The sequence below is a fragment of the Bacillus sp. UNC438CL73TsuS30 genome, from assembly GCF_000482325.1.
Classification (GTDB): domain Bacteria; phylum Bacillota; class Bacilli; order Bacillales; family Cytobacillaceae; genus Neobacillus.
This window is the reverse complement of sequence record NZ_KI535295.1, coordinates 1,100,131-1,215,473: the sequence shown is the minus strand read 5'-3', so window position 1 is coordinate 1,215,473 and position 115,343 is coordinate 1,100,131. Positions and strand designations below refer to the sequence as shown.

At 40.1% G+C, this 115,343-nt stretch carries 108 protein-coding genes, 1 pseudogene and 2 riboswitches (1 of these 111 running past the window's edge); of the genes and pseudogenes, 29 read left to right on the top strand and 80 right to left on the bottom strand.

Annotated features, from left to right (window positions below):
- Window positions 1-28, top strand: partial view of a thiazole biosynthesis adenylyltransferase ThiF gene (locus M028_RS0119795; protein ID WP_026575424.1) — the 3' portion only. Its footprint begins 992 nt before the window's first position; 28 of the gene's 1,020 nt are visible here — the last part of the coding sequence; its start codon lies beyond the left edge, outside the window; its stop codon occupies window positions 26-28.
- 106 nt (window positions 29-134) lie between these two features.
- Here the strand turns inward: M028_RS0119795 and bioB are convergent, their stop codons facing one another.
- Together bioB and M028_RS0119785 are read right to left on the bottom strand one after the other, a co-directional pair.
- Complete coding sequence (gene bioB, locus M028_RS0119790) at window positions 135-1,115, bottom strand: biotin synthase BioB (protein ID WP_026575423.1); 981 nt, start codon at window positions 1,113-1,115, stop codon at window positions 135-137.
- Window positions 1,116-1,369: 254 nt separating this feature from the next.
- Entirely contained in the window at window positions 1,370-2,605 is a 1,236-nt protein-coding gene (locus M028_RS0119785; protein WP_026575422.1) for a multidrug effflux MFS transporter, read from the bottom strand.
- Window positions 2,606-2,876: 271 nt separating this feature from the next.
- On the opposite strand from M028_RS0119785, the gene M028_RS0119780 reads away from it, so the two are divergent.
- Window positions 2,877-4,316 (top strand): FAD-binding oxidoreductase, encoded by a 1,440-nt coding sequence (locus M028_RS0119780; RefSeq protein WP_026575421.1) that lies wholly within the window; start codon window positions 2,877-2,879, stop codon window positions 4,314-4,316.
- Window positions 4,313-4,888, top strand: a complete 576-nt coding sequence (locus M028_RS0119775) for an MFS transporter (protein ID WP_026575420.1) — start codon at window positions 4,313-4,315, stop codon at window positions 4,886-4,888. Before M028_RS0119780 ends, M028_RS0119775 begins: the two co-directional genes overlap by 4 nt.
- Window positions 4,889-4,978: 90 nt before the next feature.
- Here the strand turns inward: M028_RS0119775 and M028_RS30480 are convergent, their stop codons facing one another.
- The 10 genes from M028_RS30480 to nirB (M028_RS0119725) form a co-directional block, all read right to left on the bottom strand.
- Complete coding sequence (locus M028_RS30480; RefSeq protein ID WP_051591110.1) at window positions 4,979-5,935, bottom strand: sugar ABC transporter substrate-binding protein; 957 nt, start codon at window positions 5,933-5,935, stop codon at window positions 4,979-4,981.
- 41 nt (window positions 5,936-5,976) lie between these two features.
- On the bottom strand, window positions 5,977-8,022 hold the full coding sequence (locus M028_RS0119765; protein ID WP_051591109.1) for a PAS domain S-box protein: 2,046 nt from the start codon (window positions 8,020-8,022) through the stop codon (window positions 5,977-5,979).
- A complete protein-coding gene (locus M028_RS0119760; RefSeq protein WP_026575418.1) occupies window positions 7,964-8,806 on the bottom strand; it encodes a CheR family methyltransferase in 843 nt (280 codons plus the stop codon). The genes M028_RS0119765 and M028_RS0119760 overlap by 59 nt, the downstream gene beginning before the upstream one ends.
- A gap of 19 nt (window positions 8,807-8,825) precedes the next feature.
- Window positions 8,826-11,549, bottom strand: coding sequence for a response regulator (locus tag M028_RS0119755; RefSeq protein WP_026575417.1), 2,724 nt, complete (start codon window positions 11,547-11,549; stop codon window positions 8,826-8,828).
- A gap of 229 nt (window positions 11,550-11,778) precedes the next feature.
- Window positions 11,779-12,678, bottom strand: coding sequence for a formyltetrahydrofolate deformylase (purU, locus tag M028_RS0119750; RefSeq protein ID WP_026575416.1), 900 nt, complete (start codon window positions 12,676-12,678; stop codon window positions 11,779-11,781).
- A gap of 137 nt (window positions 12,679-12,815) precedes the next feature.
- The gene (gene cobA / locus M028_RS0119745) at window positions 12,816-13,589 is read right to left on the bottom strand and encodes a uroporphyrinogen-III C-methyltransferase (RefSeq protein ID WP_026575415.1); all 774 of its coding nucleotides are present in this window, start codon (window positions 13,587-13,589) and stop codon (window positions 12,816-12,818) included.
- 112 nt (window positions 13,590-13,701) lie between these two features.
- Window positions 13,702-14,028 (bottom strand): nitrite reductase small subunit NirD, encoded by a 327-nt coding sequence (gene nirD / locus M028_RS0119740; RefSeq protein ID WP_026575414.1) that lies wholly within the window; start codon window positions 14,026-14,028, stop codon window positions 13,702-13,704.
- Between the two features lie 29 nt (window positions 14,029-14,057).
- On the bottom strand, window positions 14,058-16,472 hold the full coding sequence (nirB, locus tag M028_RS0119735) for a nitrite reductase large subunit NirB (protein ID WP_026575413.1): 2,415 nt from the start codon (window positions 16,470-16,472) through the stop codon (window positions 14,058-14,060).
- A 165-nt stretch (window positions 16,473-16,637) separates the two neighbouring features.
- The gene (gene nasC / locus M028_RS0119730; RefSeq protein ID WP_026575412.1) at window positions 16,638-18,785 is read right to left on the bottom strand and encodes an assimilatory nitrate reductase catalytic subunit NasC; all 2,148 of its coding nucleotides are present in this window, start codon (window positions 18,783-18,785) and stop codon (window positions 16,638-16,640) included.
- Window positions 18,786-18,808: 23 nt separating this feature from the next.
- The gene (gene nirB / locus M028_RS0119725) at window positions 18,809-20,926 is read right to left on the bottom strand and encodes a nitrite reductase large subunit NirB (RefSeq protein WP_026575411.1); all 2,118 of its coding nucleotides are present in this window, start codon (window positions 20,924-20,926) and stop codon (window positions 18,809-18,811) included.
- Between the two features lie 336 nt (window positions 20,927-21,262).
- Here nirB (M028_RS0119725) and M028_RS0119715 point away from each other — a divergent pair, with 336 nt between their 5' ends.
- Window positions 21,263-22,468, top strand: a complete 1,206-nt coding sequence (locus M028_RS0119715; RefSeq protein WP_026575410.1) for a nitrate/nitrite transporter — start codon at window positions 21,263-21,265, stop codon at window positions 22,466-22,468.
- A gap of 57 nt (window positions 22,469-22,525) precedes the next feature.
- On the opposite strand, the gene M028_RS0119710 is transcribed toward M028_RS0119715, so the two are convergent.
- Window positions 22,526-23,962, bottom strand: coding sequence for a DHA2 family efflux MFS transporter permease subunit (locus M028_RS0119710; protein WP_026575409.1), 1,437 nt, complete (start codon window positions 23,960-23,962; stop codon window positions 22,526-22,528).
- Window positions 23,963-24,325: 363 nt separating this feature from the next.
- Between M028_RS0119710 and M028_RS0119700 the strand changes: the two genes are divergently transcribed.
- Window positions 24,326-25,105, top strand: coding sequence for a Cof-type HAD-IIB family hydrolase (locus tag M028_RS0119700; protein WP_026575408.1), 780 nt, complete (start codon window positions 24,326-24,328; stop codon window positions 25,103-25,105).
- 141 nt (window positions 25,106-25,246) lie between these two features.
- Here M028_RS0119700 and M028_RS30475 read toward each other — a convergent pair whose 3' ends face one another.
- Together M028_RS30475 and M028_RS0119690 are read right to left on the bottom strand one after the other, a co-directional pair.
- Window positions 25,247-26,707 carry an amino acid permease gene (locus M028_RS30475; protein ID WP_081810791.1) on the bottom strand — a complete coding sequence of 487 codons (1,461 nt, stop codon included), beginning with the start codon at window positions 26,705-26,707 and terminating at the stop codon, window positions 25,247-25,249.
- A 145-nt stretch (window positions 26,708-26,852) separates the two neighbouring features.
- The gene (locus M028_RS0119690) at window positions 26,853-27,890 is read right to left on the bottom strand and encodes a threonine aldolase family protein (RefSeq protein ID WP_026575407.1); all 1,038 of its coding nucleotides are present in this window, start codon (window positions 27,888-27,890) and stop codon (window positions 26,853-26,855) included.
- 191 nt (window positions 27,891-28,081) lie between these two features.
- Between M028_RS0119690 and M028_RS0119685 the strand changes: the two genes are divergently transcribed.
- Window positions 28,082-28,918 (top strand): RMD1 family protein, encoded by an 837-nt coding sequence (locus tag M028_RS0119685; RefSeq protein ID WP_026575406.1) that lies wholly within the window; start codon window positions 28,082-28,084, stop codon window positions 28,916-28,918.
- 115 nt (window positions 28,919-29,033) lie between these two features.
- Window positions 29,034-29,738, top strand: coding sequence for a YjjG family noncanonical pyrimidine nucleotidase (locus tag M028_RS0119680; protein WP_026575405.1), 705 nt, complete (start codon window positions 29,034-29,036; stop codon window positions 29,736-29,738).
- 60 nt (window positions 29,739-29,798) lie between these two features.
- Here the strand turns inward: M028_RS0119680 and M028_RS0119675 are convergent, their stop codons facing one another.
- Window positions 29,799-30,026, bottom strand: a complete 228-nt coding sequence (locus M028_RS0119675; protein ID WP_026575404.1) for a hypothetical protein — start codon at window positions 30,024-30,026, stop codon at window positions 29,799-29,801.
- Between the two features lie 84 nt (window positions 30,027-30,110).
- The gene (locus M028_RS0119670) at window positions 30,111-30,386 is read right to left on the bottom strand and encodes a hypothetical protein (protein ID WP_026575403.1); all 276 of its coding nucleotides are present in this window, start codon (window positions 30,384-30,386) and stop codon (window positions 30,111-30,113) included.
- Window positions 30,387-30,508: 122 nt separating this feature from the next.
- On the opposite strand from M028_RS0119670, the gene M028_RS0119665 reads away from it, so the two are divergent.
- Window positions 30,509-31,252 (top strand): YoaK family protein, encoded by a 744-nt coding sequence (locus M028_RS0119665; RefSeq protein ID WP_051591108.1) that lies wholly within the window; start codon window positions 30,509-30,511, stop codon window positions 31,250-31,252.
- 44 nt (window positions 31,253-31,296) lie between these two features.
- On the opposite strand, the gene M028_RS0119660 is transcribed toward M028_RS0119665, so the two are convergent.
- Window positions 31,297-32,298, bottom strand: a complete 1,002-nt coding sequence (locus M028_RS0119660) for an LLM class flavin-dependent oxidoreductase (RefSeq protein WP_026575401.1) — start codon at window positions 32,296-32,298, stop codon at window positions 31,297-31,299.
- A gap of 135 nt (window positions 32,299-32,433) precedes the next feature.
- Entirely contained in the window at window positions 32,434-33,552 is a 1,119-nt protein-coding gene (locus M028_RS0119655; RefSeq protein WP_026575400.1) for a lipase/acyltransferase domain-containing protein, read from the bottom strand.
- A 223-nt stretch (window positions 33,553-33,775) separates the two neighbouring features.
- Between M028_RS0119655 and M028_RS0119650 the strand changes: the two genes are divergently transcribed.
- Entirely contained in the window at window positions 33,776-34,291 is a 516-nt protein-coding gene (locus M028_RS0119650; RefSeq protein WP_035424209.1) for a hypothetical protein, read from the top strand.
- A 618-nt stretch (window positions 34,292-34,909) separates the two neighbouring features.
- Here the strand turns inward: M028_RS0119650 and M028_RS30470 are convergent.
- The 4 genes from M028_RS30470 to M028_RS0119620 all read right to left on the bottom strand — a co-directional run bounded on the left by M028_RS30470 (window position 34,910) and on the right by M028_RS0119620 (window position 38,725).
- Window positions 34,910-35,830 carry a thermonuclease family protein gene (locus tag M028_RS30470; protein ID WP_035424208.1) on the bottom strand — a complete coding sequence of 307 codons (921 nt, stop codon included), beginning with the start codon at window positions 35,828-35,830 and terminating at the stop codon, window positions 34,910-34,912.
- A 288-nt stretch (window positions 35,831-36,118) separates the two neighbouring features.
- A complete protein-coding gene (locus tag M028_RS30465) occupies window positions 36,119-37,768 on the bottom strand; it encodes an AAA family ATPase (protein ID WP_081810790.1) in 1,650 nt (549 codons plus the stop codon).
- Window positions 37,769-37,899: 131 nt separating this feature from the next.
- Window positions 37,900-38,193 (bottom strand): hypothetical protein, encoded by a 294-nt coding sequence (locus M028_RS0119625; protein WP_026575397.1) that lies wholly within the window; start codon window positions 38,191-38,193, stop codon window positions 37,900-37,902.
- Window positions 38,194-38,530: 337 nt separating this feature from the next.
- Complete coding sequence (locus M028_RS0119620; RefSeq protein WP_026575396.1) at window positions 38,531-38,725, bottom strand: Fur-regulated basic protein FbpA; 195 nt, start codon at window positions 38,723-38,725, stop codon at window positions 38,531-38,533.
- 480 nt (window positions 38,726-39,205) lie between these two features.
- Between M028_RS0119620 and M028_RS0119615 the strand changes: the two genes are divergently transcribed.
- Window positions 39,206-39,907, top strand: a complete 702-nt coding sequence (locus M028_RS0119615; RefSeq protein ID WP_026575395.1) for a polysaccharide deacetylase family protein — start codon at window positions 39,206-39,208, stop codon at window positions 39,905-39,907.
- A gap of 70 nt (window positions 39,908-39,977) precedes the next feature.
- On the opposite strand, the gene queE is transcribed toward M028_RS0119615, so the two are convergent.
- From queE to M028_RS0119595, 4 genes are all read right to left on the bottom strand, one after another.
- Window positions 39,978-40,730: a 7-carboxy-7-deazaguanine synthase QueE gene (queE, locus tag M028_RS0119610; RefSeq protein WP_442852792.1), complete on the bottom strand. Its 753-nt coding sequence runs from the start codon at window positions 40,728-40,730 to the stop codon at window positions 39,978-39,980.
- Window positions 40,693-41,175, bottom strand: coding sequence for a 6-carboxytetrahydropterin synthase QueD (queD, locus tag M028_RS0119605; protein ID WP_026575393.1), 483 nt, complete (start codon window positions 41,173-41,175; stop codon window positions 40,693-40,695). Before queD ends, queE begins: the two co-directional genes overlap by 38 nt.
- A gap of 4 nt (window positions 41,176-41,179) precedes the next feature.
- Window positions 41,180-41,839, bottom strand: coding sequence for a 7-cyano-7-deazaguanine synthase QueC (gene queC / locus M028_RS0119600; RefSeq protein WP_026575392.1), 660 nt, complete (start codon window positions 41,837-41,839; stop codon window positions 41,180-41,182).
- A 54-nt stretch (window positions 41,840-41,893) separates the two neighbouring features.
- Window positions 41,894-41,937: riboswitch (PreQ1 riboswitch) on the bottom strand.
- 153 nt (window positions 41,938-42,090) lie between these two features.
- Window positions 42,091-43,305 (bottom strand): sensor histidine kinase, encoded by a 1,215-nt coding sequence (locus M028_RS0119595; RefSeq protein ID WP_026575391.1) that lies wholly within the window; start codon window positions 43,303-43,305, stop codon window positions 42,091-42,093.
- Between the two features lie 219 nt (window positions 43,306-43,524).
- On the opposite strand from M028_RS0119595, the gene M028_RS0119590 reads away from it, so the two are divergent.
- Together M028_RS0119590 and M028_RS0119585 are read left to right on the top strand one after the other, a co-directional pair.
- A complete protein-coding gene (locus M028_RS0119590; protein WP_026575390.1) occupies window positions 43,525-44,604 on the top strand; it encodes an AbrB family transcriptional regulator in 1,080 nt (359 codons plus the stop codon).
- A gap of 150 nt (window positions 44,605-44,754) precedes the next feature.
- Complete coding sequence (locus M028_RS0119585; protein ID WP_026575389.1) at window positions 44,755-45,672, top strand: MBL fold metallo-hydrolase; 918 nt, start codon at window positions 44,755-44,757, stop codon at window positions 45,670-45,672.
- A gap of 104 nt (window positions 45,673-45,776) precedes the next feature.
- Here M028_RS0119585 and chrA read toward each other — a convergent pair whose 3' ends face one another.
- Window positions 45,777-46,970, bottom strand: a complete 1,194-nt coding sequence (gene chrA / locus M028_RS0119580) for a chromate efflux transporter (RefSeq protein WP_035424207.1) — start codon at window positions 46,968-46,970, stop codon at window positions 45,777-45,779.
- Between the two features lie 243 nt (window positions 46,971-47,213).
- Between chrA and M028_RS0119575 the strand changes: the two genes are divergently transcribed.
- The 3 genes from M028_RS0119575 to M028_RS0119565 all read left to right on the top strand — a co-directional run bounded on the left by M028_RS0119575 (window position 47,214) and on the right by M028_RS0119565 (window position 49,578).
- Window positions 47,214-47,501 carry a hypothetical protein gene (locus M028_RS0119575; RefSeq protein WP_026575387.1) on the top strand — a complete coding sequence of 96 codons (288 nt, stop codon included), beginning with the start codon at window positions 47,214-47,216 and terminating at the stop codon, window positions 47,499-47,501.
- A gap of 321 nt (window positions 47,502-47,822) precedes the next feature.
- Window positions 47,823-48,560 carry a metallophosphoesterase family protein gene (locus M028_RS0119570; RefSeq protein ID WP_026575386.1) on the top strand — a complete coding sequence of 246 codons (738 nt, stop codon included), beginning with the start codon at window positions 47,823-47,825 and terminating at the stop codon, window positions 48,558-48,560.
- A 118-nt stretch (window positions 48,561-48,678) separates the two neighbouring features.
- Window positions 48,679-49,578, top strand: a complete 900-nt coding sequence (locus tag M028_RS0119565) for a DMT family transporter (RefSeq protein ID WP_442852791.1) — start codon at window positions 48,679-48,681, stop codon at window positions 49,576-49,578.
- Window positions 49,579-49,614: 36 nt separating this feature from the next.
- Here the strand turns inward: M028_RS0119565 and M028_RS0119560 are convergent, their stop codons facing one another.
- The 3 genes from M028_RS0119560 to M028_RS0119545 all read right to left on the bottom strand — a co-directional run bounded on the left by M028_RS0119560 (window position 49,615) and on the right by M028_RS0119545 (window position 52,547).
- The gene (locus M028_RS0119560) at window positions 49,615-50,988 is read right to left on the bottom strand and encodes an MATE family efflux transporter (protein WP_026575384.1); all 1,374 of its coding nucleotides are present in this window, start codon (window positions 50,986-50,988) and stop codon (window positions 49,615-49,617) included.
- A gap of 122 nt (window positions 50,989-51,110) precedes the next feature.
- The gene (locus tag M028_RS0119555; protein ID WP_026575383.1) at window positions 51,111-52,037 is read right to left on the bottom strand and encodes an alpha/beta hydrolase; all 927 of its coding nucleotides are present in this window, start codon (window positions 52,035-52,037) and stop codon (window positions 51,111-51,113) included.
- 267 nt (window positions 52,038-52,304) lie between these two features.
- A complete protein-coding gene (locus tag M028_RS0119545) occupies window positions 52,305-52,547 on the bottom strand; it encodes a glutaredoxin family protein (protein WP_026575382.1) in 243 nt (80 codons plus the stop codon).
- 334 nt (window positions 52,548-52,881) lie between these two features.
- Here M028_RS0119545 and M028_RS31560 point away from each other — a divergent pair, with 334 nt between their 5' ends.
- The 3 genes from M028_RS31560 to M028_RS0119530 all read left to right on the top strand — a co-directional run bounded on the left by M028_RS31560 (window position 52,882) and on the right by M028_RS0119530 (window position 54,810).
- Entirely contained in the window at window positions 52,882-53,289 is a 408-nt protein-coding gene (locus tag M028_RS31560) for a hypothetical protein (RefSeq protein WP_051591107.1), read from the top strand.
- A 58-nt stretch (window positions 53,290-53,347) separates the two neighbouring features.
- A complete protein-coding gene (locus M028_RS0119535) occupies window positions 53,348-54,418 on the top strand; it encodes a glycosyltransferase (protein ID WP_026575381.1) in 1,071 nt (356 codons plus the stop codon).
- 173 nt (window positions 54,419-54,591) lie between these two features.
- Complete coding sequence (locus tag M028_RS0119530) at window positions 54,592-54,810, top strand: hypothetical protein (RefSeq protein ID WP_026575380.1); 219 nt, start codon at window positions 54,592-54,594, stop codon at window positions 54,808-54,810.
- Window positions 54,811-54,861: 51 nt separating this feature from the next.
- Here M028_RS0119530 and M028_RS0119525 read toward each other — a convergent pair whose 3' ends face one another.
- On the bottom strand, window positions 54,862-55,488 hold the full coding sequence (locus tag M028_RS0119525) for a polysaccharide deacetylase family protein (RefSeq protein WP_026575379.1): 627 nt from the start codon (window positions 55,486-55,488) through the stop codon (window positions 54,862-54,864).
- Window positions 55,489-55,688: 200 nt separating this feature from the next.
- Between M028_RS0119525 and M028_RS30455 the strand changes: the two genes are divergently transcribed.
- The 4 genes from M028_RS30455 (at window position 55,689) to M028_RS0119505 (ending at window position 58,651) form a co-directional block, all read left to right on the top strand.
- Window positions 55,689-56,669, top strand: a complete 981-nt coding sequence (locus M028_RS30455; RefSeq protein ID WP_035424388.1) for a CgeB family protein — start codon at window positions 55,689-55,691, stop codon at window positions 56,667-56,669.
- A gap of 265 nt (window positions 56,670-56,934) precedes the next feature.
- Window positions 56,935-57,681 carry a protein-glutamine gamma-glutamyltransferase gene (locus M028_RS0119515; RefSeq protein ID WP_026575378.1) on the top strand — a complete coding sequence of 249 codons (747 nt, stop codon included), beginning with the start codon at window positions 56,935-56,937 and terminating at the stop codon, window positions 57,679-57,681.
- 208 nt (window positions 57,682-57,889) lie between these two features.
- On the top strand, window positions 57,890-58,039 hold the full coding sequence (locus M028_RS32910; RefSeq protein ID WP_155925660.1) for a hypothetical protein: 150 nt from the start codon (window positions 57,890-57,892) through the stop codon (window positions 58,037-58,039).
- A 204-nt stretch (window positions 58,040-58,243) separates the two neighbouring features.
- Window positions 58,244-58,651, top strand: coding sequence for a hypothetical protein (locus M028_RS0119505; RefSeq protein ID WP_026575377.1), 408 nt, complete (start codon window positions 58,244-58,246; stop codon window positions 58,649-58,651).
- Window positions 58,652-58,798: 147 nt separating this feature from the next.
- On the opposite strand, the gene argH is transcribed toward M028_RS0119505, so the two are convergent.
- Window positions 58,799-60,289 carry an argininosuccinate lyase gene (gene argH / locus M028_RS0119500; RefSeq protein WP_026575376.1) on the bottom strand — a complete coding sequence of 497 codons (1,491 nt, stop codon included), beginning with the start codon at window positions 60,287-60,289 and terminating at the stop codon, window positions 58,799-58,801.
- 194 nt (window positions 60,290-60,483) lie between these two features.
- On the opposite strand from argH, the gene M028_RS0119495 reads away from it, so the two are divergent.
- Window positions 60,484-61,404 carry a DMT family transporter gene (locus M028_RS0119495; RefSeq protein ID WP_051591105.1) on the top strand — a complete coding sequence of 307 codons (921 nt, stop codon included), beginning with the start codon at window positions 60,484-60,486 and terminating at the stop codon, window positions 61,402-61,404.
- A 72-nt stretch (window positions 61,405-61,476) separates the two neighbouring features.
- Here M028_RS0119495 and M028_RS0119490 read toward each other — a convergent pair whose 3' ends face one another.
- From M028_RS0119490 to M028_RS0119465, 6 genes are all read right to left on the bottom strand, one after another.
- Window positions 61,477-62,469 carry an agmatinase family protein gene (locus M028_RS0119490; RefSeq protein WP_026575374.1) on the bottom strand — a complete coding sequence of 331 codons (993 nt, stop codon included), beginning with the start codon at window positions 62,467-62,469 and terminating at the stop codon, window positions 61,477-61,479.
- Window positions 62,441-63,739, bottom strand: coding sequence for an imidazolonepropionase (gene hutI, locus M028_RS0119485; RefSeq protein ID WP_026575373.1), 1,299 nt, complete (start codon window positions 63,737-63,739; stop codon window positions 62,441-62,443). The genes M028_RS0119490 and hutI overlap by 29 nt, the downstream gene beginning before the upstream one ends.
- 158 nt (window positions 63,740-63,897) lie before the next feature.
- Window positions 63,898-65,562 (bottom strand): urocanate hydratase, encoded by a 1,665-nt coding sequence (gene hutU, locus M028_RS0119480; protein WP_026575372.1) that lies wholly within the window; start codon window positions 65,560-65,562, stop codon window positions 63,898-63,900.
- Between the two features lie 239 nt (window positions 65,563-65,801).
- On the bottom strand, window positions 65,802-67,319 hold the full coding sequence (locus tag M028_RS0119475) for a helix-turn-helix domain-containing protein (RefSeq protein WP_026575371.1): 1,518 nt from the start codon (window positions 67,317-67,319) through the stop codon (window positions 65,802-65,804).
- A 102-nt stretch (window positions 67,320-67,421) separates the two neighbouring features.
- Window positions 67,422-69,038 (bottom strand): DcuS/MalK family sensor histidine kinase, encoded by a 1,617-nt coding sequence (gene dcuS / locus M028_RS0119470; protein WP_269320947.1) that lies wholly within the window; start codon window positions 69,036-69,038, stop codon window positions 67,422-67,424.
- A gap of 31 nt (window positions 69,039-69,069) precedes the next feature.
- Window positions 69,070-69,747 (bottom strand): response regulator, encoded by a 678-nt coding sequence (locus M028_RS0119465; RefSeq protein ID WP_269320946.1) that lies wholly within the window; start codon window positions 69,745-69,747, stop codon window positions 69,070-69,072.
- A 215-nt stretch (window positions 69,748-69,962) separates the two neighbouring features.
- Between M028_RS0119465 and M028_RS0119460 the strand changes: the two genes are divergently transcribed.
- Complete coding sequence (locus M028_RS0119460) at window positions 69,963-71,222, top strand: dicarboxylate/amino acid:cation symporter (RefSeq protein ID WP_026575368.1); 1,260 nt, start codon at window positions 69,963-69,965, stop codon at window positions 71,220-71,222.
- 517 nt (window positions 71,223-71,739) lie between these two features.
- On the opposite strand, the gene gucD is transcribed toward M028_RS0119460, so the two are convergent.
- The 20 genes from gucD to M028_RS0119360 form a co-directional block, all read right to left on the bottom strand.
- Window positions 71,740-73,206 carry an alpha-ketoglutaric semialdehyde dehydrogenase GucD gene (gene gucD / locus M028_RS0119455; RefSeq protein WP_026575367.1) on the bottom strand — a complete coding sequence of 489 codons (1,467 nt, stop codon included), beginning with the start codon at window positions 73,204-73,206 and terminating at the stop codon, window positions 71,740-71,742.
- 26 nt (window positions 73,207-73,232) lie between these two features.
- The gene (locus M028_RS0119450) at window positions 73,233-74,216 is read right to left on the bottom strand and encodes an NAD(P)-binding domain-containing protein (protein ID WP_026575366.1); all 984 of its coding nucleotides are present in this window, start codon (window positions 74,214-74,216) and stop codon (window positions 73,233-73,235) included.
- Window positions 74,217-74,250: 34 nt separating this feature from the next.
- Entirely contained in the window at window positions 74,251-75,255 is a 1,005-nt protein-coding gene (locus M028_RS0119445; RefSeq protein WP_026575365.1) for a proline racemase family protein, read from the bottom strand.
- 13 nt (window positions 75,256-75,268) lie between these two features.
- Entirely contained in the window at window positions 75,269-76,291 is a 1,023-nt protein-coding gene (locus tag M028_RS0119440; RefSeq protein ID WP_026575364.1) for a proline racemase family protein, read from the bottom strand.
- A gap of 19 nt (window positions 76,292-76,310) precedes the next feature.
- A complete protein-coding gene (locus tag M028_RS0119435; protein WP_026575363.1) occupies window positions 76,311-77,498 on the bottom strand; it encodes an NAD(P)/FAD-dependent oxidoreductase in 1,188 nt (395 codons plus the stop codon).
- A 145-nt stretch (window positions 77,499-77,643) separates the two neighbouring features.
- Window positions 77,644-78,882 carry an NAD(P)/FAD-dependent oxidoreductase gene (locus M028_RS0119430; protein ID WP_026575362.1) on the bottom strand — a complete coding sequence of 413 codons (1,239 nt, stop codon included), beginning with the start codon at window positions 78,880-78,882 and terminating at the stop codon, window positions 77,644-77,646.
- The gene (locus M028_RS0119425; protein ID WP_026575361.1) at window positions 78,879-79,220 is read right to left on the bottom strand and encodes a (2Fe-2S)-binding protein; all 342 of its coding nucleotides are present in this window, start codon (window positions 79,218-79,220) and stop codon (window positions 78,879-78,881) included. The genes M028_RS0119430 and M028_RS0119425 overlap by 4 nt, the downstream gene beginning before the upstream one ends.
- On the bottom strand, window positions 79,207-79,488 hold the full coding sequence (locus M028_RS0119420; protein WP_026575360.1) for a (2Fe-2S)-binding protein: 282 nt from the start codon (window positions 79,486-79,488) through the stop codon (window positions 79,207-79,209). The genes M028_RS0119425 and M028_RS0119420 overlap by 14 nt, the downstream gene beginning before the upstream one ends.
- Window positions 79,489-79,550: 62 nt before the next feature.
- Complete coding sequence (locus M028_RS0119415) at window positions 79,551-80,432, bottom strand: dihydrodipicolinate synthase family protein (protein ID WP_026575359.1); 882 nt, start codon at window positions 80,430-80,432, stop codon at window positions 79,551-79,553.
- Between the two features lie 39 nt (window positions 80,433-80,471).
- Entirely contained in the window at window positions 80,472-81,188 is a 717-nt protein-coding gene (locus tag M028_RS0119410) for an ABC transporter ATP-binding protein (protein WP_026575358.1), read from the bottom strand.
- A complete protein-coding gene (locus M028_RS0119405; RefSeq protein WP_026575357.1) occupies window positions 81,185-81,955 on the bottom strand; it encodes an ABC transporter ATP-binding protein in 771 nt (256 codons plus the stop codon). Before M028_RS0119405 ends, M028_RS0119410 begins: the two co-directional genes overlap by 4 nt.
- Window positions 81,942-82,925, bottom strand: coding sequence for a branched-chain amino acid ABC transporter permease (locus M028_RS30450; RefSeq protein WP_051591104.1), 984 nt, complete (start codon window positions 82,923-82,925; stop codon window positions 81,942-81,944). Before M028_RS30450 ends, M028_RS0119405 begins: the two co-directional genes overlap by 14 nt.
- 3 nt (window positions 82,926-82,928) lie before the next feature.
- Window positions 82,929-83,825 (bottom strand): branched-chain amino acid ABC transporter permease, encoded by an 897-nt coding sequence (locus tag M028_RS0119395; RefSeq protein ID WP_026575356.1) that lies wholly within the window; start codon window positions 83,823-83,825, stop codon window positions 82,929-82,931.
- 119 nt (window positions 83,826-83,944) lie between these two features.
- On the bottom strand, window positions 83,945-85,099 hold the full coding sequence (locus M028_RS0119390) for a branched-chain amino acid ABC transporter substrate-binding protein (RefSeq protein ID WP_026575355.1): 1,155 nt from the start codon (window positions 85,097-85,099) through the stop codon (window positions 83,945-83,947).
- 52 nt (window positions 85,100-85,151) lie between these two features.
- The gene (locus M028_RS30445) at window positions 85,152-86,450 is read right to left on the bottom strand and encodes an aconitase X (protein WP_051591103.1); all 1,299 of its coding nucleotides are present in this window, start codon (window positions 86,448-86,450) and stop codon (window positions 85,152-85,154) included.
- A gap of 136 nt (window positions 86,451-86,586) precedes the next feature.
- Complete coding sequence (locus tag M028_RS30440) at window positions 86,587-87,018, bottom strand: aconitase X swivel domain-containing protein (RefSeq protein ID WP_035424206.1); 432 nt, start codon at window positions 87,016-87,018, stop codon at window positions 86,587-86,589.
- A gap of 83 nt (window positions 87,019-87,101) precedes the next feature.
- Window positions 87,102-87,863: a FadR/GntR family transcriptional regulator gene (locus M028_RS31555; RefSeq protein WP_051591102.1), complete on the bottom strand. Its 762-nt coding sequence runs from the start codon at window positions 87,861-87,863 to the stop codon at window positions 87,102-87,104.
- Window positions 87,864-88,191: 328 nt separating this feature from the next.
- A complete protein-coding gene (locus tag M028_RS0119375; protein WP_026575354.1) occupies window positions 88,192-89,217 on the bottom strand; it encodes an ATP-grasp domain-containing protein in 1,026 nt (341 codons plus the stop codon).
- Between the two features lie 274 nt (window positions 89,218-89,491).
- Window positions 89,492-89,935, bottom strand: coding sequence for an OsmC family protein (locus M028_RS30430; protein ID WP_051591100.1), 444 nt, complete (start codon window positions 89,933-89,935; stop codon window positions 89,492-89,494).
- A 97-nt stretch (window positions 89,936-90,032) separates the two neighbouring features.
- Window positions 90,033-90,971: a carbohydrate kinase family protein gene (locus tag M028_RS0119360; protein ID WP_051591099.1), complete on the bottom strand. Its 939-nt coding sequence runs from the start codon at window positions 90,969-90,971 to the stop codon at window positions 90,033-90,035.
- A gap of 198 nt (window positions 90,972-91,169) precedes the next feature.
- On the opposite strand from M028_RS0119360, the gene M028_RS0119355 reads away from it, so the two are divergent.
- Entirely contained in the window at window positions 91,170-92,444 is a 1,275-nt protein-coding gene (locus M028_RS0119355) for an MFS transporter (RefSeq protein ID WP_026575352.1), read from the top strand.
- Window positions 92,445-92,527: 83 nt separating this feature from the next.
- On the opposite strand, the gene M028_RS0119350 is transcribed toward M028_RS0119355, so the two are convergent.
- The 5 genes from M028_RS0119350 to M028_RS0119330 all read right to left on the bottom strand — a co-directional run bounded on the left by M028_RS0119350 (window position 92,528) and on the right by M028_RS0119330 (window position 98,012).
- The gene (locus tag M028_RS0119350; protein ID WP_026575351.1) at window positions 92,528-93,244 is read right to left on the bottom strand and encodes a response regulator; all 717 of its coding nucleotides are present in this window, start codon (window positions 93,242-93,244) and stop codon (window positions 92,528-92,530) included.
- Complete coding sequence (locus M028_RS0119345) at window positions 93,207-94,832, bottom strand: ATP-binding protein (RefSeq protein ID WP_026575350.1); 1,626 nt, start codon at window positions 94,830-94,832, stop codon at window positions 93,207-93,209. Before M028_RS0119345 ends, M028_RS0119350 begins: the two co-directional genes overlap by 38 nt.
- Before the next feature lie 83 nt (window positions 94,833-94,915).
- A complete protein-coding gene (locus tag M028_RS0119340) occupies window positions 94,916-96,442 on the bottom strand; it encodes a tripartite tricarboxylate transporter permease (protein ID WP_026575349.1) in 1,527 nt (508 codons plus the stop codon).
- Window positions 96,443-96,464: 22 nt separating this feature from the next.
- Window positions 96,465-96,920 carry a tripartite tricarboxylate transporter TctB family protein gene (locus M028_RS0119335; protein WP_026575348.1) on the bottom strand — a complete coding sequence of 152 codons (456 nt, stop codon included), beginning with the start codon at window positions 96,918-96,920 and terminating at the stop codon, window positions 96,465-96,467.
- A 63-nt stretch (window positions 96,921-96,983) separates the two neighbouring features.
- A complete protein-coding gene (locus M028_RS0119330) occupies window positions 96,984-98,012 on the bottom strand; it encodes a Bug family tripartite tricarboxylate transporter substrate binding protein (protein WP_026575347.1) in 1,029 nt (342 codons plus the stop codon).
- Window positions 98,013-98,277: 265 nt separating this feature from the next.
- Here M028_RS0119330 and M028_RS30425 point away from each other — a divergent pair, with 265 nt between their 5' ends.
- A complete protein-coding gene (locus tag M028_RS30425; RefSeq protein ID WP_081810787.1) occupies window positions 98,278-100,362 on the top strand; it encodes a hypothetical protein in 2,085 nt (694 codons plus the stop codon).
- 51 nt (window positions 100,363-100,413) lie between these two features.
- Here the strand turns inward: M028_RS30425 and M028_RS0119320 are convergent, their stop codons facing one another.
- The 4 genes from M028_RS0119320 to M028_RS0119305 form a co-directional block, all read right to left on the bottom strand.
- Window positions 100,414-101,253, bottom strand: coding sequence for a hypothetical protein (locus tag M028_RS0119320; RefSeq protein WP_026575346.1), 840 nt, complete (start codon window positions 101,251-101,253; stop codon window positions 100,414-100,416).
- A 105-nt stretch (window positions 101,254-101,358) separates the two neighbouring features.
- Window positions 101,359-101,769 (bottom strand): hypothetical protein, encoded by a 411-nt coding sequence (locus M028_RS0119315; RefSeq protein WP_197031434.1) that lies wholly within the window; start codon window positions 101,767-101,769, stop codon window positions 101,359-101,361.
- 124 nt (window positions 101,770-101,893) lie between these two features.
- The gene (locus M028_RS0119310; protein WP_026575344.1) at window positions 101,894-102,784 is read right to left on the bottom strand and encodes an alpha/beta hydrolase; all 891 of its coding nucleotides are present in this window, start codon (window positions 102,782-102,784) and stop codon (window positions 101,894-101,896) included.
- A 122-nt stretch (window positions 102,785-102,906) separates the two neighbouring features.
- Complete coding sequence (locus M028_RS0119305) at window positions 102,907-103,572, bottom strand: YfjL-like protein (RefSeq protein ID WP_026575343.1); 666 nt, start codon at window positions 103,570-103,572, stop codon at window positions 102,907-102,909.
- Window positions 103,573-103,717: 145 nt separating this feature from the next.
- Between M028_RS0119305 and M028_RS31550 the strand changes: the two genes are divergently transcribed.
- A complete protein-coding gene (locus M028_RS31550; protein ID WP_051591098.1) occupies window positions 103,718-105,010 on the top strand; it encodes a DUF4309 domain-containing protein in 1,293 nt (430 codons plus the stop codon).
- Between the two features lie 33 nt (window positions 105,011-105,043).
- On the opposite strand, the gene M028_RS0119295 is transcribed toward M028_RS31550, so the two are convergent.
- From M028_RS0119295 to M028_RS0119250, 10 genes and pseudogenes are all read right to left on the bottom strand, one after another.
- Complete coding sequence (locus tag M028_RS0119295) at window positions 105,044-105,814, bottom strand: TatD family hydrolase (protein ID WP_026575342.1); 771 nt, start codon at window positions 105,812-105,814, stop codon at window positions 105,044-105,046.
- Complete coding sequence (locus M028_RS0119290) at window positions 105,811-106,557, bottom strand: ABC transporter ATP-binding protein (protein WP_026575341.1); 747 nt, start codon at window positions 106,555-106,557, stop codon at window positions 105,811-105,813. The genes M028_RS0119295 and M028_RS0119290 overlap by 4 nt, the downstream gene beginning before the upstream one ends.
- Complete coding sequence (locus tag M028_RS0119285) at window positions 106,554-107,321, bottom strand: ABC transporter permease (protein ID WP_026575340.1); 768 nt, start codon at window positions 107,319-107,321, stop codon at window positions 106,554-106,556. Before M028_RS0119285 ends, M028_RS0119290 begins: the two co-directional genes overlap by 4 nt.
- A 1-nt stretch (window position 107,322) precedes the next feature.
- Window positions 107,323-107,613 (bottom strand): thiamine-binding protein, encoded by a 291-nt coding sequence (locus M028_RS0119280; RefSeq protein ID WP_026575339.1) that lies wholly within the window; start codon window positions 107,611-107,613, stop codon window positions 107,323-107,325.
- Between the two features lie 14 nt (window positions 107,614-107,627).
- Window positions 107,628-108,620, bottom strand: coding sequence for an ABC transporter substrate-binding protein (locus M028_RS0119275; protein WP_026575338.1), 993 nt, complete (start codon window positions 108,618-108,620; stop codon window positions 107,628-107,630).
- A 178-nt stretch (window positions 108,621-108,798) separates the two neighbouring features.
- Window positions 108,799-108,908, bottom strand: a riboswitch (TPP riboswitch).
- Between the two features lie 71 nt (window positions 108,909-108,979).
- Entirely contained in the window at window positions 108,980-109,186 is a 207-nt protein-coding gene (gene copZ, locus M028_RS0119270) for a copper chaperone CopZ (RefSeq protein WP_026575337.1), read from the bottom strand.
- A 14-nt stretch (window positions 109,187-109,200) separates the two neighbouring features.
- Window positions 109,201-109,548: a metal-sensitive transcriptional regulator gene (locus M028_RS0119265; protein WP_026575336.1), complete on the bottom strand. Its 348-nt coding sequence runs from the start codon at window positions 109,546-109,548 to the stop codon at window positions 109,201-109,203.
- Between the two features lie 91 nt (window positions 109,549-109,639).
- Window positions 109,640-110,473 carry a hypothetical protein gene (locus tag M028_RS0119260; RefSeq protein ID WP_026575335.1) on the bottom strand — a complete coding sequence of 278 codons (834 nt, stop codon included), beginning with the start codon at window positions 110,471-110,473 and terminating at the stop codon, window positions 109,640-109,642.
- Between the two features lie 201 nt (window positions 110,474-110,674).
- Window positions 110,675-111,424 (bottom strand): annotated as a pseudogene (locus M028_RS30415) (GTP pyrophosphokinase).
- 18 nt (window positions 111,425-111,442) lie between these two features.
- Window positions 111,443-112,108, bottom strand: a complete 666-nt coding sequence (locus tag M028_RS0119250) for a TetR/AcrR family transcriptional regulator (RefSeq protein ID WP_026575334.1) — start codon at window positions 112,106-112,108, stop codon at window positions 111,443-111,445.
- 380 nt (window positions 112,109-112,488) lie between these two features.
- On the opposite strand from M028_RS0119250, the gene M028_RS33405 reads away from it, so the two are divergent.
- The gene (locus M028_RS33405; RefSeq protein WP_165976193.1) at window positions 112,489-112,650 is read left to right on the top strand and encodes a hypothetical protein; all 162 of its coding nucleotides are present in this window, start codon (window positions 112,489-112,491) and stop codon (window positions 112,648-112,650) included.
- A gap of 55 nt (window positions 112,651-112,705) precedes the next feature.
- Here M028_RS33405 and M028_RS0119240 read toward each other — a convergent pair whose 3' ends face one another.
- Together M028_RS0119240 and M028_RS0119235 are read right to left on the bottom strand one after the other, a co-directional pair.
- Window positions 112,706-113,173, bottom strand: coding sequence for a CBS domain-containing protein (locus M028_RS0119240; RefSeq protein ID WP_026575333.1), 468 nt, complete (start codon window positions 113,171-113,173; stop codon window positions 112,706-112,708).
- A 482-nt stretch (window positions 113,174-113,655) separates the two neighbouring features.
- Window positions 113,656-114,246, bottom strand: coding sequence for a DNA-3-methyladenine glycosylase I (locus M028_RS0119235; RefSeq protein WP_026575332.1), 591 nt, complete (start codon window positions 114,244-114,246; stop codon window positions 113,656-113,658).
- A 215-nt stretch (window positions 114,247-114,461) separates the two neighbouring features.
- On the opposite strand from M028_RS0119235, the gene M028_RS0119230 reads away from it, so the two are divergent.
- Complete coding sequence (locus tag M028_RS0119230; protein ID WP_026575331.1) at window positions 114,462-115,307, top strand: MurR/RpiR family transcriptional regulator; 846 nt, start codon at window positions 114,462-114,464, stop codon at window positions 115,305-115,307.
- The last annotated feature ends 36 nt before the right edge of the window (window positions 115,308-115,343 follow it).

The window sequence follows — 115,343 nt, the reverse complement described above, 5'->3', positions numbered from 1 at the left end:
GGTTTTTTATCATAGATATTTAGGTTAATTTAACCGCTGAAGGACAGTTATTTGTTAATCTAGTAGATTCTGTCCTTTAGCAGTTTTTTTTAAAGTCTCGTTCCCGTACAGCGAACAATCCCTTTATTCTATCTTTACTTTTCCACCGTCTCAATCTCAAATCCTAAATCCTGTAACATTTTATAATCCTCATTCTCTTCTTGCCCGGCTGTCGTTAAATAATCACCAACAAAGATCGAGTTCGCCGCATATAGCCCTAACGGCTGCAAAGACCTTAGATTGACCTCTCGTCCCCCCGAGATTCGAATCTCTTTCGTTGGATTAATAAAACGAAATAACGCCAGTACTTTTAAACAATAAAGCGGTGTTAACTCATTTACTCCTTGTAGAGGTGTACCATCAATCGCATGTAAAAAATTAACAGGAACAGAATCCGCATCAAGTGCCTTCAGGCTATTCGCCATATCAACAACGTCCTGCTTCGTTTCTTTCATCCCGACAATGACACCCGAGCATGGTGACATCCCCGATTCTTTTACCAGCTCCACTGTATTAACTCGATCATCATATGTATGTGAAGTCGTTATGTTTGTATGATTCCTAGCAGATGTATTGATATTATGATTATAACGGTCAACCCCAGCTTCCTTTAGACGCTGTGCTTGATTCGGTTTCAAAAGCCCCAGGCAGGCACAAACTTTTAACCCGTATGTATCTTTAATTTCCTTAACGGCTTCTACCACATGATCTAGATCCTTATTGGACGGTCCCCGGCCGCTTGCCACAATACAGTATGTTCCTACGTTTAAATCATAGGCACGCTTTGCTCCCTCAAGAATCGTATCTTTATCTACCATTCTATAAGAATTGATCGGTGCCGTGGATATAGAAGATTGCGAGCAGTACCCACAGTTTTCCGGGCATAATCCTGATTTCGTATTGATAATCATATTTAGTTTTACCTTTTTCCCAAAGTACCGCTTTCTAATTTGAAATGCCGCGTGCATCAGCAATAAAACATCATCATCAGAACATTCCAAGATTGATAGAGCCTCCTCATTCGTGACCGCCCTACCCCCTATTACCCCATTTGCAAGCTCCAACCATTTACTCATTTTCTTTCCTCCTCCGCTTATATATGTTAACTTAATTTAATAATAGGTTAACATATATAATGTTAAAATTCTCCATCTATTTTGTCAATAGGCACTCAACACCATTTAAGAGGTTTAATTAAGGAAGTTTTTATCTCAGAATGGTTGGTACACAATCTTTGAACACACAAAAAACCCTGACCAACTCAGTCAGGGGGTTGAAATTGGTGACAGGCACCACCCGAATTTCCTTGTTTCACAAAGTGTTCCACGCATTACATGGACAGGTGATTGGTTTTTTCCTGGTTTCTTTTTACGAGTAAAAAATAAACGAGCACTGCCCCACAACCGGCACAGACGATGACGATGCCCATTGGAATGGCTGTATGTCCTCCTCCAATTCCAACTAAGGGGGCAACGATTCCACCGAAGGCTAATGAAATGACCCCAAGCAACGCAGATGCACTTCCTGCATTGTTTCCCTGCGATTGCATTGCAAGTGAAAATCCTGCTGTACTTACCATCCCCACACTCGACACAACAAAAAATAAAGGAATCAAAATGAATATTAATTTTGCGTGTGCCAGTAATAGAAGAAGGAGAACAATCCCCCCTATTGAAGATGTACACAGACCAAATGCAAGCAGTTTTGATTCATGAATTCTTCCTGCCAATCTCCCCGCCGTCTGACTATTAATCATGATTCCCACCGCATTAATGGCGAAAATAAGACTGAACATTTGCGGTGAAGCGCCATAAATATTTTGTACCACAAACGGAGACCCCGAAATATAGGCAAACATAGCAGCAAAAACCAATCCCTGTGCTAATGCATAACCCATAAAGCGCCGATCTAAAATAAGTTTAACAAAGGTGTGATACGTGTTTTTCACACCACCGGAGGAGCGCTTTTCCTCCTGAAGAGTTTCCGGCAATCCAAAAAGAACAACAAAAAACATCACAATACCAATTCCACTTAAAACAATAAATACTCCCTGCCATGGAACGAATTTTAGAAATTGCGCCCCCACCACTGGAGCAAGAATCGGAGCGAGGCCGTTTACCAACGCAAGGAGCGCAAAAAACTTTGTTAATTCGCTGCCAGTGTATAAATCACGGACAATCGCCCTTGAAATCACAATTCCTGCAGAACCCGCCAAGCCTTGTATAAGCCGTAAGATAATTAATCCCCAAATAGATGGGCTAAATACACATAGTAGAGACGCGATAAAATACATGATTAATCCAAATAAAAGAGGTTTTCGCCGTCCAGTTATGTCACTTATTGGTCCTGCGAGCAGCTGACCGGCTGCTAGACCAATCACAAAAAAGCTTAAGCTAAGCTGAACTAGCGATGCATTTGATTGAAAATCCTTTGCGATGTCCGGTAGGGCAGGTAAATACATATCAATCGATAATGGGCCAAATGCGGCGAGCGAACCGAGCACAATCGCCATCCATACCCTTTTAGACCGTGAAATCCCCTCCTGTTTATTCAATGAATCATCCATATTTTAGATCATCCTTCCGCATTTTCAGTTATATAAGGTTTTCCTACCTATTATTACGCCTTCCTAAACAAAAAGTCTTTTTAATATTAGCAGTTTTTTTAGAATATTGATAATAAAAAATCCGACTTTAATGGCTGAAAGTTTTCTTTTAAACCTCTATATCCCCTACGAAAATATTTTCCATTAGTTATATCTCCTCTACTACTAAATATTTATTTAATCATGTAATATCTAAAATTAAGAAGACAATTTTTAAAGAAAGGAGATGCCAATGAAAAAGCCTATACTCCTCTTTTTCCTACTAATCTATGGCATTACCTGGTATGTTTCATTCCATCGATATCAATTTCAACTCGCACACCCAGTTGTTCTAGATGTTGCAGGTTTATTGCCTACAAAGGTGAAAGAAATCAAACATGGTGAAACAAAGGAGCAATTGCAACAGTGGGTAAAACAAGCCCACAAACACGGAGAAAAAATATCGATTGCCGGTATGCAGCATAGCCAAGGCGGTCAAACGTATTATCCTGGAGCCATCATGATCGATATGAAACAATATAATAAAATCTTGCAATATGATCCAAAAGCGAAACGAATCACAGTTCAAAGCGGGGCGACTTGGGCGGATATCCAAAAGAAAATTAATCCTGATGGGCTAGCCCTTGAAGTAACTCAATCTCAAAACATTTTCACGATTGGAGGTTCGATGAGTGTTAATGTCCACGGCCGGGATATTCGTTACGGATCCTTAATCGATACGATTGAGTCATTTCGCCTTTTGCAGGCTGATGGTTCAATTATTCAAGTAAGTCGAACAGAGCATCCGAAGCTATTTTCTCTCGTGATTGGCGGATATGGTTTGTTCGGTATCATTTTAGATGTAACGCTCCAGTTAACAGAAAATGAATTATATCAAAATGAAACGGTTCAAATGAATTACCGGGAATATTCAAATTACTTCCGGCAGCATGTTCAAAGCAATCCAAATGTACGGATGCACATCGCTAGAATCTCGGTTGCACCGAATCATTTTTTTACAGAAATGTACGCTACCAATTACCATTTAGCATCCAATCAAAATCAAATAGGTGAATTTCAAAAATTAAAAAATCGTGATCAAATTGTCGCACTGCCAAAGTTTTTCCTTGATTTAGCTCGTTACAGTGATGGGGGGAAAAATATTTTTTGGACAGTTCAGAAAAACCTTTTATTAAAACAATCCGGTAGTTATGAAACAAGAAATAATGTGATGCGAGCCGCAACTGATTTTATGGAGTATGAGAATCCGAGCCGAACGGAAATTTTACAAGAATATTTTGTTCCCGTTGATGAATTTGCCCCTTATATCGATGACATCCGCAAAGTGTTGACGAAAGAGGAACTCAATGTAATTAATATTACGGTTCGCTATGTAGGAAAGGATCAACAATCCGTTATGTCCTATGCAAAGGAAGATATGTTTGCACTAGTATGGCTCATTAATCAAAAAAAGAGTGCTGACGGGATGGCACAAACGGAAAAGGTTTTGCGCAAACTGATTAAGGTGACATTAAAGCATCGAGGAAGCTATTACTTGCCTTACTATTCCTATCCGAGTCAACAAGAGTTGGAGAATGCTTATCCGCGTAGTAAGGAATTTTTTCAAAAGAAACGACTTTATGATCCGGATGACGTCTTTATGAATTTCTTTTATAAGGAGTATGGACAATGACCTATCAACAACTGATTCGAGCACAAAGCATTATGCTTACAGCAAGTAGTATTGCCTTTCCATTTTATTTATTGCTGTTGCGCAACCTTGGCGATAGCTATTCTCAATTCGGTTGGGCATACGGATTATTTGCCCTTACCTCTGCACTCTTTCATCCATTGATCGGACATTTAACGGATCGATGGGGGGATAAAAATCTATTAATCTTGTATGCATGGGGAATGGCATTGGCGATGCTGCTTGTCCCCATTCTTTCAGAAATCTGGCAGGTTTATACCATTCAAGTTGTTATGGGGGTATTGGGTGCCATTCAAAAAACAACCGAAAAAACTGCCATTTCACGACAAGTTACTTCAGAACAGGTTGGCAAGAAAATCGGTCATTACCATTTATGGACATCAATCTGGGCAGCCGCAGGGATCATTATTACAGGTTATCTGATTGATTTTTTAACCATTGGCAGCTTATTCTATATGACTTCGATTCTTTATATGATTGCCGGAATCATCGTTTGGAAAAGACCAACGATCCCCTTGCAGGATCATGTGGAGAAATCATTCCCTCAAGTATAAATCTGGAGCTTCCTTAAAACCAGACCTATATAAAAAATCCCCTAACCATTGAAATGGCTGGGGGATTTATTCCGTAAAAGCTTCTGTGAATTAATTGATACCAAATCGAACCATTTTTTTATAGAAGTCTAGTCTTTCCTGCGCATTTTCTTGAATGATGATATCGACACCCGTGTCAACGATGTTCTTGACATGTTCCCCTTTTATGACTTTTAGGGCTGTTTCAACCCCTAAATGTCCCATATCAAAGGGGTTTTGAGCAACTGTTGCCGATATGGTTCCATCCTCAACATATTTCACCATATTAGGAATTCCATCTGCTCCAATAACCGGCACTACCCGGTCCTCTTCCTTAAGTACCTTTATAATCCGATAAGCAAGATTATCATGTGTAGCAATGAATCCTTGAAGATTAGGATTTTCTATCAAAATCTGATTCACTTCTTTTCTAACCATCTTTAAATCATCTGGAACGCCCGCTTTTTCCGCTGCCACAATCATCCCTGAATTTTTCAAGGCAATTTTAGCCCCCGTTATCCTATCTTTAAAAACTGGGACTGATAGATTTCCAGCTATAATCGCTACTTTATTGCCGGGATGCAGCTCAGAGCTCAATAATGAGCCTGCCTTCTTGCCTAAATCTACGTTATCAGAACCAACATACGCCGTTTTATTCGGCCATGGATTATTTTGATCCATCAAAAGAACAGGAATATGCCTTTTTTTCGTAAACCTATCCAATATCGGAATAACAGCAGAACTAATTGGAGAGACAATTAAAACATCAGGTTTTTCTTGATAAACTTTCTTTAATATCCGGGCCTGTTCTTCAACTGATTCCTTATCCGGTCCGACTACTTCCCCATTAATTCCAAAGTCTTTAAATCCTTGTTCGACACCTGATTTCACAATTTCAAAATATTGTGTGTCTAAACTTTTTAACACTACAACCACTTTCGGTTTATTATATGATTTATAGAATAGTCCAATTAGGATAACCGAAATTATAACGATAATCAGAATAACTACTTTTCCTTTTTTAAACACAAAATCCTTCCCTCTTTTCTGTTTTAAAAACTATGGGTAGTTTAAAAGGAATTTAATTGAAAACGAATCGAGAACGTAGTTCCTTGATTCCCGGTTTTAATATCAATTTCAGCATGGTGGCGTTTGGCCACACTATAACAGATGGCTAAACCCAGGCCAGTTCCCTTTTCCTTTGTAGTAAAGAAAGGTGTACCTAATTTTTGCAAAACTTCCGGGTTGATTCCATGACCTTGATCCTTTATTTCCAAAAAAACGGCCTGTTGATCGGTATAGGTTTTTATTGTTAGCTGCCCATTTGACGACATCGCATCAAATCCATTTAATGAAATATTTAAGATCAGCTGGCGAATTTCTTTCTGATCAAGGAATATATCTGGACAATCATGTAAATCCAGTTTTACCTGTTTACTAGAACGCATTGCTTCCGCTTGAATTAGTGGAAAAATAGCTTTTAAAATCGCATTCAAACTTTGTTTTTTCTTTACACTCACCTTATTTTTCGCTAGGTTAAGAAATTCCGTGATGATGGAATTGGCCCTCGTTAATTCTTCTAACATGATATCGATAATATCCGGTGCTAAGGGGTCTTTGTTATTTCTTGATATTTGTAAAAATCCTTGGACCGTCGTCATCGGATTCCGAATTTCATGGGCAATCCCGGCAGCCATCTCCCCAATTAAATTTAACCGATCTAATCGGGACATCTCTTTTTCGAGTAGTACCCTCTCAGAAATATCGTTCAATACAATTAAAATACATGGCTCAGGGTACACATCTATCATTTCAGTTGATAATAATCCATCGCGTAGATCGCCGGTTTTCGTCCGATAATTTATTTTCTTATTGCGAATCTTATAATCAATCTGAATGGGGTTCCCCGTTGCTTCCTCAATAAAATTGTTCAAATTTATTTTTTGTTGTTTAAGCTCTTCAAGGGAATAACCTGTATAACTTAACCAACTGGTATTTACCTCAATAATCGTTAAATCTCTTTTGGAGAAAATCGCCATTAAACATGGACTAGCAGCAAAGATTTTTCGAAATCTTTCTTGTGAATGGAATAAATGGTCAGCAATTTTTTTCCGTTCCTCAATTTCGGATTGAAGCTTTTCGTTTGCCTTGATTAGTTCCTCTGTTCGTTTTTCGACAATATATTCGAGATTATTGAACTTCAATCTTTTAACTTCCTCAATCTGCTTTCTTTCTGTTACATCACGGACCGTACATACAAAAATCTGGTGATTTTCAACGGATGTTTCACCAATGAGAATATCCGCATGAAAGTGGCGCCGGTCTTTCTTAATGCCTACCGATTCGATTACTCTTCCAACTGATTGTTTTATAGTGGTTAAAAAAGATAACCGGACATTATCGTCATCAGATTTATGAAATAGGACAGCAACGTTTTTCCCTATGATATCTTCAGCTGTATAACCAAACATTTTTTTTATAGCAGGATTCACGGATAAAACAGAACCTTGTTCATCAAAGGTAACAATCGTATCGATTATGGTTTCTCCAATTACTTTCGACAGTGCCTCAGTTCGGCGTAGATTTAACGTGGTTCGATCCAATTTTCGATTGATTTCTTTCAGCTCATTTGTCCGCTCGCGATTCGTTTGAAGAATATTTTCTTCATGTTTTTGATGAATTTTTACAAATTGTTCGATTTTCCGTTTTAATGTATCAGGATGAAATGGTTTAAAAACATAATCAATTGCCCCTGCGGCATAACCTTGATGAACATGTTCCTTTTCTTGACTAATGGCCGTTATAAATATAATGGGAATATGTCTCGTTTTTTCTCTTGCTTTAATCAGCTTAGCCGTTTCAAAACCGTTTAGTCCTGGCATTTGTACGTCTAATAATATAACCGCGAAATCCTGCTTTAGCATACAAATTAACGCTTCTTTTCCCGAGTTAGCACTTACCAAATTATAATTGGGAGAATTCAGTACAGCTTCCAACGCTAAAAGATTTTCCGGATGATCGTCTACCATTAAAATGTTCACTTTATTTGTTGGGAAACTACTTATTTTTTCGGAATAGTCTTTCTGATCCGTCGAATTCTTCGTAACAGTTTTCATAACTCGTAAACTTTATCCCCTCTCTTTTTCCCAGCCCGAGAAAGCCTGAATGGCTTAGGCTGTTATATATTAATTTATGAACCTCATTTTGTAGCGTTTTATTAAAATAGATGAGTACATTCCGGCAAATAATAATATCAAACTCATTAAAGGATTGATCGGTTACCAGATTATGCTGGGCAAAAAATACATTTTTTCTAAGAAAGGCATGAAAAAAAACCTTATCGCCCGTGGCCTTATAATATTCCGAAAATGCCCTCTTTCCACCCGCTTCCAAATAGTTTTTCGTATATAGTTTCATTACATCTAATGGAAAAGTTCCCTGTTTTGCTTTTTCGAGAATCAGATGGTTTAAATCCGTCGCGTAAATTTTCGATTTTTCATAAATGCCTTCTTCATGCAAGAGAATCGCCATCGAATAAACTTCTTCTCCGGAAGAGCAGCCAACATGCCAAATTCGTATTTCCGGATAATCCTTTATCATCGGGATAATGTTTGTTCGAAAAGACTTAAAAAATGTGGGATCGCGAAACATCTCCGTTACATTAATGGAAAAGTCCAAAAACAAGCTCAACATCATCTCTGAGTCACGAAGGACTTTTTCCTGAAGAGCCGAAACACTTGATAGGTTCTCCTTTTTTACACGTTGGCTAATTCTCCTTTGGACAAAAGGTGAAGCATAGTTTCTAAAATCGTACCCATAATAGCGATAAACAGCCTCAAGGAGTAATTCAATTTCAATCTTTTCAATCTCTTCTGATTGCAGAATTGGAGGATTTTTCATTGTATTATTTCAATCCCTTCTATTGATACAGCCAAACCTGCATTAACGAGAAAAGTTGGTCTAAGTTAATAGGCTTACTAATATAATCCGTAGCTCCCGCCTCTAAACATTCCTCTCTGCTCCGCTTCATCGCTTTTGCTGTAAGGGCAATGATTGGTAAGGTTTTAAATTCTGAGGTTTGCCGAATTCTCCGCATTGCCTCAAACCCGTCCATCTCCGGCATCATAATGTCCATTAAAATCAGATCAGTATCCGGGATATTCTTGAGTACCTCAATTCCTTCCCGACCGTTTTCTGCTACAATTACTTCCATCCCATTCTCCTCAAGGGCAATGGTAAGGGCATAAACATTGCGTATATCATCATCCACTATAAGAATTTTCTTATTATTCAAGATTGAATTCTCACACCATTTTGGTTGAATCTCTGCAGTTTCAAATGTTTCATTCTCATAAAGCGTTACGGCTGCTTCATCCATGGCCGTATGTTCAACCACTGGTTTTTGGCTGTATGGTAAAAATAACGTAAAAGTGCTCCCTTTTCCTTTTTTACTTGATACCTCAATAAATCCGCCTAATAAATGAGCCATCTCTCGGCTAATCGATAGTCCTAAGCCGGTACCACCATATTGACGACTTGTTGTTCCGTCTTCTTGAATAAAGGCATCAAATATCGAGACTTGTTTGTCTTCCTCAATGCCGATTCCCGTATCGATGACAGAGAAAGCGAGCATCGCTTTCCTGTTTGTTTTTCCATTGGTTAGCGGACCACTGACATTTTTTATTACCTTCTGTACTCGTAAGGTTACACTGCCAATCTCTGTGAATTTAAAGGCATTAGAAAGTAAATTCTTCAAGATTTGCTGCAAACGCTGCTCATCTGTCAAAAACGTCTCCGATAACCCTTCTTCAACTTCTGTTGTGAAGGCAACATTTGTTTGAATCGCGACTGGAGAAAATTGGCGATGAATAAATTTCTCTAATTCCTGCAATTCAATCTCTTTTAGATTAATATCTAATTTACCTGACTCTACCTTTGCTAAATCCAAAATATCATTAATTAAATGAAGTAAATCGTTTCCAGACGAGTAGATGGTCCGAATATACTCTTGTTGTTTAGCAGTAAGATTTCCCTGCCCATTTTCAGAGAGGATTTGCGCTAAAATGAGCAAACTATTCAATGGTGTTCTTAACTCATGTGACATATTTGCTAGAAACTCAGATTTATATTGAGAGCTAAGCTCTAGTTGCTGCGCTTTCTCTTCAAGCTCCTCCCGAACCTTTTCGATTTCAACATTTTTTTGTTCAGATGCTTCATATTGCTCTTCGAGTTTTTCATTTGTTGTCCGTAACTCTTCTTGCTGTAACTGCAGTTCCTCTGATTGGGCTTGAAGTTCCTCGGTAAGTGCCTGCGATTCCTGCAAAAGTTTTTCAACCTTCATATGGTTCACAATACTATTAATCTTGATGCCAATATTATTATTGACTGCTTCGAGCAGTTTTACCTGCAACGGACTAAAGGAAGTGAAGGAAGCAATTTCAATAACTGCTAGTACATGATTTTCAAACTGGACCGGCAATATAATAATATTTTTCGGTGCAGCCTCTCCTGTTCCAGAACCCACTCTTATATAATTGTCCGGGACATGACTTAACAGAATCGGGCGCTTTTCAAGTGCACATTGTCCGACCAGCCCTTCTCCAAAACGAAAACGCATATAATCTTTATTCTTATCTAAGGAGGCATAACTTGAAATCTTTTTTAAATAATATTGATCTTCTTCCACTTCTTTTATATAAAAAACCCCAAAACTCGCCTCGACCATTGGAACAAGCTTCGTTATTAAAAGCTCTGCTAACATCGCCACATTTTCAATTTCGGGGTAAATCGTCGCGATTTCGGCAATTTTTGTATTTAACCAACTTTGCTCTTCTGCTTCTAGTAAAAATTGTTTCTCAAGCTTACTATGCTTTTCCAGTTCATTTGCCATTTTATTAAAAGCAACGGCAATTTCCCCTAACTCACCCTTAGCAGAAAGATCAATTCGTGGTAAAGAGTCAAAGCTGCTTGTAGTTGCCCTTTTCATGACATCGGTGATTTTGTTCAAGTTTTTAGTAATGCTTCTAATAATCCAAAACGTAAAACCAATACCAATCACCAAGGCAATAGCAAGGTAGCTGTAAATCACGGTGACGGCCCAATTATATGTATCTTTAGACCCGATCAGTTCATCCTTCAACTTTTGTGATTGCAAACGGTAAAGAAGATCGGCAATTTGCATCATTCTTTGCCGAAGCAGTTCTGAATCCTTCCAAAAAGAATCTGGAATTTCAATATCTTTATTTAATTTTTTTTCAATCAATGCTTGCTGCCCCATATTATTGTAGGTATCATGCAATGTTTTTAACTTTTCCATCAGCTCTTGCGCTTTCTGTTCGGTGTCCCTTTTTTTAAGTGCATCCAGCGCTGTGGTTAAAGTGGTTTGTGAATCTTCCCAATCATTCTTTGCGGCTGTATTCATTTCCTGATGATGATCGGTTAATGCAGAACTAAGCTCTAAACCAATCCTAGTTGTTTCAAATTTAATATCGGAAGCCATTTCGATTCTTTCATTTAAATCATTCACTACAAGGTTTAAATTCACGGTTGTTTGTTCGAGCATGTTCATTAAAACCAACGCAATGATAAAAAATAACAGCAGTAAAGACCCAGTGCCCGTATAAAGCTTTGTTTTAAATTTCATAATATCCCAGATTCCTTTTTTGAATTTTAAAGTTTCTAAAAAAACTGAATATTAGCAGTAAAAAAAAATCATTGCCTTTAACTTTATCTATCATACTGCATTATTATCGTGGATAAAATATTTTTTTTGAAAAAAAGCGAGAATCGGAAGAGGACAGACCTTTCAATACCAAATTTCCCCACAATGAAAAAACAACTCCCCAAACCGAATGGTCTGGGGAGTTGATGTTTTAGAAAACAATTGTTTTATTTTGATGTACAATAATTCGGTCTTCCAGATGCCATTTTACAGCGCGTGCTAATACACTTCGTTCAATTGTGCGACCGATTTTCTTTAGGGATTCAACATTGTCACGGTGATCGACTCTTGCTATGTCTTGTTCGATAATAGGACCTTCGTCCAAATCATTCGTTACATAGTGTGAAGTAGCCCCAATCAATTTAACACCGCGGTCATATGCCCGTTCATACGGTCTTGCCCCAATAAAGGCAGGTAAGAATGAATGATGGATGTTAATAATTTTATGCGGGTTTGCAGCTACAAAATTCGGTGTCAAAATTTGCATGTAACGCGCAAGAACAATGAGATCCACATCATGTTCTTTAAGAAGCTGCAACTGCTCTTTTTCTACTTGTTCACGTATATCTTTATTAGCTGGAATATAATAGAATGGGATATTAAGCCCTTCAACGACATCCCTTGCTGCTTCATGGTTACTGATGACGAGAGCAATATCGGCCATCAAATCGCCGCTTTGCCACTCCCATAACAGTTCCAAAAGACAATGCAATTCTTTTGAGACAAAAATAGCTGCTTTTTTCACCTTAAATACTGGTGTTAACGTCCATTCCATTGAAAACTTATCAGCAATTTCTGTGAACTGTTCTTTCATTTCGTTTGCTTTTTCTTTTAAAAAGGGACACTCGAACTCAATTCGGATGAAAAAAACTCCACCCTCAGGATTGGTTGAGTACTGACTGGACTCAAGGATATTGGCATTATGGGAAAATAAAAATTGAGAAATCGCTGAAACAATCCCCGGCTGGTCGGGACAGCTAACAAGTAAACGCCCGCGGTTTTGATTTCGCAGTTTAAATTGTTCAATTTGTTCTTTGAAATTAGAGTTCATGATGTTTTAAAACCTTCCTATTAAGTAATGAAAATTATTATACCTTAGTCCGCGTTTAATGTTAAGAATTTTCATACTTACTTTCTTATAAGGACGGTTTTTGGGAATAGTTTCATGTTTTTTGGAGAAAAATTTGTTCAATCGGTTGGAATGCGAATTCTTTCAGGAAACCACGATAATTTTTCCGACAAGTTTACCACCTCTCCAATAATTATCATGGCAGGATTGGTCATGCGATTCTCTTCTACTATATTTACAATTGTTTCAAGTGTTCCAAGCACCGTTCGTTGTTCACTAGTTGTTCCTTTTTGGATGACGGCTACAGGAGTGTTCGGATCCTTGCCGCATATTTCTAATTGTCTGCATATATATGGAAGATTCTTGATTCCCATATAGACTGCCAGGGTATCGACACCGTGGGATAAATAGTCCCAGCGAATTTTTTTCGGCTTCCCGTTTACACAGTGTCCTGTAACCACGGCAAACGATTGGCTTATATCTCGATATGTAACTGGTATACCGGCATAAGCAGGAGTAGCTATTCCAGACGTAATACCGGGAACTACTTCAAACTCAATTCCATATTCGGCAAGTATCATTGCCTCTTCACCGCCGCGACCAAAAATAAACGGGTCACCACCTTTTAACCGAACAACGGTTTTCCCTTCCATCGCTTGTTCCACCAATAAATCATGTATAGCGTCCTGAGAGACACAATGGTTTCCCGGCTCTTTTCCGCAAAAAATCAATTCTGCTTCGTGTCTTCCATAATCAAGAAGTACCGGATTCACCAATCTGTCGTATAAAATAACATCTGCCTGTTGAAGGCATTTTGTCGCTTTTACAGTAATTAAATCTGGGTCGCCAGGACCTGAACCGACTAGATACACTTTCCCCTTTTTTTGTTTCATTTTTCCACACCCCTTCTAACCAGCCGTAACTATTGCAAACTTGCATTAAATGATCGGTAATATTTTTAGGAAAACTGCCTTTCAACCACTGGTCAAAAGACAGTTTCTTCTATTACTCTTCAAATAATAGATAAACCTGATCACCCTCAATCAATGTTTGATAGGTTGTCACACAGCCTCTATCCGGCTTTTGAACCTTCCCGTCATCCAAACAGATTTTCCAATCATGCATCGGACAAAAAACAAATTCTCCGCTCACCATGCCCTCACTTAAGACTCCGCCTTTATGGGGACAGCTGTTCTCTACTGCCCGAACCGTTCCACTGGATAATTTAAATACAGCCACTTCTTTTTTCCCAATACATACCGTTTTTCCAATCCGCTCTTTCAGCTCATGGATGGAACCAATTGATATTTTTGTCACACTTTTGCTAGCCATCAGCTATTTCCTCCTATATCATGTAATTTTTAAGACTTCACTAGTGTCTCAAACAATTGCTTCTTCACCTTTTCATCCTCAGCTATTTCCTTCCACGGATCACGCAGGACGGACAATGCTTCCTCCATCCGTAAATTCAGCTCCCTCCGTTTCTGCAAATCGTCAAGGACCGAACGGATTTGTGTTAGACCAACACGTTCAATCCAAGCAGATGTACGTTCCAAGTAGTTTGCTGTTTCACGGTAATATTGCAAGTAAGCTCCCGTAATCTTGACAACCTCTTCGTCGGTTTTGACTTTATATAATAAATCCCCTCCGCGGACATGGGTTCCACCGTTTCCGCCAACAAAAATTTCCCAGCCGCCGTCGATTCCAATAAATCCTATATCCTTGAAACCTGACTCTGCGCAGCTTCTTGGACAGGCAGAAACAGCCATTTTTACTTTATGAGGCGTTTGCAGACCTTCGAATTTCTTTTCCAAGACAATACCAAGTCCCATCGAATCCTGGGTTCCAAATCGGCAAAATTGTTCTCCGACACAAGTCTTAACTGTTCGTAGTGATTTTCCATAGGCGAATCCAGATGGCATGTCGAGATCCTCCCAAACCTTTGGTAAGACCTCTTTTTTAATGCCCAATAAATCGATTCGTTGGCCGCCGGTTAATTTTACGAGCGGTATTTCATATTTATCAACAACATCAGCAATTCGGCGTAAATCGCTTGAATTGGTGACACCGCCATACATACGCGGTACAACAGAGTAGGTCCCGTCTTTTTGAATATTGGCATGCATCCGCTCATTCACAAATCGCGATTCTCTTTCGTCCCTATGTTCAATTGGATGAACCATTCCTAAATAGTAGTTTAATGCGGGGCGGCATTTGGAACAGCCTTCCTCCGAACTCCAACCAAGGACATACATGACTTCCTTAATCGTTGACAGCCCCTTAGCCCTTATTTCTTCCACCACTTCATCCCTTGATAAAGTGGTACAACCGCAGATGGCTTCTTTTTGAGCTGTTTCCATAAAAGCGGAACCGAGCGTGTGCTGCAAGAGATCAGCTACAAGCGGTTTACAGCCCCCGCAGGATCTAGAAGCACTCGTACACGCTTTGATTGCATCCACTGATGTGCAGCCTTGCTGCTGTATCGCTTGAACAATCGTTCCTTTTGTTACCCCGTTACAACCGCAGATCATTTCATCATCGTTCATAACAGCGACTAGACTGCTACCTGCTTCCTCATGCAACGGTTGTAAAATCGATACCTTTTCCGTATCTGAAATATCTGCTTTCTTTTGAATCATGGAAAACAACCGATTCCCCTCGCTGCTATCACCAAACAACACAGCGCCAACGATTTGATTTCCACGTAATACGATTTTCTTGTAAATATTATCCTGGTCATCGAATACCTTGATTGCTTTTTTACCTTCTCCCTCGATGAAGTCCCCTGCAGAAAATACTTCTACACCTGAAACCTTCAGTTGAGTGGATAATATGGAGCCTTTATATGGATTGGTTTCAATGCCACAGACGGTTTTCGCTAATATTTTTCCTTGTTCATACAAAGGGGATACCAGACCATAAACCATTCCATTATGCTCAGCACATTCGCCCACTGCATAAACATGAGGGGTATTGGTTTGCAGATAGTCATTCACCACAATCCCGCGATTGACAAGAATTCCACTTTCCTTTGCCCATTCACTTTTTGGCTTAATCCCAACAGCCATTACGACTAAGTCCACTTCAATTTCTGTTCCATCACTAAACCTTAATCCTTCCACCCTTTCATTCCCATAAATCTCTTGGGTTTGTTTCTCAAGTAAAAACTTCATCCCTTGTTTTTCTAACTCTGTTTGTAATAGTTTGCCGGCTGTATGATCGAGTTGCCGTTCCATTAAGTAGGGTGCAAGATGGATGACAGAAACCTCCATCCCTAAGTTTAATAGCCCCCTTGCCGCCTCAAGTCCTAATAACCCTCCGCCAATTACAGCCGCTTTTTTATATTTTTTTGAAGCTTCGAGCATTACTTCGGTATCTTTTATATCCCGAAAAGCCGTAACTCCGTCTTTCTCCACCCCCGGTATTGGAAGGATGAAGGGCATTGATCCAGTTGCTAAAATCAACTCATCATAAGGTTCCACTCGGCCTAAATCTGTTACCACCACTTTTTTCGTTGAATCAATTTGGATTACGGTCTCTCCAGTAAATAGTTGAATATTGTTTTCTCGATACCAGTCCCAGTCATTTAATGTAATATCCTTAACTTCCGTGTCCCCTTGCAATACCTTTGAAAGGAGTATTCGATTATAGTTTGGATGGTGCTCACTACCGAAAATTGTAATCTCAAAATCTACTTTTGAATGTTTCAAGATTTCTTCAATGGTTCTGACTCCTGCCATACCATTCCCGACGAGAATCAACTTTTTCTTTTCCACTGGATATTCCTCCCTTTGAAAGTTCTTTCACAAACTATAACACGGTAAAAAATAAAAATTACAAAACATGTAAGGTTATCTAACATATATTTTTAATAATTTTTCTAAAAGAGTATTTTTAAGCCATACAAAAGCCTGGGTCTATCACCCCAGGCATCATTGATTTTATTTATGGAAATTCATTACCGGACTCACTCGGACGGCACTCACCTTGAACCCAGGCATCCGGCAATCTGGGTCGAGTTCATTAGAAACAAGGAGATTGACATTTTGCGAGTCTGCCCAATGGAACGGAACGAAAACCGTATCCTGACGAATGGTTTCAGACCATTTACTTCGAACGACAATACTTCCCCGTCTCGATTCTATTTTTACTAACGATTGGTCCGAAATATGGTATCTTCTTGCAGTGGTTGGATGAATCTCCATAAATGTCTCCACATTTCTAGCAGCCAATGCTGAACTTTTTCTTGTTTGCACACCAGTTAGATAATGGGACATGACTCGGCCGGTTGTTAAATACAGCGGGAACTCATCATTTACCTGATCCTTTTGAATAACTGGTTCGTTTTGCACGACCACCATTGCTGCCTTTCCGTCTTCATGGGCAAAGGAAGTTTCAAACAGCCGTTTTGTCCCTTTATGGTCAGAGTCTGGACATGGCCATAGGATGCCTCCTTCTTTTCTAATCCGTTCATATGTGATCCCGTAATAATCAGCGATTCCACCTCGGCTAGCCAATCTTAATTCATTAAAAATTTCTTCTGCGGACGAAAATGAAAAATACTCGCCCTTCCCCAGCACTTTGGCAATTTCGCATAGTATTTGCCAGTCGTGCTTTACTTCACCCGGACATGGATAGCTTGCTTCCCTTAAGGTCACCCTCCCCTCTACATTCGTCATGGTTCCTTCATCCTCTAAATACGAAGAAGTTGGTAAAATTAAATCTGCTAATCTCGCAGTTTCCGAAACAAACAAATCCACAGCTACAAAGAATTTTAGTTTTTTAAGAGCTTTTTGGACAAATTCAGCGTTTGGATTGGAGACAATCGGATTCGAGCACATTAAAAATAACCCAGTGATTTCCCCTTCATCGATTTTTTCCATCATTTCATAGGCAGAAACTCCTTTGCCTGGTAATTCATCCTTATTAATTCCCCAGACACGGGCAATATAGGAACGATGATCTTCATTTTCAATGGAGCGATAACCGGGGAGCTGGTCTGCTTTTTGACCGTGTTCCCTTGCTCCTTGGCCATTTCCCTGTCCGGTAATCGCAGCATAACCGGAATGGGGCTTTCCAATTTTCCCTGTCGAAACAAGAATATTCAGGTAATTACGGACAGCCATTACCCCATCAGTTTGCTGTTCTACTCCTCTAGCGGTAAAAATCATTCCCGATTCTTCTCTGCCAAACATTATTGCTGCTTTCCGAATTTGTTTACTTGGAACCCCTGTAATTTCTGCAATATCATCTAAATTCAGAGACATGACATGGTATTTTACTTTTTCATACCCTGTGGCACGTTCTTTGATAAATTCTTTATCCATATAGTTTTCTTCAAAGATTACTTTTAATAATCCGTTTGCTAAGGCGGCATCTGTTCCCGGTTTCAGTTTTAGATGAAGGTCTGCCATTTTGGTTGTCGCTGTTTCGCGAGGATCAATTGCAATGATGTAGGCACCATTCTCTTTCGCCTTTTCAAAATAGGACATCATCGTAGGCTGGCATTCGGCGATGTTGGTACCCGCTAGAATAATGCAGCGGGTAAATGGAATTTCCGACAAGCTGTTGGTAAACCCTCTGTCCATCCCAAATGTTTGATTTGCCGCGGTAGCAGATGCCGACATACATAGCCTGCCATTATAATCAATGTATTTCGTTTTTAAGGCAACCCGCGCAAATTTCCCTAGTAAATACGCCTCTTCATTCGTAATCGACGCACTTCCATAAACTGCTAATGCATTCTGTCCGTCTTCTTCTTGAACTCGTGTAAAGTTTTCTTTAAATTGTTGTAACGCTTCCTCCCAGGAGATTCGGACAAATTCTCCATTCACCTTTAACATCGGATACTTTAACCGCTCCTTGTTAACGGTATGTTGGTGGGCATTCATGCCTTTTATGCATAAACGTCCTTCGGAAGTTGGATTTTCTTTTCCAAGGGTCAGATATTTTTTCCTCGAAACAATCGATTGTTCTATAAATGTCATCTTGCATTGCATACTACAGAAGGGACATTGGGTATCAAATAATTTTTCCGATTCAACTTTTTGCTGCTTCGTTCGAAAATATTTTAATAAAAGTTCCGTCAAGAATTTTCACCTCTTCTCTTTTTTTAATAACTTTTTTCTAAAAGCTTCTTCCTGATTAAAACTTCTTCGTCCAAACGCTCTAATAACTGCTGGCGAAGTTCGTCATCATAGATAACTTCTCTTACATGGATAAGACCAACCTGTTCCAACCATTTCCCAATCTGCTCCATGAAATTTGCGCTTTCCCGATAGTACTGGATAAACACGGATATCATTTCGATTGCTATTTGATTTGTTTCGGCAATACAGAGCAGCCCGCCGGAACTTTGTTCATACAAGTCACTGACATAGATTTCCCAGCCTCTTTCCATCTGGATTACAACTAGATCATTTTTGATTGTATCGGGTCCGTTATGAATGCAGGCGGAAATAGTGATTTTCACCTTAGAAGGTGTCAGGAGGAATTCAAATCTCTTTTCCAAATCACCTGCCAAATCAAGTGATGATTGTTTTTCACAGTTGCATGTGAAGTTATTCACTTGAAGAATCATATGCATTCCTAGGGGATCAAACAGATCTTTATGTTTGTACACATATTCAGGATTTATCATGGTTAAATAATAATGAATGGCAGGTCGGCAGGTTGTGCAGCCTTGCTTGTTCTTCCATTTCAGTTCATCCATCACGCCTTGTAAGGAGGAAAGATCTTGAACTTGCATTTCACGAACAACCTCCTCTTCAGCCAACAAAGTACAGTCACACATTGAGCTCTCTCTTTCCTCCGGTTCATCAAATGCATCACTTTGAATATAGGAAAGGAGATCGGCCACTAGTGGTTTACAGCCGCCACAGGAGCCAGAGGCCTTGGTGTATTTTTTTATTTGGTTTACGTCCGTTAATCCGTTTTTTTGAACTGTATTTATGATTTCCCTTTTTGTGACCCCGTTACAGTTGCAAATAATTTGATTACATGGCATTGAAACGATTGGATTTTCCTTTTCCTTTCGAGATTGGAACAGAGTCCATTCGTCGCCTTCGGGTACGAGCTCCTGGTTCACCACCATTTCCAGCAATCTCTCCTGGTCTTTTATATCCCCATATAACACAGCACCAATCAGTTTTTCGTCTTGAAAAACCAGTCTTTTATAATCGCCTCCCGGTCCAACATAGAGATTAATAGACTTTGATGACTCTGTTTCAGAAAAATTGCCTACAGAAAATACCTTCACATCTGATATTTTTAATTGGGTGGACAGGATAGACCCAACGTATCCATTTGTGGGCTGGCCACAAATCCGTTTCGCCAATACTTTCCCTTGTTCAAACAATGGCTTCACTAATCCATAAACGATACCGCAATGTTCCGCACATTCACCTAAGGAATATATTTTTAGTTCGCTTGTCTCCAAAAAGTTGTTCACGAGAATGCCCCGGTTCGTTGCAATTCCACTTTCTCTGGCTAACTGAACATTGGGTCTAACCCCTACTGCCATTACTACTAATTCAGACTCTATTTCGGTACCATCTTTGAAACGGACCCCTTCTACCCCGCTTTTACCGACAATTTCATTTGTTTCTTTTTCAAAAAGAAATTTCATACCTTGTTCTTCCAATACTTTTTGCAACATTTTAGATGCCGTTTGATCAAGTTGCCTTTCCATCAGGAAGCTCCCATTATGCACTACATGTACATCCATCCCAAGATTGAGCAGCCCTCTCGCAGCTTCCAAACCCAATACCCCGCCGCCAATCACGATGGCTTTGTTACAGCGCTTCGATGCTTCCATAATTCTCTTGCAATCTTCAATGGTCCGAAATGTAAACACGCCCTTCTTATCTGCACCTGATATAGGAAGGAGTAATGGGACGGAACCAGTGGCTAAAATTATATGATCGTAGGAAATTTCACGATTTTGATCGGTTTTAACCACATGTTTCTCTTTATCTATTTTTTTTACCGTTTCCCCTGTAAAAAGTTGAATTTGATGCTCGGCATACCACTCGCGTTCATTTAAGATAATCTCATGAATCGATTCCCTCCCCTGCAGTACAGATGACAAAAGAATCCGATTATAGTTCACATGTGGCTCACTGCCAAAAATCGTAATCTCAAACTGATCAGGGGCCAGTTTGATGATTTCCTCTATGCAGTGGACACCTGCCATACCATTCCCCACCAGCACTAGTTTTTGTTTCTCCATTCATAACCCTCCAGCTCTTTTTAAAGATGGTTGTATTTATTGGTTCATAACACATCCATTATTCCATAGGTCCGTTTTAAAAAAGCCAACTGTGTTACATTTCCTAACATAGAAAATCCATTTTTAAAAACTATGTAAGAATTCTTAACACAGAAACTGACAACTTAAGAACCGATCTATTACGCTTAAGCAGACAAAAATTTCAAAAAACGGAGGTTATGATAATGAAAAATGAGATTGGACTGATTTCATTTTTGTTTTTACTTGGGAAAGTATGGTTTTCAAAGAATCCAGGCATCGGTTGGTAAGGATATTTATTGAGGGGAGCGTATGTGGATGAAATTATCAGATTTAAGAAAAAGCGGTCATGCGCCGTCATTAGTTGCTTCATTTTTATATTTTGATGTAAGTTTCATGATTTGGGTGATGCTCGGGGCACTTGGAGTTTATATTACAAGGGATTTTGGCCTTTCCCTATCTCAAAAAGGGTTGATTGTCGCTGTTCCGATTCTAAGCGGTTCGTTTTTCCGGATTGTACTTGGAATCTTAACCGATCGCATCGGTCCTCGTAAAACCGCAATCAGCGGGATGCTTATTACAATGGTTCCACTTTTATGGGCCTGGTTGTTTGGGAAATCCTTAATCGAGCTATATTTTATCGGAATTCTGCTCGGTGTAGCAGGTGCAAGTTTTGCAGCAGCCATTCCAATGGCAAGTCGCTGGTATCCACCGCACTTACAAGGTCTGGCAATGGGGATTGCCGGTGCAGGAAACAGCGGAACTCTATTCGCCACTTTATTTGGACCGCGGATTGCAGACCAAATTGGCTGGCATAATGTTATAGGGTTGGCTATTATTCCACTTTTATTGGTTTTTATTATTTATAGCTTGGTAGCCAAGGATGCTCCATCGCAGCCACAGGCAAAACCTATCGCCCAATACTTCAATGTTTTAAAAAAGAAAGATACTTGGTTTTTTTGCATGCTTTATAGCGTCACATTCGGCGGATTTGTCGGCCTATCCAGTTTTTTGAGCATCTTTTTTGTGGACCAATATGATTTATCAAAAGTAAAAGCCGGGGATTTTGTTACCCTTTGTGTAGCTGCAGGGAGCTTCTTCCGCCCTGTTGGGGGATGGATTTCTGATAAAATTGGCGGGGTCCGCCTTCTAATCTTTTTGTTCATTGGGGTGACGCTCATGATGTTTGGTGTAAGCCTGCTTCCCGGATTAACCCTAGTGACCATTTTGTTATTGATTGGCATGCTTTGTCTTGGGATGGGAAATGGGGCGGTTTTTCAATTGGTTCCGCAGCGATTCCAAAAAGAAATTGGGATGATCACCGGCATTGTTGGAGCTGCAGGTGGGGTTGGCGGATTTTTTGTTCCGAATATTTTGGGAACACTTAAACAATTTACAGGATCGTATGGAGCTGGTTTTTTGGTTTATGCGGCAGTTTGCTTTGCAGCATTGTTGGTGCTAGCAATTGTCCAAGTCTCATGGCGAAAAGCGCTGGTATCGAAAGAAGCTTCCGTTAAAATTTAGATCTTAAAAATAAAAGAAGACATGTGCAGCGAGCATATGTCTTCTCTTATTTTAATTTCATTCCTGCATTTTAACGCTTACCTTGCTTTTTCCTTTCAATTCCCCTTCTGACTGTTGGTCTTTTTTTATAAAAAAGGAAAGGATGAGTCCTAGCAGTGTAAGTATGGAAACCACCATAAAGGCCACGTTAGCACCGTACATATCTGGATGAGAAATCTCCGGGCGCTGTTTTGCTGTTTCTGCTGTTGTGGTCATAACTGTAACAAGAATCGCAGTCCCTACTGAGGCAGCAATCATTTTCATTGTATTATCCATGGCAGCACCATGAGGAATTAATCGTTTTGGTAACTGGTTTAACGCAGACGTGGCGACCGGCATCATCACCATCGAAAGACCGAACATCCTAATTCCGTATAAGATAGTAATATAGGTCATTGTCGTCGAAGGCCCTAATCGTGTAAAGGCAAAGGAAGCCGCTGTCATAATTGTTAGTCCAATCATCACCAACCATCTTGCTCCAACTTTATCAAAGATTCTCCCCACGATTGGTGCCATTAATCCACTGACCAGTGCACCTGGTAAAAGGGCTAGGCCGGCCTCGAATGCGGAAAATCCGCGCATGTTCTGCATAAACAGCGGGATAATCGTTTCAGCACCAATTAAACCCATAAAGCCGATCATCCCAATAATGATGGCGAACGGAAAAATGGAATACTTAAACACCCCAAATTCAAGCATCGGATGCTTTAACCGTAACTGTCTGTAAATAAATAATACTAATGAAATTACACCAATTCCTAGAGACAGGATTGTAGTCGAGTTAGTCCATCCGTAATTTCCGGCAGCAGTAAATCCGTAAAGCAGTCCCCCAAAACCAAACGAAGAAAAGATAATGGAGATCACGTCGACCTTTGGTTTGGAGATTTCGGTTACATTTTTTAAGGCAATAAAGGCAATGAGAATATCAATCAGTGCGATTGGTAAAATGATAAAAAACAGAACTCTCCAGGAAAAATGGGATGTTACCCATCCAGACAGGGCTGGACCAATGGCCGGTGCAAAGGAAATCACAAGCCCGACTAAGCCCATTGCAGAGCCTCGGCGATTGACAGGAAATATCATTAAAAATACCGTTTGCATCAGGGGCAGCATAACTCCTGCTCCAATGGATTGGATAACGCGCCCGAGCAAAAGCATCTCAAAGTTGGGTGCAATCCCCCCTGCCAAGGTACCGACAGCAAAAATACTCATGGCTGATATAAACAGCTGTCTTGTTGTAAACCGCTCCAATAAAAATGCGCTGACGGGAATCATAATTCCGTTCACCAGCATAAAAACAGTTGTCAGCCATTGTGCACTATTGGCGGTTACATTCATTTCATCCATTACCGGAGGAATTGCTGTAATCATCAACGTTTGATTTAAAATCGCAATAAACGTTCCTGCGAGTAGAAGTACCACGATCGTAGAGTGTTTATTATTTGATTTCCCCATTCAACCATCCCCCATATTTTATATTTAGAAATTGCTAAAAAAAATACTTATACAGATTAACCGATTTTCCCCTTAATTTCCATTTAATTTCTTCGGTTTTCGAAAAATTTTTACAGAAATATTCATCTTATCTTTAGGTACTTTGCCCACTCCCAATCTAAAAACTCCCTTTATCGTTCAAACATCGACACGTAATTCTTGTTACCTCTCCCTTGAAGGAATTAATTTTTTCTTTATCATTGTAGTAACGAAAAGAAGGATTGGCAAAGCAAAACAGATCAGGTCCCGTAAATTTTACTTTTAACAAAACATGTTATACTATTCTATAGATTTAATGATAAAGTGCTGTTAGGAGAGTATTAGATGAAATACAAAGTTGTCATCTTAGATATCGATGGAACGATTCTTCCGCATGGAAAAACGATTAGCTCTGCTACATTGGATGCGATCCAAAGGTTGCGAGATAGTAATATAAACGTTGTGATTGCCACAGGCAGAGCGCCCTATTTTTCTAATTCCATCATTCAAGATACTGGTGTGGACTCCATGGTCTTTTTTAACGGGGCCTATGCCTACCATGAAGGAAAAGAAATCTACAGGAATGCCATTGAGAAAGAGGTTTTAGAGAGGGTTCTTTTAATGTCACATGATTATCAGCACCCTCTTACTTTTTTAGCGGGCACCCATTTTACTGTTACAGACCTAAGTCATCCATTTGTTGTGGAGGCATACATGAACGATTCGTGGAAACTTGAACAGACACCTCCTCAATTTTGGAAAGAGCAAGATATTTATCAATTATTCCTTCATTGTGATCTAGAGGATGAGGTATCCTATCAAACGAAGATTCCGGAATTGGATTTCAGAAGGTGGACCTCTGGCGCAAGAACCTGTGATGTGAATTTGACAAAGTCCAACAAAGCGGTTGGGGTAACGAAATTATTAGAAAAGCTGGGAATAGCTCCTGATGAAGCAATTGCGTTTGGGGATGGATTAAATGATATCGAAATGCTATCTCTAGTTGGAATGGGAGTAGCGATGGGGTCAGCCCGCAATGATGTAAAACAGGCTGCCAATATGGTCACATTATCTGCAGAAGAAGACGGAGTTCGGTTTGGGTTAGAGCGCCTTGGGTTAATATAGAAAGCAATGCCCTTCATAGATTGATATGAAGGGCATTTGTCTGTCTGCTTAAAGCATTTGACTTAAGAAGGGTAATTTTTTAGTTTGGTTAATGAGTTTTGTCCTTATACCATCAACCTTTTTTCAGCTAAGCAAGTAATTTTAATTGATTTCTTTATCATTGATGTGAGCGTCTAAGAAAGGTTTGTAGTTTGGTTCTTGCAGTTTTCCTTTTTTATTTAAGATCGTTCCGATAATGAAGTATAAAACGAGCATGGGTGCACCGATATAGAATGAGAATCTTGTATCCGAGCTATAAGCTGTATAAATGGCAATAGCCACTAAAACGAATAGGCAGATGATCGTTGGAATCGGATACGTACCCATTTTGAACTTAAGCTTGTCCACAGATCCGCCTTGTGCAATAAGCCATTTTCTAAATCGATAGTGAGAAAGGAAACTACCGAACCAGCCAAGAAGTGTATTAAATCCGGCGATGGAAATGAGCCAAATGAACACTTTATCAGGTGATACGAAGTTGGTAATTAGCGAAACCTGTCCAAGGAACAAAGTGAGAAGAACCGCGTTCATTGGGATTCCACGTTTATTTACTCTTGCCAATGCTTTTGGAGCTTTTCCTTCCTTTGATAATGCAACTAATGTTCTGCTAAGTGCATACACGATAGAGTTTGCCGCGGAAGCCAAAGATGTCAGAATCACGATATTCATGATCGTGGCCGCACCTGGTATACCAGCCAAACCAAACAGTCCCGCATAGCCATTACTTAAAACGCTTACATTTTCAAAAGGAACAACTAATCCTATAACCGTAACCGAACCAACGTAGAAAATTAAAATCCTAAAGAAAATGGTGTTTATTGCTTTCGGCACATTTTTCTGAGGATTTTTGGTTTCTCCTGCTGCTGTTACAACCGTTTCAACACCCAGATAAGACCATATGACCCCAGTCATCATCAAGATAACCGCAGAAAATCCATTTGGGAACATAGAATGGCTGTTCAAATTAGATAATCCAATAAAGCCTTGTTTTCCAATCACACCAAAAATCATTAAAACACCAACAATGAGGAAAATGATAATAGCAATTACTTTGATGCCGGCAAACCAGTATTCAGCTTCACCGTATGTTTTTACATCGATCAAGTTTAATCCCAGAATTAATAAGGAAAGCATGATACAGAAAGCAACGGGAGGAATACTCGGGAAAAATTGGTTTAAAATCATCCCCCCTCCAACAATTTCAGCTCCGAGACCGAGAAAGCCGTTGATGCATAAATTCCAGCCAACCATGAAGCCTAATACCGGATGAACAAACAGACCGGAATAAGTCGTGTACGCACCAGGAATCGGCATGAAGGTGGACATTTCGCCAAGTCCTTTCATTAAAACATAAACTAAAATTCCAATAACTAAATACGCAATAGGACCGCCAAGCGCACCCGCTTTTGAAACAACATTCCCAGATGCTAGAAAAAGACCTGTACCGATGGTTCCACCTATGGAAATCATGGTAATATGTCGGGAGGTAAGCCCACGCTTTAATTCATGGCTTTTATTTTCCATACTTGTAAGCCCCTCCCCTTTATTCAATTCTAGTTTCAATACCTTCCATCTCCTTTCACTTACCTATTCATTACAAAAGGCTTTCCAAATTTTCAGTCTTTTGTATATTTTATATTATATATTTTATTTTTACCCAGTCAATAAAAAAATGACTTTGTCTCAAATGAAACAAAGTCATCTATTTTTATATTCTTTTATCTACTATCTTTTTAAAATCCTCAATAAATGCTGCTACCTGCTCCTCCTTTGTTGCCCAAGAGGTTACGAGGCGAATCGCTGAATAATCTTGATCGACTTTTTCCCAAATATGAAAGCCATACTTCTTTTCAAGTTCAGCGATCACGGAATTGGGCAAAATCGGAAAGATTTGGTTGGTGGGAGAATCGGTCAAAAATGAAATATTTGCTCCGTGAATTTCAACCTTTAGCATTTCTGCCATCCTATTCGCATGTGTTGCCAATTCAAAAAACAAATTATCCTGAAATAGTTCAAAAAACTGTAGGCCCAAAAGTCGTCCTTTTGCTAGGAGCGCCCCTTTTTGCTTCATATGATATCTGAAATCTTCCTTAAGGGAATCACGGCAAATCACTAATGCTTCACCTAAAAGCGCTCCATTTTTCGTTCCGCCAATATAAAATGCATCTACCAGTGCAGGTAAATCACTTAACTCAAGGTCATTTTCCGTTGAACAAAGTGCGGACCCCAGCCTTGCACCATCCATAAATAAGATTAGATGGTGGCGATCGCAGAATTCCCGCAATTGCACCAAGTCGCTTTTCTTATAAATGGTCCCTATTTCAGTCGAATTAGATAGATACACGAGCTTTGGTTTCACCATATGTTCATCCGGATGGGAGTCCAATACGGCTTGCAAGTGGAATGGGGTTATTTTTCCGTCACTCGATTCTACAGATAGAATTTTGTGTCCGGTCGCCTCAATTGCACCCGTCTCGTGCCCTAATATATGACCGGTACTAACCGCAATTGCAGCTTCATGCGGTCGCAGGAATGCTGAAATGGCGATCATATTGGTCTGCGTTCCACCCGATAATAAGTGAACATCGATGTCCGACCGGCCGATTCTATTCTTGATCGATTCAATTGCTTTCCGGGTATAACGATCCTCCCCATACCCATCTTCCTGTTCGAAGTTAGATTCTATTAAAGCATTCAAAATTCTTGGATGTGCACCTTCACTGTAATCATTTTTAAAGCTGTACATATGTTACCCCACCATTTCATTTTATTCCTATTGTAACATTATTTATTTTATGCTGTAGTTCCCTTTGAAAAATTATGAGTACTTGCTTAAGGTTAGTAAATTCTTTGCGTTCCAAAGAAATGGTCAAAATTAATTTACCAATGAATAGACTTATAGAAAGCATGACCAATTCGTTGAAAAGAGTGATCTTAATGAGGGCCATTACCTTTAAAGCATTTGCCATCACGCATGAAATTGATCTAAACAAAATTGCCATTCATTGCGGTATTCCGAAAAAATTCACTTGGGAAGAGCCTTTAATCTTGAGGGGAAATATTTTAAAAACCATCCTTGGACAAGAAGTCGAGGAATCACAAATGGTTCTGGTTTTTTCGTTTGGCAGCGTTGTTTTCATCAATCTAATCGACAACAATGATATGATGGTTTTTTTCCAGTTTTTCCATTCGTTTGAACCGGACATTGATCTTAATCAAACTTACAAATATACGGATGATTACAGCCTTCATGTTCGTGGCACCGAAACCCTTGAATTAACAGACGAATATGTAGTGGTACCGGGATATGAAAGCTTTTACCCTGAGTTAATTTCTACTGTGCTAGCCAAATCAGTTGCCCTTGAGAAAACAGAGGAACAGCTTGGAAAAATCCACGATAAACTTGAAACGATGATTGATCGGCTCGAAAAAGGAAAGCTGAGGATTGGCAATAAAGAGCTTGCTAGAACAACAGCGAAAATTGTCCGCCATGAGTATAATACCCTTGCATATATCATGATTTTGGATAAGCCCGATATTACCTGGACCAGCAGCACAGCGAATGAATTTTATGATAAAATGATCGAGTTCTTCGAGTTAAACGATCGTTATAAAATTCTAAAAAGCAAAACAGACATTTTATATAATATAATGGACGGCTTCTCTACCATCAGCCACTCAATTAGAGGCCTATTTGTCGAATGGATCATCGTGATCCTTATTGTGATTGAAATTGCTCTGACCATTTTACAAATTATCGGTTGGTTTCCGTAAAAATTCATATAAAAATGCTTATCTTTTGCTTCAATTTTTCTCTATACAATTTTATAAAAATTAATGTAAAATGATTAGAAGTATAAAAGAATGGAAAAAAGATGGTGAGATTATTTTGAAAAAATACAAAACCTTGTTATTTGATGTTGATGACACATTATTGGATTTTGGTGCGGCAGAAAAAGAAGCATTACGCTTACTTCTTGAGGAACAGAATTTTCCCCTTACAAATGAAGTAGTCAGTCGTTATAAAAATATCAATCAAGGACTGTGGACCGCTTTTGAAGAAGGAAAACTTAATCTAGATGGGGTATTGAATTCTCGTTTTTCGATTCTTTTTAAGGAATATGGCCTTGAGGTAGATGGTTCATTATTAGAAAAACAATATCGGAGATTACTTGCAGAAAGTCATCAACTTATTCCGGGGGCTCTAGAATTAATTTCCAACCTACAAAATCATTTTGATTTATATATTGTCACAAATGGTGTTTCGGAGACGCAATATAAACGCCTACATGATTCAGGATTATCACCATTTTTCAAGGATATCTTTGTTTCGGAGGAAACAGGCTTCCAAAAACCAATGCAGGGATTTTTTGATTATGTTTTTGCAAGAATCCCAGATTTCGCATTAGAAGATTGCCTAATTATTGGCGATTCGTTAAGTTCTGATATGAAAGGCGGACAGCTCGCCGGCATTACCACATGCTGGTTCAATCCAAAGTTAAAGCCTAATCACTCTGAGATTATTCCAAGCTATCAAATACAGAAGCTTGATGAGTTGTATGAAATTTTAAATTTAACTGCGGTTCATTCATGATTACAAATCTAGTAGGATTACGGGGAGCATTAAAAATGCTCCCCCTTTTCATTAATACGGCTAAATCCTCTTTTTCACATCGTCTCTAATCGATTCAACCATCTCTTCCGATATATTTGCCGGTAGGGATGTGCCATTCTCGAACACCCAGCTATTTATAATTTCAAGATCTGCTTTTTTAAATGTGATCCTATACTCTTTTTGATTGGAAGAAAATTCTACGGTTACATATTCCTCACTAGCAAAATCATCATCGATGATCATATCGTTAATTTCATATGAATTCACGAGGTATTCTCCTTCAAACAAATTTTCTTACTCTTAGGGTGTACCTTTCCGACTGGATTATTCCATATAAAAATAGGATCATTATTATGTATTTGTTTTTACCCAATCAATCAGCTCTGAAATGGCATCCTCCAAATCCACTGCGGACGTACCGTCTTCGGGAATTTCCCCAAGAAACTGATTAAATTCATTCATCCTTTCTAAAAGACCGTTTTTAGATTGTTTTGCGTTTTTCTTCAATTCCTTGAAGCTATCGTCTTCACCAAGCTCATCTACATAAGTCCATACTTCTTGCAGGACGGTTTCCAATTTTTGAACTGAACGATGCAGTTCTCGTAATGTTTCAAGTGTTTTTTCCATTTATCTCTCTTCCTTTCAAGCAAGTGTTATCATTATAAGTTTTTATGTTTCGAGACGCAAAAATTCTAGTACAAAGGGGGATGATAAAATTTAGCGCATAAAAAATGGATAGGAGACCCTTGATGGAAAAGATTCAAAAAATAAAGTTTGCCTCATTAACCAAGTATATTAATAGTAGTTTTGCGAAGCTACCGCGAATAACAGCTGAATCCGTTGCTTTAGGCATTTTCCTGGCCTTTGTCGGAGGATTTTTAGATGCTTACACCTATGTTAGCAGGGATGGTGTATTTGCGACGTCCCAGACAGGAAACCTTGTTTTATTAGGCGTAGAGACAGCACAAGGACAATGGGACAAAGGATTTAAACATATTCCTCCTATTTTGGCGTTTGTTCTGGGAGTGGCGGTCGCCGAGGGGTTGAAGCATCCAAAGATTACAAGAACCTTTCCCTTTCCGGCCCGTACGGTTCTTTTATTGGAGAGCACTGTGTTAGTCTTTGTAGGAACATGGCCTGTTGAAGTACCAAATATTGTTGTTACCGTAACGATTGCATTCGTTGCTTCTGTACAAATTTCATCTTTCCGAACACTCGTAAAATGGCCCTTTAATTCGGCAATGGTTACGGGAAATTTGCGAACAGCTGCACAAGCAGCCTATACAGCTCTAGTTCTCCATGACCGCCAAGGAATCATTCAATTTTTCGATTTCACGGTTATTATTCTTTCCTTTTTAGTTGGGGCTTTCACAGGTGCTTTGTCCACTGTTCACTATGGCACTAAAGCCATTTGGATTGCTTCTATCGTGCTCGTTGGGGCTTTGCTAGTTCTAAATGCGAATCCGAAAACTTTGCTTCGCAAAGCCAAATAAAAAATGGCAAGATCACTCGAGCTATCTTGCCATTCTGAGATATTTTATTTCCCCTCTACCACTTCTTTTAAAATTTCATAGGCTCTCTTTTGTTTTTCAAAATCAAAAATATAAGATACCGCCATAATTTCTTGGACATCATATTTTTCCTGGAAGCTTGTTAATTGTTGACGAATTGTCTCTTTGCTGCCTAATAACGCCACATCGGTTCGTTGGTTTGCCATTTCTTTTTCCATCGGTGTCCACAGCTCTTCCATGTTCTCAACTGGCGGCTGTAATGGATTTCGTGTGTTGCGGACAATATTCAAGAAAAATTGGTGCATGGTTGTTGACAGGAAGTGAGCCTCTTCATCCGTTTCTGCAGCAATTACATTTAAACATACCATCATATATGGCTTATCTAAATATTCTGAGGGCTGGAAGCGTGCACGATAAATCGAAATGGCTTCTTCCATATAAGTTGGTGCAAAGTGTGACGCAAACACATATGGCAGTCCAAGACTTGCGGCCAAATAGGCTGAGTCTGTAGAAGAACCAAGAATATAAATCGGAATATTTGTGCCGATGCCAGGATATGCTCTCACATAACTTTGCTGTTCTTCAGGTCCAAAATAAGTAAGTAATGCCTGAACATCATCAGGAAAGGTATAGACCGAATCATTTTTTGAGCGTCTGAGGGCATTTGCCGTCATCATGTCTGTACCTGGTGCACGGCCAAGTCCTAGTTCGACACGATTTGGATAAATCGTTGCCATTGTCCCGAATTGCTCGGCTACAACTAATGGAGAGTGATTCGGAAGCATAATCCCACCAGACCCGACACGAATGGTACTGGTATGTTCTAATGTATGTTTGATTAATAGAGAAGTTGCTGAACTGACCAGTGTAGGTGAATTATGATGCTCAGCAATCCAGTATCTTTGATAACCCATTTTTTCAACCGCTTGTGCGAGATCGACCATTGAATCAATTGCCTGTTTCGAGGTTTGTCCTGCGCGAATTGGTGCTAGATTTAATACGGATAAAGGGATATGAATGTTTGCCATAATCATTTGTCCTTTCATGGTGAAGATGATATTACTATAGTAACAAGCCGAATCAGGAAAAAAAACTTAAATGCTTATATAGAATATTATCAACTAAAAAACAGAAAGGACTCCTAGTTTTGCTGTTCCATCTATTTATAACCTATTAACTGACCCGTCTATCACGGACCACCAAGGATTACCATTGGCATATACAGAAGTATTATTTAAAAAAAAGCGAGTAATGAGCGTTTGGACTCTGCCATCGTTCAAGAAAAGTGGATGCATGGCAACTTGATTCCACTTTTTCCGCACGATGAGCGTTAAAACGGACTGCTTGTAAATTTCAGCACTCTCAATCGGAACGGCTCCATCCCCATCTCCATTGGAATTTGGTGTATCAAAATTAAAGAAATTTTTCACCCCACCATCAGGACTATAAGGCTCTACAACGACTTTGGTTTTTGTTTCTTCGCCCACTCCTGCAAGAATGAGTAATCTTTTCTGCACTTCATCTGGGAGCTTCGTTAAATCAAGCATCGCTGGATGATTAATATCCCGAAATTTTCTCAACTGACTAATCCGGTCCAGAAACATTGCTCTATCGTTATTTCCGATATTGGATTGCCAATTATCTGGATTACCTAAATCAAATGCCGAGCCGTCTTCAAATACAATGGCATCTTTATAGGTTGGGCATAATTCATATACCGATGGAAACGTCCGGGCAATTTTTCGAAATTCATCATTTGCGTTAAATAGTGGAAACTCAAAGCCGCCTTCACCGGCAGTGAGGGAAATTAGTGCCCTAACCGAACCCATAAACGGACATACTGCCAAAACGGCATGCTCAATAGACTCATAATTTCCTTTTAAATTTTTCAAATAACAGCTAAACACCATTCCGCCAAGACTGTGAGCAATATAGTTAAACTTTTTCACAGAAAGTTTTTCCTTAAGGTACTCAACATAGTTTTCCAAGTGCTGGCTATTTTCCTCTGAGGATTTCCTCCAGTCATACCCAAAAATATAAATTGGACTTTGAGTCTTCTTTTCAATAATGTAAACAGCCTGGCGGTAAGCCAAATCTTCCACATCACTCCGCTCAATTATTGATTTTGGATTCACTTCAAAACGGCTATCCCGCTTTAATGCAAGGTCATAGATGGTTTCATATTTACTTTGAACAGCTGACCAGATGGTATCGAAATTTAGGGTATTGGTATTGACGAGTTTTGTACCTTGTATACCCGGGATTAAGATTGTAGGGATCATAACTAATTCCTATTCCTCCTTAAATTTGGGAGTTACCAATATATTATATATTTTTTATTCTATGCAGGAACGTGGACTTCCTTTGTCTAAATGTCTCTATTACGATAAGACTTTTGATAAATTATTTTAATAAAAATTAAATAATTTAGTAAACATGTAATGTTTTCAGTATGATACATTAAAATTAGCATGTAAAATCTGAAAACGATTGATGAGTGATCTTATGTTAAATGTAAAAGAAGTGACAATACACCTAAAAGAGGAAGGTATTACCGATAGTGAATTAACCGTTATTCAGTGGATTCTTGAGGGAAAAATAACGGCAAGAAGGGCCAAAAATTTAAAGATCGATTACTTGGTCAATCCCAGTGATTTAGCATCATTTATCATTGAAAAGAAAATCGAGGAGAAAACGAAGAGGTATGGAGTCGATTTTCAACATTGGGAAAAAACGTTTAAGGAAAACCAAAAATTAAAAGAGGATATTGAGCAATTAAAAACCTCTGTTCGCATTGAACAAGCTAAAGTTCGTTCTCTGAAAAAAATGTTACAAGCAGAGTATGCTCTGACTTCTGCTCCCCCACTTACATTTAACACCATATTTGGATTAGATGATGGCGCCGATCCATCCTTGTTAAAAAAGGAATTTAAAAAATTACTCAAATGCCTTCATCCCGATCGTGGCGGCGATGAGCAGCTCTTCAAAATATTTTATGAACACTATAATAAATTAAGGTAAGTTCTAAGGAGGCACTATTTTAATCATAAATTTACAATAAAATAATAACACCTTAACAAAAATACTCTATTCTATTTTTATAAAAGTCTTCTCTATTGGAAGGGGTAATCATGATGGTTTTGCTTTTTAAAATTGTCATGATGACGACCGTTTGCACCTTTTTTCCTTAAGGTTACTTAATTACAAATTATGACGATGTTCAGTTAAAGAGTTGGTTGAAATTTGTCATAATCGATGGAATTTCTACATATTGTGTAATGTTAACCGAATAATTTTTTTGAAAGGTGTTGTTCATTTTGAAAAATAAACGTGTCATGTATCAAGGAAAGAATTATATCCTTTACCATCAATATTCCTCCGACTTTTGCGAAATCCAAGATGAAAGTTATAGGTTCAATATTTTACTTGTCCATGTATCCGAACTTACAGAAATAGTATAGCCTTTTAAATTACACGAACCTTAAAAGTTTGTTCATAGTTTGTTCATTTTTCGGGGGTAAGATATATCTATGGAACGGAAACTAGCTTTCCAAACCCCCCTTTTAATATATTTTTTATGGATCCGGCGATTGCCGGATATTTTTTTGCAAAAAAAAAAGCCCTAAGCCGGGCTTGTCTTTATCGGACGATTAACGTTTTTTTGATAGTGGAGCCATTTGCTTTCATAATCACAGGATAGCTGCCAGGTTTTGTGCTGGTTCCTACCCGCCATGACCAGGTGATGTAGCCGCCGCTGTTTGCTGTTTTTGCTGTTAACCCTGATGCTTTACTTGGACCAGAGCTGTAAATCACTTGGATGGTACCTTTTACTCCGGGCTTCGTTTTGATTGTTATGGACGCCTGTTGACCATGTTTAACCGTTAATGTTGTACCTGTAACTTTTGTTGAACTGGAAGTGGTTCCTTTGGAACTGGTATTGGTTGTTTTGGTACCGGTGATTCCACAGCCGTTTGTTGAGTATCCATTGCTTCTGGCATAAGAACATGATTTGCTGAGACTGTATCCATTTGACGTTACATATCCTGAAATGCTCCAAATCCCTAATTTTTTAGATTTTGCATAGGATTGGGCACTTTGCAATTCAGAAAGATGGTCGGTATTTGGTTTATAGACATAGGCAACTCTGGCATATCCTTTTTTCACGATATCTTTGTTGTATAAATCTGTTTTTGTGATGTAGACATAGGCTAATAAGCGATGATATTTATCACGTTCATATCCCTTTTTACCAAGCTGCAGATAGATGTGTTTTCCAACCGGAAGCTTACTTTTTGCGTATTTGGCTGCTGTATAGCCGTATGGTTCTACCGGTTTACGAGGATCGACATCTTCTGGTGTATCAATCAATAACATCCGCACTGTTTCATTTTTCCCATTATATTTTACTTGGATGGTATCTCCGTCAATATTCTTTGAAACGGTTGCAGGAACAAGTTTTGGGCTTGTGGTTTTTGCTAAGGTTGTATTAGCGCTGGCGAAACCAGAGAATATAAGCGAAACTGTCAAAGACAATGAAGCTATTAATTTCCCTTTTTTCAAAATAAATTCCCCCTAAAACTATGAAATCTTTCTATTATATTTCCAAAGTTAATCATAGTGAGAAACATTTCTAATGTAAAGGGATTGTTTATGTCTGCAAAAGAAAAAACAACCAATCTCGGTTGTTTTTCCCTTATATTAGTGGTTTACCAGCAATTTCCACTTCAAATTGACCTTTGGAAGACACTTTTCTTGTACCAAATAATTTGTAGTAAAAATAAAGACACCTTCGCTTATTCAATTTCTTTAGCGAAGGTGTTTTTTATAATTTAAATAAGAGCATTTACATTATGCCGGCTGGGGACGGCTATGCCCATATAAGTTAATATAAATTTGTTCAATTTCTTCACCGGTTAAATCGCCTTGTTTCAACAGTTCCGCTGCAATCATATGGACGAAGTCAGCGTGTTCGCGAACTAACTTTTTCACCTCAAGCATCTGCGATTTCAGTAATTCATTAATCTTTGACCGAAGCGCCTTTAGTCCCTCAGCTTGAGAACCTAAAGCGAGCCAGCTAAACAACTCGTCACCCATGCCCACTGCACCTAGGTACGCACCGGCTAACAAAGTTGCCTGCTGCAAATCTGAGGTAACACCGTTTAATTTTTTTCCGAGGAACTCTTCTTCAGCTGCCCTAGCCGCGAGACAGACTTGGATTTCTGCAAGGATTTCATCATCACTTCGATTATATCGTTCATGTGTTGGTTTAGTTGCAGCGAGGCCCAATGCCCCGCCTCGGCGGATGATTGTCACCTTCCACACACGTTCGTGTGCCTTCAAAAGATATTGTGCAACCGCATGACCAGCCTCATGGTATGCAACATTTCGTTTTTCGTCCTCGCTCATGGAACGTAGCGGCTGTTTTAGTCCCCATTCATATGTCTCCATCGCTGCCCGGAAATCCTCATAGCTTGCTAACTGGGCACCTCGCTGATGTGCGATCACAACAGACTCATTCACGATATGTTTTATTTGGGCGGGGCTGTAACCAATGGTGTCAAGTGCTGCCTTTTCGGCAGTAATGGTTGGATCTTTTTTTACTTTTTGAAGATAGTAATCGAAGACGTCGACACGGCCATCAAAATCTGGGGAATCAACCCAAAGTTTGCGGTCGAAACGGCCGGGGCGAAGGAGCGCTTGATCAAGTACGTCGGGTAGATTGGTGGCTCCAATGGTTAATACTGCGGGACGATCTGCTTTCTTGCGGCGAAGACCGAGTGAACGAAGGAGTTTCGCTATTTTTGAGTTATCAATATTTGGTGGATCCATTTGCAAAAGCAGCTCATTGAGAAGACCGGAGCCGCCCATACCCATGAGTCCTCCCATCATTCCGCCTCCGGCCCCACCAGCCTGACGGCTCATACCGATTGCGTCAATTTCGTCAATAAAGATGATGCAAGCGCCATATACCTTTGACAGCTTTCGAGCTTTTCGATACAGCCCCATCACCTTAAGGTTGCCAACACCAAAAAACATGTTTTGAAAGCTCGGCGCTGAGGCATAGGCGAAAGGGACCTGAGCTTCGTTCGCGATGACTTGAGCCAAATACGATTTGCCTGTTCCGGGTGGTCCGCATAGCAGCAACCCTCGGATTGCCTCACCGCCCATTTCCTTGAACTCTTTAACGCCTTTAAGCAAGGTTACAATCCGCTTTGCATTTTCTACGATTTCCGGGTTTCCTCGATAATCGTCCCAAGTGGAACCTGTCTCTCCTGGCAGAATCCAATACGTCCGACCCCGAGCCAGGAACCAAAAGAGGGCTACAAATTGGATGATCATAAATAGCATTGCAAATAGCAGCTGCAGCAATAAACTAAGAATACTAATTGCAATGTTCCAGAGCGTCGGCCCTCCACTCCAAATCAACACCGTGATCAGGACGAGGGCTGTGGCCCAGAGGATAATTTTACGCCACTTAATCCACCGATAATTCCTCATGGTCTCATATCCTTTACAGAAGATTTAGAATATTCTATGAGGAATTTACCTATAAGTTGCCTAGAGTCGAGAAAAATCGGGTCGTGCCAGGCACCACCCGATTTTTCTTGTTTCACAGTATTGTTTCACGACTACTTACTGAATTTTCCTTTGATATCCATTAAATATTTTAGGATTACGCCGAGTCCGCCAATGAAGTAGAAGGTCACGAGGATCCAGCCGCTTGGGTCAATCGGGAACAATGAGATAAGGATATTTAATGGCAGTACGAGGTAGATAATATCTTTTAAATAATTTAATACAATGGAAGGAGTGAAGGAACCTTTCCAGAAGGATTGGAAAAATCCGATAAGAAAATCAATGATCATGAGTCCAAAAACGCCCCACATTGTATAAAGCAGCCAATCTGAAAGTGCAAATGACATGTTTTATCACCACCTTTACTCCAAAATATGCGGTCTGCATAGGACAGGTGATGAGATAATTGGTTAAATATTTAAAATTTTCAGATCAATAATTAAACAAAATACTGCACCTTTTAAAATATCTTTCATGCTTTTTTCATAATTTGTTCATTTTTTGCAAGTAAAATAAATGACATGAAATGAACAAGCTTCTTATTCATTTTCTCCCTTTTAATATATTTTTTGTGGATCCGGCCCGAGTGGTCGGATATTTTTTTGAGTAATTCTCCAAGGAACCTCTGTATAAAATAGGAAAGCTCCAAACCCGCTTTAGGTAGGATTGGAGCTTTTTTAAGTATTATCCCATTACAAGATTGGTCTTCCTCTGTTCAGCCAAACCATTCCTAACTATATAGTGGTATTCTTTTTCAAGTTCACATAAATTCCATTCATAAAGATGTTTATTATTTTTCTTGTAAATTCCAAACTTAAGTAGTTCGTCAATCAGGAATTGCCGTTTTTCCTGTCCTGCTTTTCGAAGTAATATTTTCATTTGTTAAACCTCCTAATTATTAACTGGTTTTTTCGGGGTTTACGTTATAGAATTCGAAATGATTTAGCTGTAACTATTGGTAAATGGACCAGAATTAGTAAAGAGGCAGAAAAAATCCTGTCAAAAAGCGTTTGTAGGAAAAAACCATAATGAAATAATATTTGATGAAAGAAAATCAACTCCCTTCCCATTTGCCATTATAAGGGCTCATTGGAATGGGAATTGTCGATATCTGCCAGAAGGACACACACTTAACGAAATTGTTAAATTCTTATAATATAAGTAAGAAAAATAAATTTTCGGTAACATTAGGATTTATCTTAGCTCGGTCCCCTATTCTATATTCCCCATTACTGCTCACTTAAACTTAATTTGGGTGATTTTTAAAGGTGTGTTGGAAAGTAATTGTGTTATGTAGAAAGTATTTTTATCCAGTTTGTTATACTATAGACAGAACATGCCAATTTATAGGAGGATACAATGAGGAAAAGGATCTTTATTTTGGGAATTATTTTGCTGGTACTTTTTCTAACTTCCTTGGGTGCATACAAATTAATGAATTCACGGACTTACCAGTTATTTGGTGGTGTTACGGACCATGTTGAAACCAATAAAAAGGTGGTAGCTCTTACCTTTGATGATGGTCCTACAGAGAACGTGGACAATATATTGCCCCTTCTCGATCGGTATCATGCTAAAGCAACCTTTTTCCTCATTGGCAATGAATTACGGCAGCATCGAGAGTTAGGGCAGAAAATTGCAGCAGCCGGACATCAAATCGGTAATCACACCTATTCACATAAAAGGATGATTTTCAAAAGCACTAATTATATTAAGAGAGAAATTGAACAAACAGATATGTTGATTCGCAAGACTGGATATAAGGGGGAAATCGATGTTCGTCCGCCAAATGGAAAAAAACTTGTCGGACTCCCCTATTATTTGAAGAAGCATCATAGGGATACCATCACATGGAACCTAGAACCGGACACCTATTATACCTCTATTAAGGATAAAGTGACCTATGTAAAACAGAATATCAAACCAGGTTCCATCATACTCCTTCACCCCATGTACGATAAGACCGGAAACGAACAAAAAACCATTGAGGGGATCCTAAAAGAGTTGACAGAAAAAGGATATAAATTTGTAACAGTAAATGACCTACAAAACGGGTTTTAAATTCGACAAAAATCGGGTGGTGCCAGGCACCACCCGATTTTTCTTGTTTCACAGAATGTTCCATACGAAGCTATACTCCGCGTTTATTCCCCCACAGCAAGGTGTGCAATTGGGGTAGAACTTTTACGTTGTTACAGTCTGAATCTTGCATGACTTTATCAACGAGGATCTCATATTTTTTTAGTAGATGCATTAGTAGTGCTTGATTGTCAGTTGTGTTGATATCATCATTTCCTACCGACAAGAAGAATGGAACATAAGGGTAGCGTTGGTGAACGTTTTTGGCATATTCATAATCACGATTGTCGAAAATCACAACTTTGAGACTTACATTATGGGAGGATTCCTTCAAGTTTTCAATGATCTGGTCTAGTACTGTAAAGTCCGTTACCATCTTCGAACTTGGCGGTTTTGGAGAAATCGTTAGTTCATCAATCTCCAAGAACCAATCCTGCCACTTACTGCCTTGGGTTTCGAGGCCTATTTTAATCTCATTTTCTTTAAAAATCTTAATCAATGAATCCAAGTTTTTAAGTAGCGCCGGGTTTCCCCCTGAGATCGTCACAAACGAAAAACGATCACCGCCAATTTCCTTTAGCTCCTGCCAAACTTCCCATGCTTCCATCATCCGAATATCATTTTTTCCAGAACCGTCCCAGGTAAAGGCAGAGTCACACCAGCTACAGGAATAATCGCATCCGGCCGTTCTGACAAACATCGTTTTTTGGCCAATTACGGCTCCCTCGCCTTGAATCGTTGGTCCGAAAATTTCCAATACGGGTAGTTTAGTCAAGTTCCATCCACTCCCGTCTTGCTTCCGCATAGCTTGTCGGCGTTTCAAAAAGACGCACAAACTCAACTCTTGCACCTTGATACCTTTGCTGTCTTTCTTCCTTTATAAGTGCCTCAGCCATTTTTTCATAAATCCAGACAACCATGTTTTCCGCGGTAGTATTCATCGGTGGTAGCGTTTCATTTAAATAGCGGTGGTCTAGAAAAATTTCGATCTCATTTTTCCAAATCTCTTTAATATCACCAAAATCAATCATGAGTCCACGTTCATCGACAAATCCGCTCAATCCAAAAATCACCTTATACGTATGACCATGAAGATTTTTGCATTTCCCTTCATAGTTATGGAGATGATGCGCCGCATCAAAGGTAAATTCCTTGCTGACGAGGACTCTTTTAGAATGATATCTTAATTGATTTGGCTGGATATCTTCGTTGATTTTTTGGAGTTTATCCACGATTCGAAAACCATACATGTGATTATAACTCCTTTCGTGTGCTTAAATATTGATCTAGTCCGTTTTTTCGCAACTTACATGCCGGGCATTCACCGCAGCCATCTGCGATAATACCGTTATAACAAGTTAATGTTTTTTCTCTGACAAAATCTAAAGCACCAAGTTCATCTGCCAACTGCCATGTTTCCGCTTTATCGATCCACATTAAGGGAGTATGAATCACAAATTGTTGATCCATAGACAGGTTTAAGGTAACATTTAATGATTTAATAAACACATCACGGCAATCTGGGTAACCGCTGAAATCTGTCTCACATACACCGGTTACAATATGTTTTGCTCCTACTTGACTCGCTAGCACACCGGCAAAGGACATAAATAAAAGGTTCCGACCTGGAACAAATGTATTCGGCATTCCCCCATCTTCGCCCTCTTTCACTTCAATATCATCCCTCGTTAATGCGTTGGGAGCCAGCTGGTTTAATAATGACATATCTAAAATATGATGTTTCACACCAAGTTCATTCGCAATATTTTGGGCACATTCAATTTCCAACTTGTGCCGTTGATTATAATTAAACGTTACGGCAATTACTTCTTCAAAACGCTCTAATGCCCAGAATAAACATGTCGTACTATCCTGGCCGCCGCTAAAAACAACAACTGCTTTATCTTTTTTCACGTTAAACTCTCTCCTTTAAATAAAAAAACAGACCCACTAAAGAAAGCAGACCCGTTTTCCTTAGTTTTTTTAAAGAGGGGTGCTAGAACCTCTACCGCCGATATGCGGAATTGTATATATAATTAGCCACCAAATTATATTACTATTTTTTACGTTGGCTGTCACTACCCGAAATTTTGGTTTCGACAAAAATCGGGCGGTGACAGGCACCACCCGATTTTTCTTGTTCCACAAAATGTTCCACAGGCAAGCTAAATATGATGATATGGAAAGTGGACGACGACGGTTGTTCCTTTGCCGATGGAGCAATTAAACTGGATGATTCCGTTGTATTTTTCGACGATGTTGTAACAGATCATTAGTCCTAGTCCAGTACCTTTGCTTTTTAGTGAATAAAAGGGGGTGCCGAGTGATTTGATTACTTCTTCTGACATTCCGCTTCCTTGATCGGTGATTTGGATTTTGACGTCATTTTTTACTCTTTCGGTCTTTACGTGAACTGTATCTCCCACTTTTGAAGCTTCAATTGCATTTTTTATAAGGTTTATCACCAGTTGTTTAAACTCAATGACATTTACGGCAATCAAACAATCTTCTTCCACCTTTAACTCAATATGATTATCGTGCAGGAGACCATATGATTTGAGTAAATCCGTGACACTTTGAAGAACGACGGCAACATCCACAGTTTCCATCCTTTTATCCTTATCCGGTTTAGCGATCGATAAAAACTGAGAAATGACGTGTTCTGCCGTATTAATTTCATCAATCATAAGAGAAAAATTCTTTTTAAAACCCTCACTTAGAGATGCATCCTTTTCAAATAATTGCAAAAACCCTTTCACGACCGTTAGTGGATTTCTTATTTCATGGGCAACCGCAGCAGCTAACTGTCCCGTTGTCTTCAAGCGCTCTGTCTGCTGGATTTGTTCATAATACATTTGCTGTTTTTTAATCCGAGCAGAAGCTAAATAAAAAATAAAAAATAACATTACCTGACTGGCAATAAAATTCATCAAATTTCCGGGTAAATCCATTTTAATATAAGAATAAAATGATGTTTGCTTATTTAATGAAAAAAAGCTAAAAAGCAGGAAAATAAGTATGCTGTTTAAAACTAACGAAAAATAAAAGAGCTTTGAATCAAAAAACAATATGGAGATTGCCGGAATGAAACATAAAAAGATAAAGGTTGACCACGTTTCACTATATAAAAAGAACAGCGTGTAAAAATAAGCAGCACATATCAAAATAATGACGATTCGAAAAAAATGTGTTTCGTGTCTTGGATATAAAAGTAAACATATGGATAATAATGCAACAAGGCTTATATGTAAGATCATCCCTGCCCCAAAGTGATGGTACTGCGGGTTCGCAACGAATAATCCCATGATCATAAGGAAAATGATGATGGAGGTAAATAGATTGTAAAATTTTTGAGAAATTACATTGTAAAACTGCTTCATGCATACACACCTTTTTTAGTGTAAAAAATTTTCAAAAGCTGTTATTATTTTAACAAAATTCCAGTATTTATAAAACTTCTATTTTTCTTCTAAGCCGACCTAGCCCTTTCTCTTGAATATTCCCAAGCTAGAGCTTATTTGAATATGAAACGAAGCACCTATGATATCATGGTACTATCTTGTCTGATTTTAAAATTGATTGAAGGGTTTTATTTGAATATGAATAAAAATGACAAAAGGGTTCGATTTCCCGTTTCACTAGTAATAGCCATGATCGGTGGTATCTTATTCTCTATTATCCACACACCAATTCCTTGGCTGCTCGGGGCGATGGTTTCTATCTTTATTGGTGCTCGTTTTGGAAAAATTCAATTGTATTGGCCTAGTGGAGTTCGCAACGCTGGTTTGATTATTGTTGGTTATTCCATCGGTTTATCGTTTACAAAAAGTACGCTGCTTCAGATTTTGAAACAATTGCCCACCATGCTGCTAATGACCGTTTTACTTGTTGCATTTTGCGCCGGTATTGCTTATGTCGTTTCAAAATTAACTGCTGTTGACTATCCAACGGTTTTGACAGGAAGTATTCCCGGCGGACTGTCACAAATGATTATCTTTGCCGAAGAAGTAAAGGGTATTGACATTACAACGGTGACATTCCTGCAGGTTGCAAGGCTCATGATGATTATCTTCTTTGTGCCGTTTCTAATTTTTGGACCGTTTTTTCGGAGTACAGTTGCTAGCTCAACTGGGGAATTGATTCATACTGTCCAAACTGCCAATACATCGATTGTTTGGCTTGCAATCCTTTGTATCATTTGTGCATTTCTCGCCAAAAAACTTAAGTTCCCTACTCCCTTTTTACTGGGACCAATTTTAGGAACAGCAATTGTCAATATTTCCGGCCTGCATGGTCCTGCACTGCCTGCATCGATTTTGGATCTATCTCAATTTATGATTGGTGGTTACATTGGCTTATTGTTAAAGCCGGAAAAACTTCAGCATAAGGCCAGAGTGATTACGCTCGCCTTAATAAGCGGGATGGTAATGATTTTAGGTTCGTTAGGCCTAAGCCTACTGCTCGTTTTTCAGGAACATATCACAGCATCGACTAGCTTTTTAAGCGTAGCTCCTGGCGGGATGGATCAAATGGGAATCCTTGCCCATGAGGTTCATGCTGATTTATCAATGGTTACTGGATTCCAATTATTTCGGTTGTTTTTTATCTATTTTGCGGTTCCACCGCTTTTGCGCCTGTTTTTTAAAAAGAGCATGCGAAAAACGGCCCGTACATCGTAAGATTTGGTGTCAATAAAGATTATGGCACCTTTAAAAAACAAGTTTAATTTACATAATACTATTACGGTAGATAACGTGCCTTTAAAAACTCTAATTTTTCAAATAAGTTTGCTATAATAATGAAAAAAGCGTTTTTATGCGGGGGATTTTATGAAAAAAAGATATAGCAATTTGGATGATGTACAAAACAAAAATTCCTTTAAGGATATGAGAAAGTGGATGAAGGAAAGGCGAAGCAAAGTAAAGGATCTAACCGTTCAAATCCAGCAATCCCCTACTAAGAAAATGAACGAACTCAAGGAAAATCACAGCAAGACGTCCTTCACTTGGATTGGCCATTCAACGTTTTTAATCCAAATGAATGGAGTGAATATCCTAACAGATCCAGTTTGGGCGAAACGGATGGGTTTTCAAAAGCGGCTAACGGAGCCTGGTATCTCTTTAGAGGACATGCCGAATATTGATATCGTCGTCATTTCCCATGGCCATTATGATCATTTGGATTTTCCTACTTTAAAAAAATTAAAAGGAAATCCGCACTATTTCGTTCCCATTGGTTTAGGAGAAATTTTTTTCAAAAAGGGCTTTCAAGGTGTGAAGGAAATGAGTTGGTGGGAAAGTACTGAGTACCTGGGACTGACACTTCATTTTGTTCCGGCCCAGCATTGGACTCGTAGGACTCTTTCCGATATCAATAAATCCCATTGGGGCGGCTGGATATTTCAACTGGAACAAGAATCACATTATTTTGTCGGGGATTCTGGTTACTTTAGAGGATTTAAGGAAATAGGCGGAAAATTTGAAATTGATACGGTACTGATGCCGATTGGCGCTTACGAACCAGAATGGTTTATGGCTGTTTCTCATATTTCACCCGAGGATAGTGTTAAAGCTTTTATGGAGTTAAACGCGAAAAGATTCATTCCGATGCATTACGGGGCGTATCGTTTAGCAGATGACACTGGCCCTGAAGCGTTGGAGAGGTTGTTGAAGGAATGGGAAAAAAGAGAGCTACCACAGGAACTGTTACGAGTTTTATTAATTGGGGAAACCATTTTTGATTCTTGAAAAAGAGTACAGGGCGACCTTTCGATGCGCCCTGATTTATTTGAATTTAGTTTACATAACATCGTTATGGACTACTCAAGATAGAAACCACCCAACTGAGCTCCCTAATAAAACAGTGAAAAAATCGTTCCTCCCGTCATACCTGCAAGGACAATCACCCACGGAGGCAATTTCAAAATGACGAGGAGGCTGAATAAGATGGATCCGAGTGCAAAGTCTTTTGCCGATTGAATCGCACTTGTCCATATCGGGGTATAAAAGGCAGCAATTAGAATTCCCACTACCGCCCCATTTACAGCTAGCATGGCCCCTTTCAATTTCGGGTTTCGGCGAAGTATATCCCAAAACGGCATCGTCCCCATTACTAATAAAAATGCTGGTAAAAAGATGGCCCCTGTCGCTAAAAGTGCCCCCTTCCAGCCATTCATGACTGCACCTAAATAGGCGGCGAACGTGAAAAGTGGTCCAGGCACTGCCTGTGCTGCACCATATCCGGCTAGAAAGCTTTCCTTTGATATCCAGCCCTGTGGAACAAATTCTTTTTCTAATAACGGCAGGACCACATGTCCCCCGCCAAATACCAACGCTCCTGAACGATAGAAGCTATCAAAAAGAGCTATTGTATGAGATGCCGTAACATCTCGAAGTATGGGTAAAAGGAGTAATAATCCGAAAAAAAATGTTAGGCATACTAAGGCCAGCGTTCGGGGAACGGGCACAGGAATGGCGATGTCTACTTGAATGTCTGAATGCTTGAAAAATAGGAACCCGATTATTGCGGAAATGAGAATAATTCCAACCTGTGTAAAGGTTGCCGGAATAAGCAAGCTAACAATTAAAGCTCCTAAAGCTAGTGCTTTTCGCTTAAGATCTGGTGTAAGTGTCCTCGCCATGCCGATGATTGCTTGAGCTACCACGACAACTGCAACAATTTTCAAACCATGTACCCACCCAGCTTCATTAACATTTAATCCATTTAGGAGGAAAGCAAAAATTATAAGCGCAATAACTGATGGGAGGGTAAAACCGAGAAAAGCAGCAAATCCTCCTAAAATCCCCCCTCTCATCATCCCAATCCCTATCCCTACCTGACTGCTTGCAGGGCCGGGGAGGAATTGGCAAAGCGCCACAAGATCAACGTAACTTCGCTCATCCAGCCATTTTCTCTTTCGAACATATTCCTCATGAAAATAACCCAAATGAGCAATCGGACCACCAAACGAAGTCAACCCTAGCTTCAAAGCAACCGCAAAAACCTCTACCAATAACCGTACCGTATTTTTTCTAATTGAACTCATAATTCCCCCCAAAATCTTTATCCATTAACCAAAATCCATTAATTCATATTTACATCATTCCCCATACACATTTCAACCTTTTATTTTTCGTGAAACATTCGATTGTGAAACAAGAATATTCGGGCGGTGCCTGTCACCGCCCGAATATTGTCGAATTCAATAGAATCCATTAACCACTATTACTCATACACATTTTTTGTGTATCTGCATTTACTGTAGAGGGGAAAGGAGGAGGTTGATGATATGACTGATTTAAATTTTCATCAAATTGCCCATGAACTATTAAAGAAAGAGGTTGAGGTTGTTACTCTTCAAGGGAATTTTAATGGCCGCTTAAAAACTGTAGGTTCTGATGTAGTGATTTTGCATAGCAGGGGTAGAGGGGTTCCGATGGATTTGGCCATTCGAATTGAGGCAATTGTTGCCATTTTTCGAGTGGAAATGATTCCAAGGGGGCCATTTGGCTTTAATCCAATGGAAGCACAATTGGAACACGATCATGAACATGAACGCCATCATGAGAGTAATTAACATTTAAAATTTCCTATCTTATAGACAGAAGATAGAGCTTGGAAAGACTTCCAAGCTCTTTATTATTTTTCCCTATCCCTATTCTATCTATATCACCTTCCTTTCCCCCGATTGATCCGACAATTCCTTTATCCACTTCATTTTTACGCTAAATTACCGACGACTTTCCATTCGGGTGTTCCCCCATCGCTCGAAGAAATTTGAGAAAGCCTTTAATATTGTCCATCCCACACGGACATTCCCACCGTTTTGTCCACCGATGGTGCCTGTCACCTTTTTAGGTTAGAATAGGTTTATCTTTAAAAGTTGGAGTGTTTAATTATGGATAAGAAAATTGCTATTATCACGGATATTCATGGGAACCAGTCTGCTTTAAAGGCGGTCTTTGATGATATTGATTGCGATCCTCAAATTGAGCATATCTACTGTTTAGGGGATTTAGTCGGTATAGGTTATGAAACCAATGAGGTTCTGGAGTTGCTTGTCTCAAGAAGCGATATTTCCTTTGTCAAGGGGAATCACGATGAAGCCATACTCGATATCATCGCAGGAAGAGAAGTTTATAGCAGAGGGGCAGAAAGAGAACATCATCAATGGCTGGCAGAACGGCTAGAACCAAAATTTATCTCTTTTCTAAAAGGTATTTCAACCACTCTAAAAGCTAATTACAATGAAAAAGAACTGCTTTTTGTACACTATCATCTACAGGAACAAAAGAAATTTTTATCGGTTGATAAGGAACCAACCGATAAAAAACTGGATGAATTTTATCAAAACTCTACAGCAGCTATCGTTTGTTTTGGACACCATCATGTCATCCATCATTTTAAGACAAAGGATCGACTCTATCTAAATCCCGGCGCACTAGGCTGCAATTATAAGCCATATGCACCTTACGCGATTCTTACAATAGCGGAAAGTGGTGCAACAAACGTTTGTTTTAAAGAAGTTCCGTATGATAATGAAGAATTTTTACTTGGCTACAAAAGACTAAATATCCCCGACGCTGAATACATTTTAAAAGTCTTTCATGGGAACCAGCATTTGAAAAATTTATAACTGGAGGGTCTCCCCTCCTCTTTTTTACTCGAAATATTATTGAAGAATAACGTATAACGTTCTATAATTGTTTCTTAATGAACGAGTTCTAATAATTAAGATAGATAAGGGGATAAAAGTGAAACAGTCCAACTCTAGATCCATCGTTTTACCATTAGTATTTTCCATTGTCGCGATTTCGTTTTCCGCTATTTTCGTAAAATGGTCCCATGCTCCCGCAACGATTTTAAGCATGTATCGGATGGGGCTTGCTTGCTTATTACTTGCACCGTTTGCATGGCGGAAGCGGGGAGACTTTGGCAAAATAGCAAGAACAGAATGGTATTTTCTGATTTTTTCAGGTTTATTTTTAGCCCTGCATTATGCGCTTTGGTTTGGGTCCTTAAAGCTGACAACCGTCGCCAGTTCGACGATTATCCTTGCATTACAACCGATTATTGCATTAATTGGCGGCTTTTTTCTTTTTAAAGAAAGAACCACCCTCTCAAGAATTTTAATGATGGGAATTGCCGTAATTGGAGCCATCATGGTGGGCTGGGGAGACTTCGCCTTAAGTCAAAAAGCGATAACCGGTGACTTCCTCTCCTTTCTAAGTGTAATTGCGGTTGTTATGTACCTTTTAATCGGACAAAGAGTCGTTAAAAAGGTCTCCCACTGGATTTATAGCTTTACCGTTTTTGGGATTGCCGCGATTTTTTTAGCATTGTACAACCTTGTATCGGGAATCCCGCTTGGCGGCTACGGTGCACGTGAATGGGGAATCTTTGTTTTACTAGCTGTTATACCAAATCTAGCTAATGTAATTTTCAACTGGCTATTAAACTATGTCAATGCAACCACCATTTCAATGAGCATCTTAGGAGAGCCTGTCGGAGCCACTGCCTTATCCATGTTATTTTTAGGGGAAACTCTTGCTGGCTGGCAGATTTTTGGCGGGGCTCTTGTTCTGTTCGGTGTGTTTTGTTTCTTGATTCAACAGCAAAGACAGAGACCAATCGAACAGAAGGAAGCAGCATAGTAAAAAGCGGTGAAGCAATTTCACCGCTTTTTTACTTTATACTAACTTTTCACGAACCTCGGCACTCGCAAATTTGCGCCTCTGGATATAAATCAAACGCAGTGATAACGCAATTCCCGCCGAAAGAAGCCCTATTGTTAAGCCAATCCAATAACCAGCCGCTCCCATCCCTGTAAAATTCGCCAATCCATACCCGACCGGAAGACAAATGAGCCAGTAAGCAATCAAGGTCATAATAAATGCAAGATTCACATCTTTATAGCCTCTTAACGCTGCCTGTGCCGTTGCCTGTATGGCATCACTCATTTGGAAAAATAAGGCAAAAACAAGAAAGTGGGCGGTTAAATTGATGACGGCCCGTTCATTCGAATAAAATCCCGCAACATCATAGCGGAAAGTTACAACCAATAGCCCTGTAACCAGTGCCATTAAAACAGCTAAAAAAACTCCTAACCAGCTGTAATCCTTCGCATCTTTATTGCGGCCCGAGCCAACCTCGAAACCTACTAAAACGGTTTGCGCCATAGAAATACTGATTGGAATCATATAAAGGAACGAGACGATGTTTAACGCAGATTGGTAGGCAGCGATCGTAGTAACGCTGAACTTACTTAACAAAATCGTTACGACCGCAAACATACTCGTCTCAAAAAAGGTAGACAGCCCCATCGGAACGCCGATTTTTAAAATCTCCCTGCATTCAGACCAAGAGAATTCTTTTAGCTGGTTAAACACTTGATAAGTGGAAAATGGCGCCTGCGTTTTAACAATAAACACCGTCATTGCAGCAATAAACCAATACGTAATCGAGGTTGCATAACCGGCCCCACCTCCCCCAAGCTCTGGAAATCCCCAATACCCAAAAATCAGCACATAATTTAAAAAGAAATTGACAGGTAGGGATAATAGTAGAATAACCATCACAACGCGTGTTTTCCCTAATGCATAAATAAACGACCGTAAAACATTGAAGAGAAAAAGAGGAATAATCCCATAACTTAATCCCACCAAATACTCAAAGGCTGGTTTCCGAACACTCTCTTGCAAATTCATTTGATCGAGAATGCTATCTAAGAAAATGGCACCAAGAATTAGGACTAGCACCCCTATCATTAGAGATAGATAAATACCGTGTTTCACACTCGAGGCTACTTCTTTATTTTTCCTCTCACCATATCTTTGAGCTGCAATCGGCGAGACAGCAAGCAAAATACTGCTTAACCCTGTAAAAATTGGATTCCATATCGAGGAACCAATGGCCACCCCGGCAAGATCGGACGAACTATATTTTCCAGACATAATTGTATTAAAGAACACCATGGAAAACATTCCAAGCTGAGTAATTAAGATTGGAACCAATAAAATAATAATTTGCTTTGTTTTTTCCGTTAAAGTAAAAGTTTGTTTCATGATTGTACCCCTAACTAAGTGCTCTTGCCTATAACTAGGTAATGCATGATTATTTTATCGTTAGTTGGTGGAAAAAAGAAGTAAAAAAATCGCCCTGATCGTAAAGGACGATTTTTAACCCATTATTTATTTAAAAATTCTCCAATCGCCTCATAGGTGTCTGAGATGTCTTCTTTTGAATCGATTAAGCTGAAGAGATTAAAAAATCCATGAATAAGTCCTTTTTCCCTTCGGACTACTGCCGATACCCCATTTTGTTGGAGCTTTGCCCCGTACGACTCCCCTTCATCCCTAAGTGGATCGAACTCGGCGGTAATAATGAACGCAGGCGGCAAACCGCTCAGATCTGGGGCTGTTATCGGTGCAGCAAGGTAATCTTCCGCGTATTCCACGGATTGAACATAAAGCTTGCTGAAAAAGGCCATTGCATCGGTGGTTAAAAAATAACCGCTGCCGTTTTCTATGTAGGAGGCGTATTTTTCAGGCTGATAATGGTCGACGACCGGATAAAGCAACACTTGTTTTGTAATTTCAAGACCATCTTGTTCTTTTGCCATCAGGGCAACGACCGTTGCTAAATTTCCTCCAGCACTGTCGCCCGCTACTGATAGTTTAGTGCGGTCGCCATTCAATCTGACTGCGTTTTGATATACCCATTTGGCTGCAGTGAAGCAATCATTTGGTGCGGCCGGGAATGGGTTTTCCGGAGCTAAGCGGTAATCAACCGAAACAAGAAGATGTTGCGATGCTTTCACAATGCTGCGGCAAACGGCATCATGACTTTCCAAGCCACCGTACACAAAGCCTCCGCCATGGAAATAAACAACAATCGGAAATGGCCCATCCCCTTCCGGTGTGTAAATTCGAATCGGAATGTCACTTTCAGGCCCAGGAATGGTGCGGTCGTATACATTATGAACCTCTTCAACACTTCCAGGAGGGACTGTACTGACGCGGGCACGGATATCTTCAAGTGTCGGCGTATGTCCCTCAGGGTATTTTGGTAATAAGTTTTCGATAAAATACTTCATTTTCGGATTCAAAACCATTCCAAACAACCTCCATTTTCGATAAAAAAACCACTATAAAAATATATTCGTGCTGTCCTGAGCGTAATCCTTTTCTGATATAGATTTTTGATGAAATCATCTCCCTCTTTTGTGTGTTTTCAAAAAGCTAACGGAGAGCATTCTGATTTGTATCACTTTTTGTAAAGAATTTTAAAAAATGAATGTTTATTTGCGAATTTATTTTGATAAAAATAGTGCCGCTGCAAGGCTTTATTTTTTAAAAATAAAGCGCCCTGCCGGCGCTTTTTACATCCCTTTTGCAATCTCAATTAATTCCTTCAATTCATTAGTGAAGCCTTTAACTGCCCGTGTTCCAACGACGGTTACTGGAACACCAAGAAAGCCGTATTTCACCACTTCTTCTTGGAATTTTGCATTGGTTGATATATCCCTAGTTTCAAAAGGAATTCCTTCTTGAGTAAGTACCTGTTTAACCATAGTGCATTCAATACAATCATTGGTTGTATAGACGATGACTTGTTTATTCATTTAATTTTTCTCCCCTTTTTTTAAGATTATATCAATTTTAGAATAATAGATATAAAAACAACCACTTGCGTCCACCCCACACGGACACAATCACCTATTTGTCCACGAACGGTGCCTGTCACCTTATCTTTTGTCCTCCTATGACAATCGCATATTTTGTCTAATTCAGTCAAAACCCAACACCAATCAATGTAGTGGTTAATATCATGGATTTAGGAGGCAAGCTGTTACGAGGAAGATTAAACAAAAATTTATTCTTAATGATATTTTACCTAGAACAACTTGTCCGATAATTTAATAGTTTATATTAATCAACTTCTTGGAGGTGACGAATTTGCCACCAAAGCCACCAAAACGTGGTCCGAAACATCGAATCCGCAAGCATCCGAAACCTCTTCCTCCTAATAAGTTAGGAGGTCTGCAGGGGCCAGGCGGTTTAACAGGTGTTACAGGACTAACTGGATTAACTGGCCTAACTGGACTAACTGGATTAACTGGCCTAACTGGACTAACTGGATTAACTGGCCTAACTGGATTAACAGGGCTTACTGGGTTAACTGGTCTTACAGGATTGACTGGGATTACAGGTATTACAGGTATTACAGGTATTACTGGTACCACAGGCACTACAGGTACTACTGGCACCACTGGAGGGTCTGCACCAGACGATGCTAACGGATCAGTGGATTCCATTCAATGGGTAAGGTCTTTATATAACAAGTATATTGGTCCAGAAAACTAGGATGAATCTACCTGCATTCTTTTAACAAGATGCAGGTAGATTTTTGGAGGTGAAACAAATGATTTCCCTTAGCTTGTGTATGATTGTCAAAGACGAAGAAAAAACACTTGGCCGCTGTTTGGATTCTGTTAAAAATATTGTCGATGAGATCATTATTGTCGATACTGGTTCAAGTGATCAGACAAAAGAGATTGCTAAAAAGTATGGGGCAAAAATCTATCATTTTCAATGGATCGATGATTTTTCTGCAGCACGCAATCATGCTTTTTCTCACGCTCAAATGGAATATATTCTTACCCTTGATGCGGATGATGTTCTAAGTAAGGCAGACTCAGAAAAACTCAAGCAATTAAAAAAATCCATATCACCCGCCATTGATGCTGTTACCATGAAATGTCTTGCCGGCTTTGACGAATCAGGCAATGTTCTTGTGAGTCTAAGGCAGGTCAGGATGGTAAAAAGGGAAAACCAATTTAAATGGCATGGTGCTGTTCATGAATATCTTGAAGTCCAAGGAAATATGCTTCACAGCGAGATCGCTATCACGCATAAAAGGGAACATAACAACAGTGATCGAAATCTGCGAATTTACGAACAGCGGCAAAAAAATGGTGCACTCTTTTCTCCAAGAGATTTGTACTATTTTGCGAATGAACTCTATGATCACCAACAGTACGACAGAGCCATCCACTATTATCAAAAGTTTTTACAATCGGAAAAATGCTGGATTGAGGATGTTATCCAAGCACATGGCCGGATTGCTGAATGCTATGCCGCATTAGGGAAAATGGACAACGCCATTCATAGTGCTTTATACGAATTAAAATTTGGCCCCCCACGGGCCGAATCCTGCTGTCGGTTAGGATTTTTCTTTTTACAACTTAATCGCCCTGAAATTGCCGTCCATTGGTTTCAATTCGCCACTCAATTACCAGCCATCGATACTGGGGGAATTACTAATCATGCCTGTTCTTCCTGGATTCCCCATCTTCAGCTTAGCGTTTGCTACTCCCACTTAGGAGATTATCAAAAGGCTTTAGAGCATATTGAAATTGCAAGAACTACCAATCCAGAGCATGATTTAATCTTAAAAAATGAATCCATTTTGAGAAAATTTATAAAAAAATAAATCCCTAATCAAATGCGAAGTACACGTTGAAATCAGCGTACTTTCTTTATAAATTACCCTTCAATCCCTCCTTCCATCCCGTCTTGTTAAGAACCGAATTGTCCTCATAAAAATTTTTTCAATGGAATAAAAAAAACCTTTTTTCAAAAAATAAGATGAAAGGTGGGATTCTTTTGATATATATTTTGGCTATTATAGCAATAATCATGGTTGTTGGGTTAATTTATACCTTTAAAAGGGGTAAAGCATTCAGCGGTAGTAATAGTGAATATGATGCAGAAATACACGAAAATATTCAAAGGCATCCTATTTTGCTTAATCCTGTTTTTTTAACCTACATCATCGCAATCGCAGCAATTCTTGTGTATATCATTTATCTTGCTTTTTCTTGATTGAAAAATGGCTGGAGCAGAAGCTCTTAGCCATTTTTTGTTCAAGGATATTCAATACTTTTTGGAAGAACCTAGTTCTAAATGATAAACCTTTCTAAAATATTCTGGTATGGTCAAAAATTCGTAATCATATTTTTTGAGATATTCGATGATTTTCGGCAGTGCTTCGACGGTCTTTTCTCTTCGCCCACCCCCATCGTGCATCAGAATAATATGATCCCGCTGAATTTGCCGTGATACACGCTCCTCAATTGGCTCCTGTATGGAAAGATTCCAATCCATTGTATCTAAATCCCAAAGAACCGGCTGAAGCCCTAATTCCAAGATGAGTTGTCCAGACTCTTCACTAATTTCTCCATATGGGGGCCGAAAGATTTGTACTTCCTGGTTCGTGATTTTTTTAATTACTTGGTTCGTGCTTTCAATCTCTTCCGTTAACATCTTATGACTTAGTTTCGTAATATCCGGATGATTCCAAGTATGATTACCAAGTACATTTCCATTCGAAATCAATTGTTTTAGGATTTTCTGCTGACCTTGTGTAACATTCTTTCCAATAATAAAAAAAGTTGCTTTTACTCGATAATATTTTAGGATTCGTAGAATATGAGGAGTATATTCCGATGGCCCATCATCAAATGTTAATGCGACATATCGTTTTTTACTTGTTTGTTCGATTATATTTCCCTCCTCTTTTTAGGGTTGATGAAAATGGAAGGTTGAACCGCATCGATTCTCCCTTCGTCATGATTACTATATGTTAACGGTCAGAATTTGTTTGGTGGATTTCACCCATTCCTTAAAACTTTCCACTAATGCCGTCCCCCTGTTTGTCCAAGATACATATAATGATAGAAAAATAAGGCGGTGTAACGGACTTGAGAATTCTTTTTATAGATAGTAATGAATTATTAATGTATGGGTTGGCAAATGGGTTTAAAGAAGCGGGGCATAAAGTATTGGTTTCTGGAAAAATAAGTGAGAATACCATTCCTAAATTAATCTCACGCTTTAAACCGGATCTTATTTTTTCTGAAGGATGGGGAGAGGAAAATGATAATGTTTGGAAGCAGGATTTGATCGCAAAACAAATAAAGGCTTCCGGTATCCCCCATATTTACTGGGCGGTGGAGGATCCCCATTTTACACTAGATTTTTCCTTACCACTTATTTTACGAATGAAACCGGACTTTGTATTTACATTAAGTGAGCCACTAGTAAACTTTTATAAAAAGCTAGGAATTCGCGCTGGACATTTAGATTTTGGCTACGAACCTAGCATCCATTATCCTACTTCCAAATATGATACTAAATATTCGATTGCTGTTGTTGCAAATGCTTACCCTGAGGTATTGACACAATCCCCTCAACACTTTCGAAACCAATCACTTACAACTCTCATCAAACCGTTATTGGAGGAAAATATTCGGATTGACTTCTGGGGGAAAGATTGGGATAAAATGGGTGATATTCTTGGAGTTCGCATACCAAAGGATTGGATTCATGGGTATTTACCATATAAGGACGCTTATAAGGTGTATAATTCTGCCCAAATAATTATTGGGCCACAAAACTATAAATCACAGGTAACGCAAAGAACCTATGAAATTTTAGCATCCGGAGGATTTTTTCTCACCTCGGATACCGATGGTGTCAGAGAATTATTTACCCCGGGAGAAGACCTGATCGTATCTTCAAGTCCAGAACAAACACTTGAATTAGTCCGATACTATTTAAAACACCCGGAAGAATGTAAGGCCATCAGCGAGAACGCCCTTAAAACTGTCTCCCCACACTCTTATAAGAACCGCGCAAAACAAGCCATCAAAACCCTCAAAAATGAGTACATTATAAAATGAGGGTGACAAATAAGAAGTCATTTACGGTGACCATTTTCGGTGACAGGCACCGCCCGTGGACAAACCATCAATTTTGTCCACTCCATAAGGACAAAAAAATTCAAAGAGGCAGGTCCTAGAAAATGTCCACATCAGGTGGACATTTTTCGCGATTTGTCTTTCTTGGGTGACAGGCACCATATGAGTGATTTCACATAGATGCACGAATCCCGTTTAAGTTTCATATGTTTTAGGAAGGGAGGATGTGTGAGGCGGTGGTTGTTTTATGATAATGATAAATGGGCAGATTGTTAAGTCTGAGGATCTTAACAAATTGATTAAGGATAAGGAACAGCGGGCCATTGTTAAACATATGGCAGCGTTATCGGTGACCTACGAGTATCAATCGTTAGATGAATTGAAATTTGAGCTGCAGTATAGGGAAAACACAATGAAAGCAGCAACCCAGATGAATAAAAGCGGAGTAAAGTTTACCACCTTCACTTATTCCTTTCCGAATAAAAAGTATTGGCAGCGTTTGCCGAATGGTGGATTTTTGTTAAAGAGCGGCACAGCACCATCTACTGCTATACTTGATATTTTGAAAAATGGGAAGCTCTATGCCTTTGAGTGCTCAACTGCGATTGCAATCGTACTCTATATTGCCACCCTCTATACGATTGGACCAGAGTTATTTAATCTTTATTTTAAAAGGTTATATTTATTCGATTGGCAATTTGATGAAGACCTCCCCGTCTTTCCAAAAGACGGAGATGACTTTATTCCTGGTGATGTTCTTCACTTCAATAATCCGGATTTCGATCCAAAGCAGCCCCACTGGCGGGCTGAAAACGTAATTTATTTTGGCAATGACAAGTATTATGGCCATGGTGTCGGTATTCGAAATGCCAGCACAATTATCAAGTTCTTAAACTCAAAAAGAAAAAAGGAACCGACGGAATCTGCTTACCTCATGCGGCAGATAACACGGCCTGTTTACCGGTCGCTATTTTTATTAACATTTCAAAATTAAGTTCATAAAACTGGAATGGCTAATTTAGATGGCCATTCCCTATTTATTTTTCACTATTTCCCTGGCTGGCTGACTAATTTCAAAAATGGACAACCCCTATTTTCCAAACTTGTGACATTCGTCCATGCTTGTCCATTATTCTAGCATAATATATTTTCGTAAGGGGCCGCTTACAATACCTTCATTTCGAGAAAGGGGGGAATCATTAATGACATCACCACTTTCCAATCTTCTAGTTTGCTTAGGAGTACTACTTGTAATCATTTTATTAGCTCTAGCACTTTTTGTCGGCGGAATTTTAGGAGTTGATACAAGTTCATTTGCAGGTGCATTTAATGCAATCGCTGCACAATGCTAATCGAATTCTAACAGGTTACACACGATAAGTTTTTTAAAGTATATGAATGAGAACTTAGAAGATTACTTTAAATAATCTTCTAAGTTCCTTTTAATGTTTGGAATAAGAGGATTCCAAGTATTTTATTTTTCTACTAAATGACAACTACTTTCAGGGTTCACTTCAAAACGTGTAAAAACATATTTAGAATAGGGTGACAAAATAATGAGTGAAAATCAAAACAAAAAAAACAAATCTATATTGGGAGACAATCTTGATCTAGGGGGCTTATTTAATACTACTTTACAATCAGACAGTAACAATGATGCCTTAATGAATTTGGCTGGGAGCTTAATGCAAAATCCAAATACAATGAATTCGCTAATGAAGGTAGCTAGCAGTTTGTTTACAAATGATGCAGTTGCAAATTCAGTCAATGATACGAGTAAACCGAAGTTAGATGATTCAGCTCCAAGCCTAGATAAAACCGAACTTAGTGTAATCACTACACAACTTGAAAAACTTTCCAATGAATTAGCAGAATTAAAAGCCCAATTAAATGAGTATAAAGAACACAATAAAATGTTAATTGAATATATACTAAAGTCGGATAAGAATTCAAAAAAGAAATGATTTCATAACTAAACCTTGAGAAATCAAGGTTTTTCATTTTAAAAAAGGCGCAGCATGAAGCTACCCCTTAAATCGTAGTATAAATCATTTATTATTTTCCAGGAGGTTATTTCTCTAGGATAGTAACAAATTATTTTATCTGAGATTTCAGAAGAAATATTCCCGCAGGCGCTTTCTTTTTCCGTCCATTTTACGGACAATATTGCTGAATTTTTCCGTAACATCCTTTAGGCGGTCCTTTCTGAGTTCTATCATTCTCTTCACCTCGTTTGGACTAGGCCCTCCGCTAATGCTTCTGATTTTTACAAAATAAACTGGAGAAATAATATTATTCCATACTTTCTCTGTAAGCTTCACCTCTACGTATTTTTGGATCATCGCATTTACTTCTTCTAAATCCCAATCCGACAATTCCTTCTGCTCCTCGGTTGTTTTTTTCGAAATACTGCTAGCAATTTCATGCGCCTGCCGAAATCCAACCCCGTAATCTCTAGCAAGGGTATCAGCCAATTCCGTAATGGTAATGCATGATTTTTGCGCCATATCCTTGGTATGATCTTTATTTACCTGAAGGGTAGCAATTACAGCATACATCAACTTCATAACACGATTTGCCTGGTTAAAAGACCGGTAAAGATGCGGCTGTAAATCGTCCTCGGTATCCACGATATCCCCAAATGGTGTATTGTGAATCATATTCATGACCGCCTGTGCCTCGCTAAAAGCACTGCTCGCAAGTGACCGTGAATGCTCAATCGAAACCGGATTTCGCTTTTGCGGCATAATACTGCTGACCTGCACATAAGGGTCAGAAACCGTAAACGTTCCAAACTCTCTCGTCACCTGTAGGAGAAAATCCTGGATCCAGCGTCCTGTATTCACCATGCAAGTCATCAATGCCGACGCTGTTTCTAGAAGATAATCCGCACCTGCTATCGAATCATATGAATTTTCTACAAGCCGATCAAACCCCAGCAGCTCACAGGTCCGGACCCGGCTGATTGGAAACCCAGTAGTTGTCATCGCCGCTGCCCCAAGCGGAGATTGGTTGACCGTTTCATAGGCAGACCAAAAGCGATTGATATCCCGTTGCAGTACATCATAAATAGCTAGAAAATAGTGACCGAGCGTAGTCGGTTGTGCTGGCTGCGTGTGGGTATAACCCGTTATATAGGTTTCCGCATGTTCTTCTGCCTGTTCCAAGAGAATTTCACTTAAGTTATAGCAGGAGTTGAACAACTTTAAGAAATGCTCCCTTAGTACCAAGCGATACATAGCCACTCCCATATCATTCCGGCTCCGGCCAAGGTGGATTTTTCCAGCTAGTTCGGGGCCGATTTCCTCCGATATTTTCGCCTCCATCATGAAAAATAAATCTTCATATTGAGGCTGATAGGTTAATTGAGCTGCATCCGTTTTGGCGACTTTATTTGTTCCCTCTAACATCGTTATGGCTTCCTCACCACTGATGATTTGCTGTTCCTTCAACATAATAATATGAGCACGGTGAATATCAAACATCGCCTCAAATAAATAATCCCTTTGATCATTAAAGACTGGGATAAGCAGTTCCTCCGCATAAGTCTTTCCTGGAAAAACCAATCCTTCCTTATTAAAAAAATCCTTTCGTTTACTCATGTTTTTCAACTCCAAATTAGCGTACATTTGATTAAAATTCTTCTACTAACATTTTTATGTAAAAAATAAAGATATGCCCGTTTCCTTTTAGAAGAAAAGTTTCTAAAAAATCTTATTTAGCTTCCCGAAATACCGTGTTATAATGGATAACAGTTTAAAATCCAACTACAGTGGAAAGGTATGTGTTCACCATCATGTCGATGCTTAAATCTAGAGCATTAATCAGCCTATTTCTTGTGTCCATTTTATGGGGATGTAATTATCCGGTTAGTGCATACTTGCTTCAAGGCTTTTCGCCTGTTTTTTTATCAACGGTTCGGATTTGTTTTACCTCTTTATTTTTAATCATTGTTGCGCTCATTCATAAGGGAATAAGAAAACCGACTGGATCCGAGTGGAAATCCCTCTTAGGCGTCGGAATATTTGGAACACTTTTAAACCAAACCTTTTATTTCACAGGACTCCATCACACAACACCTGCTAATGCCTCGTTAATCATTGCGTTGGCGCCAATTGCTACCATTCTGTTGGAGCGAATTATCTTTAAAGTGAGGTTGACATTAAAAAAATCACTAGGGGCATTGATCAGTTTAATCGGTGTATTTTCGATTATTGGTGTTGCTGGCGGCTCGTTGGGGATTTCATTTGGAGATTTAAATATTTTTGTTGCCATGCTTTGTTTGTCTATTAGTCTCTTATATATTCGACGGTTATCTAAAACCTTAAATTCTTATATCGTTACGGTTTATGCCACTGTGCTTGGCAGTGTCCTCATGATACCGGCCGCGGGTGTGGAAAACCTTGTCAGCGGATCTGTGATCAGTCATTCACCTATTTTGTGGATTTTATTAATTTGTGCCGGGGTGATCGCCCAAGGTATAGCGGGATTTTGGTGGAATGGCGGTGTAGCAAAGGTAGGTGCTGGAACGGCCTCGATGTTCATGAATATCCAGCCGTTTGTCGCGATTATCGCTTCCCATTTTATTCTTGGTGACCGGATTCTCCCAGCGCAAATTTTCGGAGGTATCCTAGTCTTACTCGGCGTCTTTATCGCCAACATGCCTTCACAGGCAGTCAAACCAGTCGTTCTCCACCAGCCAAATAAAACAATATAAACGAAAAAATGTCCACCCTAGGTGGACATTTTTTGCTATTTGTCTTTCAACGGTGTCAGGCACTTTAATGAATTAGCGCAGCATAACTCCACTTACAAAGGTGAGGAATACGTGTGTGCCCATTTTTACGGTTTGTTGGACGGAAGAATCTTTTAATGGGTCAAGGCAGACGATGTCCATAGCTTTAACTTTAGGATGTTTCCCTGCTGCCAGAACGCCTTCAAGTAATTCTGCTGAAGTCAGCCCGCCTGGTGTCGATGCCGGTACCCCTGGTGCATACGCAACATCCAAGCAATCCATGTCAACGGTTAAGTAAATGGTATCCACCTTCGCCGCAAGTTCCTCTAAGCATGCTAAAACTGTTGCTTCAAAGCCCTTTTTCCGTGCATTGCGAAGGGTGATATAGTTCACGCCATGAGCATCAGCGTACTCTTTTAAATCTTTTGTATTAAAAAATCCGTGCAATCCGATGTTGTACATATCCGATCCGTTCACAACACCGCTCTCAATCAAATTACGCATTGGTGTTCCGTTAGATGGACCATTATCACTCATATCCCGTAAATCAAAATGGGTATCAAATTGCAAGATCCCAATACGTTCTCCCGGTTTAGCCTTATGCAGTCCCTTCACCATCATCGCCGTAATCGAATGATCCCCGCCAATCGAACATACCTTTGAATGACCAAAATGTGTATGAAGCGCTTCTGAAGCCTCAATGATATTATCATGGCAACGGCGAATATCGGTGACGTGCATTGGGACGTCCCCCACGTCCAGTGCTGTCATTTCCGCCAAATCAATATCTTCATCAAGATTATATGTTGTAAAGCCCTTCCACGCACGACGGAAAGCATCCGGGAATTCAGATGCCCCCGAAGCACTGATTGAAGAACGTGACAATGGCACCCCAACCACTACCACTTCAGCGGACTTACACTTTTCAGGATCATCCTCCGAAGTCAACGGCTGAATCCACTCATGAACCTTCTCTGGAGCACGCCCCTCTGGTTTTACCCATGTAAAACTATGTGGGTTAATTTTTGGATACAAGAAGCTTCTCATTCAACTGACCTCCCTTGACAACCACTGCACCATTTTTCACAACAGTATCTACGTGGTTTACACCATAGGAGTATTGAAGCTTCATATAGTTTGGAACATTAAAAATCGTTACATCGCCTTTTTTGCCGACTTCCAAGCTTCCGATTTCGGTCGCACGATTAACCGCATGTGCTGCATTAATCGTCGTTGCGGCAAGAACTTCAGCAGGAGTCATGCCCATTTTCAGGCAACCTAAACTCATAATGAATGGAAGTGAAACTGTTGGCGATGAACCTGGATTACAGTCGGTTGATAATGCAACCGGCACACCTAAATCAATCATTTTACGGCCATTTGCAGACTCAGCCATTAAAAAGTAAGCAGTTCCTGGAAGCAATACCCCGACAACGCCTTTTTCAGCCATTGCCTTCATACCTTTTTCAGAAGCCTTCAATAAATGGTCAGCTGAAACTGCTCCAACTTCTGCCGCAAGTTCTGCGCCTTCATATGGCTCAATTTCATCCGCGTGAATTTTTGCCAATAATCCGTGTTTCTTCCCTGCTTCAAGAATTCTCCGTGATTGCTCAGGTGTAAATACTCCAAACTCACAGAAAACATCATTAAATTCCGCAAGCCCAAGCTCCGCCACTTTTGGAATCATTTCGTTGATCAATAAATCAATGAATTCTTCCGGATTTTCCTTATATTCTTTCGGCACAGCATGTGCACCCATAAATGTAGAAACAAGATCGATTACATGCTTTTCGTTCAATTCTTTCGCTACTTCAAGCTGTTTTAATTCAGTTGCCCACTCCATACCGTAGCCGCTTTTTGCCTCGACTGTTGTAACGCCGTGACGCAAAAACTGGTTCAAACGCTCATAGCTCTCTGCAAAAAGCTGTTCATGGCTAGCCGCCTGCGTTGCGCGTGTTGTCGCATGAATCCCGCCTCCGGCATTCATGATGTCCATATAGCTAGCCCCTTGAAGCCGCATATTAAACTCGTTTTCACGGCTTCCGGCAAACACAACATGTGTATGCGGATCAACTAAACCAGGTGTTACAAGCTTGCCTGTCGCATCGACAACTTCTGCATCAGCTAAACGTGAAGCATACTTAGCCTTTAATTCTGCATCCGTACCAACCGCTTGAATAACACCGTCTTCAATCCAAACGCTGCCGTTTTCAATAATTTTAAGCTCAGACATCGAATCCTTAACAAGGGGAGCCTTTGAGCTCCCCTGTAAGGTAACGAGCTGAGAAGCATTTCTGATAAAAAGTGCTTTACTCATTCGTTTTCAATTCCTTTCGGTCAGGTCTTAGTCTTGTTTTGTCCAGCTCCAGCGCCTAGCCCCGATAGTCTAGCCAATCCGTCAAGAAGGTTAAAGAACAACCTTCTCGCCGGCTCGTCTTATGCTGGTCGTGGCTGACCAAGGCGCTTCCGCTTTTCTTATTTTAACATTGGCATTTTGATGCCTTTTTCTTTTGCAGTTTTGATTGCAATTTCATAACCTGCATCAGCGTGACGAACCACACCCATACCAGGGTCAGTTGTTAATACGCGCTCTAAACGTGCTTCTGCTTCTTTTGTACCGTCAGCAACGATAACCATACCAGAGTGTTGTGAATATCCCATACCTACGCCGCCGCCATGGTGTAAGGAAATCCAGCTTGCCCCGCCAACTGCGTTGATCATGGCATTAAGGATTGGCCAGTCAGATACTGCATCAGAACCGTCCATCATGCTTTCAGTTTCACGGTTTGGAGATGCAACGGAACCAGCATCTAAGTGGTCACGACCGATAACGATTGGAGCTGAAACTTCACCGGATGCAACCATGTCGTTAATGATTTTACCAAAGCGTGCTCTTTCGCCATAACCAAGCCAGCAAATACGTGCAGGAAGTCCTTGGAACGCAATTCTTTCCTGTGCCATCTTAACCCATTTGCAAAGGTGCTCATCATCTTTGTAAACACGAAGTAATGCTTCGTCAATTTTTCGGATATCTTCTGGATCTCCAGATAATGCTGCCCAGCGGAAAGGTCCTTTACCTTCACAGAACAATGGACGGATGTACGCTGGAACGAATCCAGGGAAATCAAATGCATTTTCAACGCCTTCATCTTTTGCCACTTGACGGATGTTGTTACCGTAGTCAAATGTAACAGCGCCTTTTTGTTGCATTTCTAACATTGCTTTTACATGTGTTGCCATGCTTTGTTTTGAAAGCTTCACATATAATGTTGGATCTTCTTTTCTTAATTTATCAGCTTCTTCTAAAGAATAGCCAACTGGTACATATCCGTTAAGTGGATCGTGTGCAGAAGTTTGGTCTGTTAATACATCTGGGTTAAAGCCTTTTTCAATCATTAATGGTAAAATTTCTGCTGCGTTGCCAATAAGCCCGATTGAAAGCCCTTTTCCTTCTTTCTTTGCTTCAAACGCTAATTTCAATGCTTCATCAAGGTCATTTGTTTTTACATCTAGGTATCTAGTTTCAATACGACGATCAATTCTCCACTCATCGACATCGATGCCGATACATACGCCGTCATTCATTGTTACTGCAAGTGGCTGCGCTCCACCCATACCGCCTAGGCCAGCTGTTAAAGTGATCGTATGTTTTAATGAACCGCCGAACTCTTGACGAGCAAGCTCTGCAAATGTTTCATAAGTTCCTTGAACAATTCCTTGGCTTCCGATGTAGATCCAGCTTCCTGCTGTCATTTGTCCGTACATCATCAAACCTTTTTTATCAAGCTCATGGAAGTGCTCCCAGTTTGCCCATGCAGGTACAAGGTTTGAGTTTGCAAGCAATACGCGCGGTGCATCTTTGTGCGATTTCCAAACAACTACCGGCTTACCAGATTGAACTAACATGGTTTCATCATCTTCAAGCTCTAAAAGCGTTTTCACAATTGCATCAAAAGATTCCCAGTTACGAGCTGCTTTACCAATTCCACCATATACAACAAGATCTTCTGGTCTTTCTGCTACTTCTTGATCTAAGTTATTATATAACATACGTAGTGCTGCTTCTTGGATCCAGCCCTTTGCATGTAGTTCAGTGCCTTTATAATTTTTGATTACTCTTTTTTCAGATGTTTTTGTCATTATTTACACCCCTTAGTTAATGTTTAACTCTGATTTCATTATAAAAAGATAATCTTCTGAAAAATACGAATAAAACATTAGAAAAAGGATAATATTTTTTAAAAATTAGGTCGTTTACATAAAAATTCTTGGCTTACACTTATAAAATTTTTAGAAACATATAAAATATATAGATTTCCCCATTTGAAAAAGGCCGCTATCAGCTGCGGCCTTTAATCCCTTTTCGATTTGGTTAAAAACTAGTTTTCAGGTTGCTCCCGTCCGCTATTCAAATTTTCTGCTTTATTCAGGCGGAATTCTCTAGGTGACATACCGGTTGTTTCTTTGAAGATCCGACTAAAATAATTAGTATTTTGATAGCCGACGTGGTAGGAAATTTCTTTAATTGCCTTCCTTGTCTCGATAAGCAGCCGTTTTGCTTCCTTCATCCGTATGCCTGCGAGGACTTCGGTAAAGCCTTTTCCGGTTTTTGAGATAAGGAGATGGCTGAAATAAGACGGGTTGCGGTCGACATAATGCGCCACATCTTCTAGCCTCAAATTCGTGTCGGAAAAATTGGCTTCCATATAGGAGATTCCCCGTTCGATTGGATCTTGTTTGAAGTTTCGTGAACTGGCTTCAGCTCCAATAAAGATCTTTTGAATAAAAAGAATTAGGTTCTGGACTGTTCGATATAAAACCGTATCATATAAAATCGAATTAAAAATATATCGGTACTCGCGCTCATATAGCGACTGGTCATCTAGATTAAAGGTCTGCATATATCTCCTGATTTGGGCGAGAATACTTGTCAACCTAATTCTGACCAGACCGGGATCTGGATAAGGATTTTGCAGCTGGAGAAATTCATCATACAGCCATTTTTTTATTTTTTCCAAATCAAAATTGGAAAGCATATCAATCCAGGTCCGCTGATCGGGCGGAGTTAAAAACGGATCCATATGCACCCAGTCCGGAGAGTATTCGAATTCAACTACCTGTTTATATCCTTGATAATAAGTGAATTCAAGCATTTTCTGGGTTTGAAGATATTTTTGGTTTAGCGTCACAGCAGGATTTTTCCCTGTATAAACCACAATCGCAAGCGGTTCAGAAAATTCCTCATCCCATCTTCTCATCGCTTTTTGGCATTGTTCCGTTATATTTGGGCATGATTCCTGAAACAATAAGACAACCAATTCACTCAGTGCGAAGACACCATGTAGGTCTTTAAAGGGAAATTCGGACAAAAAGGAACTCAATGTGCCAATGGTCTCTGCATTTTCCGTTTTAAATGCCGCTATATGATAATCTTCAACAAGGGATGGCTGTGAGATAAACAGGGCTTCATAGGATAGATCTTTGTATGAATTGGGATGGTTGGCTCCATTTACATTTTTTTTTCTCCCGATGCTTCGTGATGCCTTTTGAAAGGCGGAATTTACCTTTGTGGTCGAAAAGGGCTTAATCATAAGGTCTAACGCCTGCATATCTATCGCCAGTCGTGCCTTTTCAAAGGTTGCCTCTGCACTGGTTAAGACCAAAGTTGGATCGTAAATTTGGATCAACTCTCGAAAGGAGGACCAATCCTCCCTTCCGATCATATCCAGCTCCATCACCACAACATCCGGAATTTCCTGCTCAAATATCATAACAAACTCCTGGTAACTAGAAGCTAAAAGAATATTCGTAACCGGAATCGAAGACGTCCTCAACCACCACTTCAACCCCTCCCGCTCATTCAAATCCCGATCCGCAATCAACCAATTCCCCTCCACCTGTGGGCCCCCTTTCAATACGGTACTGTAATACGGTGATATAATAAGGTGACAGGCACCGCCCGTGGACTTTCACCCCAATTCGTCCGTCTCCAGTGGACACTATTTTTTGTCATGATACGGTAAGGAGACGATAAAGGTGGTGCCTTTACCTTCTGTTGAAATGATTTCAATCGTTCCATTTAGGGCTTCGATGCTTTGCTTGACTAAATACAATCCGATACCTCTATTATGCCCTTTAGTGGAGAAGCCTTTTATAAAAAGATCATTCACCTGCTCATCTCTAATTCCTTTTCCAGTATCGTGAACCTCAAATACAAGCTGACCCTCGTAGTAATCAAACCGAAGGGTAACCGTTTTAATCAAAGAATCTTCCACTGCATCCAACGCATTGTCAATCAGGTTTCCTAGAATTGTTACCAATTCATGTGTTGTCTCCTGTCGACGTGGTTCAGGTAAAGTCCCCTCTCCATCAATGGTCAATTCACAGCCATTTTCCCTGGCATAGCTTAACTTACCTAAAAGAAATCCGGCCAATACCGGGTCCTTAAACCTGCTGACCACAAAGTTCACTTCGGTCTGTTGATGATCAACAAGATCGGTTATATAAGAAGAAACCATTTCATAATTTTTCATATGAATTAAACCGGAAATCACGTGTAATTTATTCATAAATTCATGCGACTGAGTACGTAATGCTTCCGCATAAAGCTTAACCCCGGTTAATTGTTCCGCCAACTGCTTGATTTCAGTTTTTTCACGAAAAGTTGCAATGGCACCGACAATTTTTCCTTTCACAATGATCGGAACCCGGTTCGTTATTATCGTCACACCGCCAATGTCCTGCTCCTGATCATAATGATGCTCCCCAGATTTCAAAACAGAGGTCAGCCTTGAATTAGGCAAATACCCGTCAATTTTTCTTCCAAGCGGTGGATCCTGAATTCCCGCTTTTTCAAAAAGCCGAATGGCTTCATTGTTGACTAACGTAATTCTGCCTCTCTGGTCAACAGCAAGCATCCCTTCTCTCGTTGACTGGAGCATCATACTTCGTTCCTCAAGTATTTTGGCGATTTCATTTGGTTCAAGTCCAAATAATATTCTTTTGATTTTTCTTGCAAGAAAAAGGGCCCCGATGATTCCCACCAATATTCCGAAAAACGTCCCCAAAATGATAATATTCCGGCTTTGTGCAACCGCTTGATTGACTTTTTCCAAAGAAATCCCGACTGCAACAGCCCCAACCTGCTTGTGGCCTTCATCGTAGACGGGAATAAACGAACGTAATGAAACTCCCAATGTCCCCCTAGCTATCGAAACATGTTCTTTTCCTTTCAATACGGCCTTTTCATCGCCACCGACAAAATGCTGGCCAATTTTGTCTTTATTCGGATGGGATTTTCGGATTCCATTCATATCCATCACAACCACAAACTCAACCTGTGAAGATTGTCTTATTTGACTGGCAAATGCCTGGATTTCCTTTTCATCCGCTTTTCCAGTAAGTCCATCAATCACAAGTGGAGTCTGGGCGACGATTTTCGCAATTTGAGTTGCTTTGTTTGCTTGAGTTTTTTCCGTTTCACTCGATATCCTGTAGGTGATTAATAAATCGGTTACGAGAAATGCTAATACCACTACAACACAAACCATTAACGTAATGACTGCTTGCAGGCGGAGCTTTGGCTTTCCAAGTCGATTATATACAAGCCCTTCCACGATGTTCTCTCCTTCTCAAGCCTTAGTTATTTTAAATTCCATACCGGTTTACCGGTCTACCTACTCCTCCATAGTGAACATGAATTTTCACTTTCCCCTCTTTTTCTAAAAAATCGAGGTACCTACGTGCTGTTACCCGGGCAATTCCAATCCCTTCAGCTACTTCTTCAGCAGAAACAGGTGTTTTTTGGAGTGAAAGGTAGCTTGTAATTTTGATTAACGTATTCGGATTTAACCCTTTCGGCAGATTCTCCATTTCCTGTTCTTCTCGATTTTTTAAAAATAACAGCTGATCTAACTCATCCTGTCCCAGGGCATCTTTTTCCTTTAACTTCATGCGATATCCTTTATAGTTTTCTAGAGATATTTTAATTCTCTCAAACGTAAAGGGTTTCATAATATAGTCAACGGCCCCCTGCTGAAGGACGCGGTGAACGGTTTCAATATCATTCGCGGCCGTTATCGCAATCACATCGACCAATAAATCTTCTGACCGTAATTCTCTCACCATTTCCAAGCCATTTAGATGGGGCATGTAAATATCGATTATGGCCAAGTCTGGTTTTGATTCTTTTATTAATGCAAGTCCCTCAAGCCCGTTTGTAGCAGTCCCGATGATTGTAAATCCTTCAATTCTCTCAATAAACTGGCGGTGAACTTCTCGAACCATTGGATCATCTTCTACTAAAATTACCTTAAATGGAAACAACACAGTTCCCCCTGTTTTTTAAATTTAATCTATTACTATCATCACCTATTGTATCAATATAGTAAATTGAATAAACACTATTTCCAAGAATTTTTAGATAACAAAAGGACCAATAAGACCAATATGACCAAAATATAATCTTTTCTGAATTTTCTCTTATCATGTAGATAGATGGGATGAAAGCGATAACAAAATTTAAAAAGGGGTGTAAGAGGATGAAGATTAATTTTAAAAATTTAACGGTTCAAGTTTTGACAGGTATTCTTATCGGAATTATTGTTGGGTTCTTGTTTCCGAAATTCGGGGCAGAATTAAAGGTTTTAGCGGATATTTTTATTAAACTAATTAAAATGGTTATCGCTCCAATTGTCTTTTTTACGATTGTCATTGGAATTGGAAATATGGGAGATTTGAAAAAGGTTGGCCGAATTGGTGGTAAAGCCCTCCTCTATTTTGAAATTATTTCGACTATCGCATTAGGAATTGGTTTATTGCTTGTCAATATCCTTAAGCCTGGTTCCGGTTTTGATACACATGGTGCAAAAGCTAGTGATGTTGCACAATTTACAGAGCAAGCCAAAGAAAGCAGTCATGGATTTGTCGAGTTTATTTTAGGAATTATTCCAGATAATTTTGTTGCCGCTATGGCAAATGGCCAACTCTTGCCAATCCTGTTCTTCTCTGTTCTTTTTGGGATAGCGCTTGCATCGTTTGGCGAAAAAGGCAAGCGAGTTGTTACGTTGTTTGAAGATTTAACTGAAATCTTCTTTAAAATTGTTAATATTGTCATGAAGTTTTCACCGGTTGCAGCATTTGGGGCAATGGCATATACGATTGGTAATTTTGGTCTTGGCTCATTAGTTTCGCTTGGTAAATTAATGGGAAGCGTGTACTTGACGATGTTTATCTTTATCGTCTTTGTTTTAGGAGCTGTTGCAAAGTTTTACGGCTTTAATATTTTAAAATTCATCGCTTATATTAAAGAAGAAATTTTATTGGTATTAGGTACTTCTTCTTCTGAATCTGCATTACCAAGAATGATGGAACGTCTTGAAAAATATGGCTGTTCCAAGTCTGTTGTAGGTCTTGTTGTTCCAACTGGATATTCATTTAACTTAGACGGTACTGCTATCTACCTTTCAATGGCAGCTATCTTTATCGCACAAGCTTATCATGTAGATATTACGATCTGGCATCAAATCACTTTACTGGGAATTTTAATGCTGACTTCAAAAGGGGCAGCAGGTGTAACTGGTTCAGGTTTCATTACCCTAGCCGCTACCCTATCAGCGTTTCCGGTTATACCGGTTGAAGGAATTGCCCTTCTACTAGGTGTCGACCGCTTCATGTCCGAAGCACGTGCCATCACCAACCTAATCGGAAACGGTGTAGCAACAGTCGTCGTATCCAAAATGGAAAAGGAATTCCACCCGCTAGGTGAAAAAGAAGAAGCTGATGTAACTATCAGCGCATAAAAAAGGGGGCGGAGCTTGGAAACCAAGCTCCGCTCTCTTTTTGTAACAAAATTTAATTAGCTTCATACTATAAGGGATATTACAATATGAAAGAGGTGCAGCAATTGACTCAAAATATTACAACAGGACCACATCCTGGACAACCTGGAGCATGTATGGCACAATACAACCATCATATCCATAGTCACTCACACCATCATCATTCCAATCCTCAATCCTATCCTCACAACCATTTCATGCCAAATACTCAGCAACACAATCCTGCCTATGGTTATTATGGGACTCCTTCATGGAGACCACCTGGAACTTCATATCCTACTTTCTACTAAACTTTTAACGGGCTGTTTTTAGACAAGCTATCTTGTATAGCAAAACAAACCAAGGTTGTGAAATGACGAAATAGTCAACTCATAACCTTGGTTTTATTTTTGTTTATACATGATTTACCGTCCACCCACAACGGACAAAACTGCCGATTTGTCCACGGGCGGTGCCTGTCACCTTTTTTGCCATCTTTTTATCCTTTTACGAACACAGTTTTGATGGCGGTGAAGAATTCTTTGGCGGCTTCGCCTTGTTCGCGTGAGCCGGAGGAGGAGGATTTCATTCCGCCGAATGGGGCTTGAAGTTCGACGCCGGCACTTTCGGCATTGATCCTCACCAAGCCCGCTTCCATATCATCAATAAACGTTAGCATTTTGCCAATATTGGTGGTAAAGATGGATGCACTTAATCCGTATTCTGAATCATTGGCGATTTCAATCGCTTTTTCCAGAGAATCTACTTTGATTAACGCTAGCACTGGCCCAAAAATCTCTTCCTGCGCAATCGCCATATCCGTGGTAACACCCTCAAAAATGGATGGATTGATATAAAAACCATCCTTCAACCCCGGATCAACAGGCTGATCACCCCCGCAAAGCAAGACGGCGCCTTCCTTCTTTGCCACTTTAATATAATACTTAACGGTATTTAACTGGCTCTCACTCGCACAAGGTCCCATCCAGGTACCTTCAGAAAGACCGTCCCCAACCTTAATACCGCGAACCTTCTCCAATAACAATTCCTTAAACACATCATACACCTTTTCGTGTACAATCACCCGGCTCGTGCAGGTGCATTTTTGGCCGGTTGATTTCAGCCCCCCACTAATAACAGCGTCCACTGCTTTCTCCAAATCGGCATCCTCTGCGACAATCACCGGGTTCTTCCCGCCCATTTCAAGCTGGAATTTCGCACCGCGGGCAACGGCCCCTTGGCCAACTCTTTTCCCAGTTGCTGAAGATCCTGTAAACGTAATTCCATTGATATCAGAATGTTCAATGAGTCCATTTCCAATCATTGAGCCTGAGCCCGTCACGAAATTTAATACACCCTTTGGCAGCCCCGCTTTCTCAAAACACTCCACCATTTTTGCCGCTGTTACCGCAGCTTCTGATGCCGGTTTAAAAACAACTGTGTTCCCGTATATCAAGGCAGGTGCAATCTTCCAAATCGGTATCGCCACAGGGAAATTCCAAGGTGTAATCACCCCAACCACCCCTAATGGAGCCCTGGTAGTAAACATTAACGCACCGCTATCAGATGATGGGATAACATCTCCGGATTTGCGCATCCCTTCCCCTGCATAATAGCGCAAGATTGCTACACCACGAGCGGTTTCCCCTTTTGCTTCCAGCAGGGTTTTTCCCATTTCCCGTGTCATCGTCTCGGCGATGTCATCTAGGTTTGCCTCCAAAATGTCGGCTACTTTAAACAAAAAATTCCCCCTTGAAGGACCACCTAGCTTCCACCAGGATTTTTTTGCTACTTTTGCTGCGTTAACAGCCGCTTTTAAATCGGTAAGTGTTGATTTTTGCACCTTTCCGACCACTTCAAAGCGGTTCGCCGGACTGATACTTTTAATCACCTCGCCTGATTCACTTTCCACCCATTCCCCATTAATATAATTAAAATATGTTTTTGTAAAAACCTCGGTTTGCATACCCAAAAACACCACCTATTAAAATATTAAAGTTTTACTTTTTGACCGATCCCCAGTTCCAAAGCTTTATCATAAATCGTCTTAGCGACGACCACATCCATCGCTGCTAAACCTACTGATTTAAAAACGGTAATTTCTTCATTCGATTCTCTTCCAGTTCTCATACCATTAATGATTTCGCCCAATTCTCCATAAAGATCATCTGCTTGAAAAAGTCCGGCTTCAATTGGATTAATTAAATCACCACATTCCTCCAATGCAGCTTCCTTGGCTTCGACTACCACTTTTGCAGCACTTGTAATAATTTCAGTTGGTATTTCCTGCATACTTGGCTTAAAGGATCCCACCCCGTTAATATGTACACCGAGCGCAACACTCTCAGCGGAAAAAACCGGCCTTTCGGAAGTAGTCGCCGTTACAATAATATCAGCAGCCCTTACTGCCTCATCTGCTTCGTCCGCAATAACAATCTCCGGACACTGCTCCTGGTAGCGAGCCTTTAATTCCTCTGCCAATACAGATGCTTTTGACTTTGTTCGATTATATAAACGAATTTCCCTAATTGAAGGCCGAACATGTAAAATCGCTTCAATCAATCCTCTTGCCTGGCTCCCGGTACCAATCACCCCCAGCACCAACGCATCCTCTTTAGCAAGATACTTCGTTGCCAGACCGGAAGCAGCACCAGTTCTCAAAACCGTTAAGGAAGAAGATTCCATTAAAGCTAACGGCTCCCCGGTTTCTACATCGGATAAAACCATGACACCGTAAATGGTTTTGTCTTTATTTTTTGGAAAAACGGAGACGAATTTAACCCCTAGACCACCTCCGGATTCCACTAAAGATGGCATGAACAAGGCCGTTCCCTCTGTTTGAGAAGTGCTAATTGCCGTGCGAACCGGTGTAACTGTTCTTCCCTCTGAATATTCAACAAGTGCCACCTCTACAGCTTTCATCACATCTTCCATGGTAACCGCTTTTTTTATTTCTTCTTCACTTATAACTAACATCCTCTACCTCCATTTCTTCCAATTCAAACAGCCTCTATCCTATTAAAAAACCACCACTTAATGGGTCTGTTGGATCAACAACAAACTGGTGCATGCCGGTAATAAAGGCGTTACCCGTAATTTTCGGAATGACTGCTGAATATGGACCGAATTCAGTTTCTTCAATTATTTCCGCGACAAATTGACTGTTTACAATACTTTCATGGACAAATTGCTGTCCTTTTTGAAGCAGGCTTTTTTGCTTCAAAAGCGCTACACGTGCACCCGTCCCGCTTCCACATGGGGAACGGTCAATCTGTCCATCGGCAAAAATCGTTACATTGCGTGAATCGGAATTTTCAAGCGTGGGTTCATCTGTAAAAATAACACCGTAGATTCCGTTTATATCCTTTTCAAATGGGTGAACAACCTCAATGGACGATTCAATTTTACGCTTAATCTCCATACCAATTTTTTGTAATGCTGCGAGATGGTCAATATCTACCTTCTGGCCAAATTCATTGGCATCGACAATGGCATAAAATGCACCACCATAAGCAATATCAACCAAAATATTTTTTCCATCTACCACTACAGGGTAGTTTTCCATAAAAACAAAGGATGGAACATTTTCAAAGGATACGGACTTTACTTTTGTTCCCTCACACTGGGCATAGGCTGTCAGCTTCCCGGCGGGGCTGTCGATTACCACACGTGTTTCCTCACCCGTTGCCTCAACCAGTCCGCTTTCAATGGCGTATGTTACAGCAGCAATCGTTCCATGTCCGCACATCGTACTAAGCCCTTCATTATGCATAAATAGAATACCGAAATTGGAATCCTCCCGTTCCGGCGGAGTGATTACGCAGCCATACATCCCGTGATGGCCCCTTGGTTCAAACATCAACACCCGACGAACCTCATCGTAATAATTTTTAAAAAAAGCACGTTTTTCCAAAATAGTATCCCCTTTTAAAAAGGGAACACCTGATGTAATGATTCGAAATGGCTCGCCGCCCGTGTGCATATCAACGGTTGAAAAATGCTTCGTAAACTTCACCGATCTCTCCCCCTTAATGATCCTCCGCTGCAGGAATTAATAAAAACCCCTCATTTAATTCGTCTTCTTCGTTATAAAGGAATGTATGGAAACCCATCACCCATGCCGAGCCGGTTATTTCTGGAATGACTGCCGGATAACCCTGCACTTCACTTTTTTCCAAAATTCGTGCCTTAAATAATGAACCGACGATGCTTTCATGAACAAATTCTTCACCTACGGCCAAATCTCCTTTATTGAACAGTACAGCTAATTTTGCTGAAGTCCCCGTTCCGCATGGAGAGCGGTCAATTCCACCCGGAGGGACGACAACCGTATTTTTCAAATCGGCATCCGGATGAACCGGATCGGTATAAAATTCAATATGGGTCAAGCCACGGATAAACGGAAAAACAGGATGAACAATTTCATTCTGCTGATTAATTGTTTTCCGAATCCTAATTGCTTTTTCTATAATCTCAGAAGCATTTGAAGGGGTAAGTTCCAAATTTAGCTTCCTTGCGTCCAAAATCCCGTAAAAATTGCCGCCGTAGGCAATATCACAGTCGATTTCACCAAAACCTTCTACTTCAACCTTTAGTGATTTATACAAAAAAGAATCTATATTTCGGAATGTTACCTGCTTTGCCTTGCCATTTTCTACTAGGATCTCTGTTTTGACCAACCCTGCCGGAGTGTCCAATGTAATATAAGTGACCGGCTCAGCAGCCTCCACCATTCCCGATTCAATTAACGCGGTACAAACGCCAATCGTGTCATGTCCGCACATCGGTAGATAGCCGCCAGTTTCGATAAAAATAACACCGATGTCCGCATCAGGATGACATGGGTCAGTTAGTAATGCACCCGACATAACCCCATGTCCCCGTGGTTCATTCATTAAAAATTTACGAATCCAGTCATATTCATTTTTCATTTGCAGCATTTTTTCTGACATGGTGTTGCCAGTCAGCTTTGGAACACCGCTCGTTACCGTGCGTGTTGGGTTCCCGCCGGTATGTGTGTCAATCGTCGTAAACATTTTTTTCGCCGATATCATCTATGCCACCTCGTTTCTAATGTTTAAGGGTGAATGAAGGCGTAAACCGATCATGACGTAGCGGTTCAACAGGAATAATCGTTTTTTCACGCCCTTCTATCATTTCGGAAATCAACTTGCCCGTTACTGCTGCAAGACTAATACCGTCCCCTTCATGACCCGCCGCAATATAGTAACCGGGAACTTCCTCGACATGAGAAATCACTGGTAAATGATCCGGAGTCCATGGGCGTAGTCCTGCATAGGCCCGGATAAAATTCATTTCCTTCAATTTGGGATAAAATCGAACGGCCCTCCGTGCAATGCAATGGACGACATCCATATCAACTTTCGTGTCAAAACCAACAAATTGCCGGCTGCTTCCGATTAAAAAGTTTTGACTGACAGTTGGTTCGAATACCAAAGCTACCCCGTATTTTTCGGTTTCAGCATCGACCTTCCTCTCCCCGCCGAATTTGGACAGCAGGTAACCAAATTCCATTACTTTTCTGAGTCCAATTGGGAGATTACGAGAAGCTACAATGATATGGCCCTTACGCGGCTGGATGGGAAGTTCTACCCCAACCATTTCAGCCAGTATTGGTGCCCAAATCCCACCGGCATTGACGACTTTTTTAGCAGTGAAATCGCCATTTGATGTTGAAACATGAAAAATATCATCCGCCAACACTTTATTTACGCCCCTAACCTCGGTATTTTTTACGATCCTAGCACCGAATTTTTGCGCACCTTCAAATAATGCATAGGTTAGTAGATACGGATTTACGGTTGAGTCGGAGGGACATTCCAATCCGCCTAAGAGATCGTCGGCAAAGTAGACTGAATCCTGTCTGATATCCTCCCGGTCAAGCAGACGCATGGGCACTCCGGTTTTATTTTGGCGATCCACCCATTTTTCGGCGGCCATCATTTCTTCTTCCGTTTCACAGACAAGAATGCTTCCCGGTGCACGGTATTCAAACTTCGATGGCAGCTCCCCGCTTAATTCATGGACTAATTTTTGACTATGTAGGGACATTTCCGAATCAAATCCCGGGTCTTTGTCAATGGCTAAAATATTTCCGTCACAACGGGAGGAGGTACCGCTGGCTAATTCATATTTTTCAATCACCGTCACTTCGAATCCTAGTTTCGAAGTATAGTAGGCAATCGCGGCCCCAATAACTCCGCCCCCGATAATTACAACCTCTGAATGTATTTTCATGGTTATCCCTCTTTTGAAAAACTTTTTATATTTATCTGCGCAAAAACGACTTTTATCTGCGATACTTCGGGTTTTATCTGCGTACCTAGACCATTTATCTGCGTAAATACAGTTTATATCTGCGATGCGTCCTTTTTGAGAGAAATTACCCCTTTTTCACGTATAACTGATTCCCCGTTTCAGCCTCCCAAACCTTAAAAGCCATTTCCATCTGCTCTCTGCCTTTCTCAATACCGGGATGAAATTGAATGACAGCCTTTTGCCTGGTTGCCTCAACCTTCTCGAGGGCTGCCCTTAGCGGCTCTTCGAATAAGCGAGTCCCTAGTATCTCCTCCGCAATCGAAAAACCGGCTACCTCACCCTGGGCCATAGCTACCTTTGCACTTTCAATACCGGTAATGTTACCGGCAACATATAGCCCTTTTAGACCCGTTTTCATTTTTTCACTATGAACGGGAACATGCCCACCGAGCTCTTCCACATAACGGAAAGAACATCCGGCCAAAGCTGCTAATTCCACAAGTGGATACAGGCCGCCAGCAATACAAACAAAATCCGCTTCAATTAATCGTTCAGTGCCTTCAACTGGATTTCCATCCAAATCAATATCCACAACTCGAACTCCTTCGACCTGCTCCGACCCAACTATATCTACCACAGCCTGCCGTAGCTTGACTGGAATTCCCCAGACACGAAAACCACTTTTAGGATAAAACTTCAACCCTAGCCGTTTCATCGACGGCGATTTCATCATTCCGCTTCCAAAACGAAGAAATTTAGAGGGGGCAAGATGGGCAACACGCAATAGCGAATCCAGGACTTTCCCTGGGTCACCAGCATCTTCAGTAATCAGACTTTTCAGCGGAAGCATCATTGACTCAATTTCAACCCCAGCTAATTCCAACTCACGGGCAATTGCAGTAGATAAAATATTGACCCCGACAATGACTCCACGCTGGCCCGGCCGTACCCGATGGACATTCGTCATCACCTGGGCCGCACCGATGGACATTACCCCCGGCAAAGTCCAACCGGCAATCGGCAGTGCCGTTTCTGCCGCACCCGTCGCGAGCAGCAATGCTTTAGCACTGATTGTTTCCTTTGTGGTGTATACTTTCCATTCGTCCCCAGACCGTTTAAGGTTATAAACCGAAACACCCATTTCAAATTCCACACCCAAATCACGAGCTTCCGAAATCAGACGTTCAGCTGTTTCGATTCCATTCCACCAGGTGCCATCCGGTTCTTCGTGCAATTGACCGAGCAGCCTGCCGCCAGGTCGTACGAATTCATCGACCACCTTCACTTTTACTCCAGCACGTGCACAGACAATCGCTGCCGAAATACCTGCTGGACCCGCTCCAACAATAAGAACATCCCTCACAAGGCATCGCCCTCTTTCTTAAAAGGAGTAGGCAGCTTTTCTCCCGAATGGACATTCATCCCATTTCGAATTGGGGTTAAACAAGCCCGAACACCTACCCTACCATCCACTTGAACTCGACATTCATAACAATGTCCGATATTACAATAGATACCGCGCGGCGTACCCGTCTCCTCCTGGCATCGTAATGTTCGAACACCGCTGGCCAGAAGCGCCGCTGCAATCGTTTCTCCCTCCAATCCGCTAAATACCTGATCGTTAAACGTAAAATTAACAAGACCTTTAATCTTTAATTCTCCTAAAATAGGATGATGGACCACCCGTTTATTCTTTTCCATTTGAATCATTCCCGATCATAAAAAATTCGATTGGACGGACAGGCGGCTGAAACCTTAGCGGAATATCGTTCGGCCGTTCTTTCCCCGTTTGTTTTTCAACAATTCGTTCAATCAGGTTACGGCAGGTCCGCCCGCCGCAATACCCCATTCCGGCCCTTGTCCGGAGTTTTAGTTCCCTGGAGGAACACCCGTGAATTTGAACAGTTTCTATTAGATCCTCCAAATATACCTCTTCACAGCGGCAGACCACCGTTTTCGGTTTCTCCAAAAAAAACACCAGCTTTCCAATGAATATAGGGGGACAAATTACCTCCCCCTTAAATCCTCAAATTAATTCACCTTCACACTGACCGCTTGCTCGAACGCTTCTTTAATTTTTTGAAGCTCACTCTCAGGCAGCGGCATTCTCGGCGGACGAGTTGGTCCCACCGGTCTGCCGGCAAGTTCCATCGAATATTTAATCGCCTGAACAAGCTGCGGTTTTGCATCATAATGATACAGAGGCAGTGAAGGACGATAGAGTTCCAGAGCTTCTTTTACCCTGCCCTGCGAAGCCAATTCAAATATTCGTACCCCTTCTCTCGGAAAAACATTTGGGAATCCGGCAATCCAGCCAGTTGCCCCGGCAATCGGACCTTCCATTGCTAAATCGTCAACACCAATCATTACTTCTAAGTCAGTTTTAGCTAAAATATCATGTACACGGCGGATATCTCCCGAAAATTCTTTTACGGCAACCACATTTTCAATCGCCGATAATTTTTTTAGTAAATCCGGTGTTAAATCAACTTTGTAATCATGCGGATTGTTGTAGGCAATAATTGGAATACCCACTTCCGATAATGCCTCATAATGAGCAAAAATTTCCGCTTCAGTCGGATTATAGTTAATCGGCGGCAGTGCCATAATTCCGGCCGCACCAGCAGCTTTTGCATGGCGAGCCCAGCCTGCTGCCTGATCAGTAGACGGCGCACCCGTGCCGACAACAACTGGCACTCTGCCATTTGCCGCAGCAATGACGGTTTCAATAACCTTTGCCCTCTCCTCAGGAGTTAGCGATGCATATTCTCCAACCGATCCTGCTGGAATAATTCCGTGCACTCCTTCCTTAATCAGCCAATCTACATGCTCCTCCAACTTCTTATAATCAACCTGATATTCCTCTGTAAATGGTGTAATAATCGCAACATAAACTCCTGAAAACTTTGCCATTTCCACATTCTCCTCTCAAACTCGAAAAAAATTTTTATTTTATGCTAAATAAGCATTAACCACTTTACGATCTTCTTGCAGTTCCGCAGCAGACCCCTCCATCGTCACCGAGCCTGTTTCCAACACATAACCCCTTGTCGCTAGCTTCAAAGCTGCTCGCGCATTCTGTTCAACCAGCAAAATCGTTGTCCCCTGGTTATTGATATTGCGGATAATCTTCATAATTTCTTTGACAATAATCGGCGCAAGTCCCATTGACGGTTCATCGAGCATCAAGAGCTTCGGCTCCACCATCAATCCTCGGCCAATCGCCAGCATTTGCTGTTCCCCGCCGGACAACGTGCCGGCCTTTTGTTTCGCCCGCTCCTTCAGACGGGGGAACAGCTCAAAAATATTTTCCACATTATCCTTTATATGTCCTTTTATCTTTCTTTGGGTAAAGCCACCCAGTTCAAGGTTTTCAAGAACGGTCATAGTGCCGAAAATCCGTCTGCCCTCCGGAACATGGACAATTCCCAGTTCAACAATTTCATGAGGACGTAATTTCGTGATTTCCTTCCCTAAAAAAGTAATTGAACCATTTTGGGTTTTTACGAGACCGGAAATGGTTTTCAGCAGGGTGCTTTTTCCGGCACCATTACTGCCAAGCATCGTCACAATTTCTCCCGGATAGATGGCGGCACTCACCCGTTCTAGTGCCTGAATTTTTCCATAATAAGAGTCTACATTCTTTAATTCTAAGACGGGAGTGCTCATTCATCGTCCTCCTTTCCTAAATAGGCTTCAATCACTAGTTGATTTTGGAAGACTTCTTCCGGGCTGCCATCGGCAATTTTTTTCCCATAATCCAAAACCGTTACATTGTCAGCTAATTTACTAACAAGGCCAATATCATGTTCGATGATAAAAATCGTCAGGTCATATTCCTTATGAATTCGTTTAATCAACAGAATCAGTTCTTCCCGTTCACCTTTATTCAGCCCTGCAGCGGGTTCATCAAGCAATAACAACTTCGGCTGAGAGGCAAGGGCTCTGGCAATTTCCACCTTCCGTTGCAGCCCATATGGCAGGTTTTTCGCTTGGCGGTTTGCATAATCACTAACGCCGACAAATTCCATTGCTGATTCCGCTACGGTTTTAATTAATTCTTCTTCTCTTCTTTGCGCAGGTGTACGAAAAATAGCTCCAAGATAGCCCTGTCTTGTTTTGCTGTGCATCCCGCTCATTACATTTTCAAGCACCGTCAACGACGGAAAAAGGCGGATATTTTGAAAGGTTCGAGCCATGCCCAATTCGGTGATTTTACTCGGCTTTTTCCGGACAATATTATTACCATCAAAAATGATATTTCCTTTGCTAGGTTTGTAGAACCCTGTAATGATGTTGAACATCGAGGTTTTTCCAGCCCCGTTCGGTCCAACAAGCCCGATAATTTTACCTTTTTCAATCGTGAAACTGACATTATCAACCGCCTTCAGGCCACCGAACTGTAAGGTTACATTTTCGATACTAACCAGCGACATGGTGATCCGCCTCCGTTTCTTTTCCTGCTGAAACCGATGCCCTTTCCTTTGCGGACGGCCAGATTCCTTCCGGACGGAAAATCATCATGACCACGAGGAGTCCGCCAAAGATTAGCAGGCGCCAGTCGGAAAAATCACGCATCACTTCCGGAAGGAGTATGACAAATACTGCACCCAATACCACTCCCGGAATTCTGCCTATCCCCCCCAGAACTACAGCTAATAAAATCATCGCTGATTGGTTAAAGCTAAAACTCTGCGGAGAAATCGCCGTCATTTTTACCGCAAAAATTGATCCGCCGAAGCCGCCGACTATCGCTCCAAAAATATAGGCTAATAGTTTTGTCCTCCAACGGTTAATTCCCATTGCTTCCGCTGCATCTTCGTCCTCGCGAATATATTTCCAGGCTCTGCCTAATCGTGAATCTCCTAGTCTCCTGACAATAAAGATCATTAAAATGACAGATACAAATGCCAGATAATAAACCCCTGTTAGACCTGTTAATTGGAAAGAACCAATCGTAGGCTTTGGAATCCCGTAAATTCCGGATGCACCGCCGGTAAAATGAAGATTGATGGCAGAAATCCGGACGATTTCGCCAAACCCCAATGTGACAATCGCCAGATAATCACTTCTAAGACGAAGTGTAGGTGCCCCGATAATCACGCCTGCAATTGCAGACAGAATAACGGAAGCAATAATCGCAATCCAAAAGGATAAATGGTATTGTGTCATTAAAATTCCCGTTGTGTAAGCGCCCACTGCAAAAAAGGCCGAAAACCCTAAATCAAGCAGGCCGCAAAAACCAACGACAATGTTTAAACCTAATGCAAGAATGATATAGATCAATGCCATCAACGCAACATCAATCCAATAGTTGTCTGAAATCAAGGGCAGGAATGCCATCACAAGAACGAGTACACCAAGGGCTGCTACTTTCAAATAGTTATTTTGAACCGCTTTGTCCATAAGCTACACCCTTTCCACTTCATTCTCACCAAGAATTCCCGTTGGTTTAAAGACAAGTAACAGAATCAAGATTCCAAAGGCAAAAACATCCTTCCAGGCGCTTCCTACATAAACGGTTCCGATGGTTTCAACAATTCCTAGCAGCAATCCGCCAAGCATCGCTCCTTTGACACTGCCGATTCCGCCGATTACTGCTGCTGTGAAGGCTTTTAAACCAATGATAAACCCCATGAGGAAATTGATTTGTCCATAATAAACCCCGTCCATCACCCCTGCTGCGGCAGCAAGTGAGGAACCGATAAAGAACGTCATCGCAATGACGCGGTGAACGGCAATCCCCATTAAGGACGTAGCCGTCGAATCAATAGCAATCGATCGCATTGCTTTTCCGTACAATGTTTTGTGAATAAAAATATGTAATGCAACCATCATGAAAATAGAGAAGATAATAATGCCCAATTGCATGTAGGATAGATTTGCTCCGAGGATATGAAACCCTTTATTTGATAGATGAATAGGATAGACGCGAAAACTAGCTCCGTAGGTAAGCATGATTCCATTTTGTAAAAACAATGAGACCCCGACGGCTGTAATTAAAACGGCTAGACGTGAAGATGCATTAAATAGAGGTCGATAGGCAATTCTTTCAACAACTACACCAAATAATCCGATCACAACCATCGAAATCAATAGGGCTAACCCTAAACCTAGTAAACTTGGCATTCCAGTCAAAAAAGATAGCACGGTGAAGCCGACAAAAGAACCTACCATAAATATATCGCCATGAGCAAAGTTCAATAGCCTGATGACACCGAACACCATCGTATAACCTAAGGCAATTAGGCTATAAAAACAGCCAATGATGATCGCATTTATACATTGTTGTATAAATATATCCATCTAGATCCCCCTTTCACGGGGTGTCCCGGAATAATATGGGACACCCCTAAATCTGATTTTAAACCGTTGGACATCGATAACTATCTAGCCCCCATCCTGTACGAGCGCTATCTGCTTTTCTATTGTGCCAATGTCATTTGGCCATTTTTAACAATCAATACAACAAAGTTAGATGTGGCAGTCTCTCCATTTTCCTTAAACTTCAATGGACCGCTGAACGTTTCAAAGCCATTTGTTTCGTTCAGCGCCTTGATGATTTTATCCTTGTCTGTTGAACCTGCGCGTTTGATTGCATCCGCCATGACTTTCATCCCATCATAAGAAATCGCGGAGTATGGTCCTGGATCTGCACCAAATTTTTCTTTATATTTTGGAATCCAATCCTTTGCACTTTCTTGGAACTGCGGTGTTGGAGTGGTCGTTACAAATAGCCCTTCTGCATTTTCCGGACCAGCGATTTTAATAATCGTTGGATCGTTCGAACCATCACCTACACCAAAGGCACCGGAAACGCCGGCTTGCTTAAATTGTTTTGCCAAAAGTCCGCCGACATTATAGTAACCAGTCCAGTATGTTGCATCTGGTTTAAGTTCCTTCAGTTTGGTCATGAGCGAGTTAAAATCTTTTTCCTCTGGGTTGACCGCGTCAAATGCGATGACCTTTGCACCCATTCCTTTTACTTCATCTCTTGTTCTTTCGGCTAGGTCAACTGCATACGCGGAATTATCATTGATTATCGCGATTTTTTTAGCGCCTAATTTGTTTACCATATATTCAGCAGCAGATTTAGCCTGAGCAGGCGCGGTACTATTTAATAGAAAAATATCTTTGAAGCCTTGCTCAGGAATTTTCGCAGAGTTTGCAGCTGTTAAAATCCAAGGGATATTTGCTTGGTTCATAACACCTGATGCGGGCAGAACGGCACCGGAGCAGTAACCGCCGACAACTGCTACGACATCCTTTGATACAAGTTTGTTTGCACCGGCTGTTGCAATTTGCGGGTCACAGCCTTCATCCTCTTTAACAAGTTTGATTTTCTTCCCGTTGATACCACCGGCAGCATTGATTTCATCTGCAGCCATTTGAATCGCATTATTCATGTCCTCACCCATTTTTGCACTCGAACCGGTGATTGGGGTTAGCGTTCCAATCAATATTTCGCCGCCTTTGTCCTTGCCATCAGAGGAATCTGATCCTCCCGTTTTCGAGGAACAGGCGGTAATCATCATCATGACGATTACTAGTAATCCTAACCGAGAAAGCCATTTACTCATTCAAAATATCCCCTTTCTTTTAACAAAATTGAATTGGAAACGGTTTCATTAGCTAATAGAGCCACTTTGGTCGGCTAATGATCGGTCTGCCCGCGATTGCAGATTGTACGCAATCTTTTATGCTACTAAAATAAATCTTGCGATTAACAAGGCCAGGAGCATAGTGCGCATATTTTGCCGAGTTGGTCATTAATGTTTGACATTTATCCGGAATCACTGGGGTGTTAATCATACATAAACAGGTATCGGTCAAAAATTTTATTCCGAAGTTTTCAATTCTAGCGGCTACACCATTGTTGAGAGCCTGTTCATAAACGTATTGGGAGGTCGTGATGATGAATTCTGACTGGACTTTTAATGGAGATATTTTTCCGATTATGGTCTGGGCTTGTTCTGCTTCCTGTTCAATTATTTCTGCCAAATGCTCACATTCCTCATTGGAAAAATGCGGACTACCTAGTGTGATCATATCAACCTTTGCTCCGGCTCCGGATGATAGCCTCTCCCACACTTCCTGTAGTTCTGCTTTTGACACTTTATGTATGGAAGCTGGAGGTTTATTGCCCATTGCATTTTCCACCGTTAGTGCTTCAGGTGTAATTCCGACAATATGAAACATTCCTACGGAACCGGCTGTTGCAGCGGCAGCTCCAAATGCCTTTAAATCATCTGCTGATGGGATGTGATTAAGACCGACAATCACAGGTACACCGCCATTTACCCTTTGGCCTACAAAATAACCAAACACTGGATAGAAGAAGGAGTCTATCTCTTGAATCTCCTCCACATCGATTAACATGGTAGCTTTTCTGTTTTCCTCAAGATGAAGACCTGTTAAGGGAACCCGGCCGGTGATGGCAGCGCAAATATCCATTAAGTCCCCATAGCGGTTAGTTTTTGCTCCAAGGACACTATTGGCATAAACGACGGCATTTGATTCTGCCCAGGCGATATCCATTCCTTTTTGCGGTTTTTCCGGCAACAGGTATGGGGCACAGGTAAAGGTTGGCTTGGCTCCCATCTGCAGATAGGCATCAGCAAGTCTTTGAGCGGAGTTTGCCCATTCCACCTCAACACCCTGTTCCTTCCAACGTTTTCGGTCAATGGAGATGGCATTCATTGTTGTCGGTACGGTAACCTTCCCGCCCAATTCGGCTAGCGTTTCAGCAAAATGAAGGCTCGCTGGGCCGGTATAAATACAGCCATCAATATGTGCACATTCAATATCAATAAGCTTTTTTGCCCCTTGAATTTCCGCCATTCGGACGATAACCCGCATGGCTAACTGCTTTGCTTTACCTTCATTTCCTTCAAGAATGTTTCGATCTTTTTTCGTCAATTCAATCTGCATCTTTGACACCTGCCAATTATAATCTGGGCTTATGTTTATCCTTTAACCACCCCCATTCAGAACATTTTGTGACCTTTTGAGTAGATAAGAGGCAATAACTGAAAGTTGGAATGCGAAATGCCTAGTTGGAGACGGTCTAGATTTGCAATTCTACCTTTCCAGCTTTATCGATAAAAGCATATTTTGCTTTTAACGCATCTTCAAAATCTTTAGGAGTTAAGACAATAATCGGGATGGATTTTTGCAAAAATTCATCAGCAACGATAGAGCCGAGCGAAATAATTTCGTCAAGCTGACATAGGAGAATGGCTGCGGGTGCGTGCTCAGAAAAGATCGCTTCGAGAAGGATCCCGCTCCCTGTGCAGGAACCTCTTCCTGTCGGTAAAACAAATACCTTACCAGTTACATTTTCCTTTGATAACGGATGATGTCGGTCAATAATTTCCCCGGTGGTTGGATTTAGTCCCCCCCAAAAGCTTAGGGGAACATTAGTGGCTAAAACCGGTCCTTCGGATTGTCCGTCTACCAAGACCTGGCCTTTTTTTATAAGGAGTTTACTAGAAGACATGTTTACAACCCCTTTGCTTATTGTTAAGGGTGTTGACTCGTAGATGTTTTATAAAAAACATGATGGTATGAAGGTGACTGCTATCATTTCAAATTCGTAAAACTTTGGTTCATTTTCGATGTAATATTTCCCTCGACGTGTTCTGCCATTTTTAATTTGGCCGAATTCGCATCACGGTTTTGAATGGCTTGTGCAATTTCCATTAACTCTATCGCTTGTTGTTCACGAAATTTTTGGTCGTTACCGCTTTCTAAACTTAATGCTGTCTTTCGTAGAACACTTTGAATTCCAAGCATTATGGCAATATGTATTTGGTTTTTTGAGGCATACGCGACAGCTTCATGCATCGCAGTGTCTAGGTCGATTAATTGCTCCCAAGGGGTATTGATATCTGTTGTCAGTTCTTTGAATTTTTTCGCAATGAGGATGATTTGGTCGGTCTCGAGATGAGTTGCTCTTTCTGCTGCCAAAAAGGCTGTTTTTCCTTCAAAATCGGTACGAAATTCGGCAAGTTCTGTAAAGGTTGCTCCGCGGAAGTGAAGTAAGGTTTCCAACGAACGGCCCAGCTGGTTGGGTTTAGGTTCTACTATACTAATGCCGCCGTTCACGCCTCTTTTGACTTCTACTACCTGTTCTGCCTCAAGTACCCTTATTGCTTCGCGAATGGTTGTCCGGCTTACTTCAAACATACTGGCCATTTCCCGTTCGCTCGGAAGCCGATCACCGGTTTTTAATTGGTTACTATAAATTGCATTATAGATTTGAGTGAGAACATCCTCAAAACCTCTAACTGGTTGAACCTTATTAAAAACACTAGCAAACTGGTTGTTTTCCTCTTCATTCACGCCAAAAATCCCTCCCTCCATAATGAATTTCGACCTAAATTAAAGATTGGAACGTCTAATGGTCAAACCTTTAACCACATTATATTATTATCCAAACACTAAAACTAGCGTGTTATTTTGTGAAGTTTTGACTAGTTTTGACGAAAACTGTACGGTACCAACAGTACGGTGCCTGTCACCCTTCGTGGACAAATCGACGAAAATGTCTTTTTGGAGTGGACACTTCCTAAACAGGCTTTGGTACTTTGTAAAGTGATAAGTAAACGCTTAGAACTGTGACCTCTATAAGTAAAAAACCTACCACGCAAATGAATGGTAGGTTTTCCTTTTATTCAATTATCATTTCTTTTTCAATATAACTAGCCCTAATCCCGAATCTAGGTTTTACAAGCTCGATTTCCTCACCTAACAGGATTTTGATGGCGAGGTATGGCATATTGATTCCAGAAAGACAACTATAATGCATCCCCCCGCTCATTCGCGGATTGATTTCCAGTAGTTTAGGGACATCGCCGTTATATTTCACCTGAATGTTAAACACATACGGCAATTGATACTCTCGATGAAAAGCATGAGCCATCTGAATAAGCTCAAAATGTTCAACAAGCTCACGGACTCTACCTGAACCTTTTAATCGTGGAATAGCTGCAATTAATTTTTCTTCCGTTGCCAAACAATCAATGCTATATTCCGGACCGTCTAAATACTCCAATGCCATTAAGTCGGGAAACGTCTCACTTTGGCCCAAAATTTCGCACGCATATTGAAAAGGAATCCGACGGCTCATTCCATGATTAAAGAGCTGATCAATGGTGTCATTTTCTTCTCGAATCACCCGAAAACCATTCGCGCCCTCACCGATTACTGGTTTAATACAAACAGTATGCCCTTTTTTCTGTAGCCGTTCATATGCATGTTTAAAAGAATCAACCGTATTCACCACAAAATAATCAGGAATAGAAACCAAGGTTTTACCATTTTTTGCACATTTTTTAATGGATTGGTAGGCTGTAGCTTTATTATCCATTGTCTCCATTAATTCAGCATCAGGGCAAACCAGAACCTTTACACCCAGTTCTTCAAATAAGGTAAGCTGTCTAGAAATTAATACATTTTCCTTTCGAGGAATAAAAATATCAATTTTATGCTTTTTACAAAACTCAAGACAAAACTGAATATATTCCTCACCGGAAACATCCGGTTCAATAAAAGCAAAATCACAATTCTGTAAATAAAGGGCATCCTTGTTGGGATGTGTTCCATAAATCATAAACTTCCGTTGATCCGGATTCTCACGAATCATATCGATATAGTGAGAAACTGTCGTAAACCAACGATTAAACCAAATATTCATCTGAAACCTCTTTCTGGTTGTTTTATAAAACTTTTCCATTATAGGCATTCAGAAATAAATATATACGTTAACCTATTTTTCAAGAAAAATAAACCCTCGCATAAAACAATACCAGGTCCAATTATTAGAAATAAAGGACGTAAACTATTTAACCAGTTTACGTCCATTTACATTTTCCAAGCTTTTCCAATACCTGCGACCACCGTTGTCCATCCCACATGGACAAATTTAGCCGTTTGTCCACGTCCGGTGCCTGTCACCTTATTTTGTCACCTTATTTAACGAGTACTTTCGGTTGGACTGTGAATTCGATGCTGCATCTTAGGGTGTTGGAGATGAAGCAGGCTTTTTCTGCGCGGACTGCTATTTCCTCTAATTTTTCGACTGTAACTTCGGCATTCGGGTTTATGTAAATAGTTGGTTTATGATTAATTTGCTTAAATTTCAGCTTTCCATCGATTTTATCAACAATGCCTTCCGAAACAACTTCGAAGCTGACACCCTCAATTTTGCGGTTGCTAATCATCGCTGCCAGTGTAATCATGTAGCAATTATTTGAAGCAGCAATCAAAAGCTCTTCTGGACTTGAGCCAAGCCCCGGACCATCAAATTCCTTTGGAACAGAAGCAGTTATATCCAACCCGGCTGCTTCAATATGTCCAGTACCATTCCGATCGCCATGCCATGAACCATTTACAAAAAAACGAGAAATCCCCATTGAAAATCCCCTCCTTAAAATTTCCTTCTCTATTATTATAATCTTAACCTACAATGGAAAGTAATTTTTTCACATTCGATATCAAGAAAACCTAGAACTATTTATATATTTGCACTTTCTCCTGAAGATTCGTAAGTGCAGTCAACGCACCTATTTCTGTTGTGGAAAGCGCCGCAATTTCGTTCGCGAATTGCGTATATTTTTCTAACTGAGACAGGTTTTCTGGTATCCCTGTTTCATGGAATCCAAACAATATTGCAGCCATGAACGCATCCCCAGCCCCAGTTGTATCAATTGCATTTACCTTTACGGCTGGCACAAAAATTCCGCTTCCACTCCTAATCGCACATGTTCCTTTACTTCCCCTAGTAACCAATAGAAACGGAATCTTCAGGCACGAGAGCTTCTCCAATCCAGCTTCTAAAGAACTAGTCTCAGTCAGAAACAACAATTCCTCCTCAGCCATTTTCACCAAATCGACTTCTTGCAATATAGAAAGAATTGTTTCCCGGCATTGCTCATCACTCTCCCAGCGCTTCAGACGGATATTGGTATCAAAAGCCCTTAATAAGCCGGACTCTTTTGCATACTTCAATGCCCGATCAGTGGTTCCTCTAGCCGTTTCATGAAAAAGTGTCCCGGAACCGAAATAAAAGATCTTAGCATTTTCAAATAAATCACGCTGTAATTCTGACTCCAGCAGCCATTCATCCGGAGTGGGATTGATATAGGAATGAAAAGTTCGCTCACCTTGCTCATTTAAATAAACATATACACGACAAATTTTCTTACTTGGCGTACGGACACAATATTCCGTTTGGATTTTTTCCCGCACCAATTCTTGCTCAACAAATAAACTAGACTCATCCACCCCTAATCTACATAAATAATAGGAGGGAATTCCTAGTCTTCTCGTACCAACAATCACATTTACCGTAGCACCGCCCAACAACTGAGTAAACTTGGTATTGCTGCGGTCCTTCGAAATATAATCGATAAACGCTTCACCAAACGAAATCACACCATGTTTTTTCAACGTGCTTGTCACAATCCTTTCAAACATTTACATAAAATTCAAAATATTATAAAATTATTTCTAAGGAAATTATTTTTCTCATTTACTATATTACAATAAAAACAAAACTGGAAATATCTTATTTAGGGGGCTATATAAGTGACGCTGGCTATGCATATATTTTACTAAAAGCAAAAACAGACCAAAGGGGGAAATTGGATGAAACGTTTGTCAAAGCAAGAAAAAAGCTGGGTCTTTTACGACTGGGCTAATTCTGCCTATTCGTTACTGATTACGACAGCCATTTTTCCATTATATTTTAAATCGGCAGCAAATGATGCAGGGGTTGCCGCAGTAGACTCGACTGCCTATTGGGGAATTGCCAACTCAATTGCCACCCTGCTGATTTCCATTTGTGCGCCGATATTAGGGACGATAGGTGACTATAAAGGATTTAAGAAACGATTTTTCACCTTTTTCTTTGGACTCGGAATTGTTTTTACCCTCCTGCTAGCCTTCGTTCCCCATCACCAATGGCTGATTCTCTTAATCTGTTATATGTTCACGGTTATCGGTTTTGCTGGAGCGAATATTTTCTACGATGCCTTTCTTGTCGATGTGACCTCTGAGGAACGGATGAACCGGATTTCTGCGAGAGGATTCGCGATGGGGTATATCGGAAGTACCATTCCCTTCATTTTAAGTATCGCCTTAATTATTTTATCATCTAAAGGAATTCTTCCTCTTTCCGTTACCGTTGCAAGTCAGGCTGCCTTTGCAATTACAGCTTTATGGTGGGGATTATTCACCATCCCGATGCTGAAGAACGTAGAACAAGTGTACTATGTCGATCGCGTTCCCAATCCTGTATCTAATAGCTTTAAACGAATGGTTGGAACCTTTAAACATATCAAATCTTACCGTGCTCTTTTCCTATTCCTCGTTGCTTATTTCTTCTATATTGATGGGGTTGATACAGTTATTACCATGTCTACCGTATTTGGTACAGATATCGGCATTAGTTCTAATAACCTCTTAATCATTCTATTTGCGACGCAAATTGTTGCCTGTCCGTTTTCGATATTATACGGAAAACTTGCAGAAAAATTCAGAGCAAAAAAAATGCTTCTTGTCGGGATTTTTGTCTATATTGTCATTTGTTCCTATGCTTACTTCCTGGATTCAACGCTGGACTTCTGGATTCTGGCTATGCTTGTTGCCTCCTCGCAAGGGGGAATTCAAGCCTTAAGCCGTTCGTATTTTGCAAGACTAGTCCCAAAAGAAAATGCCAATGAGTTTTTTGGTTTTTATAATATTTTCTATAAATTTGCAGCTATTTTAGGGCCAACCTTAGTCGGTGTAACAGGCAAACTAGCGGGAGATACAAAAAGCGGCATATTCAGCCTCATTATTTTGTTCGTCATTGGCGGTGCAATTCTACTAAAAGTACCCGAAAAAATAGACTCCTCCCAATCCAATACCGTTTCCAGCTAAACCCAAAAATGGACTTTGCCTCAGCAAAGTCCATTTTCCATCAATGTCCACTCCACACGGACAAAATCACCCCAAGTGTCTTTCTATGGTGTCAGGCACCTGTAGACTCTCTCTGGTCGACCGACGGTTCCATATGCTAGGTCCGCAGCAATTTTTTCCTCGGACATGAGATGCTCTAGATAGCGTCTGGCGGTGGTTCGGCTTACTCCAATTTCTTTGGCAACGACCTCTGCGGTCAGACCGAAATCCACCTTTCCGAGAACAATTAGTACTTTATCCAGTGTCAGCGGGTCAATTCCTTTCGGCAAATAAGATTTGTCATTTGCTGCCCCAGACCCACTTACTTCCTTACGCAGCAGCTTGTCCACCTGCTGCTGGGTAACATGCAGATTTTCATCGCGTAGCTCCACCAGCTTCCGATGATATTCCTGATAACGTACTAACGACTGCTTAAAACGCTCAAAAACAACAGGCTTGATCATATAATCGAAAACACCAATACTAATGGCCTCTTGAACTTTATGAATCTCTTTTGTTGCGGTAATCATAATCACGTCCATCTGCTTCTCCTGCTGTTTAGTCTCCTTCAGCAAATCAAGCCCATTCATATCCGGAAAATAGACGTCCAATAAAAGAAGATCAGGCTGCAGTAGTTCGATATAGGTTTTTGCTTCCTCATAATTTACAGCAATCCCCACGGTCTGGAACCCTTCTATTTTTTCAATAAAACGCTTTTGAATTTCCGCAATCCGTAAATCATCCTCAACAATTAACACTTCGATATCGCGGCTCTTCTTCATGTAGGCACCCCCTGCTTTTCGGTATCGCTACCGTAAAAATCGTCCCTTCACCCTTTTCGGATGATAAAGTAACATAACCCTCAAGGTCCCTTATCGCCTTTTGAACAAGGCTTAGACCAATCCCAGCATTACTAACAGTATTCTTTGTCGTAAAACCTGCTTGAAAAATCCGCTCCTGATCCGCTAATGATATTCCCTTTCCATTATCTTCAACCTCGATTATCAGTTCTTTCCCCAGATCGGTTAAAAACAAGGTAACATTCTTTTCTTCCTTGCCATTGTCCCGTACCGCATCAAACGCATTATTTATCAGATTTCCGATAATCGTTACTAGGGTTTCCCTATTAATCTCCTTTGGAACATCTTGAAAACTGCTCTCACGATCAACTAAAAAATGAATTTTTAGCTCACTGGCCAAACTGACCTTTCCTAAAATGAATCCGGCAATAATCGGGTCCGGGATTTCCTTCATTAAAAAATGGATGAAACCCTGGGCAAAATCAACTTCTTTAGAAATAAACTCAATGGCTTCTTTATAGGAGCCAAGTTGGATCAACCCAAGTAAAGTATAAAGTCTATTCGAATATTCATGTGTCTGAGCCCGCAGCCCTTCAGCATAAGCTTTCACATGAGATAATTCCTGCAGCAATTTGGAAAGCTCCGATTTATTTCGAAAACTTGCAACCGCCCCGATTACTTGTCCATTCCTGCCAAAAATCGGAATGCGGTTAGCCAAATAAACCTCCCCATGGATGAAAATTTCCTGATCATATTCGGCTTGTCCTGTTTCAACCACATCTAATAGGTGTGTGTTTTCCAGAGCATCTTCAATTTTTTTCCCACGAAGCAAAATATCAAGAGGCTCTTTTAATATTTTATGAGCTGTCTCGTTGACAACCGTCATTCTGCCATTTGTATCAATCGCTATAATTCCTTCATGTATCGACTCGATGATGGCATGCTTCTCCTGATACATCCAGGCGATTTCTTTTGGCTCGAGTCCAAAAATCGCCCTTTTAATATTTAAAGAGATTAATTGCGCTGCTAGTAATCCCCCTACTAAAACAATCAAAGTGGCAACAAAGATTTTTCGTTGAATTTTTACAACATCGTGATGAATTTCTTTTTGCAAAAAACCAACCGACACAACTCCAATGACGTTTCCATTGCTAAAAATCGGCGCCTTTCCCCGTAATGATGGCCCTAATGTCCCAATGGATTCAGAAACGACTGATTTTCCTTTGAAAACTTCGTCATTGTCACCTCCAACCATTTTTTGTCCAATGCGGGCTGGATTTGGATGGGAGTAGCGAACCTCATTGCGATTCCCAATGACAATAAATTCTGCATCCACCTGTTTTCTTATTTTTTCGACTATAGGCTGAATAATAGCAGCCGGATTTTTAGCTGAGAATGCCTCTTTAATGGTTGGCATATTTGAAATTGACTGGGCGAGCGATAATGCTTGATCCCCCATTTCAGTCTTGAGCTTGGTCTCCATGATATTTGTAAAAGTATATTCCAAAATAATTCCAAGACTAATAATGAGGATGGACATACCCAGCATTAATTTCGTATGTAAACGCATGCAAACACCTCTTTTCTTATCATATAAAAAAAAACCCCTTAAAAAAAGGGGTTTTTAAATAGATTTCAGAAATTTTGAAATCTTTATCCTTCTACATTTATAACAACTTGTTTCCCTCTCATTTTCATAAGGGTTGGTACAATCAGCCAAAGAATAGCAATAATGAGGAAAGCTAGGGAAATCGGACGGGTGAAAAATACGCTATAGTCCCCATTCGAAATCGTTAAAGCTCTGCGTAAATTATTTTCAATCATTGGTCCTAAAACAAGTCCAAGGACAAGCGGTGCAATCGGATAATCATTTTTACTAAAGAAATATCCTAAGAGACCACATGCTAGTAATAACAAAAGATCATACATCGATACCTGAACAGCATAGACTCCAAAAATTGAGATCGCGATAATTAATGGAATTAAATATTGTTTTGGTGTTTGAATAATTTTTGCAAAAACTTTTACGAGCGGTAGATTCAAAATTAATAGCATAAGGTTCCCGATAAACATACTTGCTATCAAGCCCCAAGCAACACTTGGATGGTCCTCAAATAATAATGGACCAGGCTGGACATTATACATCATCAGTGCGCCCATTAAAATTGCCGTCGTACCTGAGCCGGGAATACCCATAGTGAGCAGTGGAATCATCGCTCCTCCAGATGCTGCATTATTCGCAGATTCTGGTGCAGCGACACCGGCAATTGTTCCTGTACCAAATTTAGATGGATTTTTTGAAATCTTTTTTTCCAGGATGTAGGAGAAAAAGGAAGCTAGCGTTGCACCCGCACCGGGAAGGATTCCTATAAAGAAACCTAGAATCGATCCTCGGGCAATTGGTCCTGCCGATTCTTTAAATTCCTCTTTGGATGGGATCATATTATTAATCCGTGCTATTTCTCCATCTTCTTCTTCTTTTTCCAAAATGGTTTTGAATACTTCGCCGAGAGCAAATAAACCAACAGCTACCGTTAAGAATTCAATTCCTTGATAGAGCCATGGAACATCAAAAGTAAAGCGGGCAATTCCTGAAACGTTGTCAATACCAATTGTTCCTAATAATAAACCGCAAACTGTCATAATTAGGGCTTTTGTAACAGAATTTCCAGCTAATCCGCTAACCGCCATTAATCCTAAAAGCATTAGTGAAAAATATTCTGACGGACCAAATTTTAGTGCAATGGTTGATAACGGCTGTGCCAGAGCAATCAAGGCGATTAGGGTTACAATCCCAGCCACAAAAGATCCTATTGCTGCGATTGATAAGGCGCTGCCGGCCCGGCCTTTCTTTGCCATCTGATATCCGTCCAAAGTCGTTACAACCGAAGAGGACTCCCCAGGTGTATTTAATAGAATGGAAGTCGTTGACCCTCCATACATAGCTCCGTAATAGACCCCGGCCAAGAGTATGATTGCACTTGTCGCTGCCTGCTCCGGCGGAAGCGCTCCCGTAACGGATGCCGTGACCGGGATGAGAAGGGCGACTCCGCTCATTGGACCAATCCCTGGGAGAACCCCTACAGCAGTACCAATTAATACACCAACAAAGGCAAAGAGTAAATTATACCAAATAAGTGCTGTTCCAAATCCATGCATTAAATAATCAATCGTACTCATAAATTAGCCTCCTTTCTAAAAATTAAAACCATACCGGCCAGCCCGGCAGTGTTCCTTTTAGCACTTCTACGAATAAAAAATAGACAATTCCGGAAAAACATGCTGAAATAATGAGTGATTTAATGATTTTCCCGCGTTCCATTGCCTGGAAGCAGACAAAGAGGAAAATAAACGTGGTAATGACATACCCAATCGTTTCAAGCGTTAAAACATAAATTAGAGTTGCTGTTAAGATAATGAGAAACGGCTTGTAATCGAGTTTTTCTTTTTTACCGAATTTGTACCTTTGTCCCCTTAATGTTTCAATAAATAGACGGATGCTTAATAAAGCGAGTGCGATTCCGAGAATGAATGGAAAAACATCTGGTCCAACAACACTTCCGTAAGATGAGCTTGTGAGATTTTTGCTGCCGATGATAAACAGGATTCCAATAACCAGAAACAGCACAGCGGCAAATCGGTCGAATTTTATATCCATTTTATCTAACCTCCTAACCTAAAAATAAGCGGGAAGGAGAAGCTGATTCCCCTTCCCTTATGACTACTTCTGCATTCCTAATGCTTCTAATAGTTGTTGAACTTGCTTTTCTTGATCATCCAAGAAAGTCTTGAAGTCTGCGCTGTTTTTGTATTCTAATTCCCAGCCTTGTGTTTCTACTTCGGTTTTCCACTCTGGCGAATTGACTAGTTTATCAATTGCTTTTTCCCAGTATGCTTTAGCTTCAGCAGACATTTTTTCAGGACCAAACACACCGCGCCAGATTGTAAATTCAGCATCTATGCCTTGTTCTTTGGCGGTTGGAACATCCTTAAAGTCTCCACCTAAACGTTCAGCAGCAGTCACGGCAAGAACGCGAATTTTCCCAGCTTTTAAGAATTCCTTAACACTTGATGCATCGGTTCCAATTACGTCTGCGTTACCGCCGAGCAGCGCAGTGATTGCTTCGCCGCCGCCATCATAGGAGACATATTTGATTTTAGTTGGGTCAACACCGTATTTATAAGCTGGCAGGATCGAAACCAAGTGATCCATGGAGCCTGGTGCAGAACCACCGGCAAAGGTTAGTTTTCTAGGATCCTTCTTAACATCTTCCAATACGGATTTTAGATCTTTATATTTTGAATCTTTTTTAACGACAATGGCCCCATAATCCTTTGTTAACTGAGCAAGCGGTGTTGTGTTCTTATAGCCGTATGGGCTGTTCCCCTCTTTTTTGAGGTTGTTAATGATAATTGGCGGTGAGTTGACAAAAAGCATGTCGTTGTTTTCAGCTTGCTGGGTAGCATACTCAGCCATAAATACGGCTCCGCCACCACCTGGCTTATTTTCAACCGTTAATGGCTGCTTGACTAGCTTTGTCTCGCTTAAAACTTTTGTAAATGAGCGGGCTGTCAGATCCCATCCGCCCCCTGCACCTGATGGAGCCACAACTGTAATCGCTTTCGTAGGATAGCCTGTACTTTCTTTTTTCGTGTTGCTGCTAGATGTTTCCTTACTGCTGCATGCCCCCAAGCTTAGCGCTAGAGCGCCTGCACACATTACTGCTGAAATTCTCTTTAGTTTTTTCATTTCATTTCCCCCTTGAAACCGTTTCCTTAATTTTATAAAATTTCAGATAAATTCATAGTTTATACAGTTAAACCGCATAAAAAACTTAACCGCCATTTTGTTCATAAAGTTCACGGCCGGTTTGAATGTCCACCCAGCATGGACAAAAACAGCAAAAAGTACACGGGCGGTGCCTGTCACTTTGTAGTGTCATTATGTGTTGTCACTATGTGTAGTAATTTCGAATATGATGTTAGTAATACGTATTGATGAGACGAGGTGGAAAATGAATAGAATTAACTTTCCGTTGCTTCTTTCCGGACCTATACTCCGCAGAACGGAACCCACCTGTGTTACGATTTGGGTTGCGACAAGTCAGACGTGCCAAATCCAAGCGGAATTTTACCAAATTTACACGAAGGAAGACAACCAAACTTTTCATTACCAACCATTAGCAATCCAACATGACACAAATACCATTAAGCTAGGTAATCAACTTTATATTCATTTAATCAAAGTAAATCCATTTAACGATAAGGAATTTCCAATGGACACCCTGTTAGGCTATAATCTCTTTTTCAATCAGAATTCTGAATTACATGATTTAGAAAGTCTTGGGCTTTTATCTATGGAATATTCCAATACACTTGTATATGGAAACCTAAAATATCCAACCTTTCAAATGAAAAGCACAGCAGCTCAATCAAGAATTATATATGGCTCCTGTCGGAAGCCCCATGGACACGGTGAAGATTGCTTAACGAATGGAGATCTTGTCCTTGAAAAAGAATATGATCATTTAAAAAACCGTCCCGATGCACTCTTTTTAATGGGTGATCAAATTTATGCAGATGATGTGGCGGACCCTCTTATCCGTGCTCTATCAACACTTGGATCAGAATTAATCGGCCACGAAAAGCAGCCGCATGAACTTGTTCCCCAACTAAATCATCCCCCATATCAAACTGCCCTTAATCAAATTAACGGCAGACAATTTATCATGGAGAAGTTTTGTCAATTTACCTCGTCACAAGCACAGAACCATTTAATAAAACTTGGTGAGTTTGCCGCTATGTACCTCTTATCCTGGAGTCCGATACTTTGGGAAGTGGCTCAAGAATACAAATTGTTCGAATCATATGAAGATGTACTTGAAGCAAATCATCTTTATTTTGCCTTTCCAAACGAAGAACCATTTTTAAAAAAGCATCGAGCCGAAGAAGCCCAACTTCGATATCGGTTCGAAGATCAACAAGAAGCATTAATATCATTTCAACATTCATTATGGCGGGTACAGCGATTACTCGCGAATATCCCTACCTATATGATTTTTGATGATCATGACCTTACAGATGATTGGAATATATCTGCTGATTGGAAACAAAATGTCTCGTGCTCCCCATTAGGAAGACATGTAGTTGCAAATGGTTTAAGTGCCTATTGGGCATTTCAAGGGTGGGGAAATGATCCCGATTGCTTTTCTGAAGATTTTTTGCAATCCATGAATTCATACTTTGAAGCGGATGGACAAATCAAAGAGGCTTACGAAGATTGGGTCAACTTATTGTGGGATTTTTCTTCTTGGCATTTTGTTGCTCCCACACACCCTAAAGCCCTTTTTCTTGATATCAGAACACAAAGAGGCTATGATTTAGAGCCTAATCCCGTAAAATTTGGTCAGCTTATTTCAGAAACAATCAATTGTCCAAGGCTTATCAATGAGTCCGGTTGGATGAACGTTACGAAATGTCTTTATAATAGTGGGTGGAAAAGCGGGAGTCCGTTAATGATAGTTTCGGCAACGCCGGTTTACGGAATGGGCTTGATTGAATCATTTTTACATGACTTTGTCTACCCGCTTCGGGTTTTAGGTTTAAATGTACAAACCTCATTCGATTTTGAAGCCTGGAAGTATAATGGGAAGGGATTTACTGAATTTCTTCTTCTTGCTGTTGAGTGGAATCCTGATCCTTGTATTATTTTATCGGGTGATGTTCACTATGCTTCATCCGTCTATTCAACTGTTACCTTTGCTGGAGGGAGAAAATTAGACATTAAACAATTTACGAGTAGTCCGTTTAAAAATATGAGTTTTTCTGGAATATGGGGTTTGCTAATGAAAACGGTGATCGGGATAAACACCTTAAGCAGAAAAAATAAAATCATTCGGCGGATTTGTACTTCTTCCTTTACCATACAACATGTAAAAGATAAAGGTGATATGAAGAAAACTCCTTTTATCTGGAAAGACGAACTCATGTATCAATTTGTGAAAAATGACTCGATTATTGAAACAAAAAATAATATTGGCCTCTTAACCATCACCCCCGATGAACATAAAAACACGCTCGAAACCTACCCAAGAGAATAAAAAAATAAAAGGCATCATGTGAAAAATTTTCACATGATGCCTTTTTACCATTTATTTTTGCTTAACTATTTTAGAAGGATTATTGATTTTATAAAGCACAGCAACATCTACGATGAACTCTTCTTCAACGTCTTTTCCCTTTGGCAATTTTTTTGCCGCAACCTTTCCGTCAAATTCCAGCTTGTCTCCTACTGTTAGCTCAAATTTTTTAAGGGTTTTGCTATGGCTGCACCAAGCATATTCAAGCTCAAGAGGTGAGTCTTGGACTATGGTGACATTCTCTAAAATGACCACTTCATCATTTTCCTCGGTAAATCCATTGTAAGTCAATGCAAACTGTTTAACAGTTGCTGTGAAATGAACCTTTTCCGAAGGAAGATCTAGCTTCTTTGCCTTCTCTTTTTTCGGTTTCTTTGGTTCTTTGGCTTTTTTCGGCTCAGGAGCTTTAGTGGTCTCTGCAGCCGATTCAACTTTTTCATCAGGTTCAGTAGCCAGAATCTCCTCCAAATTGGAACTTTCCGTTTCGGAATCTTGGGAATCGGTTTTTTCCTCTTCCTTTTCTTCAACCGTAAACATACTCTCTTTTCCAAAACTCGCCTGCTGCATTTCCTTTAAATACGCTGGATGGATACAGCTTAAATTGCCATCTTGGAATTCAATGATAAGCGTATTCAAATCATTGGCACGGCCATAAATTTCATACCCTTTAATGGATACTAGCCGCTGGTAGTTCCGCTCCTTATACCAAAACTCTTCCTTTGAGGCAGATAACCCCCACTCCCTGAGCTTTTCCTTGAAATGCTCCTCATCCCGGAAAGTTTCAAATTCCCCTTTTGGAGGAATATAATGAGTCAAATCTGATTGTTCCATTTGCGGGCGTTGGATTGCCATTTTTCCACTTCCTTGTTCTAAATAAGTAAATAAATTATATCATGTTCCGGGAAAACTTTGAGGATTCGAATGGGGAAGACGCTTTGTACTACCTCAATAGAAAAATCATCGTTTGGCAGCTCCTAACCCAAACCAGTACCCCAAAACCATACCGAATGCAAGGATAACAAAATAAACAAGCCCCGTTGAAATCGCTAAAAAATTTATGACCTGATAATCCCCAGTCGATTGATGCAGAATTGTCCTTTGCACATTAAGCAAAATCGGCTGGTAGATGATCAAGTAGGAAATCAGAACGAGTAAGACCGCAATCCAACTCCTGCCAATAAAATATCTGGTCATTAAAAAGGCCAGGATTCCAAATAGAATTGCTAATCCATACACAAACCAATTAATATATTGCAGCGCCCTTTCCGGTTGATCAAAAAAGGCCAAAATATGTAAACAGAGGATTCTAAATACCCCAAATATTATTGCCATAACCTGTGTTCTAATCAAAAACTTAATCCAATTCATTCCACAATACCCCAATTCCACTCCAAATTCCATTAAAACAACTACTGTACGCCCCACACGGACAAATCAACCTAAAAGTCCACGGGCGGTGCCTGTCACTGTATCACTGTATCACACCACAGTGTCAATGCCTTTTAACAAAGTCTCCGATTTCTGCGATGGCTTGTTTTGCTTCGGGGAGGAGATCTCCGGTTAGCTGCCAGACATGCCACATTCCTTGCCAAATTTTAAAATTCACCGGGACTTGATATCTTTTTGCCTGTGCTGCGAGCATTTCCGCATCGCTAAGTAATAATTCTTCGCTGCCCACTTGAATAAATATTGGTGGAAGACCTGTTAAGTCTGCATATACGGGGGAGATAAACGGGCTTGTTAAGATTTCATCACCTGCATAAACCCGTGCTGCTTTTTTGATGCCATCAGGTGTAAACAGAGGATCTTCTTTTACCTTCTTCCAATAACTTACCCCGCTGCTGGCCAAATCGACCCATGGTGATAGACAAATAATCGAAGCTGGCCCCCCTATTCCTTCTTCTTTTAATACAAGAGTTAACACAAGACTCAAGCCGCCGCCGGCAGAATCACCGGCCACGAATATGTTACTGGATTCAAATCCCTGCTCTAATAACCATTTATAGATCTTCACGGCATCCTCAATCGCAGCAGGGTATGGATTTTCCGGTGCCAATCGATATTCCGGGAGCAGCACCCTTACGCCTGCTGCCTTCCCAATTTTCCCGGCTAATGCCCGATGGGAGTCCGTTGATCCATATGTATAGGCGCCGCCATGAAAATAGAGCAGTACCTTATCTTCCGCGACAGGCTTATTTGTAAGCCATTCCGCTTCTATTCCCTCTATATACACCTTTTCCACCATACAATTCTTCGGAACCCTTGTCCACATTAATGACGCCCGGTCCATCGTTCTGCGCTTTTCCTCAATACTTGTTCCGACCGTTCTAAGAATTGCTCGGTTCATTATCTTTTTAAAAATAACACTGCGTAAACTTGCCATTTTTGCTCTCCTCTATTACATTCCAGTACTACTCCCCATTTTGTCCATTCCGGACTTTTCTTAAAATCCTCCATTCACAACAAAAAAGCACACCACTAAAAAAGTGGTATGCCTTTCGCATTCTAATTTTCGACAATCCTGCCATCCTCTGTTATAAAAAAAACTTTGTCATTTTCATTTCGCGCCTTTTCATAATAGGTTACTTGAATAAGTACAGGAAAATGAATCGATTTTAAATGGTGGCTTAGCCTTTTCACTTTTTCAAGTTCTGTGGCTTGTTTCACTTTTTCCCATTTAGTTTTCATAAAAATAGTGATGGAGCAGGCAAGCTGGGATGTATGGATTTCCTGATAGGTCGGTATATGGGGACCAAAATATTCCCCTCGATCAACAATTCGCTCGGCGGTAAAAGTTGTTTTGTCCAAGCGGGGGAATAGTCCTTTAATGATTTTTTTCAGATTATTTGATAATTCACTTTCCCAAAAGACTTTCGGAAATGTATCTGAATAGCCTGCAGCAGCATCTACATCCTCTTCCACCGTAAAGACCAGTTCAGGATGGCCCTTCGGATAGGAATAGGCTTGATACGTTTCACTTAAAAAATTATAATCGATATTTTTTATAATAAATGCAGTATGATATTTTTTTGTCAAATAAGTAGCCATATTTTTACTTTGGTGATGCTTCTCCCAAGGCGTACCATTAAACCCGGAATAAACAAAAAGACTAAGTATGATAATAAGAAATGAAATGATCCATATGAAAACCTTGCTGAACTTTATATGCATCACCATCCAATTTCAGAATATTTATAATATTTTATTCAATTTCAAAACCCATTATTCCTTCTACCTTTTTAGAAAAATTGTCTTTTTTATGACATCGTTTAAAAGTAAAATTGAGTTATACAATTCCTAATCAAAGGAGGCTCACATGAATAAATTTCTTCTTTATTTTTTATGCTTGATCTCCCTAACATCTTGCAGTCTTTTTCCAAAAGATAATACAAAGCCTGTGAAAGAACATACTGGTAAAAAAACTGAAGAGCATCAAATAACTCCTCCCGAAGATAAAGAACCAAAGTACTCATTATTAGAAAATACAATGGAACTTGCCCAGGAAGGGAAAGTAGCTACATGTAATTTTGCCGTACACACGAATTCGATAAATGATGTTAAAAAACAATGGGGTCCCGCCGCTAATACCGATCAAATCAGAGGAATTTATTATGCCAATTACCCTGCAAAACACACCGTATTTGGTTATAATGCAAAAAATATCCTGGTAGATATCCGTTCATACGATGAGCAACTTCAACAGCTAACATACCCACAAATCGTAAAAACTTTAGGCAAGCCGGACTATCGTAGAACCAATCAAGACGATCAAATCTATGGCTATAAAATTTCGCAACAATTCGAACTACGATTCATTGTTCCGAAAAACACTGAAAAGGTCGATCACATTTCCGTATTAAGTCCAAATGATACTGTAGCAACCACCATTCCCCCCTATATCCTTTCAATAAAAGGAGTATCAAAGAACTTATCGGAGACGGCCTGGCAAAATATGCAGGAATGGCGCAATCAAATGATTCCGGTTGCAAAAAATCATCAAAATTTCGTATTTCTTAATGGCCCGAACAAAAAAAGAGTCGCACTGACCTTTGATGATGGTCCTGACCTTGTAAATACACCAAGCATAATTGAAACACTGGCAAACTACCGTGTAAAGGGGAATTTCTTTTTTATCGGGAAGAAAGTAAAAAAGTATCCTGAGGTTGTTCAAAAAGCATACACCAATGGAAATCTTGTGCTAAGCCATAGCTACTTTCATCATGATTTGAGTAAACTCCAAGCTGTGGAAATAAAAACAGATTTGGCTCAAACAGAAGAGGAGATATATGAGGTAATTGCTAAAAAACCAGCACTGCTTCGTCCGCCCTATGGGGCTGTAAATAATACGGTTATCTCCACCGCGACACAAAATGGTTATAAGATTGTCCTATGGTCGATTGATACACTGGATTGGTCGCAAATGGAAAGCAGTAATATTGAAAACAATGTTATGAAAAATATCCGAAATGGCGACATCATCCTCATGCATTCAGATGATGATAAAGTACAAACTGCTAAAGCCCTGCCACACATCATTGAAGAACTAACTCGAAAAGGCTTTGAAATCGTCGATCTCCAAACATTACTTGGCCAAAAGGCTTACAAATGAAAAGAAGCGTCTCACCTTTTAAGCTGAGACGCTCTAAATTTGATAAAACGAAACCGTATTTTCACGTAATTTTTCTGAAACCTCACCAACTGAAAGTCCTTTAATTTCAGCAATCACACGAATCGATTCTTCCATCATATTCGGATGGGTCATCCTCCCTGTGAATGGTCCTTCAAATGGCCATGGCCCATCCGTTTCAACCATCAATTGTTCCAGAGGATAGATGGACACTAATTGCTGGATTTCCTCTTCATAGACCACATCCGGTGTCACAGAAATGAAATAGCCGTTTTCAATCATCCTGGCAATGGTCTTTTCGTCTCCCTTGAACCAATGAAAATGGGCCTGATTCCATGAGCATTTTTCTAAAAGATCACAAACAATGGGGGCATCATCATAGACCGCATGAAGAACAATCGGTTTTTTCCATTCTTTCGCCCTTTGTATGAAAATCTCCAATAACGCAATATACTCCGTATACTCTCTTGCAGAAATCTTCCGATCCGCTTTCCTGTAATAAGGAAGCCCTACCTCGCCAACCGCAATCATTTCCGTTCGATGCTCCTCCATCCACTGAAAAAGCCTTTCCTGCTCCTCCACAATTGGAAGCGGCTGTTCAGGATGAAATCCGAAAGCAGGTCTAACCTTATCAAACTCTCTAGCCAACTTAAGATTTCTCTTACAAGATTCAAGGTCAAACGAAACCGAAACGAGAGCATCGGTCAGACTAGCCTCATCCATGAGAACCTGAATTTCTTCGTCTTTATAATGATCTAGATGAATATGGGCATCGATCATTTTCATCGCATTACCACCTGCCCCGTTAAGGTATAATGAACCTTGCGTTTCCACTGCAAAAATGGCTCTTCCAGCAGAATGCTTGCATCCCGTGGTCTCGCAAACGGCACTTCCATTTCACTAATTACCTTCGATGGCTTTTGCGATAACACAAGAATTCGGTCGGAAAGATACAAGGCTTCTTCAATATTATGGGTAATAAACAGGACCGTCCTTTTGTGTGTCTCCCACACAGATAACAGCCATTTTTGCATCTCGAAACGGGTTAATTCGTCCAAAGCTGAAAAAGGTTCATCCAAACAAATCACTGCTTGCGGACTTAATAAAGCACGGATAAAAGCCGCCCGTTGTTTCATTCCACCGGAGAGTTCATGCGGATAAGCTTTGTCATAATCAGCAAGACCGGCAATCTCAAGCATTTCCTTTGCCTTACTGATTTCTTTTTTGCCTTGAAGCTCCTGTCCAAGGACCACATTATCAAGGATGGTCCTCCATGGAAGCAGCGAAGGGGTCTGCGGCATATAACTGATCAAACCGCGCTTTCCGTTAATAACCTTATTTTCAAGCAGGATTTGACCGTGATCCGGGGCCAGCATCCCACCGATTAAATTAAAAATCGTACTCTTGCCGCTGCCCGAAGGACCTATGATGGAAACAAACTCATCTTTTTTGATAGAAAAATTCATACCGTTCATGACTTCGTTTGCTCCGAAGCTTTTCGAAACATCTTTCAGCATAAGATGACTCATTTTCCTTCATCCCCTTTCACCTGCCAGCGGACCATCCTTCGTTCCACCACCACAATTATTAGAAAAAATAATAAGCTTAAAAGCATAATGGCAAAAATCGCAACAAACACACGGTCGGTGCGGAACGAAGAGGATGCCATTGTCATATAGACGCCAATTCCCTGTTTAGCCCCAAGCCATTCAGAAATAACAGCACCCATCACACTATAGGTTGCTGAAATTTTCAAACCGGAAAAAATCGATGGCAATGCAAAGGGAAACTCCAGCTTCCAAAAAACCTGCGTTTTCGAAGCACCCGCCATCATCATATAATGTCTAAGCTCTGCGGGAGTCTGCCTGAAGCCGTCCAATGCCGCAACCGTTATTGGAAAAAAGCAAACCAGGGTGATGACAATCATTTTTGGCAGCAGACCAAATCCAAACCAAATTACTAACAGCGGTGCAAGTACAATGGTCGGGACATTTTGGGATAGTATGAGCAGCGGATAAAAAGAATCTCGTAAAACCGGTATTAAGTAAAGCACCAACGCCACAACTAAGCCAATCGCCGCGCCGATTACAAAACCAAATAAAGCAATTTTTGTTGTCGAGAATAAATCCGGATAAAATTCACTCCAGCCGTGGATGGCTTCAGCAAAAATCTTCGATGGTGCCGGCAGCAGCCACTCCTCAATCTTTGCGGTTTTAACGACAATTTCCCATATCACGAACAAAAGGAGGAGAACCAATACTGGTCTCCACCCTTTTAAAAGCAGTTTCTTCATATTAGCGGTACTTCTCCGTTAATTGATCCATCGTGATTCCTGACGGCTGATACAATACTTTGATTTGAGAAATCACGTTTTTGCTGCCAATCTCCATCATGCGCTCATTCATTTTGGTGATAACACTAAATAAGTGTTCCAACTCACCTTCCATCGTGGTCTCCAAAGGATGAACCTGATATTTTACTCCAGATTCATCAATAATACGGATGGCTTCATCCACATAAGGAATAACATCTTCTCCATCCTTTGTTTTCGGTATAATTTGAATGCTCACTAAGGCATTTGCCATGTGAAACCCCTCCATTATTTTGGTAAAAATTCATTTGTAAATGCTTTTTCGGCATCAAGCTTTTTATCAAGAAGCTTGTGATCGTACATCCAAGAAGCATAGTTTTCCCAAACTGTCTTTTTCTGTAATCCCCACTTTGTTGCATCGTCCTGGTACTTTGGTGATAACCATTTTTGACTTGCTTTGACAAGCTTTGGATCTAAATCCGGCGCCGCTTTGATAAGAATATCTGCTGCTTGATCAGGATTTTTTATCGCAAACTCATACCCTTGTGATGCTGCCTTTAAAAATGCCTTAACGGTATCAGGATTATTTGCAATCATCTTTTCGTTTGTTTCTAACACTGGTGTATAATAGTCAAGTTTCTTAGAATAATCAGTAAGGTAGATCATGTTGATTTTTTGATGGCGAAGCTCTGCCTCTACACCGGTCCAACCGTAATAAATCCAGGCAAAATCAACATCCCTTTTCACAGCCGTGAAAAAATCTGTATCTCCCATATTAATGATTTTCACTTTATTTGCATTGGCATGTTCTTTATCCATTAAAGAAGTAATGACAGACTTTTCAACAGGAGAACCCCATCCACCGTATGTTTTTCCTACAAAGTCTTTTGGTGCTTTAATATTTTTGTCAACGGGCGAAGCAAATCCCGATGTATTGTGCTGAATAACCGCGGCAATGGATACAAGGGGAACACCTTGGACACGTGCCTGTGTGACACCCTCCTGATAGCCCACGCCAAAATCCGCTTTTCCAGACGCAACAAGCTGATCAGCACCTGTTTCGCCCGGCTGAATGATATCAACGTCTAAGCCTTGATCCTTGAAATATCCCTTTGCTTTTGCAACATAAAGTCCTGTATGATTCGTGTTAGGTGTCCAGTCAAGAACGACCGTAATCTTTTTAAGCTTTTTGGTATTTTCCTTCGCCGTATCTGTTTCTTTTTTGCTGCTGCACCCGGCAATCAGGAAAACAGTGAGTAGTACTATAAGCCACTTCTTCATTTTTTAAATCCCCCATATGTAAAATTTCCGAAATGTTCGGAATGAATAGTGGAAATAAACTAGAATTCATTTTGCAGACCGATTTAGCTACTATAAGCATAATAGAACAAAAATTGCCCCAAAACAAATAAAGCACCCGAGTTCTAAGAACCTCGAGTGCATATTGGCAAACAATTTATTTGTTTAAGAATATGTTCCCTCCGCCGGTACTAACCAGATCAGGTTCCAAGGGTCATCGTTTTTAGAACGAACTCTCAACCGGCTACACCGGCTCCCCTACATTTTACAGTATGAAGTTTATTTCCCTACTTATTATAACAGAAGTAATCTATATTGCTAGTATATAATTTTTACTGATCCTACACTACATCATATCCTTGATCATCAATCGTTTCTTTTAGTTTGCTAACCGTAACAACATTTTGATCGAATTCGATATCAACTGTACCTTTATCTAAATGAACCTGTACCTTCTTCACACCTTGAAGCTCTCCGACACTGCCTTCCACTGCCTTTACACAATGGCCGCAGGACATACCCTTAACATTTAACGTAATGCTTTCCATGTTTATAACCCCCGTTATTTTTTCATTAATTTTTGAATCGTTACTAGAACCTCATCAAGAACCTCCATGTCCCCTTCTTGAATTCTTTCAAGTACACAGCTTTTTAAATGTCCCTCTAATAAAATCTTTGCCACACTATTTAGAGCTGATTGGGTTGCGGAAATTTGCGTAATCACATCATCACAGTACGTATCTTTTTCAATCAATCCTTTAATTCCACGAATCTGGCCCTCAATCCGATTGAGACGTGTTACGAGATTGTTTTTTACCTTATCTGAATGATGGCTTTTTCTGTGGCTTCCTTCTGAAGCGCAGCACTCATCATCCACGATTACCTCTTCATTATTATGATCAATAGACATCCGCACGCCCTCCTTTTCATTATCATATCATACCCCGGTATCGTAATGGATTAGACATAGGCTGACAATCCTATAACATATAAATGGATGATTACTTAATTTTAATTATAAATGGAAATACTCTAACTTTTCCAGCCTGTTTAAATTCGGCCCAAATTTTATAGGTGCCGGGATGGTCAAATTGGGTTTCGAACACGGGTCTTTGTTCATCTTTTGGATGGACATGCAAGTATTGATTTACATTTTCGTTTAGAATAACAACATGACCAGCAGCACCTAAATACTGCTCAAGTTTGGAGTCATCCAATTGAAACACTAATGTCACAGGAGTCCCGGCTTCAAAAGAACTTACGTTCAACTCCACTTTCTCTCCATCTATTGTTTTTACAAAAGTTTGATCTGGAACTAATGCTGGATGGGTATGGGAAGACACTGGATTACCAACATTAAAAGGAACAGGTTCCACTTTATAATCCAGGTTTTTTGGCTTCACATCAATGAACGCTATATATTTACCTTCTGCTAACGGATAGCGAATTACAAATTTCCCGGGACCTACTTTTTTTGGATGGATGTGATAATACTGATCCAAATGATCATTCACCACAATTAAATGCATCAATTTTTCATGATTAACATCGAGGTCATTAACAGGATTATTTTGCATATCCTTTAGCGTAATTTCTATATTGCCATCTTTATAGCTAAAAGTTGGTTTTACTTCTCCTGCTTCTATACCTGTACTTTCATGATGGTGGGCCGACCCTGACTCATTTTGGGCATGACTTTCACTCGTTGACACCAGTGATTCATGATTCATATCCATCGTTGTCTTAGCTTCCGTCTTAAAATTGGCATCGTATACCCAATAGCCGCCAATAATGGCGAGCAAATAGACTATTGCTGCAAGAGCCCATTTTTTCATTTTATTACTTCCCTTCTATTATTTGGTATTTAATCTAACCTGTCAGCTAAAATTTATTTTAATTTTTGTAGTTTTAATATATAATATACTATACCCCCCTATAGTAAAATGTCAAACAAAAAAATAAAATATTTTCCATTTATATATGGGTAAATTCGCCTTAAAGAGCGATAAAAAAAGCACCTTTTAAAAAAAGTGCTTTTACTTTCGGTCCCCGACCTTTTCCATTAATGTCTCTAACATGGGAATAGAGAATTGATGACCAACAAGATTAAAAATACTTGTCTCTTCTTTTCTTTTATTCTCCTCTTTGATGACCGATATTTCTTTGTGAAGTCGTTCCATTTTTTGATCTAAATGAGTAGCCATGGTTGCAGCTTCCTTTAACTCTACAATCATTTTCTGAGGAACTTCCTCATTATACTTGTAATAAATTTTATGCTCTAAACTTGCCCAAAAATCCATTGCGATCGTTCGGATTTGGACTTCGACATAAACTAATTCCTCCCGGTCAGACATAAAGATTGGTACTTCCAAAATAAGATGCAAGCTTTGATAGCCATTTGGTTTGGGATTTTGAATGTAATCTTTATATTCAACAACTCTAACATCCTTTTGGTTTGCAATCATTTTACTTATTTCATAAATATCAGAGCGAAAGGAACAGGTAATTCTTATTCCCGCAATATCCTTAATATTTTCCTTGATGCTGGCTAACGTAAAATCAAAATCTTTGCGGTAAACCTTTTTTAAAATACTTTCCGGCGATTTTTACCGCGAATTCACATGCTCGATCGGGTTATAGTCATGTATAAAATTAAATTCATCCTGAAGAATACTTATTTTTGTATTCATTTCATCCAAGGCAAACTTATAGGCCATCATAAAACGTGTTAATTCAACCTTTAATTCTTTAATCTCTTTTATATTAAGGAATTGTTCAATTTCCAACCGAAAACTCCCTCTCTCTCAATTCTCTAAATTTTCTTCGTAATTTTCGTCAGTTTGTAATTTTTTCAATACCTCAGGAGGGAAAACCATTCTACAGATTATTTTAGCAGTTTTTTGATATTCCTCGGTATCCCCTGATTCCAACACTTTACCGGTTGTATTCTCAGCAAGCAGCATGATCGACCAAGTAAGTGTGTTTAAATCTAAGTCATTCCAGGTTAGACCCTTCTCACTAGCTTTTTCCAATCCTGCATAGATTCTGCTGTGAATTTTCAATTTTGCAGAAGCTATAACCTTTGAAAGCTCCGGATCCTTTAATATTAATTCAGGTAACACACGATGTAATCCAAGCCGCTGCAATCTATTCCCATGCACTTCAAACAGTTCAGCTAACCTTGTTTCAGGATTCCCGATTACCCAGCTTGGTTCAGGAGGCATCAGTTTTTCAATTTTATCTTCTAATAGCGCCATTAATAATTGACGTTTATCTAAAAAATACCGATAAAAGGTCCCTGTAGCAACCCCTGCTTTGGCGGCAATTTCCTTTGCGGTTGTTTGTTCATAGCCCTTTGAAATAAACAACGCATGCCCACTTTCTAGGAGAGCATTCCTTTTTTGCTGAGCACGCTCTTGTTTTGGAACAAGTGGAAAATCACCAACCAACTGGTCTTCACGGTCTGACATTTTATCACCTCAGATCCAATCATATCATAAATTACAAAAAGGTGAACCTCTGTTCATATTTCCATTGACAGTTTACTTAAACCATGTAATACTATGAACCATAGTTCATGTTATATCCACTTCTTAGTTGGCACCCCTTGACTAAATGAGATTGGATATAACATGAACATAATTTTTTAAAAATTTCTGATGTGAACAGGATTTTTGATTTTTTCACCGAATTATTAAAGAAAATTACTGTAGGATTGAAATATCTAGGCACCTGCCGGAAAGATTTTCATATGATGTGAATAATCATAAAATCCCAATACTTCTGTCTAGTGTTTTGTGGTCTTCATCCTATATAATATCACCATACTACCTTGGAAGGTGTGAATAATTTGGCAGCCAATTCTGAACCGAAAAAAATTGACATTAATTCAACCATTTCCTTAAAAGGAATCGTGAAGGCCATCTTTAACGATACCATTCATGTGCAAATTGGTGGAAAGATTATTACCTTACCAAAAGGAGATTTCCTGCTGGACAAATCAATGAATTAAATAAACAATTATTTTATTAAGCCCATCACTTCCCACTGAAGTGATGGGCTTATTTTTAACTCATCTTATCAAATACCGTGTTTTGAACGCAGCGAATCATATCCCCCCTGCTAATGGCACCCAGCACATGACTGTATTGATCAATCACCGGCAGCTTTTTAAAATGGTGTTTCGCTAAAAGTTGTACCACCTGTTTCACATCATCCTCAGGTGAAACTGTTACCAAACCATGGGTTTTGGCGATTTTTATGATTTTCAGATTCGCCATCTCTTTAATCTTGCTCTCTAAATTTTGTTCCCAATGATAACTGATAAAAGAAAAATAGTCATTAATTCGGCGGTCAACCGGTTGAATCGCCCTCAAAATATCCCCATCCGTAACAATCCCCTGCAATTTCCCTTCCTTATCCATGATGGGCACACCGCCGATTTTTCTTTCAACCATTATTTTCATTACATCTTTAATTGTGGCGTCGGGACTGGCGGCAATCACACTTGTTATCATAAAGTCCTTTACTTTCATAACGCAGCACCACTTTCTGTTGTATTTGTATTTATTAATAAACAGCTATGCAACTCCTATTATTTGGAACTTTTAATGATTTTATTGCTAAAACATGCCCATATTGGAAGGAAACTGCCATTATTTTAAGGATTGACGAGGTGACCTCCTGACACTCTTACTAAGCGCTTGATATGGAGGCATACACTGGTATATCCGCTTTGTGAATACAAATCCATTGATGGTAAGATGTATTTGTTCAATAAAAAACCTAACGGAGGGGATTTTTTATCAATCCATTAGAATTGAATTACACGAGTGAAATGGAAAAAGCCATGCACAAGGCTCATGGAGTTGGCTATCAAGTCTATAGTCAAAAGCATTCAGTGAGAATTAGAGTTGAAAAGCAACGAGAACGGAATTATCGGGAAAGTAAGAGATTGCTTGCAGAAATCACGACTAAACTGTATGCCTACACTACCTAAATAGAAAAAGGGAACCGGTTAAATTTCACCCGTTCCCTTTTGTGTTTCATGCGTTATCTTCTTATAACAATCACATGTCATTACATGGTCGTTGACCATTCCCACAGCCTGCATAAAAGCATAACAAATTGTTGAGCCGACAAATTTAAAGCCACGCTTTTTTAAATCTTTACTAAGTCGATCACTAATTTCGGTAGTGGCAGGTACTTCTGATAAGTCCTTAAAGTGATTTTGAATCGGCTTCCCATCGACAAATGACCAGATATAGGCACTGAACGAGCCAAATTCCTCCACCACATTTATAAATGCTTGCGCATTCGTAATAACTGCGCGGATTTTTAATTTATTTCTGACGATACCTTCATTGTTTAGCAGCTCATCAATTTTTCGATCATTATAGTCAACAATTTTTTCTGCCTCAAAGTTGTCGAATGCCTTCCGGTAATTGGTTCGTTTCTTTAAAATCGTATACCAGCTTAACCCTGCCTGTGCTCCTTCAAGATTCAAATACTCAAATAGCTGGCGATCATCATAAACCGGCACGCCCCATTCGTGGTCATGATAATCGATATATAATGGATCCTGATTTACCCAGCCGCATCGATTCATTTATTTCCACCTCCTCTTTTTAAAATACCATAAATTAGATTTTTATTAAAAAAGTCCGAAAACTAAAAATAATTCTTCTATTTTTAGCAAAGATATGATAGTTTATTAAGTATTAAAGGATTTCATGCAGCAGAATTAAAATAATGAAGGATTTAATTCACTGAATTACTACCTTACTAATTCTCTAATCTGCTAAAGTGAGGAAGGAGGATGAGATGAAACAACTTCCGATTAAGCTTTTGGTCAAAGAGAAATTCTCCCCTTTATCAGCGGGCCAAAAAAAGGTGGCCAATTATCTAATTGAACATCTAGATGAGTTTGCCTTCAAAACAGCGTATCAAATTGGAAAAAAAACTGGTGTCAGCGAAACCACTGTGATTAGACTTTCTTTTGCACTAGGTTTTGAAGGATTTAGTGACATGCAGACAACGATACAAAATCAATTGCTTCAACAACATCAGGTGGAGCCTTTGGAAAGCAATCAACAAGAAGAAATCAATGATCCCTTTAGAAAGGTAATTGAAAATGAAGTCCATATTTTAAGACATATGCTTAATCCAACGAATATTAATGAGATTTGGAATGCAGTAGATACCCTTATCAAGGCAGACCAAGTATTAATTGCAGGATATTGTCTTTCCCACGCTGCAGCCTACTGGTTTTCCTATAGGCTTAGTACCTTAAGGGAAAACGTCAACCTTTGTTCTCCTAATGGAAATTTTGTCGAGCAATTTTGTAATCTTACAGAAAATTCGGCCGTTGTCGTTTTTTCATTCCCGCGCTATTCAAATGAAACGATTAAAATAGCGGAGTGTGCTGCAAACCACGGTATTCAGATAATCGCGGTTACGGACCGCCTCCTCTCACCCATTGGGCGGATTTCAGATATAGTCGTTACGACAGAAGAGAATGCCGATACTGGAGTGAATTCGATTGCATCCGTCATTAGTTTACTTGACCTGATTATTGAAGGAATCCAGCAAAAAGATCAAAAACGAATCCATTCCCACCAGCAAAAACTAGAAATGCTTTATTCAAGCTTTCATGTTTTTAAAGAATAAATCTTAAAGAAAGTGGTTGAAAATTGAAAGCGATTC

Coding starts and splice junctions, on each gene's coding strand:
- M028_RS0119315 (WP_197031434.1), bottom strand. CDS start 101,769: ATGAATTGGATTAAGTTTTTGATTAGAACACAGGTTATGGCAATAATA.
- M028_RS32910 (WP_155925660.1), top strand. CDS start 57,890: ATGACATCACCACTTTCCAATCTTCTAGTTTGCTTAGGAGTACTACTT.
- nirD (WP_026575414.1), bottom strand. CDS start 14,028: ATGGCTAGCAAAAGTGTGACAAAAATATCAATTGGTTCCATCCATGAG.
- M028_RS0119390 (WP_026575355.1), bottom strand. CDS start 85,099: ATGAGTAAATGGCTTTCTCGGTTAGGATTACTAGTAATCGTCATGATG.
- M028_RS0119700 (WP_026575408.1), top strand. CDS start 24,326: ATGAAATACAAAGTTGTCATCTTAGATATCGATGGAACGATTCTTCCG.
- cobA (WP_026575415.1), bottom strand. CDS start 13,589: ATGAAACAAAAAAAGGGGAAAGTGTATCTAGTCGGTTCAGGTCCTGGC.
- M028_RS30465 (WP_081810790.1), bottom strand. CDS start 37,768: ATGAGGAATTATCGGTGGATTAAGTGGCGTAAAATTATCCTCTGGGCC.
- M028_RS0119235 (WP_026575332.1), bottom strand. CDS start 114,246: ATGAATCGATGCGGCTGGGTAAATCAGGATCCATTATATATCGATTAT.
- M028_RS0119275 (WP_026575338.1), bottom strand. CDS start 108,620: ATGAAGAAGTGGCTTATAGTACTACTCACTGTTTTCCTGATTGCCGGG.
- M028_RS0119595 (WP_026575391.1), bottom strand. CDS start 43,305: ATGAAGCAGTTTTACAATGTAATTTCTCAAAAATTTTACAATCTATTT.
- M028_RS0119560 (WP_026575384.1), bottom strand. CDS start 50,988: ATGAAACAAACTTTTACTTTAACGGAAAAAACAAAGCAAATTATTATT.
- gucD (WP_026575367.1), bottom strand. CDS start 73,206: ATGCAAACCGAGGTTTTTACAAAAACATATTTTAATTATATTAATGGG.
- queE (WP_442852792.1), bottom strand. CDS start 40,730: ATGCGGAAGCAAGACGGGAGTGGATGGAACTTGACTAAACTACCCGTA.
- M028_RS0119555 (WP_026575383.1), bottom strand. CDS start 52,037: ATGGTTTTGAATCCGAAAATGAAGTATTTTATCGAAAACTTATTACCA.
- M028_RS0119350 (WP_026575351.1), bottom strand. CDS start 93,244: ATGAAGAAGAGCCGCGATATCGAAGTGTTAATTGTTGAGGATGATTTA.
- M028_RS0119775 (WP_026575420.1), top strand. CDS start 4,313: ATGACCTATCAACAACTGATTCGAGCACAAAGCATTATGCTTACAGCA.
- M028_RS0119505 (WP_026575377.1), top strand. CDS start 58,244: ATGAGTGAAAATCAAAACAAAAAAAACAAATCTATATTGGGAGACAAT.
- M028_RS0119340 (WP_026575349.1), bottom strand. CDS start 96,442: ATGAGTACGATTGATTATTTAATGCATGGATTTGGAACAGCACTTATT.
- M028_RS0119375 (WP_026575354.1), bottom strand. CDS start 89,217: ATGAATATTTGGTTTAATCGTTGGTTTACGACAGTTTCTCACTATATC.
- bioB (WP_026575423.1), bottom strand. CDS start 1,115: ATGAGTAAATGGTTGGAGCTTGCAAATGGGGTAATAGGGGGTAGGGCG.
- hutI (WP_026575373.1), bottom strand. CDS start 63,739: ATGAGTAAAGCACTTTTTATCAGAAATGCTTCTCAGCTCGTTACCTTA.
- M028_RS0119295 (WP_026575342.1), bottom strand. CDS start 105,814: ATGAAAATGATCGATGCCCATATTCATCTAGATCATTATAAAGACGAA.
- M028_RS0119545 (WP_026575382.1), bottom strand. CDS start 52,547: ATGAATAAACAAGTCATCGTCTATACAACCAATGATTGTATTGAATGC.
- M028_RS0119460 (WP_026575368.1), top strand. CDS start 69,963: ATGAAGATTAATTTTAAAAATTTAACGGTTCAAGTTTTGACAGGTATT.
- M028_RS0119710 (WP_026575409.1), bottom strand. CDS start 23,962: ATGGGGAAATCAAATAATAAACACTCTACGATCGTGGTACTTCTACTC.
- M028_RS0119320 (WP_026575346.1), bottom strand. CDS start 101,253: ATGGCAATCCAACGCCCGCAAATGGAACAATCAGATTTGACTCATTAT.
- M028_RS0119395 (WP_026575356.1), bottom strand. CDS start 83,825: ATGGATATATTTATACAACAATGTATAAATGCGATCATCATTGGCTGT.
- M028_RS30450 (WP_051591104.1), bottom strand. CDS start 82,925: ATGGACAAAGCGGTTCAAAATAACTATTTGAAAGTAGCAGCCCTTGGT.
- M028_RS0119435 (WP_026575363.1), bottom strand. CDS start 77,498: ATGAAAATACATTCAGAGGTTGTAATTATCGGGGGCGGAGTTATTGGG.
- nirB (WP_026575411.1), bottom strand. CDS start 20,926: ATGGAGAAACAAAAACTAGTGCTGGTGGGGAATGGTATGGCAGGTGTC.
- M028_RS0119670 (WP_026575403.1), bottom strand. CDS start 30,386: ATGGAAAAAACACTTGAAACATTACGAGAACTGCATCGTTCAGTTCAA.
- M028_RS31550 (WP_051591098.1), top strand. CDS start 103,718: ATGAATAAATTTCTTCTTTATTTTTTATGCTTGATCTCCCTAACATCT.
- M028_RS0119345 (WP_026575350.1), bottom strand. CDS start 94,832: ATGCGTTTACATACGAAATTAATGCTGGGTATGTCCATCCTCATTATT.
- M028_RS0119305 (WP_026575343.1), bottom strand. CDS start 103,572: ATGCATATAAAGTTCAGCAAGGTTTTCATATGGATCATTTCATTTCTT.
- M028_RS0119615 (WP_026575395.1), top strand. CDS start 39,206: ATGAGGAAAAGGATCTTTATTTTGGGAATTATTTTGCTGGTACTTTTT.
- M028_RS0119410 (WP_026575358.1), bottom strand. CDS start 81,188: ATGAGCACTCCCGTCTTAGAATTAAAGAATGTAGACTCTTATTATGGA.
- M028_RS0119280 (WP_026575339.1), bottom strand. CDS start 107,613: ATGGCAAATGCCTTAGTGAGCATTCAAATTATACCGAAAACAAAGGAT.
- purU (WP_026575416.1), bottom strand. CDS start 12,678: ATGAACTCTAATTTCAAAGAACAAATTGAACAATTTAAACTGCGAAAT.
- M028_RS0119690 (WP_026575407.1), bottom strand. CDS start 27,890: ATGTACAGCTTTAAAAATGATTACAGTGAAGGTGCACATCCAAGAATT.
- M028_RS0119685 (WP_026575406.1), top strand. CDS start 28,082: ATGAGGGCCATTACCTTTAAAGCATTTGCCATCACGCATGAAATTGAT.
- M028_RS0119785 (WP_026575422.1), bottom strand. CDS start 2,605: ATGGATGATTCATTGAATAAACAGGAGGGGATTTCACGGTCTAAAAGG.
- M028_RS0119535 (WP_026575381.1), top strand. CDS start 53,348: ATGATTTCCCTTAGCTTGTGTATGATTGTCAAAGACGAAGAAAAAACA.
- copZ (WP_026575337.1), bottom strand. CDS start 109,186: ATGGAAAGCATTACGTTAAATGTTAAGGGTATGTCCTGCGGCCATTGT.
- M028_RS0119625 (WP_026575397.1), bottom strand. CDS start 38,193: ATGTCATTTGCACTTTCAGATTGGCTGCTTTATACAATGTGGGGCGTT.
- M028_RS0119590 (WP_026575390.1), top strand. CDS start 43,525: ATGAATAAAAATGACAAAAGGGTTCGATTTCCCGTTTCACTAGTAATA.
- M028_RS0119760 (WP_026575418.1), bottom strand. CDS start 8,806: ATGAAAAATCCTCCAATTCTGCAATCAGAAGAGATTGAAAAGATTGAA.
- M028_RS0119450 (WP_026575366.1), bottom strand. CDS start 74,216: ATGTTAGTTATAAGTGAAGAAGAAATAAAAAAAGCGGTTACCATGGAA.
- M028_RS0119310 (WP_026575344.1), bottom strand. CDS start 102,784: ATGGCAAGTTTACGCAGTGTTATTTTTAAAAAGATAATGAACCGAGCA.
- M028_RS0119570 (WP_026575386.1), top strand. CDS start 47,823: ATGGATAAGAAAATTGCTATTATCACGGATATTCATGGGAACCAGTCT.
- M028_RS0119330 (WP_026575347.1), bottom strand. CDS start 98,012: ATGAAAAAACTAAAGAGAATTTCAGCAGTAATGTGTGCAGGCGCTCTA.
- M028_RS0119585 (WP_026575389.1), top strand. CDS start 44,755: ATGAAAAAAAGATATAGCAATTTGGATGATGTACAAAACAAAAATTCC.
- M028_RS0119240 (WP_026575333.1), bottom strand. CDS start 113,173: ATGAAAGTAAAGGACTTTATGATAACAAGTGTGATTGCCGCCAGTCCC.
- M028_RS30425 (WP_081810787.1), top strand. CDS start 98,278: ATGAATAGAATTAACTTTCCGTTGCTTCTTTCCGGACCTATACTCCGC.
- M028_RS0119765 (WP_051591109.1), bottom strand. CDS start 8,022: ATGAAAACTGTTACGAAGAATTCGACGGATCAGAAAGACTATTCCGAA.
- M028_RS30430 (WP_051591100.1), bottom strand. CDS start 89,935: ATGGGGATTTCTCGTTTTTTTGTAAATGGTTCATGGCATGGCGATCGG.
- queD (WP_026575393.1), bottom strand. CDS start 41,175: ATGTATGGTTTTCGAATCGTGGATAAACTCCAAAAAATCAACGAAGAT.
- M028_RS0119335 (WP_026575348.1), bottom strand. CDS start 96,920: ATGGATATAAAATTCGACCGATTTGCCGCTGTGCTGTTTCTGGTTATT.
- M028_RS0119780 (WP_026575421.1), top strand. CDS start 2,877: ATGAAAAAGCCTATACTCCTCTTTTTCCTACTAATCTATGGCATTACC.
- M028_RS0119490 (WP_026575374.1), bottom strand. CDS start 62,469: ATGAGAAGCTTCTTGTATCCAAAAATTAACCCACATAGTTTTACATGG.
- M028_RS0119620 (WP_026575396.1), bottom strand. CDS start 38,725: ATGAAAATATTACTTCGAAAAGCAGGACAGGAAAAACGGCAATTCCTG.
- M028_RS0119495 (WP_051591105.1), top strand. CDS start 60,484: ATGTCGATGCTTAAATCTAGAGCATTAATCAGCCTATTTCTTGTGTCC.
- M028_RS0119230 (WP_026575331.1), top strand. CDS start 114,462: ATGAAACAACTTCCGATTAAGCTTTTGGTCAAAGAGAAATTCTCCCCT.
- M028_RS0119250 (WP_026575334.1), bottom strand. CDS start 112,108: ATGTCAGACCGTGAAGACCAGTTGGTTGGTGATTTTCCACTTGTTCCA.
- M028_RS0119290 (WP_026575341.1), bottom strand. CDS start 106,557: ATGAGTCATCTTATGCTGAAAGATGTTTCGAAAAGCTTCGGAGCAAAC.
- M028_RS0119715 (WP_026575410.1), top strand. CDS start 21,263: ATGAAATTATCAGATTTAAGAAAAAGCGGTCATGCGCCGTCATTAGTT.
- M028_RS0119285 (WP_026575340.1), bottom strand. CDS start 107,321: ATGAAGAAACTGCTTTTAAAAGGGTGGAGACCAGTATTGGTTCTCCTC.
- M028_RS0119575 (WP_026575387.1), top strand. CDS start 47,214: ATGACTGATTTAAATTTTCATCAAATTGCCCATGAACTATTAAAGAAA.
- M028_RS0119655 (WP_026575400.1), bottom strand. CDS start 33,552: ATGATCCCTACAATCTTAATCCCGGGTATACAAGGTACAAAACTCGTC.
- M028_RS0119415 (WP_026575359.1), bottom strand. CDS start 80,432: ATGGCAAAGTTTTCAGGAGTTTATGTTGCGATTATTACACCATTTACA.
- M028_RS0119650 (WP_035424209.1), top strand. CDS start 33,776: ATGTTAAATGTAAAAGAAGTGACAATACACCTAAAAGAGGAAGGTATT.
- M028_RS0119755 (WP_026575417.1), bottom strand. CDS start 11,549: ATGAAATTTAAAACAAAGCTTTATACGGGCACTGGGTCTTTACTGCTG.
- M028_RS30440 (WP_035424206.1), bottom strand. CDS start 87,018: ATGTCTTCTAGTAAACTCCTTATAAAAAAAGGCCAGGTCTTGGTAGAC.
- chrA (WP_035424207.1), bottom strand. CDS start 46,970: ATGAGTTCAATTAGAAAAAATACGGTACGGTTATTGGTAGAGGTTTTT.
- hutU (WP_026575372.1), bottom strand. CDS start 65,562: ATGACAAAAACATCTGAAAAAAGAGTAATCAAAAATTATAAAGGCACT.
- M028_RS0119425 (WP_026575361.1), bottom strand. CDS start 79,220: ATGGAAAAGAATAAACGGGTGGTCCATCATCCTATTTTAGGAGAATTA.
- M028_RS0119515 (WP_026575378.1), top strand. CDS start 56,935: ATGATAATGATAAATGGGCAGATTGTTAAGTCTGAGGATCTTAACAAA.
- M028_RS0119260 (WP_026575335.1), bottom strand. CDS start 110,473: ATGAAAAAATGGGCTCTTGCAGCAATAGTCTATTTGCTCGCCATTATT.
- argH (WP_026575376.1), bottom strand. CDS start 60,289: ATGAGTAAACGAAAGGATTTTTTTAATAAGGAAGGATTGGTTTTTCCA.
- M028_RS0119355 (WP_026575352.1), top strand. CDS start 91,170: ATGAAACGTTTGTCAAAGCAAGAAAAAAGCTGGGTCTTTTACGACTGG.
- M028_RS30445 (WP_051591103.1), bottom strand. CDS start 86,450: ATGCAGATTGAATTGACGAAAAAAGATCGAAACATTCTTGAAGGAAAT.
- M028_RS0119405 (WP_026575357.1), bottom strand. CDS start 81,955: ATGTCGCTGGTTAGTATCGAAAATGTAACCTTACAGTTCGGTGGCCTG.
- M028_RS0119665 (WP_051591108.1), top strand. CDS start 30,509: ATGGAAAAGATTCAAAAAATAAAGTTTGCCTCATTAACCAAGTATATT.
- M028_RS0119265 (WP_026575336.1), bottom strand. CDS start 109,548: ATGTCTATTGATCATAATAATGAAGAGGTAATCGTGGATGATGAGTGC.
- M028_RS0119660 (WP_026575401.1), bottom strand. CDS start 32,298: ATGGCAAACATTCATATCCCTTTATCCGTATTAAATCTAGCACCAATT.